The sequence below is a fragment of the Ruegeria sp. AF1 genome (genome assembly GCF_056542125.1).
Genome location: NZ_JBQFZG010000003.1, coordinates 56,029 through 167,677, shown reverse-complemented (window position 1 = coordinate 167,677; position 111,649 = coordinate 56,029). Strand labels below are relative to the sequence as shown.

Annotated in this window: 114 protein-coding genes (2 of these 114 running past the window's edge); 53 read left to right on the top strand and 61 right to left on the bottom strand. The window is 57.9% G+C overall.

The window, feature by feature from the left end:
• Together ACR0BK_RS07670 and ACR0BK_RS07665 are read left to right on the top strand one after the other, a co-directional pair.
• A protein-coding gene (locus ACR0BK_RS07670) for a tetratricopeptide repeat protein (protein WP_480554229.1) crosses the window boundary here: on the top strand, positions 1-598 show its end. 1,115 nt of this gene lie to the left of the window's left edge; only the last 598 of its 1,713 coding nucleotides appear in the window; its start codon lies off the left edge, out of view; the stop codon is at positions 596-598.
• A complete protein-coding gene (locus tag ACR0BK_RS07665) occupies positions 588-1,409 on the top strand; it encodes a 4-(cytidine 5'-diphospho)-2-C-methyl-D-erythritol kinase (RefSeq protein WP_480554228.1) in 822 nt (273 codons plus the stop codon). The genes ACR0BK_RS07670 and ACR0BK_RS07665 overlap by 11 nt, the downstream gene beginning before the upstream one ends.
• On the opposite strand, the gene ACR0BK_RS07660 is transcribed toward ACR0BK_RS07665, so the two are convergent.
• Positions 1,402-2,400, bottom strand: coding sequence for a polyprenyl synthetase family protein (locus ACR0BK_RS07660; protein ID WP_480554227.1), 999 nt, complete (start codon positions 2,398-2,400; stop codon positions 1,402-1,404). The genes ACR0BK_RS07665 and ACR0BK_RS07660 overlap by 8 nt on opposite strands.
• 56 nt (positions 2,401-2,456) lie before the next feature.
• Here ACR0BK_RS07660 and ACR0BK_RS07655 point away from each other — a divergent pair, with 56 nt between their 5' ends.
• From ACR0BK_RS07655 to ACR0BK_RS07645, 3 genes are all read left to right on the top strand, one after another.
• Complete coding sequence (locus tag ACR0BK_RS07655; protein WP_050604033.1) at positions 2,457-2,672, top strand: putative signal transducing protein; 216 nt, start codon at positions 2,457-2,459, stop codon at positions 2,670-2,672.
• On the top strand, positions 2,669-3,433 hold the full coding sequence (locus ACR0BK_RS07650; RefSeq protein WP_480554226.1) for a tRNA1(Val) (adenine(37)-N6)-methyltransferase: 765 nt from the start codon (positions 2,669-2,671) through the stop codon (positions 3,431-3,433). The genes ACR0BK_RS07655 and ACR0BK_RS07650 overlap by 4 nt, the downstream gene beginning before the upstream one ends.
• A gap of 131 nt (positions 3,434-3,564) precedes the next feature.
• Positions 3,565-3,729, top strand: coding sequence for a YdcH family protein (locus ACR0BK_RS07645; RefSeq protein WP_083445267.1), 165 nt, complete (start codon positions 3,565-3,567; stop codon positions 3,727-3,729).
• Here ACR0BK_RS07645 and yddG read toward each other — a convergent pair.
• The 10 genes from yddG to ACR0BK_RS07595 all read right to left on the bottom strand — a co-directional run bounded on the left by yddG (position 3,726) and on the right by ACR0BK_RS07595 (position 11,552).
• Entirely contained in the window at positions 3,726-4,592 is an 867-nt protein-coding gene (yddG, locus tag ACR0BK_RS07640) for an aromatic amino acid exporter YddG (protein WP_480554225.1), read from the bottom strand. The two genes, ACR0BK_RS07645 and yddG, sit on opposite strands and share 4 nt — an antisense overlap.
• Positions 4,589-5,536 carry a transcriptional regulator GcvA gene (locus tag ACR0BK_RS07635; protein ID WP_480554224.1) on the bottom strand — a complete coding sequence of 316 codons (948 nt, stop codon included), beginning with the start codon at positions 5,534-5,536 and terminating at the stop codon, positions 4,589-4,591. The genes yddG and ACR0BK_RS07635 overlap by 4 nt, the downstream gene beginning before the upstream one ends.
• A gap of 298 nt (positions 5,537-5,834) precedes the next feature.
• Positions 5,835-6,557 carry an acetoacetyl-CoA reductase gene (phbB, locus tag ACR0BK_RS07630; RefSeq protein WP_209506587.1) on the bottom strand — a complete coding sequence of 241 codons (723 nt, stop codon included), beginning with the start codon at positions 6,555-6,557 and terminating at the stop codon, positions 5,835-5,837.
• A 187-nt stretch (positions 6,558-6,744) separates the two neighbouring features.
• Positions 6,745-7,920: an acetyl-CoA C-acetyltransferase gene (locus tag ACR0BK_RS07625; protein ID WP_480554223.1), complete on the bottom strand. Its 1,176-nt coding sequence runs from the start codon at positions 7,918-7,920 to the stop codon at positions 6,745-6,747.
• Positions 7,921-8,110: 190 nt separating this feature from the next.
• On the bottom strand, positions 8,111-8,944 hold the full coding sequence (locus ACR0BK_RS07620; protein ID WP_480554222.1) for an EAL domain-containing protein: 834 nt from the start codon (positions 8,942-8,944) through the stop codon (positions 8,111-8,113).
• A 103-nt stretch (positions 8,945-9,047) separates the two neighbouring features.
• Positions 9,048-9,236, bottom strand: a complete 189-nt coding sequence (locus ACR0BK_RS07615) for a hypothetical protein (protein ID WP_480475045.1) — start codon at positions 9,234-9,236, stop codon at positions 9,048-9,050.
• Positions 9,237-9,327: 91 nt separating this feature from the next.
• A complete protein-coding gene (locus ACR0BK_RS07610) occupies positions 9,328-10,299 on the bottom strand; it encodes a sterol desaturase family protein (RefSeq protein ID WP_209506579.1) in 972 nt (323 codons plus the stop codon).
• Complete coding sequence (locus tag ACR0BK_RS07605) at positions 10,296-10,682, bottom strand: hypothetical protein (RefSeq protein WP_480554221.1); 387 nt, start codon at positions 10,680-10,682, stop codon at positions 10,296-10,298. Before ACR0BK_RS07605 ends, ACR0BK_RS07610 begins: the two co-directional genes overlap by 4 nt.
• 114 nt (positions 10,683-10,796) lie before the next feature.
• Positions 10,797-10,922 carry a hypothetical protein gene (locus ACR0BK_RS07600; protein WP_480554220.1) on the bottom strand — a complete coding sequence of 42 codons (126 nt, stop codon included), beginning with the start codon at positions 10,920-10,922 and terminating at the stop codon, positions 10,797-10,799.
• 63 nt (positions 10,923-10,985) lie between these two features.
• Entirely contained in the window at positions 10,986-11,552 is a 567-nt protein-coding gene (locus ACR0BK_RS07595; protein ID WP_480554219.1) for a TlpA family protein disulfide reductase, read from the bottom strand.
• A gap of 21 nt (positions 11,553-11,573) precedes the next feature.
• Between ACR0BK_RS07595 and argH the strand changes: the two genes are divergently transcribed.
• The 4 genes from argH to ACR0BK_RS07575 all read left to right on the top strand — a co-directional run bounded on the left by argH (position 11,574) and on the right by ACR0BK_RS07575 (position 17,309).
• Positions 11,574-12,962 (top strand): argininosuccinate lyase, encoded by a 1,389-nt coding sequence (gene argH, locus ACR0BK_RS07590; protein WP_480554218.1) that lies wholly within the window; start codon positions 11,574-11,576, stop codon positions 12,960-12,962.
• Positions 12,959-13,159 carry an argininosuccinate lyase gene (locus ACR0BK_RS07585; protein ID WP_480475057.1) on the top strand — a complete coding sequence of 67 codons (201 nt, stop codon included), beginning with the start codon at positions 12,959-12,961 and terminating at the stop codon, positions 13,157-13,159. The genes argH and ACR0BK_RS07585 overlap by 4 nt, the downstream gene beginning before the upstream one ends.
• A gap of 304 nt (positions 13,160-13,463) precedes the next feature.
• On the top strand, positions 13,464-14,729 hold the full coding sequence (gene lysA, locus ACR0BK_RS07580) for a diaminopimelate decarboxylase (protein WP_480554217.1): 1,266 nt from the start codon (positions 13,464-13,466) through the stop codon (positions 14,727-14,729).
• 96 nt (positions 14,730-14,825) lie between these two features.
• Positions 14,826-17,309 (top strand): TIGR02302 family protein, encoded by a 2,484-nt coding sequence (locus ACR0BK_RS07575; protein ID WP_480518636.1) that lies wholly within the window; start codon positions 14,826-14,828, stop codon positions 17,307-17,309.
• 3 nt (positions 17,310-17,312) lie between these two features.
• Here the strand turns inward: ACR0BK_RS07575 and ACR0BK_RS07570 are convergent, their stop codons facing one another.
• The gene (locus ACR0BK_RS07570) at positions 17,313-18,035 is read right to left on the bottom strand and encodes a zinc-ribbon domain-containing protein (protein WP_480475061.1); all 723 of its coding nucleotides are present in this window, start codon (positions 18,033-18,035) and stop codon (positions 17,313-17,315) included.
• 182 nt (positions 18,036-18,217) lie between these two features.
• Here ACR0BK_RS07570 and ACR0BK_RS07565 point away from each other — a divergent pair, with 182 nt between their 5' ends.
• The 4 genes from ACR0BK_RS07565 to ACR0BK_RS07550 are packed head-to-tail and all read left to right on the top strand — an operon-like array spanning position 18,218 to position 21,123.
• The gene (locus tag ACR0BK_RS07565) at positions 18,218-18,895 is read left to right on the top strand and encodes a cell division ATP-binding protein FtsE (protein ID WP_480554293.1); all 678 of its coding nucleotides are present in this window, start codon (positions 18,218-18,220) and stop codon (positions 18,893-18,895) included.
• Positions 18,892-19,791 carry a cell division protein FtsX gene (locus ACR0BK_RS07560; RefSeq protein WP_480475063.1) on the top strand — a complete coding sequence of 300 codons (900 nt, stop codon included), beginning with the start codon at positions 18,892-18,894 and terminating at the stop codon, positions 19,789-19,791. Before ACR0BK_RS07565 ends, ACR0BK_RS07560 begins: the two co-directional genes overlap by 4 nt.
• Positions 19,791-20,531 carry a lysophospholipid acyltransferase family protein gene (locus ACR0BK_RS07555; protein ID WP_480475065.1) on the top strand — a complete coding sequence of 247 codons (741 nt, stop codon included), beginning with the start codon at positions 19,791-19,793 and terminating at the stop codon, positions 20,529-20,531. Before ACR0BK_RS07560 ends, ACR0BK_RS07555 begins: the two co-directional genes overlap by 1 nt.
• Positions 20,518-21,123: a pyridoxamine 5'-phosphate oxidase family protein gene (locus tag ACR0BK_RS07550; RefSeq protein WP_480475066.1), complete on the top strand. Its 606-nt coding sequence runs from the start codon at positions 20,518-20,520 to the stop codon at positions 21,121-21,123. Before ACR0BK_RS07555 ends, ACR0BK_RS07550 begins: the two co-directional genes overlap by 14 nt.
• 19 nt (positions 21,124-21,142) lie before the next feature.
• On the opposite strand, the gene ACR0BK_RS07545 is transcribed toward ACR0BK_RS07550, so the two are convergent.
• A complete protein-coding gene (locus tag ACR0BK_RS07545; RefSeq protein WP_480518435.1) occupies positions 21,143-21,736 on the bottom strand; it encodes an NAD(P)H-dependent oxidoreductase in 594 nt (197 codons plus the stop codon).
• Between the two features lie 102 nt (positions 21,737-21,838).
• Here ACR0BK_RS07545 and ACR0BK_RS07540 point away from each other — a divergent pair, with 102 nt between their 5' ends.
• A complete protein-coding gene (locus ACR0BK_RS07540; protein WP_480475070.1) occupies positions 21,839-22,417 on the top strand; it encodes a TetR/AcrR family transcriptional regulator in 579 nt (192 codons plus the stop codon).
• A gap of 21 nt (positions 22,418-22,438) precedes the next feature.
• Here ACR0BK_RS07540 and lpdA read toward each other — a convergent pair whose 3' ends face one another.
• From lpdA to mdh, 10 genes are all read right to left on the bottom strand, one after another.
• Positions 22,439-23,827 carry a dihydrolipoyl dehydrogenase gene (gene lpdA / locus ACR0BK_RS07535; protein WP_480554216.1) on the bottom strand — a complete coding sequence of 463 codons (1,389 nt, stop codon included), beginning with the start codon at positions 23,825-23,827 and terminating at the stop codon, positions 22,439-22,441.
• Between the two features lie 72 nt (positions 23,828-23,899).
• Positions 23,900-24,169, bottom strand: coding sequence for a hypothetical protein (locus tag ACR0BK_RS07530; protein ID WP_480483134.1), 270 nt, complete (start codon positions 24,167-24,169; stop codon positions 23,900-23,902).
• 2 nt (positions 24,170-24,171) lie between these two features.
• Positions 24,172-25,683, bottom strand: coding sequence for a 2-oxoglutarate dehydrogenase complex dihydrolipoyllysine-residue succinyltransferase (odhB, locus tag ACR0BK_RS07525; RefSeq protein WP_480554215.1), 1,512 nt, complete (start codon positions 25,681-25,683; stop codon positions 24,172-24,174).
• 3 nt (positions 25,684-25,686) lie between these two features.
• Positions 25,687-28,644, bottom strand: a complete 2,958-nt coding sequence (locus ACR0BK_RS07520; protein ID WP_480554214.1) for a 2-oxoglutarate dehydrogenase E1 component — start codon at positions 28,642-28,644, stop codon at positions 25,687-25,689.
• Positions 28,641-29,183, bottom strand: a complete 543-nt coding sequence (locus tag ACR0BK_RS07515) for a DUF805 domain-containing protein (protein WP_480554213.1) — start codon at positions 29,181-29,183, stop codon at positions 28,641-28,643. The genes ACR0BK_RS07520 and ACR0BK_RS07515 overlap by 4 nt, the downstream gene beginning before the upstream one ends.
• Positions 29,180-29,920, bottom strand: coding sequence for a hypothetical protein (locus tag ACR0BK_RS07510; RefSeq protein ID WP_480554212.1), 741 nt, complete (start codon positions 29,918-29,920; stop codon positions 29,180-29,182). The genes ACR0BK_RS07515 and ACR0BK_RS07510 overlap by 4 nt, the downstream gene beginning before the upstream one ends.
• Positions 29,920-30,801: a succinate--CoA ligase subunit alpha gene (sucD, locus tag ACR0BK_RS07505; RefSeq protein WP_209506539.1), complete on the bottom strand. Its 882-nt coding sequence runs from the start codon at positions 30,799-30,801 to the stop codon at positions 29,920-29,922. The genes ACR0BK_RS07510 and sucD overlap by 1 nt, the downstream gene beginning before the upstream one ends.
• Positions 30,802-30,814: 13 nt before the next feature.
• Positions 30,815-31,642, bottom strand: coding sequence for a glycosyltransferase family 25 protein (locus ACR0BK_RS07500; RefSeq protein WP_480554211.1), 828 nt, complete (start codon positions 31,640-31,642; stop codon positions 30,815-30,817).
• A gap of 97 nt (positions 31,643-31,739) precedes the next feature.
• On the bottom strand, positions 31,740-32,933 hold the full coding sequence (gene sucC / locus ACR0BK_RS07495; RefSeq protein WP_267363198.1) for an ADP-forming succinate--CoA ligase subunit beta: 1,194 nt from the start codon (positions 32,931-32,933) through the stop codon (positions 31,740-31,742).
• 308 nt (positions 32,934-33,241) lie between these two features.
• Positions 33,242-34,204, bottom strand: a complete 963-nt coding sequence (mdh, locus tag ACR0BK_RS07490; RefSeq protein WP_480518443.1) for a malate dehydrogenase — start codon at positions 34,202-34,204, stop codon at positions 33,242-33,244.
• A 161-nt stretch (positions 34,205-34,365) separates the two neighbouring features.
• On the opposite strand from mdh, the gene ACR0BK_RS07485 reads away from it, so the two are divergent.
• Complete coding sequence (locus ACR0BK_RS07485; RefSeq protein ID WP_480475086.1) at positions 34,366-35,121, top strand: sulfite exporter TauE/SafE family protein; 756 nt, start codon at positions 34,366-34,368, stop codon at positions 35,119-35,121.
• On the opposite strand, the gene ACR0BK_RS07480 is transcribed toward ACR0BK_RS07485, so the two are convergent.
• Complete coding sequence (locus ACR0BK_RS07480) at positions 35,122-35,427, bottom strand: hypothetical protein (protein ID WP_480554210.1); 306 nt, start codon at positions 35,425-35,427, stop codon at positions 35,122-35,124.
• A gap of 169 nt (positions 35,428-35,596) precedes the next feature.
• Here ACR0BK_RS07480 and ACR0BK_RS07475 point away from each other — a divergent pair, with 169 nt between their 5' ends.
• The 12 genes from ACR0BK_RS07475 (at position 35,597) to ACR0BK_RS07420 (ending at position 44,741) form a co-directional block, all read left to right on the top strand.
• On the top strand, positions 35,597-36,454 hold the full coding sequence (locus tag ACR0BK_RS07475; RefSeq protein ID WP_480494304.1) for an HpcH/HpaI aldolase/citrate lyase family protein: 858 nt from the start codon (positions 35,597-35,599) through the stop codon (positions 36,452-36,454).
• A 6-nt stretch (positions 36,455-36,460) separates the two neighbouring features.
• Entirely contained in the window at positions 36,461-37,015 is a 555-nt protein-coding gene (locus ACR0BK_RS07470; protein WP_480494302.1) for an NnrU family protein, read from the top strand.
• Between the two features lie 12 nt (positions 37,016-37,027).
• Positions 37,028-37,234: a DUF1737 domain-containing protein gene (locus ACR0BK_RS07465; protein WP_209506521.1), complete on the top strand. Its 207-nt coding sequence runs from the start codon at positions 37,028-37,030 to the stop codon at positions 37,232-37,234.
• On the top strand, positions 37,234-38,262 hold the full coding sequence (locus tag ACR0BK_RS07460) for a MaoC family dehydratase (RefSeq protein ID WP_480518447.1): 1,029 nt from the start codon (positions 37,234-37,236) through the stop codon (positions 38,260-38,262). Before ACR0BK_RS07465 ends, ACR0BK_RS07460 begins: the two co-directional genes overlap by 1 nt.
• A 54-nt stretch (positions 38,263-38,316) precedes the next feature.
• Positions 38,317-38,979, top strand: a complete 663-nt coding sequence (locus tag ACR0BK_RS07455; protein WP_480475096.1) for a DUF1194 domain-containing protein — start codon at positions 38,317-38,319, stop codon at positions 38,977-38,979.
• A gap of 215 nt (positions 38,980-39,194) precedes the next feature.
• Positions 39,195-39,581 (top strand): succinate dehydrogenase, cytochrome b556 subunit, encoded by a 387-nt coding sequence (sdhC, locus tag ACR0BK_RS07450; RefSeq protein WP_480475098.1) that lies wholly within the window; start codon positions 39,195-39,197, stop codon positions 39,579-39,581.
• A gap of 13 nt (positions 39,582-39,594) precedes the next feature.
• Positions 39,595-39,966 (top strand): succinate dehydrogenase, hydrophobic membrane anchor protein, encoded by a 372-nt coding sequence (gene sdhD, locus ACR0BK_RS07445; RefSeq protein WP_480475100.1) that lies wholly within the window; start codon positions 39,595-39,597, stop codon positions 39,964-39,966.
• A gap of 18 nt (positions 39,967-39,984) precedes the next feature.
• The gene (gene sdhA / locus ACR0BK_RS07440; protein WP_480554209.1) at positions 39,985-41,790 is read left to right on the top strand and encodes a succinate dehydrogenase flavoprotein subunit; all 1,806 of its coding nucleotides are present in this window, start codon (positions 39,985-39,987) and stop codon (positions 41,788-41,790) included.
• A gap of 96 nt (positions 41,791-41,886) precedes the next feature.
• Positions 41,887-42,513, top strand: coding sequence for a sulfotransferase (locus ACR0BK_RS07435; protein WP_480554208.1), 627 nt, complete (start codon positions 41,887-41,889; stop codon positions 42,511-42,513).
• Positions 42,514-42,544: 31 nt separating this feature from the next.
• Positions 42,545-43,324, top strand: a complete 780-nt coding sequence (locus ACR0BK_RS07430; protein WP_117870326.1) for a succinate dehydrogenase iron-sulfur subunit — start codon at positions 42,545-42,547, stop codon at positions 43,322-43,324.
• A gap of 122 nt (positions 43,325-43,446) precedes the next feature.
• The gene (locus ACR0BK_RS07425) at positions 43,447-43,587 is read left to right on the top strand and encodes a hypothetical protein (protein WP_267363816.1); all 141 of its coding nucleotides are present in this window, start codon (positions 43,447-43,449) and stop codon (positions 43,585-43,587) included.
• A gap of 290 nt (positions 43,588-43,877) precedes the next feature.
• The gene (locus tag ACR0BK_RS07420) at positions 43,878-44,741 is read left to right on the top strand and encodes an urea carboxylase-associated family protein (protein WP_480518457.1); all 864 of its coding nucleotides are present in this window, start codon (positions 43,878-43,880) and stop codon (positions 44,739-44,741) included.
• A 24-nt stretch (positions 44,742-44,765) separates the two neighbouring features.
• Here the strand turns inward: ACR0BK_RS07420 and deoD are convergent, their stop codons facing one another.
• From deoD to ACR0BK_RS07405, 3 genes are all read right to left on the bottom strand, one after another.
• Positions 44,766-45,476 carry a purine-nucleoside phosphorylase gene (deoD, locus tag ACR0BK_RS07415; RefSeq protein ID WP_480554207.1) on the bottom strand — a complete coding sequence of 237 codons (711 nt, stop codon included), beginning with the start codon at positions 45,474-45,476 and terminating at the stop codon, positions 44,766-44,768.
• Between the two features lie 17 nt (positions 45,477-45,493).
• Positions 45,494-45,811 (bottom strand): H-NS histone family protein, encoded by a 318-nt coding sequence (locus tag ACR0BK_RS07410; RefSeq protein WP_480494290.1) that lies wholly within the window; start codon positions 45,809-45,811, stop codon positions 45,494-45,496.
• Positions 45,812-45,935: 124 nt separating this feature from the next.
• Positions 45,936-47,996 (bottom strand): methylmalonyl-CoA mutase family protein, encoded by a 2,061-nt coding sequence (locus tag ACR0BK_RS07405; protein ID WP_480518463.1) that lies wholly within the window; start codon positions 47,994-47,996, stop codon positions 45,936-45,938.
• 51 nt (positions 47,997-48,047) lie between these two features.
• On the opposite strand from ACR0BK_RS07405, the gene ACR0BK_RS07400 reads away from it, so the two are divergent.
• From ACR0BK_RS07400 to ACR0BK_RS07375, 6 genes are all read left to right on the top strand, one after another.
• A complete protein-coding gene (locus ACR0BK_RS07400) occupies positions 48,048-49,412 on the top strand; it encodes a 1-acyl-sn-glycerol-3-phosphate acyltransferase (protein WP_480554206.1) in 1,365 nt (454 codons plus the stop codon).
• Between the two features lie 134 nt (positions 49,413-49,546).
• Positions 49,547-50,830, top strand: a complete 1,284-nt coding sequence (gene ccrA, locus ACR0BK_RS07395; protein WP_480475116.1) for a crotonyl-CoA carboxylase/reductase — start codon at positions 49,547-49,549, stop codon at positions 50,828-50,830.
• Positions 50,831-51,197: 367 nt separating this feature from the next.
• On the top strand, positions 51,198-51,917 hold the full coding sequence (locus ACR0BK_RS07390; protein WP_480518469.1) for a helix-turn-helix transcriptional regulator: 720 nt from the start codon (positions 51,198-51,200) through the stop codon (positions 51,915-51,917).
• A gap of 82 nt (positions 51,918-51,999) precedes the next feature.
• Positions 52,000-52,638, top strand: coding sequence for an acyl-homoserine-lactone synthase (locus ACR0BK_RS07385; RefSeq protein WP_480518471.1), 639 nt, complete (start codon positions 52,000-52,002; stop codon positions 52,636-52,638).
• Positions 52,639-52,698: 60 nt separating this feature from the next.
• Positions 52,699-54,240, top strand: coding sequence for an ATP-dependent DNA helicase (locus ACR0BK_RS07380; RefSeq protein ID WP_480554205.1), 1,542 nt, complete (start codon positions 52,699-52,701; stop codon positions 54,238-54,240).
• A complete protein-coding gene (locus ACR0BK_RS07375) occupies positions 54,228-54,956 on the top strand; it encodes an SDR family oxidoreductase (RefSeq protein WP_480554204.1) in 729 nt (242 codons plus the stop codon). The genes ACR0BK_RS07380 and ACR0BK_RS07375 overlap by 13 nt, the downstream gene beginning before the upstream one ends.
• Before the next feature lie 3 nt (positions 54,957-54,959).
• On the opposite strand, the gene ACR0BK_RS07370 is transcribed toward ACR0BK_RS07375, so the two are convergent.
• The 14 genes from ACR0BK_RS07370 to trpS form a co-directional block, all read right to left on the bottom strand.
• Positions 54,960-55,727 carry a TIGR02186 family protein gene (locus ACR0BK_RS07370; RefSeq protein WP_480483180.1) on the bottom strand — a complete coding sequence of 256 codons (768 nt, stop codon included), beginning with the start codon at positions 55,725-55,727 and terminating at the stop codon, positions 54,960-54,962.
• Between the two features lie 2 nt (positions 55,728-55,729).
• Complete coding sequence (locus tag ACR0BK_RS07365; RefSeq protein WP_480475128.1) at positions 55,730-56,650, bottom strand: sulfite exporter TauE/SafE family protein; 921 nt, start codon at positions 56,648-56,650, stop codon at positions 55,730-55,732.
• 91 nt (positions 56,651-56,741) lie between these two features.
• On the bottom strand, positions 56,742-57,665 hold the full coding sequence (locus ACR0BK_RS07360; protein ID WP_480554203.1) for a sulfite exporter TauE/SafE family protein: 924 nt from the start codon (positions 57,663-57,665) through the stop codon (positions 56,742-56,744).
• 90 nt (positions 57,666-57,755) lie between these two features.
• Entirely contained in the window at positions 57,756-58,724 is a 969-nt protein-coding gene (locus ACR0BK_RS07355; protein WP_480475132.1) for an ABC transporter permease, read from the bottom strand.
• The gene (locus ACR0BK_RS07350) at positions 58,724-59,818 is read right to left on the bottom strand and encodes an ABC transporter permease (protein ID WP_480475134.1); all 1,095 of its coding nucleotides are present in this window, start codon (positions 59,816-59,818) and stop codon (positions 58,724-58,726) included. The genes ACR0BK_RS07355 and ACR0BK_RS07350 overlap by 1 nt, the downstream gene beginning before the upstream one ends.
• A 1-nt stretch (position 59,819) precedes the next feature.
• Positions 59,820-61,349 carry an ABC transporter ATP-binding protein gene (locus ACR0BK_RS07345; RefSeq protein ID WP_480475136.1) on the bottom strand — a complete coding sequence of 510 codons (1,530 nt, stop codon included), beginning with the start codon at positions 61,347-61,349 and terminating at the stop codon, positions 59,820-59,822.
• Positions 61,350-61,444: 95 nt separating this feature from the next.
• Positions 61,445-62,443 carry a BMP family lipoprotein gene (locus ACR0BK_RS07340; RefSeq protein ID WP_480475138.1) on the bottom strand — a complete coding sequence of 333 codons (999 nt, stop codon included), beginning with the start codon at positions 62,441-62,443 and terminating at the stop codon, positions 61,445-61,447.
• Between the two features lie 157 nt (positions 62,444-62,600).
• Positions 62,601-63,014: a GNAT family N-acetyltransferase gene (locus ACR0BK_RS07335; RefSeq protein ID WP_480554202.1), complete on the bottom strand. Its 414-nt coding sequence runs from the start codon at positions 63,012-63,014 to the stop codon at positions 62,601-62,603.
• Complete coding sequence (gene tsaB / locus ACR0BK_RS07330; RefSeq protein WP_480518481.1) at positions 63,011-63,601, bottom strand: tRNA (adenosine(37)-N6)-threonylcarbamoyltransferase complex dimerization subunit type 1 TsaB; 591 nt, start codon at positions 63,599-63,601, stop codon at positions 63,011-63,013. The genes ACR0BK_RS07335 and tsaB overlap by 4 nt, the downstream gene beginning before the upstream one ends.
• Positions 63,591-64,154 carry a NifU family protein gene (locus ACR0BK_RS07325; protein ID WP_480475144.1) on the bottom strand — a complete coding sequence of 188 codons (564 nt, stop codon included), beginning with the start codon at positions 64,152-64,154 and terminating at the stop codon, positions 63,591-63,593. Before ACR0BK_RS07325 ends, tsaB begins: the two co-directional genes overlap by 11 nt.
• Before the next feature lie 69 nt (positions 64,155-64,223).
• Positions 64,224-64,817, bottom strand: a complete 594-nt coding sequence (locus tag ACR0BK_RS07320) for a DsbA family protein (protein WP_480554201.1) — start codon at positions 64,815-64,817, stop codon at positions 64,224-64,226.
• Positions 64,818-64,826: 9 nt separating this feature from the next.
• Positions 64,827-65,282, bottom strand: a complete 456-nt coding sequence (locus tag ACR0BK_RS07315; RefSeq protein WP_267366250.1) for a universal stress protein — start codon at positions 65,280-65,282, stop codon at positions 64,827-64,829.
• A gap of 76 nt (positions 65,283-65,358) precedes the next feature.
• The gene (locus ACR0BK_RS07310; protein WP_480554200.1) at positions 65,359-66,222 is read right to left on the bottom strand and encodes a branched-chain amino acid aminotransferase; all 864 of its coding nucleotides are present in this window, start codon (positions 66,220-66,222) and stop codon (positions 65,359-65,361) included.
• Positions 66,223-66,281: 59 nt separating this feature from the next.
• Positions 66,282-67,310, bottom strand: a complete 1,029-nt coding sequence (gene trpS, locus ACR0BK_RS07305) for a tryptophan--tRNA ligase (protein ID WP_480554199.1) — start codon at positions 67,308-67,310, stop codon at positions 66,282-66,284.
• 86 nt (positions 67,311-67,396) lie between these two features.
• On the opposite strand from trpS, the gene ACR0BK_RS07300 reads away from it, so the two are divergent.
• Complete coding sequence (locus tag ACR0BK_RS07300) at positions 67,397-68,083, top strand: rhomboid family intramembrane serine protease (RefSeq protein WP_480554198.1); 687 nt, start codon at positions 67,397-67,399, stop codon at positions 68,081-68,083.
• On the opposite strand, the gene murJ is transcribed toward ACR0BK_RS07300, so the two are convergent.
• The 3 genes from murJ to ACR0BK_RS07285 are packed head-to-tail and all read right to left on the bottom strand — an operon-like array spanning position 68,084 to position 73,573.
• On the bottom strand, positions 68,084-69,625 hold the full coding sequence (gene murJ, locus ACR0BK_RS07295; RefSeq protein ID WP_480554197.1) for a murein biosynthesis integral membrane protein MurJ: 1,542 nt from the start codon (positions 69,623-69,625) through the stop codon (positions 68,084-68,086).
• Positions 69,622-72,441, bottom strand: a complete 2,820-nt coding sequence (locus ACR0BK_RS07290; protein WP_480475156.1) for a [protein-PII] uridylyltransferase — start codon at positions 72,439-72,441, stop codon at positions 69,622-69,624. The genes murJ and ACR0BK_RS07290 overlap by 4 nt, the downstream gene beginning before the upstream one ends.
• Complete coding sequence (locus tag ACR0BK_RS07285; protein ID WP_480554196.1) at positions 72,401-73,573, bottom strand: penicillin-binding protein activator; 1,173 nt, start codon at positions 73,571-73,573, stop codon at positions 72,401-72,403. Before ACR0BK_RS07285 ends, ACR0BK_RS07290 begins: the two co-directional genes overlap by 41 nt.
• Positions 73,574-73,661: 88 nt before the next feature.
• Between ACR0BK_RS07285 and rsmI the strand changes: the two genes are divergently transcribed.
• The 3 genes from rsmI to gshB all read left to right on the top strand — a co-directional run bounded on the left by rsmI (position 73,662) and on the right by gshB (position 75,886).
• Positions 73,662-74,519, top strand: coding sequence for a 16S rRNA (cytidine(1402)-2'-O)-methyltransferase (gene rsmI, locus ACR0BK_RS07280; RefSeq protein ID WP_480494280.1), 858 nt, complete (start codon positions 73,662-73,664; stop codon positions 74,517-74,519).
• A gap of 1 nt (position 74,520) precedes the next feature.
• Positions 74,521-74,892 (top strand): YraN family protein, encoded by a 372-nt coding sequence (locus ACR0BK_RS07275; RefSeq protein WP_480494278.1) that lies wholly within the window; start codon positions 74,521-74,523, stop codon positions 74,890-74,892.
• Positions 74,893-74,953: 61 nt separating this feature from the next.
• Entirely contained in the window at positions 74,954-75,886 is a 933-nt protein-coding gene (gshB, locus tag ACR0BK_RS07270; RefSeq protein ID WP_480518495.1) for a glutathione synthase, read from the top strand.
• On the opposite strand, the gene ACR0BK_RS07265 is transcribed toward gshB, so the two are convergent.
• The 4 genes from ACR0BK_RS07265 to cobU are packed head-to-tail and all read right to left on the bottom strand — an operon-like array spanning position 75,883 to position 79,483.
• Positions 75,883-77,397, bottom strand: coding sequence for a YifB family Mg chelatase-like AAA ATPase (locus ACR0BK_RS07265; protein WP_480554195.1), 1,515 nt, complete (start codon positions 77,395-77,397; stop codon positions 75,883-75,885). The two genes, gshB and ACR0BK_RS07265, sit on opposite strands and share 4 nt — an antisense overlap.
• Before the next feature lie 46 nt (positions 77,398-77,443).
• Positions 77,444-78,328, bottom strand: coding sequence for a glutathione S-transferase (locus ACR0BK_RS07260; RefSeq protein ID WP_480554194.1), 885 nt, complete (start codon positions 78,326-78,328; stop codon positions 77,444-77,446).
• Positions 78,329-78,386: 58 nt separating this feature from the next.
• Complete coding sequence (locus ACR0BK_RS07255) at positions 78,387-78,965, bottom strand: histidine phosphatase family protein (RefSeq protein ID WP_480475170.1); 579 nt, start codon at positions 78,963-78,965, stop codon at positions 78,387-78,389.
• Positions 78,962-79,483, bottom strand: a complete 522-nt coding sequence (gene cobU, locus ACR0BK_RS07250) for a bifunctional adenosylcobinamide kinase/adenosylcobinamide-phosphate guanylyltransferase (protein WP_480554193.1) — start codon at positions 79,481-79,483, stop codon at positions 78,962-78,964. The genes ACR0BK_RS07255 and cobU overlap by 4 nt, the downstream gene beginning before the upstream one ends.
• Before the next feature lie 100 nt (positions 79,484-79,583).
• Between cobU and ACR0BK_RS07245 the strand changes: the two genes are divergently transcribed.
• The 6 genes from ACR0BK_RS07245 (at position 79,584) to ACR0BK_RS07220 (ending at position 86,154) form a co-directional block, all read left to right on the top strand.
• A complete protein-coding gene (locus ACR0BK_RS07245; protein WP_480475174.1) occupies positions 79,584-80,462 on the top strand; it encodes an RNA polymerase factor sigma-32 in 879 nt (292 codons plus the stop codon).
• On the top strand, positions 80,459-81,283 hold the full coding sequence (locus ACR0BK_RS07240) for a ChaN family lipoprotein (protein ID WP_480554192.1): 825 nt from the start codon (positions 80,459-80,461) through the stop codon (positions 81,281-81,283). Before ACR0BK_RS07245 ends, ACR0BK_RS07240 begins: the two co-directional genes overlap by 4 nt.
• A gap of 63 nt (positions 81,284-81,346) precedes the next feature.
• Complete coding sequence (gene coaBC, locus ACR0BK_RS07235) at positions 81,347-82,543, top strand: bifunctional phosphopantothenoylcysteine decarboxylase/phosphopantothenate--cysteine ligase CoaBC (protein ID WP_480518505.1); 1,197 nt, start codon at positions 81,347-81,349, stop codon at positions 82,541-82,543.
• Between the two features lie 15 nt (positions 82,544-82,558).
• Positions 82,559-83,014: a dUTP diphosphatase gene (gene dut, locus ACR0BK_RS07230; protein ID WP_480554191.1), complete on the top strand. Its 456-nt coding sequence runs from the start codon at positions 82,559-82,561 to the stop codon at positions 83,012-83,014.
• A complete protein-coding gene (locus ACR0BK_RS07225) occupies positions 83,014-84,063 on the top strand; it encodes a HesA/MoeB/ThiF family protein (protein ID WP_480554190.1) in 1,050 nt (349 codons plus the stop codon). The genes dut and ACR0BK_RS07225 overlap by 1 nt, the downstream gene beginning before the upstream one ends.
• Before the next feature lie 75 nt (positions 84,064-84,138).
• Positions 84,139-86,154, top strand: a complete 2,016-nt coding sequence (locus ACR0BK_RS07220) for a M3 family metallopeptidase (RefSeq protein ID WP_480554189.1) — start codon at positions 84,139-84,141, stop codon at positions 86,152-86,154.
• Between the two features lie 2 nt (positions 86,155-86,156).
• Here the strand turns inward: ACR0BK_RS07220 and ACR0BK_RS07215 are convergent, their stop codons facing one another.
• Genes ACR0BK_RS07215 through ACR0BK_RS07190 form a run of 6 tightly spaced genes read right to left on the bottom strand, consistent with a single transcriptional unit; the run spans position 86,157 to position 92,723 of the window.
• The gene (locus tag ACR0BK_RS07215; RefSeq protein WP_480554188.1) at positions 86,157-87,089 is read right to left on the bottom strand and encodes a 2-hydroxyacid dehydrogenase; all 933 of its coding nucleotides are present in this window, start codon (positions 87,087-87,089) and stop codon (positions 86,157-86,159) included.
• Between the two features lie 15 nt (positions 87,090-87,104).
• Positions 87,105-88,244, bottom strand: a complete 1,140-nt coding sequence (gene rodA / locus ACR0BK_RS07210; protein ID WP_480475188.1) for a rod shape-determining protein RodA — start codon at positions 88,242-88,244, stop codon at positions 87,105-87,107.
• The gene (mrdA, locus tag ACR0BK_RS07205) at positions 88,241-90,190 is read right to left on the bottom strand and encodes a penicillin-binding protein 2 (protein WP_480475190.1); all 1,950 of its coding nucleotides are present in this window, start codon (positions 90,188-90,190) and stop codon (positions 88,241-88,243) included. Before mrdA ends, rodA begins: the two co-directional genes overlap by 4 nt.
• Positions 90,187-90,723, bottom strand: a complete 537-nt coding sequence (locus ACR0BK_RS07200) for a rod shape-determining protein MreD (RefSeq protein ID WP_480554187.1) — start codon at positions 90,721-90,723, stop codon at positions 90,187-90,189. The genes mrdA and ACR0BK_RS07200 overlap by 4 nt, the downstream gene beginning before the upstream one ends.
• Positions 90,716-91,618 carry a rod shape-determining protein MreC gene (mreC, locus tag ACR0BK_RS07195; protein ID WP_480554186.1) on the bottom strand — a complete coding sequence of 301 codons (903 nt, stop codon included), beginning with the start codon at positions 91,616-91,618 and terminating at the stop codon, positions 90,716-90,718. The genes ACR0BK_RS07200 and mreC overlap by 8 nt, the downstream gene beginning before the upstream one ends.
• Positions 91,619-91,676: 58 nt before the next feature.
• Complete coding sequence (locus ACR0BK_RS07190) at positions 91,677-92,723, bottom strand: rod shape-determining protein (RefSeq protein WP_480475196.1); 1,047 nt, start codon at positions 92,721-92,723, stop codon at positions 91,677-91,679.
• A 155-nt stretch (positions 92,724-92,878) separates the two neighbouring features.
• On the opposite strand from ACR0BK_RS07190, the gene ACR0BK_RS07185 reads away from it, so the two are divergent.
• Both ACR0BK_RS07185 and ACR0BK_RS07180 read left to right on the top strand, forming a co-directional pair.
• Positions 92,879-93,667: a 23S rRNA (adenine(2030)-N(6))-methyltransferase RlmJ gene (locus ACR0BK_RS07185; protein ID WP_480554185.1), complete on the top strand. Its 789-nt coding sequence runs from the start codon at positions 92,879-92,881 to the stop codon at positions 93,665-93,667.
• Positions 93,668-93,785: 118 nt separating this feature from the next.
• Complete coding sequence (locus tag ACR0BK_RS07180) at positions 93,786-95,525, top strand: adenylate/guanylate cyclase domain-containing protein (protein WP_480475200.1); 1,740 nt, start codon at positions 93,786-93,788, stop codon at positions 95,523-95,525.
• A 48-nt stretch (positions 95,526-95,573) separates the two neighbouring features.
• On the opposite strand, the gene ACR0BK_RS07175 is transcribed toward ACR0BK_RS07180, so the two are convergent.
• Positions 95,574-97,142 (bottom strand): 2-isopropylmalate synthase, encoded by a 1,569-nt coding sequence (locus ACR0BK_RS07175; RefSeq protein ID WP_480554184.1) that lies wholly within the window; start codon positions 97,140-97,142, stop codon positions 95,574-95,576.
• A gap of 289 nt (positions 97,143-97,431) precedes the next feature.
• Here ACR0BK_RS07175 and ACR0BK_RS07170 point away from each other — a divergent pair, with 289 nt between their 5' ends.
• Positions 97,432-98,097 carry an SDR family NAD(P)-dependent oxidoreductase gene (locus ACR0BK_RS07170; protein WP_480554183.1) on the top strand — a complete coding sequence of 222 codons (666 nt, stop codon included), beginning with the start codon at positions 97,432-97,434 and terminating at the stop codon, positions 98,095-98,097.
• Between the two features lie 4 nt (positions 98,098-98,101).
• Here the strand turns inward: ACR0BK_RS07170 and ACR0BK_RS07165 are convergent, their stop codons facing one another.
• The gene (locus ACR0BK_RS07165) at positions 98,102-99,583 is read right to left on the bottom strand and encodes an MORN repeat-containing protein (protein ID WP_480554182.1); all 1,482 of its coding nucleotides are present in this window, start codon (positions 99,581-99,583) and stop codon (positions 98,102-98,104) included.
• A gap of 153 nt (positions 99,584-99,736) precedes the next feature.
• Between ACR0BK_RS07165 and ACR0BK_RS07160 the strand changes: the two genes are divergently transcribed.
• The 3 genes from ACR0BK_RS07160 (at position 99,737) to ACR0BK_RS07150 (ending at position 103,397) form a co-directional block, all read left to right on the top strand.
• On the top strand, positions 99,737-101,395 hold the full coding sequence (locus ACR0BK_RS07160; RefSeq protein WP_480554181.1) for an NAD+ synthase: 1,659 nt from the start codon (positions 99,737-99,739) through the stop codon (positions 101,393-101,395).
• A 308-nt stretch (positions 101,396-101,703) separates the two neighbouring features.
• A complete protein-coding gene (locus tag ACR0BK_RS07155; RefSeq protein ID WP_245220582.1) occupies positions 101,704-101,928 on the top strand; it encodes a hypothetical protein in 225 nt (74 codons plus the stop codon).
• 137 nt (positions 101,929-102,065) lie between these two features.
• On the top strand, positions 102,066-103,397 hold the full coding sequence (locus tag ACR0BK_RS07150) for an NAD(P)/FAD-dependent oxidoreductase (protein ID WP_480554180.1): 1,332 nt from the start codon (positions 102,066-102,068) through the stop codon (positions 103,395-103,397).
• A 4-nt stretch (positions 103,398-103,401) separates the two neighbouring features.
• Here ACR0BK_RS07150 and ACR0BK_RS07145 read toward each other — a convergent pair whose 3' ends face one another.
• Positions 103,402-104,334, bottom strand: coding sequence for an MBL fold metallo-hydrolase (locus tag ACR0BK_RS07145; RefSeq protein WP_480554179.1), 933 nt, complete (start codon positions 104,332-104,334; stop codon positions 103,402-103,404).
• Positions 104,335-104,450: 116 nt separating this feature from the next.
• On the opposite strand from ACR0BK_RS07145, the gene ACR0BK_RS07140 reads away from it, so the two are divergent.
• Complete coding sequence (locus ACR0BK_RS07140) at positions 104,451-104,885, top strand: DUF1801 domain-containing protein (RefSeq protein ID WP_480554178.1); 435 nt, start codon at positions 104,451-104,453, stop codon at positions 104,883-104,885.
• Between the two features lie 75 nt (positions 104,886-104,960).
• Complete coding sequence (gltX, locus tag ACR0BK_RS07135; protein WP_480554177.1) at positions 104,961-106,286, top strand: glutamate--tRNA ligase; 1,326 nt, start codon at positions 104,961-104,963, stop codon at positions 106,284-106,286.
• Between the two features lie 47 nt (positions 106,287-106,333).
• On the opposite strand, the gene ACR0BK_RS07130 is transcribed toward gltX, so the two are convergent.
• Entirely contained in the window at positions 106,334-106,903 is a 570-nt protein-coding gene (locus tag ACR0BK_RS07130) for a gamma-glutamylcyclotransferase family protein (RefSeq protein WP_480554176.1), read from the bottom strand.
• Positions 106,904-106,996: 93 nt separating this feature from the next.
• Between ACR0BK_RS07130 and ACR0BK_RS07125 the strand changes: the two genes are divergently transcribed.
• Positions 106,997-107,443: an RrF2 family transcriptional regulator gene (locus ACR0BK_RS07125; protein ID WP_267366061.1), complete on the top strand. Its 447-nt coding sequence runs from the start codon at positions 106,997-106,999 to the stop codon at positions 107,441-107,443.
• 2 nt (positions 107,444-107,445) lie between these two features.
• Here the strand turns inward: ACR0BK_RS07125 and ACR0BK_RS07120 are convergent, their stop codons facing one another.
• Together ACR0BK_RS07120 and ACR0BK_RS07115 are read right to left on the bottom strand one after the other, a co-directional pair.
• Entirely contained in the window at positions 107,446-109,974 is a 2,529-nt protein-coding gene (locus ACR0BK_RS07120; protein WP_480554175.1) for an ABC transporter permease, read from the bottom strand.
• Positions 109,971-110,666 (bottom strand): ABC transporter ATP-binding protein, encoded by a 696-nt coding sequence (locus tag ACR0BK_RS07115; protein ID WP_480554174.1) that lies wholly within the window; start codon positions 110,664-110,666, stop codon positions 109,971-109,973. The genes ACR0BK_RS07120 and ACR0BK_RS07115 overlap by 4 nt, the downstream gene beginning before the upstream one ends.
• Before the next feature lie 65 nt (positions 110,667-110,731).
• Between ACR0BK_RS07115 and ACR0BK_RS07110 the strand changes: the two genes are divergently transcribed.
• Complete coding sequence (locus ACR0BK_RS07110; protein WP_480554292.1) at positions 110,732-111,358, top strand: arylesterase; 627 nt, start codon at positions 110,732-110,734, stop codon at positions 111,356-111,358.
• An 18-nt stretch (positions 111,359-111,376) separates the two neighbouring features.
• Here ACR0BK_RS07110 and ACR0BK_RS07105 read toward each other — a convergent pair whose 3' ends face one another.
• Positions 111,377-111,649, bottom strand: the 3' end of a protein-coding gene (locus ACR0BK_RS07105) for a L,D-transpeptidase (protein WP_209506382.1). The gene runs 282 nt beyond the window's last position; the window shows 273 of its 555 coding nt (coding positions 283-555); its start codon lies beyond the right edge, outside the window; the stop codon is at positions 111,377-111,379.

The following is a 111,649-nucleotide window of genomic DNA, read 5'->3' as shown; positions in this document are numbered from 1 at the left end:
GGAAAACTATGCGGCTGCGGTTGCCTCTTATGACACTGCGATTGGTTTGACGGACAGTCAGGCAGGCGGGAATTGGTTCCTGCACTACGCGCGCGGCATAAGCCACGAGAGGCTGAAGCAGTGGGATCAGGCTGAAACCGATTTCCGCCGGGCGCTGGAGTTGAATCCGGATCAGCCGCAGGTGCTGAACTATCTGGGCTATTCTTTGGTAGAACGGAAAGAAAAGCTGGATGAAGCGCTGGACATGATCCAGCGCGCGGTCGAGGCCCGCCCGGATAGTGGCTACATCGTGGATAGTCTGGGTTGGGTTTTGTTCCGTCTGGGTCGTTACGAAGAAGCGGTCGAGCATATGGAGCGCGCGGTCGAGCTGATGCCCGTTGATCCGGTCGTCAATGATCATCTGGGGGACGTCTATTGGGCTGTTGGACGAGCGCGTGAGGCCGAGTTCCAGTGGAAACGGGCTCTGTCCTTCGTTGACCTCGAAGACACGGATGGCGAGGCTGACCCGGATCGCATTCGACGCAAGATCGAAATCGGACTAAGCGCCGTTCTGGCCGAAGAGGGTGCGGAACCTTTGAAAGTCGCAAATGGAAATTAAGGCGTTTGCGCCCGCCAAGATCAACCTGACCCTCCATGTGACCGGACGTCGTAAGGACGGTTATCACCTGTTGGATTCGTTAGTGGTTTTTGCTGATCTGGGAGATCAGTTGACATTCACACCCGGCCCCGAGCTGTCTATGGACGTGATTGGGGAGTTTGCTGAAGGCGTGCCCACGGACAACCGTAATCTGGTCTGGAAAGCGGCCGAAGGCGTCGGCTGGACCGGGCATGTAGACCTGATCAAGTCGTTGCCCCACGGGGCAGGTATAGGGGGTGGGTCATCGGATGCGGCCGCCACGCTTTGGACATTGGCAGGGCAGGGATGTGACGTCCCGCCTGACTTGCCGTTGTCACTGGGGGCAGATGTGCCCGTTTGCCTGGAAAGCCGGGCGATCAGAATGCAAGGCATTGGCGATCGTTTGGCGGCGGTGAACCTTCCGCACTTACCCGCCCTTTTGGTCAACCCGAATGTGCCGGTGCCGACAAATGCCGTTTTCAACGCATTGTCGTCCAGAGACAATCCGCCGATGCCTGAGTTAGTCCCAGATTTTGTAGACGCTGAAGTCTGTGCCCTGTGGTTGCGTGATCAACGCAATGACCTGCAGGTACCTGCCATGGGCGTTGCACCTGAGATCGAGCAGGTTCTGGACGAGTTGAACATGACCAATCGTGCCCTTGTAACGCGCATGTCGGGCTCCGGCTCGACCTGTTATGCGCTGTACCCCACAATGAAAGACGCGCATTTCGCGGCCTATGAGATCGGTGCGGCGCATCCTGATTGGTGGTGCCGCGCGACGCAGCTTAACTAAGGCGCGAGACCACGTAATCGGCCAGTTCGCGCAGCAGGCTGCGAATTTCATGATCAGGTAGAACATCCAAAGATGCCTTTGCCTTGTTCGCCCAGCCCAATGCGTCCTGCCGGGTTTCTTCCAGCGTTGCGTATTTGTCCATCAGGCCCAGCGCATGATCCAGATCGCCTTCCTGTTGGCGGCCCTTTTCGATCGTACGCTCCCAGAACGCGCGTTCTTCGGGCGTGGCCTGTGCAACTGCCTTGATGACAGGCAGGGTCAGCTTTCGTTCGCGGAAATCATCGCCCACATTTTTGCCGGTTGTCTTGCTGTCACCCTGATAATCCAGCAGGTCGTCCGCAATCTGGAATGCGATCCCCAATGCGTCACCATAATCGAACAGAGCTTTGATCTGTTCTTCCGATGCACCGGCGATCACGCCACCCACCTCGGTCGCAGCTGAAAACAAAGCTGCTGTCTTGCCGCGCACGACCTGTAGGTAAACGCTTTCATCTGTACGCAGGTCGGTTGCCGCGGTCATTTGCAGCACCTCGCCTTCGGCGATGGTTGCTGAGGCATTAGCCAAGATATCCAGAACCCGCAGCGAACCCGTTTCGACCATCAATTGGAAGCTGCGGGAAAACAGGTAATCACCGACCAGCACGCTGGATTTGTTATCCCAAAGTAGATTTGCGGTCGGGCGTCCGCGCCGTTGGGCGCTCTCATCCACAACGTCGTCGTGCAGAAGGGTGGCGGTGTGGATGAACTCGACCGTGGCAGCAAGGCGCACGTGGTGCTCACCTGAATAGCGAAACAGCCGCGCCGCTGCCAATGTCAGCATTGGGCGCAGGCGCTTTCCGCCTGCCTCGACCAGGTGCTGGGTCACTTCGGGGATACGTGGGGCATGGTCCGACGCCATCCGGGCGCGGATCAACGTGTTCACAGCCTCCATTTCACCCGCCAGAATTTCAGCGAGGCGCTCATGCGGTTTTGAGATCATGCCGACGGTCATCACACTCCTGATACAAGGCTCGACTTCCGCCCCGCCTTGCCCTTACATCCATCCCCATGAAAGAACTATTGCGCAGTACCGATCCGACGATCCTGGCCTTTGCATCCGCTCTCCTTGAAGGCGAGGATATAGACTGCTTTCAGATGGACGTAAATATGAGCATCCTCGAAGGTGGGATCGGGATCTTTCCCCGCCGACTGATGGTTCGCGCCGAAGACCTGACCCGTGCCGAACGTGTGATGCGCGACAATGAAATTCCGCTGGGCCGATGAACCGGTTTTCCGATGGTGAACTCAGCTGCAATGATTTCCTGGGGGGCAGGATCCGGTTGCTGCAACCTCAGTCGGGTTATCGTGCCGGGGTCGATCCGGTATTGCTTGCCGCATCCGTTCCGGTCAGGGCAGGTCAGTCTGTGTTGGAGCTGGGGTGCGGTGCCGGTGCCGCCATTCTTTGCTTGTCCTCACGAGTGCCCGGTTTGCACGTGACAGGTATCGAGCTCCAGCCCGCCTATGCGGAATTGGCCCGTAGAAACGCGGAAATCAACGGGATAGAACTGGAAGTTGTCGAAGCTGACCTGACCGCTTTGCCCGAGGCGCTTCGGCAGCGCCAGTTCGATCACGTCATTGCGAATCCGCCCTATTATCGGGCGGGGGCGCATAGCCCTGCAAAGGATGCTGGAAGAAGTGTGGCCCTGAGCGAAGACACCCAGTTGGCCGACTGGATTGCAGTGGCTGCCAGACGCCTTGCGCAAAAAGGGTACCTGCACATGATCCAGAAAGCCGATCGACTGCCCGACATGCTGGCAGCGTGCCAAGGGAGATTGGGATCGGTAGAGTTGTTGCCGCTAAGCCCACGGACAGGGCGAGAGGCTGAACTGATCATTCTGCGCGCCCGCAAAGGAGGGCGTGCGGCATTTCGCCTCCACCCACCTTTGATTCTGCACGCGGGTGAACGTCACAAAAAAGACGGCGAAAGCTATACGGATGCGGTTTCGGCTGTGCTTCGGAAGGCCGCTGCCCTGCCCGGGTTCTGACGACGACCGGCAATGTCCAGCCGATTTTGTCGGATTTGTTTCAGATTCTGTGCGTCTGCAGCGTGACAGGGTGGAAACGATGTGATCAACTTCTTACGTGACATACAGACACGTATAAAAGGAGGATCGCAATGAGCGTGAGCGCACATCTGACAGAACTGAAGAAAAAGCATGAATCTCTCGGTCTAGAAGTAGAACAAGCCCAACGCTCGCCAGGCATCGATGATCTCCACATAGCCCAGCTGAAGAAACAGAAGCTCAAGCTGAAGGAAGAGATCGAGCGACTGTCTGCTTAAGATTTCAAACTGGAACGGGCCGCGATCAAGGCCCCGCCGGTAATCAGAAAAGCCGCGATCGCCAGCCCCCAGGATGGGGCAGCGATCCCGGCCATCACCAAAGCAAGTGTCGACAATAGCGGGGCCGCGTAAGATGAGGTCCCGAGCATTTGAATATGACCCTGCTTCACCCCGATATCCCAAACATAAAAGGCCAGCCCAACGGGCCCAAGGCCAAGTGCCAGTACAGAAACCCACCCTAGTGTCGAGTCGGGCAGCACGGTGTCTTCAACGGCCAGATGCAGCAGACCCGAAGCCAACGCAGCCATCAGACAAAAGACCGCAACCGAACTGGTGGGTGTATCACCCAATCTGCGTGACAGAACTGAATAGCCTGACCATGTCATCGCGCAAAGCAGGGCCAATGTGTATCCTGGCAGATGTTGCGCCTGAAAACCTGCGCTCCCGCCTCCGGTGATGATCAAAGCAGCCCCAGCAAAGCCAAGGCACGCCCCAATCAAGTGACCAGCGCGAAGCTGCTCGCCCGGTAGCAGGCCGGAAAACAGAACGATAAGAAGGGGCCAGAGATAGGCAATCAGTCCGGCCTCGGCCGCGGGGGCCATGCGTAGGGCTGAAAAATACAATGCGTGGTACCCGAACAGGCCCAATGAACCGAACAGGTAGGTCGTCCAGGGGATCTGTTTCAACCCGCTGAACCCACCGGTTGCGGCTGTCCAGATCAACCCAAGTGTACCACCAATCGAAAAGCAGATCGTGTTCAGCAGCAAAGGCGGTGTAGGTGCAGAGCCGACGGTCAAAAGCGCCAGCAAAGCCCATAATAGTACGGCCCCAAAACCGATGGCTGTTGCGCGCGTTTTGGTCATGATCCGGGAACCTCTTCGATCGGAATAATGTCGAACTCATCCGAAATATGTGCGGTCTTTTCAATCTCGGTCAGGAACCAATCCCGAAATGCTGCGATCTGAGGACGTTTCTCGGCCCCCGGAAGGCACAGGAATCGGAACCGGCCCTGCGTTTCCAGCGCGACCTTGAAGGGGGCAACCAGCCGACCTTCGGTCAAGTCCTTGAGGATCATGGCACGCCGTCCAAGGGCGACACCAACACCGGCGACAGCGGCGTCAATCGCGTGATCTGCGTTGGAAAAATACGCCCCATGAGTGGGTATGAAATCGATACCCACAGCGCGGAACCAGGCAGGCCAGTCGCAGGGTGGGGTCAGAAAGTTGATCGAATCGTCGTGGATCAACGGTGCGTCGCGCAGGCTGTCTGGCGTGGTGAATTGTTCCGCCAGCTCCGGGGTCATGACTGGGGTCAGCCACTCCTTTCTTACAGGTACGGAATACAGCCCCTCATCGGCGGAATTGCCAAACCGGATGGCAACATCTACATCATCCCGCTCCAGATCCATGTTGCGCAACGTGGCGGAGAATTTCAGATCGATTTCCGGATGCGCACGGGCAAACTCGTAAAGGCGAGGCGCCAGCCACTTTGCGGTCAGCGCCGGACCTGCGGTGACGGTCAGTCCGGTGCCATCCTCCTGCCTGCGTACGGCACGCCACGCGGCTTGCAAGGTGGCAAAGCCTTCTGCCGCGCCGGGGGCCAGGGCGCGGCCCGCATCGGTCAGTTCCACAGCGCGGTTCAGACGGCGGAACAGAGGGCGGCCCAGATGCTCCTCAAGCGATTTGATCTGAAAGGACAGGGCCGCTGGCGTCACGTGCAGCTCTTCCGCCGCTTTCGCGAAGGACATGTGCCGGGCCGCGGCATCAAAAGCCCGAAGCGCGGTAAGTGGGGGCAGATAATCACTCATAGCCAAGAAATTCTTAACTGAAGGTTCAGGAAACTTCGTTTGTCACGGCTTTAAGTGACCTTCATATTCACATCAGGTCAAGCAAAACTGAATTGAAAGGCGGCTGCCATGATCGAGATGACAACAAATCCCGCCGCCCAAGTGGCGATCCTGCGCGCTCATGAAGAGCGTGGCAAGGTGGTCCGGCAGATGTGGAATTGGGTATTGGGTTCCCGCTGATCGCAGCGCGCGCGTTCTTACGGGATCAGAAAGGGCCGGTCCAAAGGGGCCGGCCCGTTTTTTTGTTCACAAGCCTGGATCAGACGAAGAACTGAGCACCGTTGGCCGAGATGGTCGAGCCGTTGATGAACTGAGATTCGTCCGAGGCCAAGAAGGTCACACAGCGTGCAATCTCTTCAGGCTCGCCCAGACGACCGGCAGGGATCTGGCCAATAATCGATTCGCGTACCTTTTCAGGCACCGCCATCACCATCTCGGTTGCGATATAACCGGGGCAGATTGCGTTGGCCGTGATGCCCGCCCGCGCGCCTTCCTGCGCCAGAGATTTCACGATGCCCAAATCGCCAGCTTTGGTCGCAGCATAGTTCACCTGAGCGAACTGGCCCTTCTGACCGTTGATGGAGCTGATGACGATGACACGGCCAAACTTGCGCTCGCGCATGCCAGGCCAGACAGGGTGCACAGTGTTGAACACGCCAGTCAGGTTGGTGTCGATCACGTCTTTCCACTGATCGGGTGTCATTTTATGGAAAGGTGCATCACGGGTGATGCCAGCGTTGGCGACAACGATATCGATGGGGCCAACCTCGGCCTCAACCTTTTCGATACCTGCTTTGGATTCGTCATAATCGGCGACGTTCCACTTGTAGGTCTTAATGCCGGTCTCTTCGGTGAATTTCGCGGCGGCTTCGTCATTCCCTGCATAGGTGGCCGCAACGTTATATCCTTCGGCTTTGAGCGCCTTGGAAATTGCTGCGCCAATGCCGCGAGAACCGCCGGTAACGAGTGCTGTACGTGCCATTTAGGACTCCTCCAATTTTAGTCGCCTTGGTAATGCTGTTACTTTGAGAGATGCTTGTGCGCAATATTGTTTCGTCGTTAAGGTGTTTATTTCGGATGGCAATATCGTCGCATCTAAGGGGTACGACCCCAGTGTAACAAAAAAGGGCGTCGCATGGACGCCCTTTTCTATTTGGTTATTGGCGCACTTAGTCGCGCTCCACACACAGGGCGACACCCATGCCGCCGCCGATGCACAGAGTGGCCAGACCTTTCTTTGCGTCGCGGCGCTTCATTTCGAACAGCAGCGTGTTCAGAACGCGGCAACCTGATGCACCGATCGGGTGGCCGATGGCAATTGCGCCGCCGTTCACGTTCACAATCGACGGGTCCCAGCCCATGTCCTTGTTCACTGCGCAGGCTTGCGCCGCAAAGGCTTCGTTGGCTTCAACCAGGTCCAGATCGTCGACGGACCAACCTGCTTTTTCCAATGCCTTGCGCGAAGCGTAGATCGGGCCAACGCCCATGATCGACGGGTCCAGCCCGGCAGTTGCGTAGGACGCGATGCGAGCCAAAGGTTCGATTCCGCGCTTTTCTGCGTTTTGAGCCGACATCAACAGGGTCGCGGCGGCGCCGTCGTTCAGGCCCGAAGCGTTTGCAGCTGTGACCGATCCGTCCTTGGTAAAGGCGGGGCGCAGCTTTGCCATGGCTTCCATTGTAGCGCCGTGGCGGATGTATTCGTCCTTGTCCATCACGATGTCGCCCTTGCGGGTCTTGATGGTGAAGGGCACGATTTCGTCGACAAACTTGCCAGCTTTTTGCGCCGCCTCGGCCTTGTTCTGCGAAGCGACAGCGAATTCATCCTGCATGTCGCGGCTGATCTGCCATTTCTCGGCAACATTTTCCGCCGTCTGACCCATGTGATAGCCGTTGAAGGCATCCCACAGACCATCGCGGATCATGGTGTCGATATACTTCATATCGCCCATCTTGTGACCCGCGCGCAGGGCGGCGGCGTGGGGTGACAGGGTCATGTTCTCTTGGCCACCAGCGGCGACGATATCGGCATCGCCCAGCTGGATGTGCTGAGCGCCCAATGCGACGGCACGCAGGCCCGAGCCACAAACCTGGTTGATTCCCCAGGCGGCGCTTTCCTGCGGCAAACCGGCGTTGATATGCGCCTGCCGAGCCGGGTTCTGGCCCTGAGCCGCAGTCAGAACCTGACCCATGATGGTTTCACTGACTTCGCCTTTTTCAATCCCGGCGCGCTCGACAACTGCTTGCAGGACGGCCGCGCCCAGATCATGTGCGGGGGTGTTCGCAAACGAACCACTAAAGCTGCCAACACCTGTTCGTGCGGCGGATGCGATTACTACGTTGGTCATATGATCAGTCCTTTACCGTCATTATCTGGCGGAATGTCTGACGGCGCAGGCCGAGAGTTTCCCTCTCGAAACAAGAGCGCCCCGTTATCCCCCGCTCAAGTACTTCTGCAATAGCGTAATGCTGCACTTGCAGCAACGGGCAGCTTGTCTCAGCTTGGGAAATGGCGGAAAAATGTCGATCACCCACGGATCAACTTGCTGTTTTTGAACTTCTTTCCTGCTTCCACGGGGGTGAAACACTGGGCGCACCGAACAAAAAGCCCTGCATGCAATCCACGCCACTTGCAAGCAAAAATGCCGCATCCTTCTGTGTTTCGACCGATTCGGCAGTGACCAGAATTTCAAACTCACGCGCCACGGCAATCAAGGCCCGCACCAAAGCCTGGTTGTCGGGGCTGTCGCTGATACCCCTGATAAACTGACCATCGATCTTTGCGGCGTCGAACAGAAATTCGCGAAAGTGGCGGAAACTGAAGTTGCTGGCACCAAAGTCGTCCAGCGCAAAGGCGATGCCGCGATCCTGAAGGCGGTCCATGAAGTCGACCACCAATTCAGGCACCTGCATGGAAGAGCTTTCGGAGATTTCTAGGATCAGCCGTTCGCCCAGCTGCGGGTCCCGTTTCAGAAACCGGTCCAGTATACCGGACCAGTTGGAATAACCGATCGAGCGGGCGGACATGTTGATCGACAGGCGGATCTGGGGGTTCTTCACCAACGTGCGCAGACCAAGTTCCAACGCGACGCAGTCGAGATCACGTCCGATCGGGGTGTTTTCAACCTGCGGCATGAATTCGCGGGCGGGTATAACACGCCCTGTTTCATCCATCACGCGAATGAACCCTTCATAAAACGCGATGCCATGCGGCGGGTGCGCCTGAACAACTGGCTGAAAGGCCAACCGACATTGCTTGTGCTTCACAGCATCGGTTGCCATCTGAACCACCGAACGATCCCGTGTTGACACTGCTGCATTCAAAGGGGTGTCCAACCCTTCGGGAAGATTGGCGAGCTTTTTGTTTCCCATAGGCGCAGATTCTCTTGTGTCCGAAACAGGTGTTTTGACACAGTTTCGGGGCAAACAGATGAATCTGCGGTTAAAGCGTCAGAAGAAGTTGCTTAATGCGGTTTCAGCGCGCGGAATGTCCGGCACGGGCCAGTGATACCGCGGCCCCAAGAAGGGCTCCTGTCGCACCCAGAATCATCAGGACAAAACCCAGTGCGATCAGCGTGCCAACAAAGCTGCCGAGCGCGGCAAGCATGGCCAGCAACAGGCCAAATAACCCGACGAAGGTCGAAATGGTTGCCAAACGTTTCATGCCGCCCCTCGCTCAACTATGCGCCACATTCAATGACCGATATGGCGTGCAAAAGCCGGAGTTCAAGTCGTAGTGGGGCCTGACAGCTGTGTCAGGCCTGCTCTGCCTGTCCTTTGGGCAAGATCTTGTCGACCTGCTCAAATCCGGGCGTTCCCCGGTCCTCGGGGTGGCGAGCCAGGTGCTTGGCTTTTATCTGTTCCGAGTTGTCGCGGCTGCCGTCGTGGCTGTAACCCGGCGGTGCGAAACAATAGGCCAGACGTTGCCGCAGTGTCAGGCCGGGCTGCGTGGCGTCGTGCCAGATGCCGACCCATTCGTGAAACGCAACGCGCAAAGGGTTGAAGGTGCCGATATTGTGAACCAGCCCGTAATCGACCCGGTCGTTTTCCTGTTCAGGCACAAATGTCCCGAACATCTTGTCCCAGATGATGAAAACTCCGGCGTAATTGCAATCCAGATACCGTGCGTTTCGGCCGTGATGCGCGCGATGATGGCTGGGGGTATTCATGACCGCCTCAAACCATCGGGGCATCTTGCCGATGGCCTCGGTGTGAATCCAGAACTGATAGATCAGGTTCAATCCGCCAACGAACAGAACCATGGCCGGATGGAAACCCAGCAGGATCAGCGGCGCGCGAACGACCATCATGAACGTAAAGGTATAGGTCCAAGTTTGCCGCAGCGCTGTGGTCAGATTGTAGTGCTGCGAGCTGTGGTGGTTGACATGGCTGGCCCAGACCCAGCGAATGCGATGCCCAAAACGATGTACCCAGTAATAGCGAAGATCATCCAGAACAAAGCACAGAATGATAACGGGAATTGACGTGCCAAGATCCAGAGGAGTGATCTGCCAAAGCCACATGAAAAACGCATAGGCGATAAAGCCCAGCAAAAAGCCCGACGCGATGTTCCCGGCCCCCATGATCAGCGAGGTCACCGCATCGCGCGTTTCATACCGACCGCCTTTGCCTTTGACTGCGATCCACAGGAATTCTGCCAGAATAGCAGCGATGAAAAACGGGACGGCCCATTGCACCGCATCGGGGAAGCTTACCTGGTCTGTCATGCGGGCCTCATCAAGTGTTGCCAGTGTTGGCGTTCGGTCTGGTCAAGGTGAAGGGTCGCGCGTGGGGTGCTGAAGTCGTGAAACCGAACTTCGATGCCATTGGCAGTCTCAAGCCAGTCGAAATCCTGGAGTTGCCGCGCAACGGTGTCGGCCCCGAAGGACCAGATCAACCCGGCCCCATTCTGTGTCCGCACCAGCGCCGCGTGACCGTCATGGGCGATTGTCACGCCGATCACCGTGTCATCGGGAAAATGCCGGAGCCACTGGCGTGGCGCCGTGTCCGGCGTCAGCACATGCAACCGCGACTTGCCTGTCAGATGCAGCAACAGCGTAATCCCGGCTATGCCCCCAACGACCAACACCAATAGAATTTCCAGCGGCATTCCGTCCTCCTTAGCGCAGAGTGCAAAGGAGTCGAAACACTGTCAAAGGTGGCGTCGCGTCAGCTGTGTTCCAAAACCAAGGCTTTGATCGCAGCCATCCGACAAGCAGGAATACTAGTCGGAGATCATGTAGGTTACTTGATCTCCCTTGCCTCTCTTGCGTACATCTTTGGTGGTAGCAGCATCGGTGGCCATCCAAAAAACACCCGCCATCGCGGCAACTCCTGCAATAGAATTCATCAAAAATCCTCCGAGTTGAATGCCCGGAGGAAATCAAGATTTGCTGATATTAAGGCTATTTCCTCAGTTTTCTGCGCCAACAAGCGTCGAGATAATCGCCTTCGCGCTATCCGAGTTCCATTCAGCATCACCGATCAGCCGCGCGATTTCCTGACCTTCGGGATTCAGAATGACCGTGATGGGCAACGCGATGATGCCAAACTCGCGCGCGGCAGCCGAGCTGAGGTCCTGATGACGCGGCAGGTTGGAGATGCCATTCTCTTCAAAGAACTTCTTGATCCCTGCTGGTGAGTTGCGGCCTGTGGCAAGGGTCAGGACCTGAAACTTGTCACCCCCAAACTCGTCCTGCAATTCGGCGATCTGCGGCATTTCTTTGCGGCAGGGGGCACACCAGGTGGCCCAGAAGTTCAGCAGAACATACTTACCCTCATAATCGGCCAGCGTGCCGACACCCCCGTCATCTTCCCGCTGAAACTCGATCACTTTTGCCGGTTTTGGCTCCTCGTGCAGGATCAGACGTTTCAGGCTGTCTTCCCGCAGAGGAGCCAGCGTTTCTGCATCGGTCGCAAAAGCGGCGTTTGCACCCAGCGCAAGGGCCATATAAAGGGGGATCAAACGAATTAGGCGCATATCAACTCCGGGTTTTCTTACATGACCGATCAATCCTCGAACCAGATGTGGGGCGGCCGCTTTGCCGCCGGTCCAGACGCGATCATGGAGGCGATCAATGCCTCGATCGGGTTCGATCAGCGGATGGCAGCCCAGGACATCGCAGGCTCGCGCGCCCATGCGGCCATGTTGGCTGCCACAGGCGTCATAAGTGATAGTGATGCGCAGGCCATTCGGGAAGGGCTGCTCACCGTTTTGTCAGAAATCCAGAGCGGCACGTTTCAGTTTTCGACCGCGCTGGAAGACATCCACATGAATGTCGAGGCGCGGCTGAAAGAGATCATTGGCGAGCCGGCAGGCCGTTTGCACACAGGGCGTTCGCGTAACGATCAGGTGGCGACGGATTTCAAACTGTGGGTCCGGGATCAGTTTGATGCGGCGGAGTCCGGTATTCTGGCCCTGATCCGCGCGCTTTTGGCGCAGGCCGAAGCAGGCGCCGATTGGGTCATGCCGGGCTTTACCCATCTGCAAACTGCGCAACCCGTAACTTGGGGGCATCACATGATGGCCTATGTCGAGATGTTTGGCCGCGACCTGAGCCGAGTCCGCGACGCCCGTGCCCGAATGAACGAATCCCCGTTGGGGGCTGCCGCGCTGGCAGGCACATCCTTCCCCATCGACCGCCATATGACAGCGCGGGCGTTGGGCTTTGATCGCCCCGCCGCCAACTCGCTGGATGCCGTCAGCGACCGCGATTTTGCATTGGAATTCCTGTCGACCGCCTCGATCTGCGCCTTGCACCTGTCGCGTTTTGCCGAGGAATTGGTGATCTGGTCTTCGGCCCAGTTCCGTTTCGTGTCCCTGTCCGACCGGTTTTCGACCGGCTCGTCGATCATGCCGCAGAAAAAGAACCCGGATGCAGCTGAACTGATCCGCGCCAAGGTTGGGCGCATCTATGGGGCCAACACCGCGCTGATGATGGTGATGAAGGGCCTGCCGCTGGCCTATTCAAAGGACATGCAGGAAGATAAGGAACAGGTCTTTGACGCCGCCGACAACTGGATGCTGGCGCTGGCGGCGATGGAAGGGATGGTCAAGGACATGACCGCCAACCGCGACAGCCTTGCCGCCGCCGCCGGCTCGGGTTTCTCGACCGCGACGGATCTGGCCGACTGGCTGGTACGCGTGCTGGGCCTGCCGTTCCGGGATGCGCATCACGTCACCGGATCACTGGTGGCCATGGCCGAGGGTATGGGTTGTGACCTGCCCGACCTGACACTGGACGATATGCAATCGGTCCATGGTGAAATTTCGGATGACGTCTACTCTGTCCTTGGCGTCGACAATTCGGTAAACTCGCGCCAGTCCTACGGCGGTACCGCCCCCGATCAGGTGCGGGTCCAGATCGAACGATGGAAGGCAATGGTATGACGACCGCGCTACGTGCGATCCTGATTACGGTTTCCGGCCTGGTACTGGCCGGGTGCGGGGCTGATGGCGAGCCTGACCAACCAACTGCCCCTCAGCCCACGGTCAGTGCCACAATCGGGGTTGGATCAAGCGGTGCGTATGTCGGCGGAGGTGTCGGGCTAAGTCGCGGGCCGCTGGGCATTTATCTTGGATTCTGACCCCTTTGCGTGTTGCGCCTCCGGTCCTGACACCTCATGTTGCGCGCGCGTATCGATAACCTGTCACACAAAGGAATGGTATTGAGATGAGAATTCTGGGACTGGTTTGTGCACTTGCGGTTTTGGCGGCCTGTGAGCCTTCGTCAGCGCGACGCCCGGAACCTGCGGCCGAACCAAAACAATCGGGCACCGGCATTTCTATCTCGGGCTATGGCCGAGTTGGTGTTTCAACTCAAAACTAAACCGCGACCAAGGATACGGAATCCATTGATCCGAAGTCCTTTTATGGTCTAAGCGCGCAAGCATGGATCACTTTTTGTACCGCGACGGCGCGCTTTACGCCGAGGATGTCCCCGTCTCCGAAATTGCAGCCGCGGTTGGAACACCGTTCTACGTCTATTCCACGGCTACATTGTTGCGGCATTTCAAACTGTTCGATGACGCGTTGGACGGCACCGATCACCTGATCTGCTACGCGATGAAAGCGGCCAGCAATCAGGCGATCCTTAAGACATTGGCCCAAGCAGGCGCTGGGATGGACGTGGTCTCGGGCGGAGAATATCTGCGGGCGAAGGCGGCTGGTGTTCCCGGTGACAAAATCGTGTTCTCAGGTGTGGGGAAAACAGCGGACGAGATACGCATAGCGCTGGGCGGTGGCATTCGCCAGTTCAACGTCGAGTCCGAGCCCGAGATGGAAGTGATCAACGCCATTGCGCTTGAGCTTGGCGTAATCGCGCCGATCACCGTCAGGGTGAACCCGGATGTCGATGCCAGGACGCACGCTAAGATTGCCACCGGCAAGTCTGAGAACAAGTTTGGCATTCCGATTGCCCGTGCCTCGGAAGTTTACGCCCACGCCGCCAGCCTGCCGGGGCTGGAGGTGATCGGCATCGACGTTCATATTGGCTCGCAACTGACCGAACTTGAACCGTATGAGCTGGCCTACACAAAGGTGGCCGAGCTAACCGAACGACTCCGCTCTGAAGGTCACAACATTCGGCGTCTTGATCTGGGTGGCGGTCTGGGCATTCCTTACACCCGGTCGAACAACGCACCCCCATTGCCGATTGAATATGGTGCGCTGGTCAAGAAAACACTGAGCCGTCTGGGCTGTGAGATCGAGATTGAGCCCGGACGCCTGATCGCGGGCAACGCCGGGATCATGGTCAGCAAGGTGATCTATGTGAAATCAGGCGAAGGTCGCGACTTTTTGATCCTTGATGGGGCGATGAACGACCTAATCCGCCCCGCAATGTACGAAGCTTACCACGATATCGTTTCGGTGCAGGAACCTGTCGCCGGTGTGGAACAGCGCCCTTACGACATTGTCGGTCCGGTCTGCGAATCCGGGGATACCTTTGCCAAGCAGCGCAATATGCCGCCGCTGAAATCGGGTGATCTGGTCGCATTTCGCAGCGCGGGTGCATACGGTGCGGTGATGTCCAGCGAATACAACACCCGCCCGTTGATCCCCGAAGTTCTGGTGAATGGCGATCAATTTGCAGTCATTCGTGAACGGCCAAGCTTTGACGAAATCATAAACCGCGATACCATACCATCGTGGCTTTGACGCGATAACCGCGCGGGCCCGTCCCGGAGGCCCGTCTTGACCAACAGAACGAACCTGCCCATTCCGCGCCTGTCCCTGTGGCTAACCCATCTCGGTATGGTGGCTGAACAGGTGCTGCGCGCGTTCTGGCCTGCGTTCTCGATTGTTCTGGCTTTGCTCGCCGCTCTGATGCTGGGGTTGCAGGATCATCTGCCCGTTGAAATTGTCTGGGGTGCTGGTGCGCTGTCGTTGATATCTTTTGGTGCAGCATCTGTCCGGGGTGTCACGAAATTCAAACTGCCGTCCCGCGCTGATGCGCTGGCGCGGCTGGATGAGGCTCTGCCCGGTCGACCGATTCAGGCTTTGCTCGATGATCAGGCAATCGGTGCCAACGATGGGGACTCGGTTGCCTTGTGGCAGGCGCACAAAGCCCGCATGGCACAGCGTGCGGCCACTGCTGAGGCTGTGAAACCAGATCTTCGGCTTGCGTCGCGCGACCCGTATGCGTTGCGCTATGCCGCTCTGCTGGCATTTGTTGTGGCGCTGATCTTTGGATCGTTGTGGCGTGTGGGTTCAGTGGCGGACATGACCCCGGGCACGGCCGTGGCTGGACAGGGTCCAACTTGGGAAGGATGGGTGGAACCCCCCAGATACACAGGTTTGCCGACCTTATATCTTGCCGACCAAACGGGGGCGGCGCTTTCTGTGCCCAAGGGCAGTCGCATCACCTTGAGACTGTACGGTGAGGTCGGCGCACATAGTCTGACCGAGAGCAGTTCTGCAAGCGGAACCGAGGCGGCAACAGACCCGGAACTGGAGTTTGTCGCCGAACGCTCGGGTCAGTTGCGCATAGATGGACCGGCGGGGCAGGACTGGTCGGTGCTGGTCATTGATGACGCGGCTCCGAAGATCGCGGTTTCCGGAACCGCCGAGTCTGAAGCGGGCGGGCAGATGAAGCTGCCATTTTCCGCCAGCGATGATTACGGCGTGGTTTCGGGCTTGGCCCGGATCGAGTTGGATCAGGCGGCGATTGACCGTCGGTACGGACTGGCGGTCGAGCCAGAGCCGCGCGAGGTGATCGAAATCGAATTACCCATGCCGATCACCGGTGACCGCGCAGATTTCACCGAAGACCTGATCGAGGATTTCTCGCAACATCCGTGGGCGCATCTGCCGGTCAGGATTACCTTGAGGGCAACAGATGCAGCGGATCAGCAAACGTCTTCGGATCCCTATGCGACGGCATTGCCAGCACGGCGCTTCTTTGATCCGCTGGCGGCAGCCGTGATTGAGCAAAGGCGCGACTTGCTTTGGTCGCGTTCCAATGCGCCTCGTGTCTCGCAAGTCCTGAGGGCTGTGTCGCACCGCCCTGAGGAACTGTTTCGTTCTGACACAGCCTATCTGCGTCTGCGGGTTGTTCTGCGGCGATTGGAAACTTTTCATCGATACGGGTTGAAACCCAAACAACAAGAGGAGATTGCACAGGCCCTGTGGGACCTTGCCGTACTGATCGAGGACGGGACGCTGGCGGATGCATTGGAACGAATGCGCCGCGCGCAGGAACGTCTGACCGAAGCGATGAAGAACGGGGCCAGCGATGAAGAAATAGCGGAGTTGATGCAGGAATTGCGCGAGGCGACGCAGGATTACCTGCAGCAATTACAACGGCTGGCACAGCAAAATGGTGAAGACGGCGAGCGTCAGCCCGGCCAGAATGGTGAATCTTTGCAAATGACGCAGGATGACCTGCAACGCATGATGGACCGTATTCAGGAACTGATGGAACAAGGTCGCATGGCCGAAGCTCAGCAGGCGCTGGAAGAATTCCAGCAGATGATGGAGAACATGCGTGTAACTCAGGGTCAGGGCCAAGGGCAGCAATCTGAAGGCCAGCAGGCCATGGAAGGTCTCGCCGAAACCCTGCGCGAACAGCAGGGTCTTAGCGATCAGGCCTTTCGTGATTTGCAGGAACAGTTCAACCCCGGCGCGCAATCAGGTGAAAGCCAAGGGAACGAAGGTCGCAACGGTGGTCAAGGTCGGGGGCAAAGCCACGAAGGGCAGGGCGGACAGGGTGAAGGTTCGGATCAGGCCGGAGACGGTGAGCAGGGGCAAGGTTCGCTCGCCGACCGACAGCAAGCGTTGAGAGACGAGCTGGGTCGCCAGCAACAAGGACTGCCCGGTGTCGGCACACCCGAAGGTGACGCCGCCCGCGAAGCGCTGGATCGGGCCGGGCGTGCCATGGACGAGGCCGAGCAGGCCCTGCGTGGCGATGATCTCGCCGAAGCTATCGACCGTCAGTCCGAAGCGATGGAAGCGTTGCGCGAAGGGATGCGGTCGCTGGGTGAAGCTATGGCGCAGGAACAGCAGAACCAACCGGGGCAGGGAACACAAGACGGCGACATGCAGGCCAACAACCGCGATCCGCTGGGCCGAAACCCGGGTGCTGCGGGTTCGATTTCAACCGACGAGAACCTGTTGCAAGGCGAAGATGTCTATCGCCGGGCCCGCGAGTTGCTGGATGAAATCCGTCGCCGGACCGGTGAAACAGACCGTCCCCAGATCGAGTTGGAATACCTCAAGCGGTTGCTGGAGCGGTTCTAGCTCTCAGTTCTGCGCTCCAGATCCTGCCTGAGTTTCGAGCCAGATTCGCGCCTGATCCACCAGCGACACATATGAGCTGAGCAGCGGATCGGCCTGCGGTACAGCCTCGCTGATTTGGCGGGCATTCCCGTAGATCAGGTACAGAACCACGCCGATGATCAGCATCAGCGCAAAACCACGCAAGAACCCACCGGACTTGCGGGGCGCCTGCGCCACATCTTCTGCGGGGTCGGACCGCATGCTCGAGTTGATGGCATCGACATCCGGCAGTGCATCCTTTTGCCCGGCATCAACGGCGGTTTCCGAAGTTGCAGGGCGTTTGGGCCTGACCTTTGGCTCTGGTGGGGCTTCTAGGCCCAGATCGGGCTGGCTTTCCAGGCCGCCGCCTTCCTGCGCGCGCAACTCTGCTTCTCGTGCGGCTTCTTCTTTCAGGATACTGGCGACTGATGGGGCAACATTTCCTGTGGATGCAGCAGGTTTTTCAACCTCTGGCGCTGTTTTTTCTGCGGGCTCGGCGTCCTTCTGGGCCTCGACCTCGGTGTCAGGTGTATCTGCCACAACAGGCTTGTCCTCGGGCGCGTTCGGTTCAACCGTCGGCTCGGATGGATGCTTGGCCTGAAACCAGGTTTGATCGCAGTTCGAACACTGCACGTCGCGGCCTTCCTCGGGGATGACCTCGTCAGGAACTTCGTACTGCGCAGTGCAATTCGGACATGTAAGACGCATACTGCCTCCTCGACCGGGTGAAGGGCCGATAATAGTTTTTTCAGGGATGATATTCCGTTAAGACCCAACAGCAAAGGGCGTTTTCGGTTTCATAGGTCAAGTGTCACCAATTGGACTCGGTAGAGCCATTGAAACCGTCGCCCTGCTCGGGCAAGAAGAGCGGCAAAATATTGGGGGCACGTGTGATCGAGCTGGAAAATGTCAGCTATACCTACGGTGGCGGCGAGTTGCTGAGCGATGTCTCGGTTCAATTACAGCCAGGGTCGTTCCATTTTCTGACCGGGCCGTCGGGGGCGGGCAAGACGACATTGCTCAAGTTGTGTTACGGGGCGCTGTTGCCGACCTCAGGGCGTCTTAGCGTGTTTGATCAGGACGTCTCGACCCTTGATCGGGATCAGCTGGCCGTGCTGCGCCGCCGTGTCGGCGTTGTGCATCAGGATTGCCAGTTTCTTGACCATATGACGCTTGCTGAAAATGTCGCCTTGCCACTGATGGTGTCCGGGCGCGGGGAATCGTCCGGGCAAGACAATCTGACCGAACTGCTTAGCTGGGTGGGGCTTGGTGCACGTCTCGAAGCACGGCCACCGGAATTATCCGGCGGTGAACGTCAACGAGCAGCTCTGGCGCGTGCCGTCATCCTGTCGCCCGATGTCATATTGGCGGATGAACCCACGGGCAATATCGATTGGGAGATGTCGCAACTTTTGCTGCACCTGCTGGTTGAGCTGAACCGCATGGGAAAGACCGTTCTGATTGCCACCCATGACCTGAGCCTGATCCGAGCTGCAAAAAGCCATGTTCAGGCGCGTGTTTTGCGGATTTCGCAGCGAAAGCTGCATCTGGCGGGGGCAGACCTGTGACTGGGGCTGATATCCGAAACCTGCTGCGCGGCGATACCCGTGCTGACCGCGTTGTTCCGCCAACCGGCTACACCGCCCACCTGACCCTGTTTGTCGCTGGTGCCATGGCATTTCTTGCTGTTTTCGCTTTGGCTTTGTCCCTCGCCTCTGGCCGCATCGCGGATCGGTGGGCTTCGGAACTGGCGGGCGCCGTAACCTTACGCATCAATGCACCGGCCGAGCAGCTTGCTGCCCAAACAGAAGCGGCATTGACCGTCCTCAGCCAGACACCCGGTGTCGCGTCTGCCCGTGCGCTTAGCGCAGATGAACAAGCCGCGTTGCTGTCACCTTGGTTCGGGCCGGACCTGCCGTTGGATACTTTGCCAATCCCGCAGCTGATAGAGATCATCGAGGGTGAACCGGGGCTGGATGCAATCGGACTGCGATTGCGATTGGGGGCCGAGGTGCCCGGCGCGGTTCTTGATGATCACACGCGATGGCGCGAACCGCTGGTCGATGCTGCGATGTCCCTGCGTCGTCTGGGGTGGATATCAATCCTGCTGATCGGTGGCGCGACCGCTGCGATGATCACTCTTGCGGCCAACGCATCACTCGCGGCCAATGCGCAGATTATCGAAGTTCTGCGATTGGTTGGCGCGCAGGATGGTTTCATCGCAGGTGCTTTTGTGCGGCGGTTTACCTATCGCGCGTTTTTCGGCGCCTCGGTTGGGACCCTGCTGGGAATGACTGGTGTCTTGCTTTTGCCCGAAGCTTCGGACGCGGGCGGATTTCTGACCGGAGTTGGATTTCAGGGTAAAGACTGGGTGTTGCCGGTTCTTATCCCCGTCCTTGGGGCAGCCGTTGCCTTTGTTGCCACATGGGCCGCAGCCCGACGCAAGTTGAAGGAGCTTTCCTGATGTTGATGGCAATTCAGTGGGTTCGTTCCCTCATCTTCATGATTGTAATCTATGCCTGGATGCTGATCCTTGGCATCGCGTTTCTGCCTTATGCTCTGTTTTCTAAAAACGGTGCGCTGAAAGCGTGTAAAACCTACGCCAAAAGCACCATGTGGCTGGCCCGGTGGATGGTTGGTATTCGCTGCGAGGTGCGGGGCAATGCCCCGACGAATGAAGTGGTCATCGGGGCCAAACATCAGTCGTTTCTTGATATCATCATGATTTTCGACGCCATTCCGCACGGCAAGTTTATCATGAAGCGCGAGCTGTTGTTCACACCCGTTATTGGCATGTATGCGCGACGCCTTGGCTGTATCCCGGTCAATCGAGGCAAGCGCGGTGCGGCTGTGGCAAAAATGGTCAAGGACGTCTCAAAAGAGTTTTCTGAACCTGGACAGCTGGTAATCTATCCGCAGGGCACGCGTGTGGCGCCGGGCGCAAAGAAACCCTACAAGGTTGGTACGGCGATTCTGTATGAAGGCCTTGGTTTTCCGTGCGTTCCGGTTGCGACGAATGCTGGCGTGTTCTGGCCCCGCACAGGCGTTTTACGTAAACCCGGCCTTGCCATTGTAGATTTTCTGGAGCCGATCAAACCGGGTGTTGCCCGCGATGAGTTCCTCGCGCGGTTGGAGAAAGTGATTGAAACACGCTCGAACGAGTTGATGCGCGAAGTGGGGTTTGATCCTGATGGAATTCATTGAAAAAGTAGAAGCTCTCGAGGCGTTGTACGGAACGCCAGGTGCTGCTTCGTTACGAAAGGTCGTTCGACACTTAACTCCGCTCTATCGCAAGTGGATTGAAGCCTCGCGTCTTTGCATTCTCAGTACAGTTGGTCCCGAGGGGGTGGACGGAAGCCCACGCGGGGACGATGGTGCTGTTGTGCGCGAATTGAACCAAAAAACACTGGCGCTGCCTGACTGGCGGGGAAACAACCGCCTGGACAGCTTGCGTAACATCGTTCGGGACCCGCGCGTTTCGCTGATGTTCTTTGTGCCGGGCTCTGACAATGTCGTTCGGGTGAACGGAACGGCCCGATTGACCGCAGACGCGGCATTGCGCAACCAGTTCGAAAAGGCTGGCAAGGTTCCGGCGACGGTTATCGTTGTGCAGATTGATGAAATTTACAGCCAGTGCGCGCGTGCACTGATACGCGCCCGAACTTGGACTTGTGGCGACGAAAGCAAGGACCTTCCGACGATTGGGCAGCTTCTGTCCGAGGCGTCAGAAGGTGAAGAGGGCGGCGCGCAATATGACAAAGACTGGGCTGCACGCGCCGCCAAAACAATGTGGTAGGTAACGGACGGCTGTTCAGTCAAGCAGCGGCGGCTCCGATTCTGGACACCTTTTTGATCCAGCGATCAACGCTGCCCGGTTTGGGATAGCTTGCGCCTGAAAAGTACGTAAACCGCGTTGGTTTGAAGCCAACAAACCCGAGGATCTGGCCGCGAACCTGCCGAATAAGCGCTTGCCTGTACATCAGACGCATGAACCAGCCGGGCGTATCTGAGGTCAGGATAACGCGCGCGGTGCGTCCGGTCAGCATCGGGGCTGGCAGGCCGGCCATCGTCGTGTTGCGGGTGTCGAATGTCCGTCCAGGTATGAACATCCGGTCAATCAATCCTTTGAGTTTTGCAGGCAGCCCGCCCCACCACATAGGTGTGGTCAGGACCAAATGATCGCTCCATTCGAAGTCCTGCAACACGTGTTCCAGAACCGGTTCAAGCGGCTTGAAGTCGTGATAGTTGCCCTGACCGAAATCAAAATCGAACTGTAGGTCGCTCAGATGGACTATCCGGACGTCATGTCCGTTTTTGCGGGCTGCCTCGCCATAGGTTTCTGCGAATGTGCGTGACAAGCTGCTTTCTGCAGGATGTCCATCGAGGATGAGGATTTTCTTGGGGTGCATTGTAGTTCTCCTGAAAATGACCGTGGTCAGTTTATAGAATCAAAAAATGACCACGGTCAATATAAAATTTGACCACGGTCAAAAAATGTGCGATTGGGCGTTATGCAAAAAACGATCCAGAAACGTACCATCAAGACCCGCGCCAAGCTTCTCTCAGCTGCGGAAGAGGTTATCCGACACGGCGGATATGAAGCTTTGCGGGTGGATGAAGTTGTAAAGGCCGCGGGTGTTGCCAAGGGGACCTTCTTTGCGCATTTCCGCGACAAGGACGCGCTGATGGAAATCTTGATAGCGGACAAGCTGAATGCGTGTCTGGATCTGGCCCAATCCGGAACTCCACCCAAAACGGTACCAGAGATCATCGCTTCGCTGGAACCGGTCCACGAATTCATGACGTCCGAACGGTACGTGTTCGATCTGTTGATCAGATACTCGGGGGCAACGGCTATCGCAGATATTGGGCCGATTGCCTATTGTTTTGAACGATATTTTCGGGTCGTGATGATGTGGCTTGAAACCGCAGAGGTGCGCAAGGATGTACCATCTGAGCTGTTGGCAGAAGGCGTGCAGGCCTTTGCCATTCAGGCCATGTCCTTACAATATTGCGCGCTGCATTCAGCGACAACGTTCACAGACAGACTGGAAACATATCTGGATGCATGGCTGACCCCGGCAAGCTGATCGCCGCCGGGGTCAGGGGTGTTAGCTGTGGATCGGGCCGTCTCCGCAGGCCAGGGCAGCCTCGCGCACCGCTTCTGAATACGTCGGATGCGCGTGGCAGGTGAGCGCCAGATCCTCGGCAGAAGCACCGAATTCCATTGCCACACAAACTTCGTGGATCAGATCGCCCGCGCCGGGGCCGATGATATGGGCACCCAGGATGCGATCGGTTTCCTTGTCGGCCAGAATCTTGACGAACCCGTCTGCCGCAAAATTCGCCTTGGCACGCCCATTGCCCATAAACATGAACTTGCCGACCTTATAGGCACGACCCTGTTCTTTGAGCGTCGCTTCGGTTTCACCGACATTGGCGACTTCGGGCCAGGTGTAGATCACGCCCGGAATCACGCCATAGTTGACATGACCGTGCTTGCCTGCAACCTGCTCGGCTGCGGCCATGCCTTCGTCTTCGGCCTTGTGCGCCAGCATCGGGCCTTCGGTCACGTCGCCAATTGCATAGATGCCCGGCACGTTGGTCTGCCAGTCGGCACCAACCTTGATCTGACCACGCGGTGTCATCTCGATGCCCAGAGCGTCCAGTCCCAGACCATCCGAATAGGGTTTGCGGCCTGTGGCAACCAGCACAGTGTCGGCGTCGATCACATGTTCACTGTCGTCTTTGAGCAGCTTGTAAGTAACTTTGGCCTTGGTCTTGGTCGCTTCGGTTTTCTGCACCGCCGCGCCCATGACAAATGTCAGGCCCTGTTTCTTGAGAATGCGCTGGAAGGTTTTTTGCACCTCTGGGTCCATGCCCGGCGTGATCTCCTTGAGGAACTCGATCACGGTAACTTCAGCGCCCAGGCGGCTGTAAACCGATCCCAGCTCCAGACCGATCACACCCGCGCCGATCACAACCATTTTCTTCGGGATCTTGTTCAGTGACAAAGCACCGGTCGAGGTCACGACAACTTTCTCATCAACTTCAACACCGGGCAGGGAAGATGGTTCCGACCCGGATGCGATGATAATGTTCTTGGTCACGTGGACTTCATCACCCACTTTTACCTGACCTTCGGCAGGGATTGATCCCCAACCTTTCAGCCAGTCGATCTTGTTCTTTTTGAACAGGAATTCGATGCCCTTGGTGTTGCCGTCGATGACTTCGTCCTTGTAGGCCTGCATCTGCTTCCAATCGACCGAAGGCGCTTTGCCCTTCAGGCCCATCTTGGCAAAGTTATGCTCGGCCTCGTGCAGCTGATGGCTGGCATGTAGCAGCGCCTTAGAGGGAATGCAGCCCACGTTCAGGCAAGTGCCACCCAGTGTTTCGCGCCCTTCGACCACGGCGGTTTTCAAACCCAGTTGAGCGCAGCGGATCGCGCAGACATAGCCGCCGGGTCCGGCGCCGATTACGATGACGTCATAATTTGCCATTACATTCTCCTAAATCGACCGGACGATCCGGCGCTTCCCCGACCCGATTTGGCGGGTCGGAAATAGTCTTTGTCAAACAGGTTCCAGCAGCTTGATCGAGATATGGGCAATTCCGCCCCGCTCGTGATGCATCGCCAATTCTTCGGAACCAAAGAAGGCTTTGGCCTTGTCCAGGTTTGTAACCTCGAACATCGCGATGGCGTGGTCCTTTTGGTCGGGGTCGCGCCAGACATGAAGGTCGCGGATACCCGCGGCCTTGCGCATCGGTTTGTCCTCGCGGAACACTTTCAGCCAAGCATTGAAATCGGCCACATCGGCCTGCCAGAGGACATGCGTTGCCATGCTTACAGGTCCATCAGCAGGCGGCGCGGGTCTTCCAGCGCCTCTTTCACACGGACGAGGAAGGTCACGGCACCTTTGCCATCGACGATCCGGTGGTCATAGGACAGGGCCAGATACATCATCGGGCGGATCTTGATCTCACCATTGATGACCATCGGACGGTCCTGGATCTTGTGCATGCCCAGAATACCCGACTGCGGGGGGTTCAGGATCGGCGAGGACATCAGCGAGCCATAGACACCACCATTCGAGATGGTGAAGGTGCCACCCTGCATCTCAGCCATGCTCAGCTTGCCGTCACGGGCGCGCTTGCCCTTTTCGGCGATGGCTTTTTCGATCGCGGCAAAGGACATGCTGTCCGCATCGCGGATGACAGGCACGACCAGACCCTGCGGCGTACCGGCGGCGACGCCCATATGCACGAAGTTCTTGTAGACGATGTCGGTCCCATCAATCTCGGCATTGACCTCGGGCACTTCTTTCAGGGCATGGCAGCAGGCCTTGGTGAAGAAGGACATAAAGCCCAGCCTTACGCCGTGCTTCTTCTCGAACTGGTCCTTGTACTGATTGCGCAGGGCCATGACCTCGGTCATGTCCACCTCGTTGTAGGTGGTCAGGATCGCGGCTGTGTTCTGTGCATCTTTCAGACGCTTGGCGATTGTCTGACGCAGGCGGGTCATCCGCACGCGTTCTTCGCGTGCCTCGTCCTCGGCAGCCACAGGGGCGCGCGGGGCTTGGGCCACAGGGGTGGGGGCAGCCGCCACAGGTGCCGGGGCCGAAACTGCTGCAACGGCTTTGGCCACGTCCTCCTTCATGATGCGACCGTCGCGGCCTGTTCCGGTGACCTGATCAGCTGACAGTCCGGCTTCGGCCATTGCCTTCTGGGCTGACGGCGCGTTTGCGACGTCTTTTCCGGTGCTGGTTACTGCGGGCGCCGCCGCCGCTGCCTGGGCCGGCGCGGCTGCTGCACCAGCGGCTGCTCCGGAGATGACAGCCAGCTTAGCAGCCGCATCCACGGTCGAACCTTCTGGAGCAACGATTTCTGCAAGAACACCCGAAGTCGGTGCGGGAACTTCAACCGAGACTTTATCGGTTTCCAATTCGCACAGCATCTCGTCCTGCGCGACGTTGTCGCCAACCTTTTTGAACCAGGTCGAAACGGTTGCTTCTGTCACAGATTCACCAAGTGTCGGCACCATCACGTCAACCGACCCGGCCGATGCGGCGGGTGCAGCTGCCGGTGCTGCGGATGCCGCCGGGGCAAGGGCTGCGCCTTCGCCAGCCGCAATCGTTGCCAGCAAGGCGTCAACACCGACGGTTTCGCCTTCGGCTGCCACGATTTCACCCATTACACCCGCTGCGGGTGAAGGAACCTCAACGGTGACCTTGTCTGTCTCCAGCTCACACAGCATCTCATCCATGGCGACCGCATCACCGGGCTTTTTGAACCAGGTTGCAACTGTGGCTTCGGTGACCGATTCGCCAAGCGTGGGAACACGAACTTCAATCGTCATCGCTTACTTTCCTTCAATGCTCAGCGCTTCGTTTACCAGCGCTTCTTGTTGGGCTTTGTGTTGGCTGGCCAGCCCCGTTGCGGGCGAGGCCGATGTGGCGCGACCGGCATAGGTCGGGCGCGTGTGTTTTGCATCGATACGGGACAGGACCCATTCAATGTTGGGTTCAATAAAGGTCCACGCACCTTGGTTCTTGGGCTCTTCCTGACACCAGACCATCTCGGCATTCTTGAACCGTTCGAGTTCGTTGATCAGTGAATGTGCCGGGAACGGATAGAATTGTTCGATCCGCATCAGGTAGATGTCGTCGATGCCACGCGCATCGCGTTCCTCCAACAGGTCGAAATAGACCTTGCCGGAACACATGACGACGCGCTTGATCTTGTCATCGGCCACCAGCTTGGTGTCAGAGTTGCCTTTTTGCGCGTCATCCCACAGCACCCGGTGGAAGCTGGAGCCTGAGGTGAAGTCATCCGCCGTGCTGACGGCCAGCTTGTGACGCAACAGCGACTTCGGCGTCACTAGGATCAGTGGTTTCCGGAAGGTCCGGTGCAACTGACGGCGCAGGATGTGGAAATAGTTCGCGGGTGTCGTACAATTCGCCACGATCCAGTTGTCCTGACCGCACATTTGCAGGAACCGTTCCAAACGCGCTGACGAGTGTTCTGGGCCTTGCCCTTCAAAGCCATGCGGCAGCAGTGTGACCAGACCGGACATCCGCAGCCACTTGCTTTCACCCGAGCTGATGAACTGATCGAACATGATCTGCGCACCGTTGGCAAAGTCGCCGAACTGCGCCTCCCACAGAACCAGAGCGTTCGGTTCTGCAAGCGAATAGCCGTATTCGAAACCCAACACCGCGTATTCGGACAGCATCGAATCAATGACATCGTATTGGGATTGCCCGGCACGGATGTTGTTGAGCGGGTAATACCGTTCTTCGGTTTCCTGATGAACAAACCCAGAGTGACGCTGGCTGAACGTGCCCCGTGTTGCATCCTGTCCGGCCAGACGCACGGGATATCCTTCGGTCAGTAACGAGCCAAACGCCAGAGCCTCGCCCGTGGCCCAGTCGAAGCCTGCACCGGTCTCGAACATCTGTTTCTTATGTTCCAGCAACCGCTCAACGGTTTTGTGCATTGCGAAATCGTCAGGAGCCTTGGTCAGCGCGGCTCCGATTTCCGCCAGTGTCTCTGCCGAGATCGCTGTTTCACCCCGGACATAATCATCCTTGTTCCTGTCCAGATGCGACCAGCGCCCATCCAGCCAGTCGGCCTTGTTGGGTTTATAGTCCTTCCCGGCCTCGAATTCGTCGTTCAGATGGGCCTGAAAGGCGGCCTTCATATCTTCGATCTCACCCTCGGGGATCAGCCCGTCCTTGACCAGCCGCTCGGTATACAAGGAAAGCGTTGTCTTATGGGTTTTGATCTTCTTGTACATGATCGGGTTGGTGAACATGGGCTCATCGCCCTCGTTATGGCCAAACCGGCGATAGCAGAAGATGTCCAGAACCACGTCTTTATGGAACTTCTGGCGGAACTCGGTTGCCACCTTCGCGGCGTGAACTACCGCCTCGGGGTCGTCGCCGTTCACATGGAAGATCGGGGCCTCGACCATCAGCGCGATATCGGTGGGATAGGGGCTCGAGCGGCTGAAATGCGGCGCGGTAGTGAACCCGATCTGGTTGTTGACCACGATGTGCATGGTGCCGCCGGTTCTGTGCCCTTTCAGGCCGGACAGGCCAAAGCCCTCGGCCACAACACCCTGACCGGCAAAGGCCGCGTCACCGTGCAGCAATATCGCCATGACCCTGGTACGGTCCGTGTCGCCCAGTTGGTCTTGCTTGGCGCGAACCTTACCCAGAACTACCGGGTTTACCGCCTCAAGGTGAGAGGGGTTGGCGGTCAATGACAGATGCACACTGTTGCCATCGAATTCGCGATCGCTGGAGGCGCCGAGGTGATATTTCACATCGCCAGAGCCGTCCACGTCCTCTGGCTTGAAGCTACCGCCCTGGAATTCGTTGAAAATCGCGCGATAAGGCTTGCCCATCACGTTGGCCAGAATGTTCAGGCGACCCCGGTGCGGCATCCCGATGACGATGTCACTGAGGCCAAGCGCGCCACCGCGCTTGATGATCTGTTCCATCGCCGGGATTAGCGCCTCGCCACCGTCCAGACCGAAGCGCTTGGTGCCCATGTACTTGACGTGCAGGAACTTCTCAAAGCCCTCGGCCTCGACCATCTTGTTCAGGATCGCCTTGCGGCCTTCCTTGGTGAACGCGATTTCCTTGCCATAGCCCTCGATCCGCTCCTTCAGCCACGCGGCCTCTTCCGGGTTCGAGATATGCATGTATTGCAGCGCAAAGGTGCCGCAATATGTGCGTTTCACGATCTCAACGATCTGCCGCATCGAAGCGACCTGCAATCCCAGCACGTTGTCGATAAAGATCGGGCGATCCATGTCGGCATCGGTGAAACCGTAAGTCTTCGGGTCCAGCTCAGGATGCGTGCTGGCAGCGCGCATGCCCAGCGGGTCCAGATCCGCAGCCAGATGGCCCCGGATGCGATAGGCCCGGATCAGCATCAGTGCCCGCAAACTGTCCAGCACGGCGCGTTTGATCTGATCGTCGCTGACCTCAGCCCCTTTTTCAGCCGCCTTGTCCTTGATCTTCTTGCCCGCCGCTTTAGCGTCAATCTCGGCCCATTCACCAGTCAGCGCACCAGTCAGGTCGTCTGCTGGCATCGGCGGCCAGTCGGTGCGCGCCCAGGACGGGCCTTCGGCTTCGCGTTGAACATCGGGGGCATCATCGCCCATGGCATCAAAGAACGCGCCCCATGCGGCATCCACCGCACCGGGGTTCTTTGTGTATTGCGCATAAAGCTGCTCCAGATATTCGGCATTATGCCCCTGCATGAAGCTTGAGGCATGAAAGGCGGAATTGGGCGAATGTTCGGTCATAGGGCTACCTCTGTTGGGTTGGGACCGTATTGATTGGTGCCTGGCTGGCTGGGGCGTGTCAGCCACCATAGAACCAGGAGGGGCGACACCACCAGTACCAGTAGTGTCGGAAGAACGATGAGCAACGTGGCGCGGGTGAACAGAATATCCAGCCTGCCACCATGCTGGAAATGAGAGGCCAAGCCGATACCAAAAACGAGCACAGCTCCGGCGCCAAGGATCAACAGGATCGGCAGCAGAGCATACAGCCCGCTGCGCCCGGTATCGTGCATCCGCCGGAAAGCGACGGCCAGATGGGGAAAGAAGACGATCAGGCTGACGATGCCCTGCACCGGTTGCGAGGACGTGGCCGATACGGATTTCGAGGTTTCTGTTTCCGTCACCGCAACCTGCGTGAAGAACTGCCAGTCGATGATCCCGGCAATGATGTTCCAGATCACGATGAACAGGAAAAAGAACCAGTATTCGGGCCGCGAGGCACGGCCCGAGAAGGTGAAGAACTTGGAGAAGCAGGTGCGGATGGAGTCAGAGAAGGTCATGGGCTCACCGACCAACGGATCGCAAAATCCGAACCGCCAAAATTTGAGCCTGCGCTAAGGCTCGGACCAAGCACAACTAAAGTTCCTAAATCTGACGCTTTGTCTTTTGGGCCGTGCAAGATTTTGACTGATAAGTCCTGACCCGAAGCGAACCGTTCTTCAAACGATATAGAGTTATCGCTTGTGAACCCAAGTCGCTCTGGCCAGCCCGTAAAGTCACCTACATAGGTGAAACCACAGGACCGTGTTCCTTTTTCTTGAGCGTTTAGGAAGTAATTTGGATGGTCAGGGTGAATGAGAACGCTGATAAATGAAATCTTGTTTAAGTTATCCAGCGTTGCCCTTGCTTTTTCCAACTCCGCCGGGAAACTCTCAGGATCGGGGACATAGGTGGAGCCAGCAGCACGTTCCAGCCTTCTTCTATAGCTCATGTGGCGGGCGATGGCGTCTAATGCGTCGCCTTCAGCCAGAACAAATCCATTGTCCGCCAGACCTTCGGCGATTGGTTCGGACGCTTGAACAAGTTCCCGGCAGAGTTTGGCAATCTGGACGCCAAGCGCGTCTTCCATAGCTGCTTGAGCTTTTGTTTGAGCGGTGATCGCAAGCAAAGCAATGATCACTGCACTAACTCGACGCACCAACTTCAACTGCCTCCAAGCCGCATCAAAAGGCAGGCGATAATCGCCCGCCTTCAAACCGAGCACTGCCCGAAGAACAAACACTCGGTCGCTGACCATTACCCAATCGCTTCCAGCACAGCTTCACCCAGCTGCGCCGGGCTTTCAGCCACGACGATACCGGCCGAGCGCATGGCTTCGATCTTGTCCTCGGCACCGCCCTTGCCGCCGGCGACGATCGCGCCCGCGTGGCCCATGCGGCGGCCCGGAGGGGCCGTGCGGCCTGCGATGAAGCCTGCAACCGGCTTTTTGCGGCCTTTCTTGGCCTCATCTGCCAGGAACTGCGCGGCTTCTTCCTCGGCCGAGCCGCCGATCTCGCCAATCATGATGATCGAAGTGGTTTCGTCATCTGCCAGGAACCATTCCAGCACGTCGATATGCTCAGTCCCTTTGATCGGGTCGCCGCCAATGCCCACACAGGTGGACTGGCCCAGTCCTACGTCCGTTGTCTGTTTCACGGCTTCATAAGTAAGCGTACCCGAGCGGGAAACGACACCCACGCTCCCGCGTTTGTGAATATGGCCGGGCATGATGCCGATCTTGCAGGCGTCAGGCGTGATGACACCGGGGCAGTTCGGGCCAATCAGGCGCGACTTGCTGCCTTCCAGCGCGCGTTTCACTTTCATCATGTCCAGAACCGGGATACCTTCGGTGATGCAGACAATCACTTCCATCTCGGCATCAATCGCCTCGAGGATCGAATCCGCCGCGAATGGGGGCGGTACGTAGATCACCGATGCGTTGGCTTCGGTCACGTGCTTGGCCTCGTGGACCGAGTTGAACACGGGAAGGCCCAGATGCTCCATCCCGCCTTTGCCGGGGGTCACGCCGCCGACCATCTTGGTGCCATAGGCAATAGCCTGTTCGCTGTGGAATGTACCTTGCGAGCCGGTAAAGCCCTGACAGATCACTTTGGTGTTTTCATCGATGAGGACTGCCATTTTGTCCCTTTCTCTAGGCGGTGTGGGATTGATAGGGTTCAGCCGCTGGAAGAACCTGCGGCGCATAGGTGACTTTCTGAAGCGTGGCGCGACCAAGGGCCAGATCGGCCATCGTGCGCAGGCCGCTGCTGATTTCGGCGATACCGCGCCTGATTTTTTGTCGGACCAGCGGCCAGCCCGTAGGGCGTGCGCGGGGGGCACCCATCTGGATTTCGTCCGGCGAATCGTTGCCTTGCTCGACCATGGCAGGGATCACCTGATAGACATTGACCCGACGCGCCGCGGGCGAGGCTGACGGGTTGAACAACAGGCCATCCAGCGCGATGTCATAAGGCTTTTGCGCCAGAAAATGTTCTGCTGCTTTTCGGGTCAACGCATATGCGGCACCGCCAGGGTGGCGCGAGCGCATCAGGCACAGCTCCCGACCCAGATGAGACACACGCTTGCGCCCAAGAGCGAGGTAAAGCTTTGTACTGCGCCAGCGTTCGAACCGCACGATATCGGCATCCTCTGGCCACCAGGACGCATCGTTCAACCAATCCGCCAGTTCTGGCGACAGGAAAACATCATCCTCAAGTATCAAGGCCTGTTCCGCACCGGAGGCGACAACGGCCTCCCACGCCCTGGCATGGCTTAGGGTGCAGGCCATGTCCTTGGTATGGAAATAACCCCAAGGTCCCTCGGACCGGCATTCACGCAGAAAATCCTCACGGGTGGCGGCGTCGCAATCAACAGCGTTGACGCGCGTCGCCGACAGGCCTGCCTTTTGCAGCTCCTGCGCCATCAAACGTGCCCGCCCTGTGGCGCGTTCAAGACCTATGAGGAAGATGGGGATGGACATCAGATCGATTGTTTCTTTCGATTTCCCGCGTGAAATGGATAAAGTTGGATTGTAGTTGCCGTGGGGTCGGCCTGTAGCCCACTCCACAGCAACTTGCTTACCCCTTAACCGCCTTGACGATCTTCTCGGCACCGTCTTTCAGGTTGTCCGCCGCGATCACGTCCAGACCCGAGTTGTTGATGATTTCTTTGCCTTTCTCGACATTGGTGCCTTCCAGTCGCACGACAAGCGGAACCTGCAGACCGACCTCTTTCACCGCAGCCACCACGCCCTCGGCGATGACGTCACAGCGCATGATGCCGCCGAAGATATTGACCAGAATGCCTTTGACCTGCGGGTCCGAGGTGATGATCTTGAATGCCTCGGTCACCTTCTCTTTGGTTGCACCGCCACCCACGTCGAGGAAGTTGGCAGGTTCGGCACCATACAGTTTGATGATGTCCATCGTAGCCATCGCCAGACCGGCACCGTTCACCATGCAGCCGATCTCACCATCCAGTGCGATGTAGTTCAGGTCGTATTTGCTGGCTTCCAGTTCCTTGGGATCTTCCTCGGTCGTGTCGCGCAGTTCGGCGATATCCGGGTGGCGGTAGACCGCATTGCCGTCAAAGCCAACCTTGGCATCCAGCACTTTCAGGTCGCCACTGTCGGATACGATCAGTGGGTTAATCTCCAGCATCTCCATATCCTTCTCGACGAAGGCCTTGTAGAGGATGCCCATAAGCCTGACACATTGCTTGACCTGCGCGCCCTCCAAACCCAGCGAAAACGCAATGCGGCGGCCGTGGTAGGGTTGGTAACCGGTGGCCGGGTCAACCGAGAAGGACAGGATTTTCTCGGGCGTCGCGGCAGCAACCTCTTCGATGTCCATACCGCCTTCCGTCGAGCAGACAAACGAGATACGGCTGGTCTGACGATCTACCAGCAGGGCCAGGTACAGTTCACGCTCGATGCCGGAACCGGCTTCGATATAGATGCGATTGACCTGCTTGCCTGCCGGACCCGTCTGATGGGTGACCAGAGTGCGACCCAGCATCTTCTTGGCTTCTTCGGCCGCTTCTTCGACCGACTTCGTCAGACGGACACCGCCCTTTTCACCTGCATCGGCCTCTTTGAAGGATCCTTTGCCGCGGCCGCCCGCGTGTATCTGCGCCTTGACGACCCAAAGCGGCCCATCCAGTTCACCGGCTGCGGTTTTGGCTTCCTCGGCGCGCAGCACGGCGCGACCATCGGAGACCGGAGCGCCGTAGCTGCGAAGAAGAGCCTTGGCCTGATATTCGTGAATGTTCATCGAAATTGTCCCGTCTGACTGCGTTTAACCGTTATAGGCGTGTCTAGCGGGCAAATTTAAAGGGTTTTTTGACCTGAGACGGGAAATTGTCGAAGATTTTCAACATTTGTGATCACGGGTTTTTAGGGTGTGATCACAAAAATTCAAGTGCCATCGATTGATTCGATATTCCTGCACAGTTTTTTGAAATCACATTCGAAAAAAGGGATTTGCGACGTTTGCGCCAACATATGCGGCCGGGGTCCGCGGTGGAAAATGAAAACCGGCCCATAATTGGGCCGGCCTCAAATTCGGATTGTCTGGCAGTTTTACGCCAACGAGCTGTCGATGCCTTTGCACGCCTCGATCAGGCCTTTCACGGCGTTGACCGAATTGTCGAAACCGGCTTGCTCGTCTTCGTTCAGCTTGATGTTAACGATGCGCTCGACGCCGCCTGCGCCAATGACTGTCGGCACCCCGACATAAAGGCCGTTAACGCCCAACTCACCGCTGCAGTACGCCGCACAAGGCAGAACACGCTTTTGGTCTTTCAGATAGGCTTCGGTCATTTCAATCGCCGAGGTGGCGGGCGCGTAATAAGCCGATCCGGTTTTCAGCAGGCCTACGATTTCGGCGCCACCATCACGGGTGCGCTGTACGATGGCGTCCAGCTTTTCTTGCGAGGTCCAGCCCATTTCAACCAGATCAGGCAGAGGGATACCAGCAACGGTCGAGTAACGAACTGATGGTACCATGGTGTCGCCGTGGCCGCCCAATACGAACGCGGTCACATCGCGCATCGAGACGTTGAACTCTTCCGACAGGAAATGCGCGAAACGTGCTGAATCCAGCACGCCAGCCATGCCGCAGACTTTGTTATGCGGCAGGCCCGAGAATTCGCGCAGCGCCCAGACCATGGCGTCCAGTGGGTTGGTGATGCAGATCACGAACGCATCGGGCGCATGTGCTGCGATACCTTCGCCGACCGACTTCATGACTTTCAGGTTGATGCCCAGCAGGTCATCGCGGCTCATGCCCGGTTTGCGGGCTACGCCTGCGGTCACGATGCAGACATCCGCGCCGGCGATATCGGCATAGTCGCTGGTGCCTTTCATCGAGGCGTCAAAGCCTTCGGACGGGCCGGATTCGGCGATGTCGAGCGCCTTGCCCTGTGGCAACCCGTCAGCGATGTCAAACAGGACAACGTCACCCAGTTCTTTGACAGCTGCAAGATGCGCAAGCGTGCCGCCGATGTTCCCCGCGCCGATCAGCGCAATCTTGGGTCTGGCCATTTGGAATATCTCCGGTCGGTTTTGAAATCGCGGCTGTGCTAGTCGTTAAAACGGCATTAGGCAAGAGTTCTGCGACGTGGCATACAACCGCATACCGTTTGCGAGGCCCTATGTGGTTGCGCTAAAGGGCCTTTGAGACAAGCCAAAACCGGGACCGGTGCATGTTTGAATTGAACCTGATGTTTTTTGCAGTGGCGATCCCGGCGGTGATTTTTGCGGGTATCTCGAAGGGTGGTTTCGGCTCGGGCGTGGCCTTTGCGTCATCATCGATTCTGGCCTTGATCCTAACGCCCGGGCAGGCCCTGGCCCTGATGCTGCCGATTCTGATGGTGATCGATGTGGCCACTTTGGGCCCTTATTGGAAGCGGTGGAACTGGGGGGATGCGCGCCTGCTGATCCTGGGTGCTGTACCCGGTGTGGCAATGGGGGCATGGCTCTACCGTTCAACGGATGATGACCTGCTGCGCCTGTTGATAGGCGGCATCTCGGTCGGGTTCGTGATCTGGCACATCGCACAGTCAAAAGGCTGGGTGCGCGGGTTTGCCAGACGGTTGCCGCCCTCCGCTGGCCTGTTTGCAGGGCTGGTCGCGGGATTCACCAGCTTTGTCAGCCATGCCGGAGGCCCTCCGGCTGCCGTTTACCTGTTGTCCCAACGGCTGACCAAGACCGAGTTTCAAGCCAGTACAGTATTGGTCTTCTGGGTGATTAACATCGCGAAGTTTGTACCCTACGCTTATCTTGGCATGTTCACGTGGCAGACGGCATGGGCCGATATGCTGTTAACACCGTTTGCTGTTCTCGGTGCCTGGCTGGGCGTCCGTGCACATTTCATGTTGTCCGAACGCCTGTTCTTTGGAATTGCCTATGTGCTGCTGACCCTCACCGGCGGTAAGCTGATCTGGGACGCACTTACCTGATCAGGCGTTCGGGGGCAGCGCTTCGGCTACAGCGTCAAAAGCTTGCCCCGAAGCGACGAGGCAGGTGACCCCGTTGGGCAAGGTCACCGTGATGGTCCAGCTGCCGCTTTGAGTTGAGGCGAAAAGTTCCATGACCGCGCCTTGCTGGGCCAGACCAAAGCCCCTGCGCGTTTCGCCATAAGTGTCGGTCAACCTTTCCAGCACATCCTCTCGCGGTGCGCAGTTTTGCCCCTGGGCCTGTACCTGTTGTGCCGCAAGTACCATGATCCCTAGTCCCATCGTCATCTTGAACATTGTCTTTCGCATCCCGAATCCTTTCGGTTCCCTCTGCCGGTCAGGGTGCCGCGCAGGGGCCGAAATTCAGTTAAGGCAAAGCACGTTGCGTCGTGTTTGCTGCGGTGCGGCAATTTTGGGCTTGAACTTTCCGGTAAAAAATGCCCCATTCCGCGCAACTTTATTTCAATGGGAGTGGTCCATGGATCCTCGTCAGCGCCCCTATCGTTCGGTTCTCTATATCCCCGGGTCCCGGGACCGGGCTTTGGAAAAGGCCCGCACTCTGCCGGTAGATGCAATCATATTTGATCTGGAAGATGCGGTCGCAGCCGACGAAAAGGACAATGCGCGCGAAACGCTCAAGGCGGCTTTGGCTGCCGGAGGGTACGGATCACGCGTCAAGATTGTTCGGATCAACGGGTTAGACACCGAATGGGGCCGTGCGGATGCCGAGGCTGTGCGCGAAATGGATGCCGACGTTGTCCTGTTGCCTAAAGTGAATTCGGCGGCTGACGTAGACGCGCTGGCTGCGATCACCGGAGATTTGCCGATCTGGGCTATGATGGAAACCCCGCGTGGAATGCTGAACGCAGCAGAAATCGCCGCGCATCCGCTGATGGCCGGATTCGTGATGGGAACAAATGATCTGGCGAAAGAGCTGCAAACCCGCTTCCGCCCAGATCGCCTGCCGATGATGACCTCGTTAGGGCTGTGCTTGTTGGCTGCCAAGGCCGAAGGGCTGATCATCATCGACGGTGTTTACAACGCCTTCAAGGATGTCGAAGGTCTGGCGTTCGAATGTGCGCAAGGCCGCGATATGGGCTTTGATGGCAAAACGCTGATCCACCCGGCCCAGGTCGAAGTGGCAAATACCGCCTTCGCGCCATCGGATGATGAGATCGACCTGGCTCGCCGCCAGATCTCGGCCTTTGAAGAGACCGAGGCCCTTGGCCAAGGGGTCGCCGTTGTCGATGGCAAGATTGTCGAAAATCTGCACGTTGTAACTGCCCGCGAAATTCTGGCAAAAGCAGAGGCGATATTAGCTTTGCAAGCGGGGTAGGCCAGCATGGGCTTTGTTCTTCTGATCTTGGGTGTGGCGCTGTGGTGGGGGGCGCATCTGTTCAAACGTGTGGCACCTGAACGCCGTGCCGCAATGGGTGACGCGGGTAAAGGCGCTGTTGCCCTGGCTTTGGTCGCGTCGATCCTTCTGATGATCTTCGGGTATCGCATGACCGACTTCATCCACGTTTGGGCGCCGCCGACCTTTCTGATTCACGTCAACAACCTGTTGGTTTTGATCGCGATTTATTTGATGAGTCCTGCGGGCACAAAAGGCCGGCTTCTGAACAAGCTGCGCCACCCGATGCTCGGCGGGTTCAAACTGTGGGCTTTTGCGCACCTGTTGGTGAACGGCGATCTGGCCTCGATCATCCTGTTTGGTGGCCTTCTGGCATGGGCGGTGGTCGAAGTCATTGTAATCAACAAGTCTGAACCTGAGTGGACCCCGGCAGAGCCTGGCACTTACGGCAAGGATGCGATGTTCGTTGTGGCTTCGATCGTTCTGATGGGAATTATCGGGTACATCCATGGGCTGGTTGGCCCATCTCCGTTCGGCTCATAAGGATTTGATTTGATGTCGAAGCTTTATCGCTTGCTGACCGAAGAAGACACTTCGGCCTTCTGTCACAAGGTGTCCGACGCCCTGTCAAAGGGATGGGAGCTGTATGGCGACCCGGCTTACGCCTTTGATGCCAACGGCAACGTAATGCGTTGCGCGCAGGCCGTGACCAAAGAGGTCGAGGCCGACTATTCCCCCGACATGAAACTGGGACAGCAGTAATGGCAAAAACAAATCCGGGCCGATTTTTCGAGGACTATTCTGTCGGGCAGGTGTTGCAGCATGCAGTACCTCGCACCGTGACCGAGGGAGAGCGCGGCTTGTATCACGCGCTCTATCCCGCACGTCACGCGCTTTACTCCTCGGATGAATTTGCCCGGGACTGTGGGTTGCCGGAAAGCCCGATAGATGATCTGGCCGCGTTCCACATCGTGTTCGGCAAGACCGTGCCTGATGTTTCTCTGAACGCGGTTGCCAATCTGGGCTATGCCGAAGGTCGTTGGCTGAAACCTGTTTTTGCCGGCGATACGCTGCGATCCGTATCAGAGGTTATCGGCCTGAAGCAGAATTCCAACGGAAAAACTGGTGTTGTCTGGGTTCGTACCCGCGGGTTGAACCAGTTGGACGAGGTGGTTCTTGAATATGTGCGCTGGGTCATGGTGCGCAAGGCAAACATGGATGCACCCGCGCCCGAGACGGTTGTTCCCGATTTGAAGGCTGTGCTTGATCCGCAGGACCTGATCGTGCCGGAAGGGCTCGATTTTGCAAACTACGATTTTGCCCTCGCGGGCGAGGCGCACCGCTGGGGCGATTATGAGGTCGGTGAAACCATCGATCATGTGGACGGTGTCACCGTGGAAGAGGCCGAGCATATGCTGGCCACACGTTTGTGGCAGAACACCGCCAAGGTGCATTACGACCTGACGTTCCGTCCGGAAGGGCGGCTCATTTACGGTGGGCATGTAATCTCGATGGCGCGGGCATTTTCCTTCAATGGCCTTGCAAATGCGCAGATGATTGTCGGCTTGAATGGTGGCGCCCATGCTAACCCTTGTTTTGCGGGTGATACGATCAAGGCATGGTCCGAAGTTTTGGACAAAGCGGAAACCGGGGTTCCCGGCATAGGCGCTGTGCGATTGCGTCTGGTCGCGACCAAGGGCGGTGATCCGTTCAAGCTGAAGAACGAAGAAGGGCGGTACCTGCCAGATGTTCTTCTGGATCTCGACTATTGGGCATTGATGCCCAAATAGGTGATCTGACGGATATGTGACGCCACGGCTTGCAAGGCGTGATAGGTTCGCACAATGAACCTGCTACGCGCGATATTGGCCAGCGTCACTCTGGCACCTGCGGCTCAGGCCTGCGATCTGGCCTTGGCTTTGGCTGTGGACGTTTCTGGTTCGGTCGATAGCAGCGAATATCGCATCCAGATGGATGGGTTGGCCGCAGGTTTGCGTGACCCGATCGTGTCCGAGGCACTGGTGCGGGGGCAGGCGCGGCTGATGCTGGTGCAGTGGACCGGCTCATCGCGCCAGCGGATCACTATCCCCTGGACCCGTATCGATAGCTTTGCCACGCTGGATCAGTTTGCAGACCGGGTCGCCGCCGATCCGCGCATCTGGCGGAATTTTTCGACGGCAATCGGCGAGGCGCTTCAAATGACCCTGAGTTCATTTGATTCGGTTTCCGACTGCCGACGGCATCTGATTGACCTGTCAGGGGACGGTGTGTCCAATGAAGGGATTGAACCTACACGGGTACATGCGGCCCTGCGCGCCGAGGGAATCGTTGTCAACGCGCTGGCTATTGAGGAAAGCGAACCGGACCTGACGGCATATTTCTTTGAGAATGTCATCGTGGGCGAAGGTGCCTTTGTCGTTTCTGCCACCGGGTTCGCGGATTACCCGGAACGAATTCGTCGAAAACTACTGCGCGAAGTGACGCAGCAAACGGCAGACCTGAAATGACGGCTTGAGAGATTCGTGATCACATCTCTTCGGCCTTGAAAACGCTAACATTGACAGTGCGGAATGTGATATGTGATCACGAGATTATTTTGTGTGATCACATAATTGAATTATCCGTATAATTGAGCGCAATTTGATGGTTTTTGCACTCGCAGCACGTGACAGTGTCGCAAAAACCAGTAAAACGTTCGGTAGCCAACCGAAAAGGAGCCGCCATGGCCGATGTAAATCGGGGCAATCGCCCACTTTCGCCGCATCTGTCGATTTATCGCCCGCAGCTGACGTCGATCACGTCCATCCTGACGCGCATCACCGGTAACGCCCTTCTGCTCGCAGCTCTGTTGATCGTCTGGTGGTTTCTGGCCGCTGCAACCTCGCCCGAGGCCTTTGCCGTAGCGAATGGGGTAATAACCTCGATGCTTGGAGACCTTGTGATGGCGCTGTCCGTTTGGGGGCTTTGGTATCACACGCTGGCCGGTGTGCGGCATCTGATCTGGGACAATGCAGTTGGTCTGGATATTCCGACAGCGACCAAAATGGGTTGGGCTGTTGTTATCGGATCGGTCGTCTTGACCCTTCTGACCCTTGTCCTCGTCGCGTGATTGGAGGCCTGACATGCGTTATCTGACCGACCGCAAACGCGCCGCTGGACTTGGCTCGGCGAAATCCGGTACTGCCCATTTCTGGGCGATGAAAGTCAGCTCGGTTGCTTTGCTGATCCTTGTGCCGTTGTTTGTATTCACCTTTGGCCCGATCCTGGGCCAGCCATTCGAGGTCGTTCTCGACTACTACTCGCGACCTTTCCCTGCCATCGTGGCAGCACTGACGCTGGCGGTTGGCTTCAAACACTTCGCGGACGGTGCGCAGGTGATGCTTGAAGATTATGTTCACGGCACGCTTGAAAAGGTCCTGATCATTCTGTTGACCTGCTTGTCTTATGGCGCGGCTGCGGCTGGCATCTTTGCCGTCGCTCGCATTGCCCTTTAATTCCCGGAGCTGAAAGAAATGGCTGCATACGAATACGAAACGCATGAATATGACGTGGTCGTTGTCGGTGCCGGTGGGGCCGGTCTGCGGGCAACACTGGGTATGGCGGAACAGGGTCTTCGCACGGCTTGCGTAACCAAGGTTTTCCCAACCCGTTCGCATACTGTGGCCGCTCAGGGCGGTATCGCCGCGTCGTTGTCAAACATGGGGCCCGACCACTGGCAGTGGCACATGTACGACACTGTGAAAGGCTCGGATTGGCTGGGCGATACCGATGCGATGGAATACCTAGCTCGGGAAGCGCCCAAGGCTGTTTACGAACTGGAGCACTATGGCGTTCCGTTCAGCCGAACCGAAGAGGGTAAGATCTATCAACGCCCGTTTGGTGGTCACACCACTGAATTCGGCGAAGGCCCGGCAGTCCAGCGCACCTGTGCCGCTGCGGACAGGACCGGCCACGCGATCCTTCATACGCTGTATGGCCAGTCGCTGAAGAACAATGCCGAGTTTTATATCGAATACTTCGCCATCGACCTGATCATGTCCGATGACGGCCAGTGTCAGGGTGTTGTCTGCTGGAAGCTGGACGATGGCACGATGCATGTCTTCAATGCCAAGATGGTTGTGCTGGCGACCGGCGGGTATGGCCGCGCCTATTTCAGCGCGACCTCGGCCCATACCTGCACCGGTGACGGTGGCGGTATGGTGGCCCGCGCGGGCTTGGCGCTGCAGGATATGGAGTTCGTTCAGTTCCACCCGACCGGCATCTACGGATCGGGCTGCCTGATCACCGAAGGCGCGCGTGGCGAGGGCGGTTACCTGACCAACTCGGAAGGTGAACGGTTCATGGAGCGTTACGCCCCCCAGTACAAGGACCTCGCACCGCGCGATTACGTCTCGCGCTCGATGACCTTGGAAATCCGCGAAGGCCGTGGTGTCGGTGCGGAAGGGGATCATATTCACCTGAACCTCAGTCACCTCCCAGCCGAAGCTTTGGCAGAACGTCTGCCCGGCATCTCGGAAAGCGCCAAGATCTTTGCCGGCGTGGATGTCACCAAGGAACCGATCCCGGTTCTGCCAACCGTGCACTATAACATGGGCGGTATCCCCACAAACTATTGGGGTGAAGTTCTGAACCCAACGGCCGAGAACCCGACAGCTGTGGTTCCGGGCCTCATGGCAGTGGGCGAAGCCGGTTGCGCCTCGGTCCACGGCGCGAACCGCTTGGGCTCGAACTCGCTGATTGACCTTGTGGTCTTTGGCCGCGCGGCGGCGATCCGGGCAGGCAAAGTCGTGAATCCTGAAGCTGCGAACCCGGTTCTGAACCAGGCATCGGTCGATAAGGCCTTTGACCGGTTCGACGCGGTGCGCAACGCTAGCGGTTCCATCCCGACCGCCGAGTTGCGGCTTGAGATGCAGAAAACCATGCAGGCGGATGCTGCCGTGTTCCGTACCGCCAAGACCATGGCCGAAGGCGTCGAGAAGATGACGGCAATTGCTGCGAAGATGGACGATCTGAAAGTCACCGACCGGTCGCTGGTCTGGAACAGTGACCTGATGGAAACGCTGGAACTGACCAACCTGATGCCTAACGCGCTGGCCACGATCGTCGGCGCAGAGGCGCGCAAGGAATCCCGTGGTGCCCACGCGCACGAGGATTTCTCTGCACGTGATGACGAAAACTGGCGTGTTCACACGGTTAGTCGGGTCGAAGGCAACAAGGTTGAGCTCAGCTATCGTCCCGTGATCGTCGATCCGCTGACGACCGAAGACGAAGGTGGCATCAGCCTGAAGAAAATCGCACCCAAGGCACGTACGTTCTAAAAGGCTCGGACAGCAGGCAATGGTGAGCAAGCGCCAAATACCCACGAAAACCGCAATGGCCATTGGCCAGTGGTCGGTCCGCGTCCGGTGCTTGTCATGACGGTCGAGGTCCTGCAATCCGGTTCAGGCTATCCCAAGATCATCCTGATCGGGCTGAACCGCTGTGCAACGACCTCGTTTCACAGGCTGTTCCAGAACAGCGGGATACCGTCAGTTCATTGGGAAGATGACCAGGGCCGAAACCTTGCGCACCGCATGTTGACCAACATAGCCATGGGGCGACGACCACTGGACGGGTTCGGAGCGGCGCGGGCCTTCACCGACATCGCTTTCGTCAGCTCACGCTTCATGCTGGACGGGGCGCGTTTCTTCCGTGAATTGCACGCGGCTTACCCGGACGCCTTTTTCTTGCTGAACACGCGCAATCGCGATGACTGGATCGCATCCCGTGCCAACCATTCCGGCGGTAGGTACCTTGAGCGATGCTGCAAGGCCAATGGACAAACGGCCGATGAAGTGAAACACGGCTGGGCACATATGTATGATGTGCACCATGCCGAAGTAGAAGCCTATTTCGACGGCAACCCGCGCTTCCTGCGCTTTGATATCGACTGTGACGATCCGCAACGCGTTGCGGACTGGCTCGCGTCGGATTTTGACGTGAACATCGCCCATTGGGGGCATTATAACCGAGGGGCGTCTCAGCGCGCCCGGACAGGCTGAAAGGCGGCCTTGTGCTGAATGGAGAATTGACATGGTTCAACTGACCCTGCCCAAAAATTCCCGGATTATCACCGGCAAGACTTGGCCAAAGCCGGATGGCGCGACCAATGTGCGAAAGTTCCAGATCTATCGCTGGAACCCGGATGACGGACAGAACCCCCGTGTCGATACCTACTTTGTCGATATGGACACGTGCGGGCCGATGGTTTTGGACGCGCTGATCAAGATCAAGAACGAAATCGACCCGACCCTGACATTTCGCCGGTCATGCCGTGAAGGCATCTGCGGCTCGTGCGCGATGAATATTGACGGGATCAACACGCTGGCCTGTATCTATGGCATGGATGAGATCAAGGGCGACGTGAAAATCTATCCGCTGCCGCATATGCCTGTGGTCAAGGACCTTATCCCTGATCTAACCCATTTCTATGCCCAGCATGCGTCGATCATGCCGTGGCTGGAAACCAAGACCAACCGTCCTGCAAAGGAATGGAAGCAGTCGATCGAAGATCGGAAAAAGCTGGATGGTCTCTATGAGTGTGTGATGTGCGCCAGCTGCTCGACCTCGTGCCCGAGCTACTGGTGGAACGGCGACCGGTATCTCGGCCCTGCTGCTCTGTTGCACGCATATCGCTGGATCATCGACAGCCGGGATGAGGCCACGGGTGAGCGTCTGGACGAGTTGGAAGATCCGTTCAAGCTCTATCGCTGCCACACCATCATGAACTGCGCCAAGACTTGCCCCAAAGGTCTGAACCCGGCCAAGGCGATTGCCGAGATTAAAAAGATGATGGTCGAACGCGCGGTATAATAACCTGCACCGAATTGCGGTAAACGCATGTCGATCTTGCAAAATAAGGCGATGTAGCCCCGGCTGCATTGCCTTATTTTTTGGTCAGGGAGGAGCGATGAGTTCGAGTCAGGATCACTCCAATGAATGCAAACACATCCAAACAAAAAATCGACGCTAAAGAGGCGCTGAAACTGCTGGAGCAGGCATGGGCCTACTACACGCCGGAACCGGTTAAAGCCGACAAAGAGCCCGAGCTGTTCGAATACGCAAACGCGGCCTGATCCAATACGACAGCCCTTGAAAAACTTCGGTCAATCGGCAAAGCAGAGGAATGCCTGTTCTTCTGCTTTTGTTGGTCGCCGGAGTGTTCGCCTATTTTTTCTGGCGCTCGCGCCATTCAACGCTGACACGTGATTGTCGCTGGCGACAGGACAGACGTCATGGCATCTGGCGGTGCAACTATTGTGGAGCGGAAATCGCTGCGACGGACCAACCTATGCGATGCCTGAAGGCAAGTGATGGTTGAGAATAGGGCTTTTCGCGAGCCAGAGAATCCGCCACTCTGCACGCCATGACTGGTTCTGAGAATACTGCCCGCCCCCCCGAAGATGCCGAAGCCCGTCGTTCGGTCGCCCCTGTTATTTGTTATCCGAACGATGCCTTGCCGCGACCAGATTTGCCCTGGATGAGATCTGTACGCCAACGGGCAGTCAAAACCGGCGAAGTCCTGGTTCCTCCGCGTGAGGCGTGCTGTTTTGATGTACCTGCCGGGCATTTCTTTCGCATCACATCGGTTGAAGGCCCGCAGGTTGGCGATTTGAACCTGTGGAACCGCAATGATTTATCCGAGCGCTTTTATTCCGGAAAAACGCGGGCTTTGCATGGCACGCACCTGACCACCGGAGAGCGGATGTGGTCCAGTTTCCCACATCTGCGCCCGATGGCCACGATCATAGCGGATACACTGGAATGGTACGGGATCGATGCATACGGGGGATCGGTTCATGACGTAATCGGCACGCGTTGTGATCCATATACGGGCAATTTGCTGTCCGGCACGCAGTATCACCACTGTTGTCATTCCAACCTGACCCGCGCGCTGGCGGATCATCTGAGTATTCCGATGGATGAGGCCGAACCTGTGGTGCACGACGTTCTGAACGTCTTCATGTGTACCGGTTTCACTCGGGATACAGGTCAGTATTTCATGAAAGCATCGCCCGTTCGCCCCGGCGACTATCTGGAGTTCTTTGCTGAGATCGATCTGCTGGGCAATCTCAGCGCTTGTCCGGGTGGGGATTGTTCCTCCGAACATTCCTCGGACACAGCCGCGTGTTTTCCCTTGTTGGTCGAAACATTTGCCGCGACGGTCACAGACCTGGATGGCTGGGAAAGCCCGGCGCGCAATGGCTATGATCGCACGCACGGGCGCTAGGTTCAGCGGGCAACTACATCATTGTCAGCTGCTCGGAAATGCGGCCTGTAGCGCGATTTCCACCATGTCTCCAAAGCTGCTTTCACGTTCCGAGGATGGCAGAGCCTCTCCCGTTAGAAGGTGATCGGAAACGGTGAGAACTGCCAGAGCACGGCATTTGTGGCGCGCTGCAAGGATATAGAGCTCGGCCGCCTCCATTTCGACGCCGAGAATCCCGTGGCGCACCATCTGTTCATTCAGGTCCGGGCGCTCATCATAGAAAACGTCCGAAGAATAAATCCCGCCGACATGGGTAGGGGTTGCTTTGGCAGCCGCCGCCTTTGCGGCCGCCTGCAACAAACTCCAATCGGCGCAGGGTGCAAAGTTCAGTTCTTTCATGATACCGCGTGACGGCGTACTCAGCGTTGTTGACGTCATTGCCAGAATGACGTCTCGAATTTTTACGCTTTCCTGCATTCCGCCACACGACCCAATTCGGATCAGGGTTTTTGCGCCGTAATCGCAAATTAACTCGTTTACGTAAATGGAGAGCGAGGGCATTCCCATGCCGCTACCCTGTATCGTTACAGGATTTCCCTTCCAATTTCCGGTAAACCCAAGCATCCCCCGAACGTTATTGACTTGCTTCACATCGTCCAAAAACGTCTCGGCCGCCCATTTCGCCCGATAAGGATCTCCGGGTAATAGAACGGTTTCTGCAATTTCACCTTTTTCAGCGCCGATATGAATTGTCATTGTTTGTTCCGCCCCGATCAGATTTCAAGATCGGAAATATCGGCACCCGCCTGCAACGCGTCATGCACCCATTTCGGCTTGCGGCCACGACCTGTCCAGGTTTGTTCCGGATTGGCAGGGTTGCGGTATTTTTCTTTTGTTTTCGTGTTCTTGGATGCGCGAGGTGCGTCGCCTGAAAGCTCGGACAGCGAGTATCCGAATTCCGCGGCAGCCTTTTCTGCGGCTTTCAAAGCCTCACGGCGCTCGCGTTTTTCGGCTCCTACCAAGGCTTTTTCGACATCGTCACGCAATGCCAAAAGGTCTTTACGCGACATCTGTTCAAGATTGATCCCCATCATTCATCTCCGAAGGATATTATTTACGGTGCACTTGAGTGCGCACCGTAATTCTAACGAATGGTTTATTCCATCCCAAATATCAAAAGGGAAGAAACGGGGAATTAAGGGTCTAAAACCTCAGTTACTCGGCTGCGAGGTTTTTGGGGTCAACCAGTGTTACGATATCGCTCATGATCGCATTAAGTTCAAAGTTTTTGGGGGTGTAAACCTTGGCTACACCCATGGCTTTCAATTTTGCGGCATCGTCATCCGGAATAATTCCGCCAACAACCACGGGAATGTGAGACAAGCCAGCCTTCTGCAGCCGATCCATTACATCTTCGACCAAAGGCAGATGGCTACCGGACAGGATCGACAACCCGATGACATGTGCGTCATCGTCGCGGGCTGAGGTGACAATTTCTTCCGGGGTCAGCCGGATACCCTCATAGCTGATATCCATGCCGCAGTCGCGGGCACGGAACGCGATTTGTTCGGCGCCGTTGGAATGGCCGTCCAATCCCGGTTTTCCAACCAGAAATTTCAGGCGTCGCCCCAGTTTGTCGCTGACGGCATCAACCGCCGCGCGCAGGTCATCCAACCCTTCGGTTTTGTTCGAGACCGATCCGGAAACGCCGGTCGGACCACGATAAGTGCCGAAGACCTTGCGCATCTCTTCGGCCCATTCGCCGGTGGTCACACCCGCCTTGGCAGCGGCAATGGACGGCTCCATGACGTTTGCTCCTGTCTGAGCCGCTTGGCGCAACGCGGCCAAGGTCGCTGCAACAGCCGCTTCGTCCCGCTCAGCCCGCCACGCATTCAAGCGGTCGATCTGTTCCTGTTCCACGGCAGGATCAACGACCATGATGCCGCCATCTTCAGTCTGAAGGGGGGAAGCCTCGCCTTCCATCCATTTGTTCACGCCGACAACGACGGTTTCGTTGCGTTCGATCCGGTTCAGACGTTCGGCGTTGGAATCCACAAGGCGGGATTTCATATACTCAATAGACGCAACCGCACCGCCCATCGAATCTAGGTTTGCCAGCTCTGCCCGCGCGCCTGCTTTCAATTCTTCGACCTTGGCATCAACAGCCGGGTTGCCATCGAACAGGTCATCGAATTCCAACAGATCAGTTTCATAGGCCAGAATTTGCTGCATCCGCATGGACCATTGCTGGTCCCAGGGGCGTGGCAGGCCAAGTGCCTCGTTCCATGCAGGCAACTGCACCGCGCGGGCGCGCGCGCTTTTCGACAGCGTCACGGCCAGCATTTCAATAAGGATGCGGTATACGTTGTTCTCTGGCTGCTGTTCGGTCAGGCCCAGTGAGTTTACCTGCACACCATAGCGGAAGCGGCGGAACTTTGGGTTCTCAACACTATACCGCTGTTGCAGAATTTCATCCCAAAGATCAACAAACGCGCGCATTTTGCACATTTCGGTAACAAAACGGATTCCTGCATTCACGAAAAACGAAATCCGACCACACAGTGCCGGAAAATCTTCGACCGGAACACGGGGGCGCAGCTCGTCCAGCACGGCAATGGCTGTTGCCAGCGCATAAGCAAGTTCTTGTTCCGGTGTCGCGCCTGCCTCTTGCAGGTGATAGGAACACACATTCATCGGGTTCCACTTGGGGACGTTGGAATAGCAATACTCAGCCACGTCTGCGATCATCTTCAGCGACGGTTTTGGCGGGCAAACATAAGTGCCCCGGCTCAGATATTCCTTGATCAGGTCGTTCTGGACCGTGCCCTGCAATTTGGAAACGTCAGCGCCTTGTTCCTCGGCCGCGGCGATGTAAAGGGCTAGCAACCAAGGGGCGGTCGCGTTGATCGTCATTGACGTGTTCATCTGTTCCAGCGGAATCTGATCGAACAAAACCCGCATATCGCCCAGATGGCAGACGGGCACCCCGACCTTGCCAACTTCGCCACGTGCCAACGTGTGGTCACTGTCATATCCGGTCTGGGTGGGCAGATCGAAGGCAACTGAAAGACCGGTTTGCCCTTTGGCGAGGTTGCCACGATAAAGCGCGTTCGAGGCCTTGGCGGTAGAATGACCGGCATAGGTCCGGATGAGCCAGGGGCGATCTTTCTGCATCTGCGTCATGAAGGGGCCTCGCGTTTCGGTGGGCAATAAAATTACGTCCTGAGGTTCTAAAGCGCAATTTTCGGGACATGTCAATTCGCTGCGTTGCGGCATCCCGCAATTGTTCAGATTGTGAGCAGCTGCGATTGGTGGCAAGGTGCGGCCATGACGCAAACCGTGGAACTTCCGCTTTGGCTTTTTGTGCTGATCGTGGTCTTTGCCATGGTTACTTTCGCTTCACATTTTCTGTTCCCGTCAGTCCGATGGTTTTTCCGCCGCCGGTTGGAACGTGCCGTGGCGCGTTTGAACCAGCGCCTGCAACGTCCGATCCAACCGTTCAAGCTGGCCCGTCGGCACGACATGATTCAACGGCTGATTTATGATCCGCAGGTTGGTAAAGCGGTTCAGCATCACGCCCTCGAAACTGGAATACCCGAAGCCGTTGCGTCCGAACAGGCACGCCGCTATGCCCGCGAGATCGTGCCGTCCTTTTCCGCCTTCGCCTATTTCAGTTTTGCGATCCGGCTAGCCCGGCTGTTAAGCAACACGTTCTACGAGGTGCGGCTTAGCTACGAGGACGAAGACGCGGTCAGGACAATCGACCGTGATGCAACCGTTGTTTTTGTGATGAACCACAGAAGCAATATGGACTACGTGTTGGTTACATATCTGGCGGCCCCGCACTCTGCTTTATCCTACGCAGTAGGAGAATGGGCGCGGGTTTGGCCGCTGAGCCGGTTGATCCGGGCAATGGGGGCCTACTTTATCCGGCGCAAGTCAGGCAGCGAGCTCTACCGGCAGGTTTTGTCCACCTATGTGCGCCATGCGACCGAAGCCGGTGTTACGCAAGCCATGTTTCCAGAAGGTGGTTTAAGCCTGACAGGAGCGCTCGCCCGCCCAAAGCTTGGATTGCTCAAGTATATAATGGATGGGACGACGTCGCAGGGGCGTGATGTCGTATTCGTTCCTGTCGCTTTGAATTATGACCGCGTGCTTGAAGACACCATTCTGACCCGCGCAGCGTTAGGAACAGAACGTCGTTTTCGGGCCCGGATCGGGGTCATCACGCGTTGGATTCTCAAACAGTTCTGGCGGCGAGTGATCGGGCGCTACAAGCGGTTCGGGCTGGCATCGGTCCGGTACGGAATCCCGATTTCTCTGAAAGAGTTCCGGGCCGAGGGCAGTGACGACATGATGACCGATCTGGCGCGCACATTGATGCAGCGTATCCAGAACGCGATCCCGTTGGTCCCGGCCCCTGCGGCTTGTTTGCTGATACGTGACAATGGGCCGATGGCGGAACAGGATCTGCGGTCCTGTATTCAGGCGATGATGGAACGTGACGGTAAGCAGACCCAAGACAATGCGTCGGCCATATCAAGCGCTTTGGATCAGTTGATTGAACGACGGATACTCAAGCGGCAGGGGCATGTTCTTTCCGAATCTGGCCAACGCGGTGATTTGCTGGAGTATTATGCAGCGTCTGTACCGGTTTCCGCGCGCCCTTCTGTTTCTGCGTATGCAAAATAATTTCTGCGACCGCTGGGTCATAAAATTACAATTTAGCATCAAAAACGGTTGCAATATTTCGCGATGGCCAATATTTCATCTGATAAAGCACGCGATTCTGCGTCGCGGCAAAAGTATTGAAAAAGGAGGCCAGCATGGCTTTGGACACCGAAACCGGTATCGCGTCGTATGAGGCACCTGAAAAAGACCTCTATGAAATGGGTGAGATCCCTCCGATGGGATATGTCCCGAAACAAATGTACGCATGGGCCATCCGAAAGGAACGCCATGGCGAGCCAAACACTGCGATGCAGCAGGAAGTGGTCGATGTACCCACGCTGGACAGCAATGAGGTACTTGTTCTGGTGATGGCAGCAGGCGTTAACTACAACGGTGTCTGGGCTGCACTGGGCCAGCCGATCAGCCCCTTCGATGGCCACAAGGCACCGTACCATGTCGCAGGCTCTGATGCATCGGGTATCGTCTGGGCTGTTGGTGACAAGGTCAAGCGCTGGAAGGTTGGCGATGAAGTTGTCATCCACTGCAACCAGGACGATGGCGACGACGAAGAATGCAACGGCGGCGACCCAATGTACTCGACCAGTCAGCGGATCTGGGGCTATGAAACACCTGACGGCTCGTTCAGCCAGTTCACACGCGTGCAAGCTCAGCAGTTGATGCCGCGCCCCAAGCACCTGACCTGGGAAGAAGCGGCGTGCTACACGCTGACACTCGCGACAGCTTACCGTATGCTGTTTGGTCACGAACCGCACGACCTGAAACCGGGTCAGAACGTTCTGGTCTGGGGTGCCTCGGGCGGTCTGGGGTCTTATGCTATCCAGTTGATCAACACAGCCGGGGCAAACGCGATCGGGGTGATTTCGGACGAAAGCAAGCGCGATTTCGTCATGGGTCTGGGCGCAAAAGGGGTTTTGAACCGCCGCGACTTTAATTGCTGGGGCCAACTGCCCACGGTCAATACGCCTGAATACGCCGAGTGGTTCAAAGAGGCCCGCAAGTTCGGCAAGGCGATCTGGGATATCACCGGCAAGGGCAACAATGTCGACATGGTGTTCGAGCATCCGGGCGAAAGCACCTTCCCGGTCTCGACCTTCGTGGTGAAAAAAGGCGGCATGGTTGTGATTTGTGCGGGGACGTCCGGGTTCAACTGCACATTCGACGTACGTTACATGTGGATGCACCAGAAACGCCTGCAGGGTTCGCATTTTGCCCATCTGAAACAAGCGGCAGCGGCGAACAAGCTGATGGTCGAGCGCCGTCTGGACCCCTGTATGTCCGAGGTGTTTGCCTGGAACGACCTTCCGGAAGCACATATGAAAATGCTGCGGAATGAACACAAGCCGGGCAACATGTCTGTGCTTGTTCAGGCGCCGCGTACCGGGCTGCGCACACTCGAAGAAGTTTTGGACGCAGGCTGAAACAGTTCAGGACCTTAGACAAAAACCACCCGCGAATCGCACTGCCGGTTCGCGGGTGGTTTGCTGTTTGCAGACCTTTTTCATGGTTTCAAATGCTTGCGATTATTACTCCCGCTATTTTTGGGGAGTAGAAACCGGTGAATAGGTCGAAAAAGATCATACATGTTATGGTTGTGTTAACGCTTCGTTAACTGTTTCAGAGAGACCCTGATGGCGCAAAATGAGTGGATATTGGACGTACTATCGGACCTCAACGCTTTTGCCGTTGCGAATGGGTTGAGCGCGCTTGCAGAACAGCTTGATGATACAAGGCTGATTGCGGCGGCCGAGATCGCGTCCCTAAAGAACGAGGCACGGGCGCCCGCGGATGGGAACGAAAACCGATTTGGGTCAAATCCTTCAGGATTTGGAAAACACCAGCACGCTTGAAGAGCTCAGCACCGTTGCCGAATGTCTGCGAGACACTTTGAAGGTCGCACATCTGACATATCACTGGGTTGACGGCGCGGGGGACCAATACGGCTATACGACCTACTCAGACGCCTGGGACGAACGATACAGGGAAAAAAACTATCATCGTATTGATCCTGTAATTCTGGGGTGTTTCCAGCGATTTCACCCGGTTGACTGGAAGTCTCTGGACTGGTCCAGCAAGGTGGCCAAATCATTCCTTCAGGATGCCCACGACCATGGGGTCGGCAATCAGGGATACTCGATCCCGATCCGAGGGCCAAACGGCCAGTTCGCTCTTTTTACCGTTAACCATAGTTGCGACGATCAAACTTGGCAGACCTTCATCTCGACCTTTGGGCGCGAGTTGATTCTTGTTGCGCACTATATCAATCGCAAAGCGCTGGAGTTTGAAAAAGACAGGCAACCGGATGCAACGCGCAGCCTGTCGCCCCGTGAAATCGACGCCATTACCCTTTTGGCACTGGGTTACAGCCGCGCTCAGGTGGCGCATTCCCTGTCGATTTCCGAACACACGTTACGCGTTTACATTGAAAGCGCCCGATCGAAACTCGGAGCCCTTAACACGACCCACGCAATAGCAACGGCACTCAGCCGGGGATTAATAGTCGTTTAAGGGCAAAGCGTCCTCAAAACGCAATATTAACCACGACTCTGTACCCCCTTCGTTCCTGCACAGGACGACAAGGGGAAAAGTCATGTTGCGTTATCTATATGCCGATGAGTTACACAGATTTCCGACTCTGGCTGAGGGGATGTTCAAGGATCGCGCAGATCAGTTCAAAACCCGGTTGGGGTGGGACGTCCATGTCAACAAAAAAGGAGAAGAGCGGGATGAGTACGACGACCTCAACCCGCTTTATGTCATCTGGGAAGAACCGGATGGCAGCCATGGTGGGTCAATGCGGGTATTGCCGACAACCGGCCGGGTAATGATCAATGAGGTGTTTGGGCATCTCAACGGTGGAAAGCCGATTTGCAGCCCTCTGATCTGGGAGGTGACCCGGTTCTGCCTGTCCCGCACAGCCAGCCCGCACACTGCCGGGGCCATCATGCTCAGCGGCGGTGAGATGATGGAGGGCTTTGGCCTGACGCATATTGCCGGTGTATTTGATGCCCGCATGATCCGGATCTATCGTCTGATCGGGTCGTCCCCCGAGGTTCTTGGAACCCAAGGCACAGGGCGTGACCAGATCTCGGTCGGGCTATGGCCCTATTCAGCGGATGATTGCAACCGCGTGGCCGAACGGGCGGGCATCCCGCGTGAGCTTTCGCGCATGTGGTTCAATGCAGCTTTCGGGCGATCCAAACTGCACCGATTTGCCCTGTCTGCCTAAGGACCGGAAAACGCAAATCCGCATCTGGTGATGGTTGGCGCGGCCCTGTAGGGTCGCGCCATGTCTTTGCCGAATGTGACCTTCTCAGATGATCAGGCCGCCGCGTATGACAGCATCGCCGAGATGCTGCGCTCAGCCGGTGTCGACCTAGAGGACGATGCCCTTCTGAAACTGCCGGGGGCAGGGAAGTCTGGCGTGATGGCTGTGATCGGCAAGGCCGGGTCCGGCAAGACGTTGCTGTTGGCCAAACTTTACAAAGCGCTGGCTGAGACCGGTGTTCAGGTCGTGTCCGGCGACTACGAAAGTCGTAAATCCAGAGACAAGCGCAGCCTTGCTATTCTGGCCCCTACGAACAAAGCCGCAAGTGTTCTGCGCCTTCGAGGTGTTCCGGCAACCACAATTCACCGCATCCTTTATACGCCGGTCTATGACCCGGAATACGAGCGTATCGCCGAATGGCTGGCCGGAAATGACGAGCGCCCCGAGATCGAAGGTCTGACAGACGAAGCTTTGGACCGTGCTGCTGCGTTTTATCGTAACAACAAATCGATTCCCGGAGCGCTGGCCGCTGCCGGATTGCGCGGATCTGACTTCATTACAGGTTGGAAACGCCGCGAGGAACCGCTGGACATCGGGTTTGTCGACGAGGCGTCGATGCTGGATGATCGTCAGTTCGAAGACCTGAAAGAGATATTCCCGACCCTTCTGCTGTTCGGTGATCCCGCACAGCTGGCTCCGGTCAATCAGTCCGGCAGCATGGTGTTTGAAGCCTTGCCCGAACCACGAAAGCTGACGCTTCAGCGGGTACATCGGCAAGACGCGGATAACCCGATCCTGGATCTGGCGCACGCTCTTGCCAATCCGTCGATGGGATTTGAAGAATTTGAGCGTTTGGTCGAAGACACCGCCCGCCGGGATGACAGGGTCGTTTGGGGGCAGCGGGTCGAAGTTGATCTGATGGCGCGCAGCCCGGTTCTGGTCTGGCGCAACGCCACGCGCATTCGTTTGATACAGGCGTTCAGGCAAGTTCATGGCGCACCGGATACGGAGCTTTTGGAAGGTGAGCCGCTGATCTGCGACGGGATCGAGTTGCCGTTGAAGCACCGCAAAAAGCGGTTGGATCTTGAGGCGCGCGGCCTGATCAAGGGGGCCCAGGTTGTCTATCTTGGTCCCGGTCGCAAGCCGGGGTTTTCTCGCTTGCATGTGATCGGGGCCGAAGACCCACAGGTCAGCGCCGCGTCGATTGTCCAGATCGAAAAACCGGATGAGGAAGAGCCCTTCATTCCTTTTGCCGCCCGTATGGGGGCGACGTTTTTGCACGGGGCTGCAGTGACGATACACAAGGCACAAGGATCACAGTGGGACACGGTTCAGGTGTTTGCCCCTGACATTTACGCCGCCGCCCGGATGGGCCGTACTGAGGCCGGGCAGCCTTTGTGGAAGCGTTTGGCTTATGTCGCGATCACCCGCGCACAGGAGCGTTTGATCTGGGTGGTTCGCAATCGATTGTCAAAACCCACCCACCCGTTGCAGATAGATGATTTGCGCGCGGTCCCCGCAGTTTCACTCGCACTGAAGGCAGAAGAGACATGGGTTCCATAATCGTAACTGGTGCAAGCTCTGGCATCGGTCGGGCCACCGCCGAGCTTTTTCTGGCGCAGGGCTGGACGGTCGGGCTGCTGGCGCGCAGCGCGGACAAGCTGAATGCCCTCGCGCAAGAATACCCGGCGGCCATAGCAATGCCCGCCGATGTGACCGACCCGGACGCAGTCAAACAGGCGTTCCACGTATTCATGGATCGGACAGGGCGACTTGATGTTCTGTTTAACAACGCTGGTATTTTTGCCCGCGGGGGCACAATCGACGAAATCGCGTTGGACGATTGGTATCAAACCGTCAACGTCAACCTGAACGGTATGTTTCTATGCGCGCGTGAGGCCTTTGGGATCATGCGTCATCAAAGCCCGCAGGGCGGGCGGATCATCAATAACGGATCGATTGCAGCGCATGTTCCGCGTCCGAATTCTGTACATTATTCGGCGACCAAACATGCCATTACGGGGCTGACGCGCAGCCTTTCACTGGATGGACGATCCTTTGGAATTGCATGTGGTCAGATCGATATCGGCAACGCACGCACGCAGATGGTTCAGGATCTGGTGGATGCGGCGCAGGCGGCAGGCCAGACGCCGGACCCAACCATGGCGGTTGAAGATGCCGCGCGGTCCGTTCTGCATATGGCCACCCTGCCGCCCGAAGCGAATGTGCAGTTCATGACGGTCATGGCCACGACCATGCCCTATATCGGCAGGGGGTGAGTGTCAGTTTTCCCGCAACAGACGGAACGCTGTCGACGCGCCCCAACCCGCGGCAATTGCGATAACCAATGACATCAGCCCGTACCAAACGGGTTGCTGACGGGACATATTGTACAGAAACCGCTCCAACCCGACTTTGCGGACGTCGATTTTGGTTTCGTATTGCGATACAACCTCTCCTCCGCGGGTCAGGAAGATCCGAGCTGAGTAATCCCCTTCGGTCAGGTCCGCAGGCATGTCAATTGACGTCCGGAACAAGGTTTGTTCGTCCACGGCCACAGTGTTCTCGCGGATGGAATACAGCTGTTCAGATTCACGGATACGGATCACGGCATCTGCAAAATCCTGAGCACCACGGATGTGCATCGCCGCTCCGACCGACCGGATCGCGCGTTCGATCGAAATGCGGTGACGCAGGTCTTCGGTATCGGTCAGAATTTGATCCAACGGTTCGCTGGTGGCAACTGCGTAGAAACTTGGTGCCAGGTCGACCAGAACGCTATCGGTGTTTACCCAAATCCCAAGCTTTCGCTCTTTGCGGCGAACCGTTACGGGCTCGGACGGGCCTGCAACCGCTACAATAACCGCGACTGGTGGGCCTGGCGGAATGGGTGATTCCCGTTTGATGGCCCCGAAAATGAGGATCTCAGACCCGTCAAAGTCGGCAGTGATCGCAACACGATCCTGGCTGAGGCCCAGGACGACCTGCTCTTCATCGGCTGCGGCGGGCAGGCAGAACAGGCACAAAGCGGCAAAGACATAGCGCAGCATTCTTAATGCCCCCCGCTGTTGCCAAGCGAATAAAGCTCGGATGGTTCAAGAAGCAAATCAAGGGCCAGCTTGCCGCAGACGACCAGAACCAGCGCCGCCAACAGAACGCGTAGTTGTTCTGCCGGCATGCGCGAACCGATTACGGTTCCGATCTGGGCGCCAATGACGCCCCCGACCAGCAGCAATACCGCCAGGACAATGTCCACTGTATAGTTGGTGGTCGCGTGCAGCATCGTGGTAAATGCGGTTACGAAGATGATCTGAAACAACGATGTGCCGACAACGACTTTCGTGGGCATTCCCAGCAGGTAAATCATCGCCGGGACCATGATGAAGCCGCCACCGACCCCCATAATCGCGGACAAGACCCCGACGCTTAGACCAACTACAACCGGTGGAATGACCGAGATATAAAGACCTGATGTGCGAAAGCGCATCTTGAAGGGCATCGAATGAACCCAGCCACGTTGGCGGCGCTTGGCTGGCGCTGCCCCGCCTTTCTTGGCTTTGCGCAGCGCCCTCAAGCTTTCGATGAACATCAGGCTGCCAATGATACCAAGGAAGACCACGTAACAAAGGGTTACCAGAAGGTCGACCTGGCCTAGGCTTTTTAGATAGTTAAAGACAACAACGCCCAATGCAGCCCCGACTAGACCGCCTGTCAACAAAACCGTACCCATCTTGAGGTCAACGGTCTTTCGTCGAAAATGGGCCAGCACCCCGGAAAAGGACGATGCAACAATCTGATTGGCCTCTGTCGCAACCGCAACAGCCGGTGGTATGCCAATGAAAAACAGCAGCGGCGTCATGAGAAACCCGCCGCCGACCCCGAACATCCCCGACAGAATTCCAACCATTCCACCCAGACCAAGGAGTAGAAATGCATTTACCGAGACTTCGGCTATGGGCAGGTAAATATGCATGATACCGTCACTTTGCGCTGGGTCTTGGCTTGCCTTCTATCAAACTCGAATTCAAGAGCGGTTATTGTCGCGTGGTACGGAGAAAACAACATCATACCCCTCCAGGCTCTGCCAGAGAAAAGATCTCCAACGGCGGCAATAGAAGGTCAAATCCGATCTTTCCGGCAACGCCCATGACCAGCAACGCCAACAGAATGCGCAGCTGTTCGGCTTTCAGACGTGCACCGATCTGCGTCCCCAATTGCGCGCCCAGAACGCCGCCAAGCAACAAGAACAGGGCAAGCACTATGTCGACGCTGAAATTTGTCGACGCATGTATCATGGTTGTGAAACCGGCGACGAAAATGATCTGGAACAGGGATGTCCCGATAACCACTTTGGTCGGAATGCCAAGAACATAGATCATCGCGGGTACCATGATGAACCCGCCGCCGACACCCATGATCGCCGACAGGATGCCAACACCAAACCCGACCAGTGCAGGTGGTATGACCGAGATGTAAAGGCTTGATGCCCGAAACCGCATCTTGAAGGGCAGTGTGTGAACCCATGTACGCTGGCGTCGCTTGGGGGCAGGTTGATACCCGGACTTTCTGGCTTTTCGGATGGCGGCAAGGCTTTCAATGAACATCAGGGTTCCGATGGCCCCCAGAAACACGACATAGCAAATCTGTACAGCCAGATCGACCTGTCCGAGATGCTTGAGAAAATTGAAAACCACCATACCCAGGGCCGCGCCAAACAACCCTCCGGTCAGCAGAACGCTTCCCATTTTCAGGTCCACGGTCTTGCGCCTGAGATGCGCCAACAATCCCGAAATGGAAGAAGCGACAACCTGATTGGCTGATGTCGCAACGGCAACCGCCGGGGGAATGCCGATAAAAAACAGCAGCGGAGTGATCAAAAATCCTCCGCCGACCCCGAACATACCAGATAAAACACCGACGACCCCACCGATCCCCAACAGCAGGAATGGGCTGACAGAAACTTCGGCTATGGGAAGGTATACGTGCATACCCTCTTAGAACGGTTGCAGCATGCAAAATCAACTCTGCATGCCGCCTTGCAGCGAACAGGACCGAAACTCCATTCGGAACTGGCCTTATCAGCGCTCTTTGATGTAGGGCTCTCCGCCTGCCCGTGGTGGCACGGCCTTGCCGACAAAACCGGCCAGAATAACAACTGTCAGGATATAGGGCAGGGCGTCCATCACCTGGACTGGAATCACTACGCCGCCAAGATCGATGTTTTGGAACCGAAGTGCTACCGCCTGAAGCAGGCCAAACAGCAAACAGGCCCACATGGCGTGCCACGGGCGCCATTTGGCAAAGATCAAGGCGGCCAGCGCAATAAAGCCACGACCAGCGGTCATTTCCTTGACGAACCCCGCCTGCAAAGCCGTCGCCAGATAAGCGCCCGCGATACCACAAAGTACGCCACAGATCGCGACGGCTGCGAAGCGCAGGCCAACCACGGATACACCTGCCGTGTCGACGGCTGCCGGGTTTTCACCCACAGCCCGCAGGCGCAGGCCGAACCGTGTGCGGAAAAGCACCCACCACGTTGCTGGAACCATCAGGAATGCCACATAAACAAGGATCGAATGGCCCGAGAGCAGTTCGGAATAGATAGGGCCGACAATCGGAACCCCTCCAAGCGCATCGGCAAATGGAAAGTTGATAGGCTCGAACCGGCCGCCACCAAAGAGCGAGGGCGTACGACCGCCCTGTTGGAACCAGCTTTGGGCGACAAGCACTGTCAGGCCCGAGGCGAGAAAGTTTATTGCAACACCCGAAATCAGCTGGTTGCCCCGGAAGGTTATCGATGCCAACCCGTGCAGCCCTGACAGCGCCAATGAGGATCCGATGCCAGCCAGCAAGCCCAGCCAGACTGAACCCGTAACCGCCGCGACAGCCGCAGAAAAGAACGCGGCCACCAGCATTTTGCCTTCCAGCCCGATGTCGAAAATGCCAGCCCGTTCCGAATACAGACCGGCCAAACAGGCCAGCAAAAGAGGCGTGGATAGGCGGATGGTCGAATCCAGAACCTGGATGAGGGTTACAAAGAAGTCCATTACTCTGCCCTCTTCCGCATACCAAGGAACAGTTTCTCAAGCGGCATCCGTACCATGTTGTCCAGCGCACCGGTGAACAGGATCACCAGCGCCTGAATGACCACGATCAGCTCGCGCGGGATCGATGCCCACAGTGCCAGCTCGGCCCCGCCCTGATACAGGAACCCGAACAAAAGCGCGGCCAGCAATACGCCGAAAGGATGTGAGCGCCCCATAAGGGCCACGGCAATCCCGATGAACCCAGCGCCTTCGGTCGAGTTCAGGACAAGGCGCTCCGCCTCGCCCATGACGTTATTGATGGCCATCAAACCTGCCAGCGCACCCGAGATCAGCATCGCAACAATAGTAATGCGAACCGGTGAGATACCGGCATAGACCGCGCCGGTTTCAGAGTGGCCATAAGCTCGGATTTCATAGCCCAGCCGGGTCCGCCAGATCAGCGCCCAGACGACGACACAGGCCAGCAACGCGATGAAGAATGTAATGTTTACCGGAGCCCCCCGGAACACCACGTTTTCTGCGGTCGAGAACATTGACTGAAAAGTTGGCAGATGGACGGTTTCGGGGAATCGCGCGGTTGCCGGGTCCTGCGACCCTTGCGGGCGCATGATGTTGACCAACATGTAGTTCAGAAAGGCAGCGGCAATGAAATTGAACATGATCGTGGTAATCACGATATGGCTGCCGCGCTTGGCCTGAAGGTAGGCTGGGATAGCGGCCCAAAACGCACCGAACAGCATTGATGCCGCGCAGGCCGCAAGCAATGCAATGCTCCAATGCGGCCAGTCGACGTACAGGCAAACCATGGCCACCCCAAGACCGCCCAACATCGCCTGACCTTCGCCACCAATGTTGAACAAGCGGGCGTGGAATGCGACGGCGACCGCAAGGCCGGTAAACATGAAGTTTGTCGCGTAATAGAGCGTATAGCCCCAGCCATAGGTTGACCCCAACGCGCCTGTAACCATCAGCTTAACAGCTTCGACGGGGTTTTCTCCGATGGCGAGGATGACTAGCGCAGACAGGAAAGCGGCCAGCAACAGACTGATCAGCGGGATCAGAACGACATCGGCCCATTTAGGCATTTTTTCCATCCTACGCGGCCTCTCCTGCAACACCGGCCATCAGCAGGCCAAGTTCTTTTTCATCTGTTTCGCTGGGCAGGCGTTCGCCCATGATATGCCCGTCGAACATCACTGCGATCCGGTCGGACAGCGAGAAGATCTCTTCCAACTCAACCGAAACCAGCAGGATCGCCTTGCCTTGGTCGCGCAGGGCAACGATCTGCTTGTGAATGAACTCGATCGCACCAATATCAACGCCACGTGTCGGCTGGCCGACCAGCAGCAGGTCAGGGTTTCGCTCGATTTCGCGGGCAACGACGATTTTCTGCTGGTTCCCGCCCGAAAAGCTCTTGGCGGCAAGCCAAGGATCCGGTGGCCGAACATCGAATTTCTCGATCTTGGCTTCGGTATCAGCGCGCAGCGCGGAATTGTCCATGAACAGGCCACGCTGATAAGCGGGGTCCCGGTGATAGCCAAAGGCCACGTTCTCCCACGCGTGGAAATCCATAATCAGGCCTTCGCGCTGACGGTCTTCGGGCACATGCGCGATGCGCTGTGCACGACGCGCCTGACCGTCTGATCCGGCACCGCTTAGTGCCAGCGGTTCGCCATTCAGCTTGATCGAGCCTTGTCCCGGACGCATCCCGCCCAGAACCTCTAGCAACTCCGACTGTCCATTGCCCGCCACACCGGCAATGCCAACGATCTCACCGGCACGAACGGTCAGGTCGATACCTTTAACCCGTTCAACACCAGCGGAATCAAAAACGCTCAGCTTTTCGATCTCAAGGATGGGTTTGCCCGGCGTCGCAGGCACCTTGTCGACTTGCAGCAAAACCTTACGGCCTACCATCAGTTCGGCCAGTTCTTCAGGGCTGGTGTCTGAAGTTTTCACCGTAGCCGTCATCTGCCCACGGCGCATGACCGAAACGGTATCGGTGTTTTCCATGATTTCGCGCAGCTTGTGGGTGATCACGATGATCGTTTTCCCTTCGGCTCGCAGACGATCCAGGATACGGAACAGCTGGTCAGCCTCTGCCGGGGTCAGAACGCCAGTCGGTTCATCCAGAATCAGAATCTCGGCCTTGCGATACAATGCCTTCAAAATTTCGACACGCTGCTGCATCCCCACACCGATCTCATCAATGCGTTTGTCGGGGTCAACGAACAGTTCGTATTCTTCTTCCAGTTCTTTCAGTTCTTTGCGGGCCTTGGCCAGAGACGGAGCCAGAAGGCCGCCATCTTCGGCACCCAGAACGATGTTTTCCAGAACAGTGAAATTCTCCACCAGCTTGAAGTGCTGAAACACCATCCCGATGCCCGAGGCGATAGCCGCCTGGCTGTCAGGGATTTCGGTCTTTGTCCCGTTGATCCAAATTTCACCTTTGTCGGCTTTGTAAAAGCCGTAGAGGATGCTCATCAGCGTGGATTTGCCCGCACCGTTTTCACCGATGATCCCATGGATCGTACCGGGGGCGACGCTGATTGAGATGTCTTTGTTGGCCTGAACCGGCCCAAAGGATTTGGAAATCCCTTTGAGCTCAATGGCGGGGACGGTCATGTCTTACCCTCAACTGCCGAAAAGCCCATCCGGCAGGTGGCACGGATGGCAGAGTGGATGGCGGGGCGGAAGGGTTCCTTCCGCCCCGCGCGATATCAGAACTGCAGCGCGGGGCAGCTGTCGTTCTCGTAATAGCTGACAACGGTGATATCGCCGTTGATGATGGCTTTGCGGGCTTCTTCCACCGCATCGTTCATTTGGACCGAAACAAGCTCTTTGTTGTTATCGTCCATGGCGACGCCTACACCTTCTTCGGCCAGTCCCATGGTGAACACGCCGGTTTCTACGGCGTCACCTGCTTTCATCGCGTCATACACCGCGACGTCCACACGTTTCAGCATCGACGTCAGGACCTTGCCCGGATGCAGGTGGTTCTGGTTGCTGTCCACGCCGATCGACAGGATGCCTTCGTCGGCTGCCGTTTGCAGAACGCCAACACCTGTACCGCCAGCCGCGGCATAGATCACGTCAGCACCCTGGCTGATCTGTGCTTTTGTAAGTTCCGAACCTTTTACCGGGTCGTTCCATGCCGCAGGGGTGGTGCCGGTCATGTTGGCGACAACATTGATGTCCGGGTTCACGGCTTTGGCGCCTTGTGCGTATCCGCAACCAAAGTGGCGGATCAGCGGAATGTCCATACCGCCGATAAAGCCAACGGTTCCCGATTTCGATGCCATCGCTGCCATCATGCCAACCAGGTACGACCCTTCATGCTCGGCAAAGCCGATCTGGCGAATGTTGGGGATGTCCAGCCAGTTTACGTCAACAGCCACGAATTTGGTTTCGGGATAATCGCCTGCAACGGCCGACAACGGATCGGCCATACCAAAGCCCATGGTGATGATCGGATTGGCACCTGATTCTGCGAAACGCCGCAGAGCCTGTTCGCGCTGTGCTTCCGACTGGATCTCGATCTCGCGGTACTCGCCGCCGGTCTCATTGGCCCAACGCTGCGCGCCATTATAGGCAGCTTCGTTGAAAGATTTGTCGAACTTGCCGCCCAGGTCAAAGATCAGCGCCGGTTCGGCGAAAGTTGCACCTGCGGTCAGAGCGACAGCAGCGGCAGCACCCATCAAGGATTTCATCAGGGTCATTTAAGTCTCCCATTTTTTTGTTGGCACGAGGTAAGATTAGCCCCGTTTACCCACTTTTAGCGAGCATAAGTGTTGTGATGGCGGGAATTAAGGACGTTTGCAACCGTCATGGTCAATTGATTTCTGACCAAATGGTCTAAAAAATCTTTGGTTGCCGTTAGGGCAGTCGGCGTTCCATTACGAGAGCATCGATATTTGGGCCTGTTTTTCTGGAATAATAACCCTTGCGCTGACCGCACTGGCGATACCCGCATCGCCAGTACAAAGCGATTGCTGCAACATTGTCGGCAGCGACGTCCAGAAAAGCGCGGTTTGCCTGCAAAGTGACTGCCCGGTCGTGCCAGTCGTGCATCGCCTGTGACCCGAGCCCTTGTCTTTGAAACGCGGGGTGAGTCGCAATCGTCAGCAACTCTGCCTCACCCGCGATCACCTGAAACAGGGCAAAGCAACGGGCATCCCCAACGTAATCAGTGAACCGGTTTTCCAAAAGGATGGCGAATTCATCGGCAGTCCATGGGCGTGACTGGGTGAACGCCGCTGCATGTGTCGCTGCCATCTCGTAAGGCGTCATTGGTCCAGCAACACAGGCGGCACATCTCGGGACGGGGCCGCGTCCGCAGGTCTGACATATAGCGGGGCTGGAGGCGCACTGACGCTGTGCCATCGTCTTGCGGCAAGTCTGGCAACGGCTTGTACCTGCAATGCGGGGTCGGGGCAGACATACAAAGGCCCATGCTGTTCGGCCTCGCCCAAAGGCAACAGGCAAGGGCCGGTTCCGGGAAGTTGTACATACACCTGTTCGCGCGGCGCAGGGATGGCTGGACGTTGGCTCTCTTCTGCCAGTTCAATCAGAGCATCGAATCCAGAAACACCCACCGCGGGGACGCCAAGGCCCAAGGCAAGGCCCCGGGCGGCAGAGACCGAAATGCGTATACCCGTGAAATTGCCGGGCCCAATCCCAACACCGATTGCGTCCAGATCGGCCCATACGCAACCGGCTTCGGTCAGTACTTCTTGCAACAAGGGTATCAACCGTTCGGCCTGGCCGCGTGCCATGTCTTCGACACGGGATATTGCGATCACACCGCCACGCAACAAAGCGGCCGCGCAATGCGCGGCCGATGTATCAAATGCCAGGATCGTCGGGTCAGACGGCAACTGGTCGAACCTCGGTCACTTCAGGGATGTAGTGGCGCAGCAGATTTTCGATACCCATCTTCAGTGTCAGGGTCGATGACGGGCACCCCGCGCAGGCACCTTGCATGTGCAGATAGACCACGCCGCGATCAAAGCCATGAAAGGTAATGTCGCCACCATCCTGTGCCACGGCCGGGCGCACGCGGCTGTCCAGCAGATCTTTGATCTGATTGACGATTTCCGCATCTTCTCCGGTATGTTCGGCATGACCCGAGGCCGCTGCCGCGTCGGCACCCATGACGGGTTGGCCGGATTGATAATGCTCCATCACTGCGCCAAGAATTGCAGGTTTGATGTGATCCCACTGAACTTCGTCGGATTTGGTCACAGTGACAAAGTCGTTTCCAAAAAACACACCGGTCACACCGTTTACCGCAAAGATTCGTTTGGCCAGTGGGGACTTATCACCAGCCTCGGCTGTCGGGAAATCCGCGGTTCCAGCCTCAAGCACCGTTTGGCCGGGCAGAAATTTCAATGTGGCCGGGTTTGGGGTGGATTCGGTCTGGATGAACATGAGGCAGCTCCGTCTGAGGTGTTTCTGATATGCGCTCAGGGGTCGGAGAAGTCAATATTTGGAACGATTCTAAATCGTGAGCGAGTAACGAATCGCCTCATCCAGCCGGTCATCTCCCCAAAACAGCTCTGCCCCCGCCACAAAACTCGGTGCGCCGAACAGGCCAAGTGCTTTTGCGCGCGCGGATTGCTCGAACAGCGCAGCTTTGATGCTCGCATCTTTTCGGCGATTCATCACTGCCGCAGGCAGATCTGCCATCTTCAGGCAATCCTCAAGCACGTCTTCGTCGGAGATGTCCCGTCCGTCCCCGAATTCAGCGCTGAAGACAGCCTTTGCGAAGGCAGCCTGTTCCTCACCATGCGCAAGGGCCAGAGTCAGGCGCGCTGCGGTGAGGGAGTTTTGCGGGAACGGGTCAGGCCGAACTAACGGCAGCCCGCGTGCGCTGCAAAGACGTTCCATGTCACGCCACATATAGCGCCCTTTGGCCGGATACAGGTTGAACGGCGATGTGCGCCATCCCTGATCCGCGAAAATCGGCCCCAACAGAAAAGGTTGCCAGTCGACCGAGACACCTGTGCCCCGTGCGGCCTGTTCGATTCGCATCGCGCTGAGATAGGAATAGGTCGAGGCGAAGTCGAACCAGAACTGCAACGTCTTCGCCACGTTCTATCCTCAGGTGATTTCTTCCAGCTTTTCCTTGCTCAGATCACCGGGAACAATCGTTATCGGGATCGGCAGGCTGCCAGAGTTCTTTGTGAGCTGGGTCACCAGCGGGCCGGGGCCTTTCTTGTCAGTTCCCGCCCCAAGAACGAGAACGCCGATCTCAGGGTCAGACTGAACATGTTCGATGATCTGCGGCACCGGATCACCTTCGCGAATGGCCAGTTCAGGTTCTACATTCTGTTTGTCGCGCATCCATTTGGCGAAGACTTCGAAATGGGCATGGATACGTTCCCGGGCTTCTTCGCGCATGGTTTCGGCAACACCGATCCAGTGATTGAACTCGTCCGGCGGAATAACCGACAAGATCGTCACGCCGCCACCTGTATGCGCGGCACGCATCGCGGCGAACCGCATTGCGTTCAGGCATTCACGGCTGTCATCCAGAACAACTAAGAACTTACGCATGGGTGTCCTCTTCAATTTTAAGAGATCATGCCCGAGCGTTTGCGTGCTGGCAACTCGGACACGTTCATGTCGATTACTAGCGTTCGCTTGCAGCCCAGTCCCAGTAAAGTGCGCGGGCACGGCGGGCAATTGGACCAACCTGAAACTGTGTGTCTTCTAGCGCAGTCACCGGTGTGATCTTGCTCATATTGCCGGACATGAAAACCTCGTCCGCCTGGTGAAAATCCTCGAAACCCAAGACCGTTTCATGAACTGTAACACCATCCTCGCGCAGATTCTTGATATGTCGCGCCCGCGTGATCCCTGCCAAAAATGTGCCGTTGGGGATCGGGGTAAAGACCTCGCCATCCTTGACCATGAAGATGTTGGCTGTTGCCGTTTCGGCCACATTGCCCATCGCGTCAGCGACCAGTGCGTTCGAGAATCCCTTGGAGCGCGCCTCTTGCAACATGCGCGCATTGTTGGGGTAAAGGCACCCGGCCTTGGCGTTGACCACTGCTGATTCCAGTACCGGGCGACGGAACCGCGTGGTCGACAGCGTGGCTGAAGCCGTTTCCGGTGCCATCGGGATTTCTTCCAGACAGATGGCAAACCCTGTGCTGTTTTCCTGCGGAACGATTGCCGTGCTGTCGCCATCAATGCCCCAATACATCGGGCGGATATAAACAGCTGTGTCAGGGCTGTAGGCTTGCAACCCTTCATGCACCAATTCGACCATCTGTTCGGTTGTCATGGTGGGTGTCAGCATCAGGGCTTCGGCGGACCGGTTCACCCGGGCGCAATGGGCGTGCATATCAGGGGCCAGCCCGTCGAAATAGCGGGCACCATCGAATACGGATGATCCAAGCCAGGCCCCATGATCCGCTGCGCGCATGATGGGTGTATCCCCGTCATGCCATTGGCCCTGAAAGTAGGTCCGGATGTTTTTGCCGGTTGCCATGACGCCCTCCTGTGGTTCAGGCAGACCCTAGGTGGGCGTCAGGCGAAGGTCCAGTGCATTCAGCGTGATGCCGATCCGACCATACCGACGATTTCATAGGTCTTTTGCAGGATCGGAGAAGCGATCTGGCGGGCGCGTTCGGCCCCGTGAGCCAGAATCCGGTCAATCTCGGCCTGTTCTCCCATTAGGCGCGACATCTCAGTCGAGATTGGGGCCAGCTTGGCGACCGCCAGATCAGCCAGCATCGGTTTGAAATCACCGAACTGCTTGCCGCCAACTTCGGCCAGAACCTGCTCGATGCTTTGTTCGCTGAGTGCTGCGTAGATATTGACCAGATTACGCGCTTCGGGGCGGCCCTCCAGACCTTCGACATCCGACGGCAAAGCGTCAGGGTCGGTCTTGGCCTTGCGGATTTTCTTTGCGATCGCATCTGCATCGTCGGTCAGGTTGATCCGACTCATGTCCGAGGGATCGGACTTTGACATCTTCTTGGACCCATCCCGCAAGCTCATGACCCTTGTCGCTGACCCTTCGATCACCGGTTCGGTGATGGGAAAGAAATCGACGCCAAAATCGTTGTTGAATTTTATGGCGATGTCGCGGGTCAACTCCAGATGCTGTTTCTGGTCTTCGCCAACTGGCACATGGGTTGCGTGATAGATCAGAATATCGGCTGCCATCAGAGCAGGGTAGGCAAACAGGCCAAGCGAAGCGTTCTGCTGGTTTTTGCCAGCCTTGTCCTTCCACTGGGTCATGCGCTGCATCCATCCCATGCGCGCGACACAGTTGAATATCCAGGCCAGTTGCGCGTGTTCCGGCACCTGACTTTGGTTGAACAAGATTGATTTTTCCGGGTTTAGACCGGAAGCGATGTAACCGGCACAAAGCTCCCGCGTTGCATGCTGCAACTCGGTTGGGTCTTGCCAGACGGTGATCGCGTGCAGATCGACCATGCAATAGATAGTCTCAAACTCCTCGCTCTGCATTCTCACCCAGTTCCGAAGCGCCCCGAGATAGTTGCCGAGGTGTAGATTGCCCGAAGGCTGCGCACCAGAAAACACGCGCGGCGTGAATTGGGACTCAGTCATCAAAGGGAACTCCTGTCTGGAAAAATCAGCCCCCGTCGCTTACCCATGAGGCAAAGGGACGTCAACAGCCGCGAAAGGCCAGCCCAATGAGCAGTGAACATTACACACCGCCTGTGAACCCCCTGCCACCTGCCGTGGTGGCGCTGGTTCTGTTCATCATCGGGATAGAAATTGCCTTCACGCTGGGATCACGCGGGCTGGTTGGAGGACCAGCAGCGGTGGGCTGGCGGCTGGATGCGATCCAGCATTATGCGTTCTCGGCGGATATTTTCGACTGGATGGTACTGAACGGGCGCTGGCCATTCGAACATGTCATCCGCTTCGTGACCTACCCCTTCGTGTCCGCAAATTTCACGCAGGCGATTTTCGTCTGTGTTTTCGTGCTGGCGATGGGCAAAATGGTTGGCGAAGTGTTCGGCGGTTTCTCGATGCTGCTGATTTTTATCGTATCAGGCATTGGCGGCGCGCTTGCCTACGCTGTGTTACTGGACCCACGCTATCCGCTGATTGGAGGGTTCCCGCCGGTGTATGGCCTGATCGGCGCATTCACGTGGCTGTTGTGGCGCAAACTGTCACTTGTAGGTGCAAACCAAGCACGGGCATTTCAATTGATTGCAGTCCTTATGGGCATACAGTTTCTTTTCGGCCTGATCTTTGGTGGCAACTGGGAATGGGTTGCCGATCTGGGTGGGTTTGCCACCGGTTTTGTCTTGTCTTTTCTTGTTGCACCGGGCGCGTGGTCCCGGATCGTCGGACGCATTCGCCGGGATTGATCAGGACCGGCGCAGAGTGTGTTTGAACTCCGACAGTTTGAAGGCGCCGAAGATATGACCCAGAAGGAAATATGAGACGGCAGCGACCATAATCAGGATCAGCAGTGCCAGATAACGCCAGCCGGGAACTTCCAACGCCCACCCGAACAGGTAGAGCGCGGCGTATAAGATCGCGCCCATCCCAAGCGAAGCGGCCACAATCCTGCTCGCGCACTTTTTGAACCGGTCATCGAAGCGTGCCTCTTCACCCATACGTCGTGAGCCCAAGGCCAGTAGCACAACCATCGCCCACCCGGCAGTCGATGCAGCAATTGCCGGTGCGATCCAGCCCACCAGTGGAAACAGACCAAACGCCAGAGCTGCGTTCACGATCATCGCAACAACCGCGTAGTGAAACGGGGAACGTGTATCCTCGCGCGCAAAAAACAGCGGTTGCAGCAATTTTTGCAACATGAAAGCCGGAAGCCCTACCCCGTAGATGGCAACCGCAAGGGCCGTGGCGGCCGTATCCTCGGGGCCGAACTGGCCGCGTTCGAACAGCACGGATACGAGGGGGGTTGGCATAACCACGAGGGCGACAGTCGAAGGCAGCGTCAGCAGCAGTGTGAACTCACCGGCCCGGGAAAAGGCATTGCGTGCGCCCTCTTTGTCATCCGCGCGCAAGCGGCGGGACAGGTCCGGCAACAAGACTATGCCGACAGCAATGCCTACCACACCCAAAGGCAACTGGTAGAGCCTGTCTGCGGCAAACAACCAGCTGACGGCCTTTTCGGTTTTCGACGCAACCAATTGCCCGACAACCAGATTGACCTGCGTGACCCCCATCGCCAGCGCGGCCGGGACTGCGATACGTACCATCCGTCGCATTTCGGGCGTCAGACGCGGCATGCTGGGGCGGATGTGGATGCCGGCGCGTTCGGTAGCAACCCAGACCAGCGCCAGTTGCGCGACACCGGCCACCGGAATGACCGGGATCAACCACCGGATCACTTCGCCGCCGGACATGGCACCGGCGATCAGGGCGGTGCAGGCGAAAATGTTCAGCAGAACAGGTGCAGCTGCCGCTGCCGCAAACCGCCCGGTTGCATTCAGAACACCAGAAAACAAGGCAGCCAGAGACATGAACAGGATGTATGGAAACACAACATATCCATAATCCACCGCCAGATCGAACCGTTCATCGCCGTAAAACCCTTCGGCGGTCAGCCACACCAGACCGGGCATGAAAACCATGGCCAGCCCGACCAGCGCCAGAACAGCCACGGCCAGAAGATTGAACGCGTCCTGCGCAAAACCCTGAGGGTCTTCGTCGGCTTCCAGTCGTTTGGAGAACATCGGCACAAAGGCCGCGTTAAATGCCCCCTCGGCGAAAAAGCGGCGGAACATGTTGGGCAGGCGAAAGGCAGCAACAAAGGCATCCATCACTGGGCCCGGTCCGATATAGGCCGTCAGCAGTATTTCCCGTAGAAACCCCAGAATTCGGCTGGCGAGCGTCCAGAAGCCGACCGTGAACAGGCCAGAGAACAACCGTATTTGCTTCATGAGGCCGCACGCTCGGCGCCTTCGGTGATTGCCGTGCGCAGCTTGGCCTCAAGCCCGCGCTGCTTGCTTTCCGAGTAATACTTCAAGCCAAACATATCCTTGACGTAGAACGTATCGACCACCTGTTCGCCATAGGTCGCGATCACGGCATTGGCGATATACACGTTCGCCGCGGCCAGGGTCCGGGTCAGATCAAACAGCAGGCCTGGGCGGTCGCGTGTGTCCACCTCGATGATTGTGTAGATTTCAGAGCCCTCATTGTCGAACGTGATATGAGTTGGCACGTTGAAAGCGCGTTCGCGTTTCTTGATCTTGTCACGCGACTTCAGTGCTTCCTTGGCGACGACTTCGCCGCGCAGGGTCTTGTGAATCATCTGCGTCAGGCGTGGAAGGCGCGATGCCTCGAACGGGTGCCCTTCGGCGTCCTGAATCCAGAACGCGTCCGTCACGTAGCCGTCTTTGGTGGTATAGCTACGTGCATCCACGACATTCGCGCCGACCAGAGCCAGTGCCCCGGCGATGCGGGCAAAAATACCGGGGTGATCTCCCATGGCGAAACAGGCCCGCGTCGCATCACGGTCTTCATCAGGTTGCAGGCGAATTTCCATCGCGCCGGGATCGCCGCTTTGTTCCAGCGCGTACAGCATCTCGGCAAACTCGATATGCGTCGCAAGGTTCAGGCCCTGCCAATACGGGGCGTAGTGGCGCCCGGTCTCGACCTTGAGGTCAGCCTTGGACCAGTTGTCCAAGGCGCGGCGTAGCGCTGTTTTGGCCTCGGCCCCCCGGTTCGCCCGGTTCAGATCTTCCATACCGGTTTCCAGTGCACGCTTTGTTTCAGCATGCAGGGCGCGCAGCAAGGTGGCCTTCCAGTTGTTCCAGGTGGTCGGGCCAACACCGCGAATGTCACAAACCGTCAGAACCGTCAGCAAATCCAGCCGTTTGGTTGTCTGAACGGCTTTGGCAAAATCGCGCACCGTCCGAGGGTCGGAGATATCGCGTTTTTGCGCCATGTCGGACATCAGCAAGTGATAACGCACCAGCCATTCAACGGTTTCGGAATCCGATTTGTTCAGGCCGAGCCGAGGCGCCACCTTGCGCGCGATCTGTGCCCCAAGGATCGAGTGATCTTCGGGGCGACCTTTCGCAATGTCATGCAGAAGAAGCGCGACGTACAGCACCTTTCGGTTCACCCCGCCTTTCAGAATCGATGACGCCAGAGGCAGGGATTCGACCAGCTCTCCGCGTTCGATCTGGGCAAGATTGACGATGCATTGGATCGTATGCTCGTCCACCGTATAGCTGTGATACATATTGAACTGCATCATCGCCACGATGTGCTCGAACTCGGGTAGGAAAGCGGACAGCACGCCCAGTTCGTTCATACGTCGCAATGCACGTTCCGGGTTGCCGTGTTTCAACATCAGATCCAGGAAAATGCGCTGGGCTTCCTTGTCGCCGCGCATCTCGTCATCGATCAGATGCAGGTTCGCGCTCACCAGCCGCATGGCATCGGGATGGATCAGCATACCTGTCCGCAAACCTTCTTCGAACAGGCGCAGCAGGTTCACTTTGTCGGATAGAAATTTTTCAGGTTCCACCAGATCCAGACGGCCGTGAACCACCTTGTACCCTGCCTTGACCCGTCGACGCCTGCGGAAAATGCGTTCCAGCAACGGCGCACCTTTCATGTGCAGCGATTCGAGTTTGGTCAGGAAGATGCGCGTCAACTCACCCACGCGGGTGGCTTCGCGGAAATACCGCTGCATGAACACTTCGACCGCACGACGCCCGGCGCGGTCCTCGTACCCCATGCGCGCGGCAACCTCGACCTGCATGTCAAAGGTAAGCTGCTCGGTCGCACGGCCGGTGACAAGATGCAGGTGCGAACGCACAGCCCAAAGGAATTCTTCGGCCTGAACAAAGGTCTTGAACTCTTCGGGTGTGAACAAGCCCAAAGGCACCAGTTCGGCCACGTCCTGAACGCCATAGACATATTTCGCGATCCAGTAGAGGGATTGCAAATCGCGTAGGCCGCCTTTGCCTTCCTTCACGTTGGGTTCGACCATGTAACGCTCGCCTTGTTTGTGGTGGCGTTCATCACGTTCGTGCAACTTTGCTTCGATGAACTCGCGTTCAGTTCCCTTGAACAGTTCGTCTTTCAGCCTTCGGTCCAACCCGTCCGCCAGCGCCTTGTCACCGGCCAGATAGCGTTGCTCCAACATCGCTGTGCGGATCGTGAAATCCTCGGCGCCCAGCCGCAGACAATCCTTGATTGTGCGTGAGGAATGCCCGACCTTCAGCCGCAAATCCCAAAGGATATAAAGCATCGACTCGATAACGCTCTCGGCCCATGCGGTGATCTTGTAGGGGGTGAGAAACAGCAGATCGACGTCGGAAAACGGCGCCATTTCCCCGCGCCCATAACCGCCAACAGCCAGAACGGCGATCTTTTCACCTTGGGTGGGCGTTGCAAGCGGATGCAGGCGTGTGCTTGAGACCAGCATCGCCGTCCCAACCAGTTGATCCGTCAGGTAAGTGTATGAGCGCGTGAGTGCCCGCGCGTCGAAAGGACGTTCGCCAAATGCCTCTGCAATGACCGCGCGGCCAGACTTTTGAGCCTCGCGCAGAATGCGCACCGTCTCGGACCGCATTTTGGTGTTGTCCGGGCAGGCCTCAAAGGCCTGAGCCAGTGCATCATTGACGGCAGTGCTGTCGAAGATGTCCCCGGCAGGGCAGATCAACGCGCTTTCGGGCACGTTGATCGCGCCAGTCAGATCAGAAACCGGCGCCAGAGAAGCTTTGTGGGGCAGGGTCAATCACAACCACCTGTTTGTTCTGGATCGTGGCAACTGCCAGACCGCGTTCGTTGGTGCCGTCCGGGCGCAGGCGGAAGATGCCGCCAACGCCCTGGAAACCGGCGTTCTGTGTCAGGGCCGAAGCGGTCAGGGCGTCTGATTTGCCCTGGCTGACCAAGGCACCAATTGCGGCGATACCGTCATAGGCCAGACCGCTGATTGGGTGCGGTGCTTCGCCGTAAGTTGCGTTGTAACGCTGACGGTAGGCTTGTGCCTTGGACGGGTCAGGTAATGCAAACCACCCCCCTTGAACCCCCGGAAGCTCCAGAGTTTGAGGAGGGATATCCCAACGTGTCAGGCCAATGTATTGCGTGGTTGCCGGAGAAACACCGGCCTCTGGCAGCAATTGCGAGAACAGCGGCAATGCCCCCGCCGTGGTCGCCGTCAGGAAGATCGAATCCGCGCCTGTCGAATCAACAGTGGCCTTGATCGTGGGAACCGCATTGATGACGCCCTGTTGCGACCGGTCGTATGCGACGGTCCCTGCATTGTTGACCCGGCTGTTCGCTATGGCATTGGCGATTGCGGACTGGCCCAGTTGTCCTGCGGCGTCGTTGCTGTGCACGACCACCGTGTTGACCTTGCCCTGACTGCCCGCATAATTCACCAGCCGGTTGGCCGTATTGGCAAAGGTCGGGCCCAATACAAAGACGTTGCCGCCTGCAATGCTGGCGTTGTTTGAAAACGAAAGAACGTTGACGTTCTTGCTCAGCACCGCCAACCCGGCAGCATTTGCTGCCTGGGCATATACCGGACCAATGATGATTTTTGCCCCGTCCGCAACAGCCTGCTGTGCAACGGCTGTCGCCGTGTTCGGGTTTCCGGCTGTGTCATAAACGCGTAAGTCGATCTGGACATTCGGCAAATCCGACATCGCAAGCCGCGCGGCATTCTCAAGGCTTTGCGCCAGCGCCGCATCACCAGATTGCGCAGATCCTCTGGGAACCAGCAAGGCGACAGGAACCGGCTTTGAGGTATTGATCGAGGGGCCTCCGCCAAGACCACCCGGTTCACAGGCAGCAAGAAACGCTGCGGTCGTCAGGGCAGCGGCGACTTTCGCCAGCTTGCTTACGGGCTTGCAAACGGTAAACATCTAAATGAAAACTCCCTGATCCGACGGCTGCGAATGCTTCTGTTCTGTTGAGCCGCGATAATAAACGTCACGCTGTGAGGGTCCAGCTTTGAATTTCCAAAAGATCAAGTTGGCTGCGGGCCTGTATTTTGTTGCCACTCCGATTGGAACAGCACGCGACATTACGCTCAGAGCCTTGGATGTTTTGGCCTCAGCCGATGTAATTGCGGCAGAAGACACCCGCAGTTTACGTCGCTTGATGGAAATACATGGCATCCCGCTGGAAGGCCGGCGTATCCAGGCCTATCACGACCACAGCGGCGCAGGCGCGCGCGGCAAGATTATGGAGGCGCTGGCGCAGGGGCAATCGGTGGCCTACGCGTCCGAAGCGGGAATGCCGCTGATTGCCGATCCGGGCTATGATCTGGGCAAGCAGGCCGCAGAAGCCGGGTATACCGTGACCTGTGCCCCCGGCGCGTCTGCCGTTGTAACGGCCCTGACGTTGGCGGGGCTTCCCACCGACGCCTTCTTTTTTGCAGGCTTCCTTCCTAACGCAACCAAAGCGCGCCGCACCCGCATCGAGGCGTTGAAGGACATCCCCGGCACATTGGTGTTCTACGAATCTCCGAAACGCGTTGCCGCCTGTCTGTCGGACCTGGCTGAATGCCTGGGACCTGAACGGCAGGCTGCGCTTTGTCGAGAGCTAACGAAAAAGTTTGAAGAGGTCCGCCGCGGCAGCCTGTCCGAACTGGCAGCGGAGTATCGGGACAAGACCGTCAAAGGCGAAATCGTCCTGTTGGTGGACCGCAGTCATTCGCAAAGTGTTAACGAATCCGACCTAGAAGAAGCTTTGAAACGAGCTTTGGAAAATCACTCGGTTCGGGATGCAGCGGATCTTGTATCGGAAATGTACGACCTGCCGCGCCGACCGATTTACCAGAAAGCTCTGAAATTGGGCAAGGGATGACATGGGGCGGCGTGAACGACAGGGTTCGATCTCATACCACGCTGGACAGGCCGCAGAGTCACAGGTCGCCGCAGATTACGAACGTCGGGGTTTTGCCATAGCGCATCGCCGCTGGCGGGGCGCTGGCGGAGAGATCGACCTGATTGCACGCGACGGCGACGGGCTTGTGTTCATCGAAGTTAAGAAAAGCACCAGCTTTGAAAAGGCCGCTGCCCGGATCAGCCGCAGGCAGATCGAACGAATCTATGCCTCTGCCGCTCAGTTCTTGGAAAACGAGCCGACCGGGCAGCTGACAAACGTACGCTTTGACGCGGCACTTGTGGATGGCTCTGGCGCTGTTCACATCATCGAAAACGCCTTTGGTTTTGGCTAAGCCCCATTGAACCCACAGGCGTGCTGGTCCATGTATCTGGCGGGAAACTGAGGGACATGCCATGAAAATCGCCTTTCAAATGGACCCGATCGGGGCCGTGGATATCAACGCCGACAGCTCATTCCGTCTGGCGGAAGAGGCACAGGCGCGCGGGCATTCATTGTTTTTCTACGGTCCGGATCACTTGGCCTATCAGCAAGGTCGCATCACCGCGCGAGGTCACGACATGACCGTGCAAAGGGTTGCCGGAGATCCTGCGGTTCTGGGCCCCGAACGTGAGGTGGATCTGGCCGATTTCGATGTCGTCTGGCTGCGTCAGGACCCGCCTTTTGACATGCATTACATCACGTCCACGCATTTGCTGGATCGTCTCAAGGGGCAGACGCTTGTCGTCAACGATCCGTTCTGGGTGCGCAATTACCCGGAAAAGCTGCTGGTGCTGGATTTCCCCGAACTGACCCCGCCAACAACGATTGCGCGCGACTTGCAGACGATCAAGGCGTTCAAGGAAAAGCACGGCGATATCATCCTCAAACCGCTTTACGGGAACGGCGGCGCGGGTGTGTTCCGGCTTGATGCCAATGACCGCAACCTGACTTCCTTGCATGAGCTGTTCACCGGATTCTCGCGCGAACCTTTGATCGTGCAGAAATTCCTGCCGGATGTCAGCAATGGCGACAAACGGGTGATCCTGGTGGATGGCGAAGCGGTCGGCGCGATTAACCGTGTACCAGCCGAAGGCGAAACGCGGTCGAACATGCATGTTGGCGGACGTCCGGAAAAGATCGGCTTGTCCGAACGCGATCTTGAGATCTGCGCGGCGATTGGGCCTCTGCTGAAGGAAAAGGGTCAGGTCTTTGTCGGAATTGACGTTATTGGCGACTATCTGACCGAGATTAACGTGACTTCACCGACTGGCATTCAAGAGCTGGAACGGTTTGATGGCGTAAATATTGCGGAAAAGATCTGGCAGGCCATCGAGGCCAGGCTTTAGGCCATAACCCGGGCAGAGATGCGAAAACTCAGTGCCTCGGCCACGTGTGGGCGGCGGATATCGGTCGCGCCGTCCAGATCGGCGATGGTGCGCGCCACCCTCAGGATTCTATGGAAGGCCCGGGCTGACAGGCCGAACCGATCCGCAGCTTTCAACAGCAGTTCTTTTCCTTCGGCATCGGGCGTGGCGATCTCTTCCAGTATTTTGCCTTCTGCGTCAGCGTTTTGTCGCATCTCCGGTGTGTCACGAAACCGGTCTGCCTGTATGGCACGCGCCCTTTCGACACGTGCTGCAACCGTCGACGAACTGTCGCCCGAAGGGGGCAGATCAAGGTCGGTAAAACCCACGGGCGGGACTTCGATCCGCAGATCGAACCTGTCCATCAAAGGGCCCGAGATTCGGTTCAGGTAATCTTCACCACACCCCGGTGCCCGCGAACAGGCACGGGACGGGTCGGTCAGATAGCCGCATTTGCAAGGGTTGGCGGCGGCCACCAGCATGAAACGACAAGGGTACTTCACATGGGCGTTCGCGCGCGCCACCATGACTTCGCCGGTTTCAATGGGTTGGCGCAGGGTTTCCAGAACCGTTCGTGGAAACTCAGGGAATTCATCCATGAACAACACACCATTGTGGGCCAATGAGATTTCGCCCGGTTTGGCCCCTTTCCCACCACCAACTATGGCCGCCATCGAGGCCGTGTGGTGCGGTTCGCGGAACGGGCGTGTGCGGTTTATTCCGCCTTCATCCAGCAACCCGCATAGCGATTGGATCATCGACGTTTCCAGGGCTTCCACGGCTGTAAGCGGCGGTAGAATTCCGGGAAGCCGCGCCGCCAGCATGGATTTGCCCGATCCCGGCGTGCCGATCATGATCAGATGGTGACGTCCGGCGGCGGCGATTTCCAGGGCGCGTTTGGCGCGCTCCTGCCCTTTCACATCGCGCAGGTCGCGGTTGGACGGTTTCAGGTTCACTTCGCCGGGTTGTGCCGCTGGCAAAGGGGATTGGCCTGAGAAATGGCGCACGACCTCTCCAAGCGATCCGGCACCGATCACCTGAGTGGCATCGACCCAGGCCGCCTCGGCGCTGGAGGCGCGCGGACAAAGCAATGCGCGGTCTTCTGACGCGGCCGTCATCGCGGCGGGCAAAGCACCAACAACGGGCACCAGAGAACCGTCGAGTGACAACTCCCCCAATGCAACGGTGCTTTCCGCGGCATCGGCAGGGATGATGTCGAGCGCGGACAAAAGCGCGACCGCGATGGGCAGGTCGAAATGGCTGCCTTCTTTAGGAAGGTCGGCGGGGGACAGATTGATGGTGATCCGCTTGGACGGCAGCGCAATGGCCATCGCGTTCAGCGCGCTGCGGACGCGGTCACGCGCCTCGGACACGGCTTTGTCGGGCAGGCCCACGATGGAAAAGGCTGGCAGTCCGGGTGAGACCGCGCATTGCACCTCGACCGGGCGGGCATCAACGCCTTGAAAAGCAACGGTGTGGGCGCGGGCGACCATGGCAGTCCTGTTTTGGTTAACAGGACGTTGCTGCCACGGTTCTGGTTTAAGAGTCGTTAACGGCTGCGCGCATGGCCGCGAATTTGGGCCATGCTTCGGGATCGGCCACGGTTTTGTTCCGGCAGAATGGGTTGCAGAACCCCCAACATTGTCCATCTAGCTCCATGTACTCGGTCACAGGCTTGCCGGAATACGGGCAGGCGGCGTTGATTGACGGACCACCTGAAACCGGCTTCGCAGCAGATACACCCCCGACCGGCCAGGGGCTGGACGGTAAATCCTGCGCGTATGGGAAGGTGTCGTACACAACGGTCAATCCCATGGCGCGCCACTGTCTGACTATGGGATCAGAGAGCAATTCCATGCAATAAGCCCGGTTCGCCTCTGACACCGGCAGCCCATATCCTATTATCCGCGCAGCAACGGGTGTGTAGAAGACGTCTGCCAGTGAATAGGCACCAAATAACGGGCCTTGGTCTGCCCCTGACACGCTCCGCGCATGTGCCCAGAGTGTTTCAATCCTCTCCAGGTCTGACAAAGTCGCCTCAGACGGCGTAAAGCCTTGCCACACGTTGCGCAGCTGCATGGCGCATTCTCCACGCAGGGCGCTGAAACCGGCTACCATTTCGGCGCATAGCCAGCGGGCTGTTGCCCGGGCTGCGGCATCCGAAGGCCACAACCCGGCATCGGGGTGGCGTTCGGCCAGGGTTTCGGCCATCGCCAGGCTTTCCCCCACAACCGTTCCATCCGGCATGCGCAGGGCAGGGACAAGGCGGGCAGGGGCCAGCGGTTCCATGTCTTGCGCCATGGTGCCGGAATAGAGGCCGATCATGTGGCTGCGATAGGGCAGGTTGAATTTCTCAAGCATCAACCAGCCGCGCATTGACCAGCTGGAGAAGAGGCGATCGCCGATATAAAGGTCATAAGTCATGCGCGGACGATGCCTCAGCTTTGCGGACCGGTAAATCAGTGATTTGTGTTGGACCTGTTCACGGAAGGTGATTGATCGATCCGACAGTCCACACCCCGCCGTTGACAGCAATATCCGTAACGGAAAGGTTGTCGATCCGATGCGCAAAGGTCCGCTGCCCGTCCAGACCAAGGGCACGTTGTACTTGCGTTAGGATTACGCCGAAATGCGCGACGATCACCAGATCGCGGCCCGTATGCGCGGACATAAGCGCGTCGATCGCGGAATCGACCCGGTCGCGGACCTCATTCCAGCTTTCACCTTGCGGTGGGCGGACATCACCGGGGTTGTCCCAATAGGCAAAAGCCAGCTCGGGGTCTTCGGCTTCAATATCGGCAAACCCGCGAAGCTCCCACTGACCGAAATGGATTTCCCGCAGGTTCGGGTGATGTGGCAGACGGTGACGCTGGCCCTGAATGGCCGAAGCAGTGTCAATTGCACGCGACAGGTCGGACGAAATCACAAATGCATCGGGTGGCAAATGATCGTGCAGGCGCTTCAGCGCTGCTGTATCGCTTAGATCAGCAGGCAGATCGGACCAGCCAACCATCGTCTTTGCATGCGTAGGCCCATGGCGAACAAGATGCAGTCGCGTCACGGCAGCTGCCCTTTCAGGACCAACGGCAACCCGGCGGTCACTTGCACCACCAGATCAGCCTGTGCCGCAAGTGCGATGTTCAGCCGACCCTGCGCTTCGCGAAAGCGACGGGCAAGCGGGTTATCGGGAACAATACCGTGCCCGACCTCGTTCGACACGATCACTACCTGCGCTGTACATGCGCGCAGGGCCTTTAGCAGGTCAGTTTGGACTGCCCCCAGATCGGTTTCGGCCAGCAAATGATTGCTGAGCCATATGGTGGCGCAATCTACCAGACACACCTGATCCGAGGATAGGCTGGACAGCACCGGTCCCAGGTCAAGAGGCTCTTCAATCGTGGTCCACCCGCCGCCCCGCTGTTCCAGATGGCGATCAACCTTCTGCCGCATCTCGTCATCAAACACTTGTGATGTCGCTAGGTAAACTCGATTTTTCCCAGTGGAAACAACGAGGTTCTCGGCAAATGCCGACTTGCCCGAAGCAGCTCCACCCAGAATTAAGGTTAAATCTGACGTCACAGTACTTACCTAAAGATGATCCAATTGGTGCTGTTTTGCGTATCGGTCATAGGTCGGCATGGCAAGCCCGGCCAACGCCTGCAAAACAGGGGAGAGGTTTATGGCACTGGACAACGCGACAGATTTTTCGATGTCCCGGCAAGCGATGAAGGCCGAGTTGCTGGATGCGGAAACGGAACTGAAGCTGGCCTATGCCTGGCGTGACCAGCGTGACGAACAGGCACTGCACCGCCTGATCACAGCGTATATGCGGCTGGCAATATCGATGGCGGCCAAGTTCAAACGCTATGGCGCGCCGATGAATGACCTTATCCAGGAGGCCGGTCTGGGATTGATGAAGGCCGCAGACAAGTTCGACCCTGATCGCGGCGTGCGGTTTTCGACTTATGCGGTGTGGTGGATCAAGGCGAGCATTCAGGACTATGTGATGCGGAACTGGTCCATGGTGCGAACGGGGTCCACCTCGGCGCAGAAATCGCTGTTTTTCAACATGCGTCGGGTTCAGGCCCGCCTTGAACGCGAGGCCGCGACCGAAGGTCTTGAACTGGATCGCCACCAGCTGCATCAGATGATTGCCACGGAAATCGGGGTTCCTCTGCGCGACGTTGAACTGATGGAAGGTCGGCTGTCAGGGTCAGATTTTTCTCTGAACGCGGTGCAATCCGCCGACGAAGACGGGCGTGAATGGATCGATGCGCTGGAAGATGAACGTGAACAGGCCGCCGAAGCAGTTGAACACACCCACGATACCAAACAATTGCGCCAATGGTTGCTGATCGCGATGAACGCACTGAATGACCGCGAGCGGTTCATTGTGCGCGAACGCAAACTGCGCGAGCCTGCGCGGACACTGGAAAGTCTCGGCGTCGAGTTGGGTCTGTCCAAGGAACGCGTGCGACAGCTCGAGGCTGCGGCGTTCGCAAAAATGCGCAAGAACCTTGAAGCCCAGTCGAGCGAGGTGCAACACTTCATCGCATGAAACAGCTTGCGATTCTTGCCTGTGTTCTGGGCCTTACGGTTACAGCAGCGCGACCCGGACTGGCGGAAAATCTTATTTCTGATGATGTGGCTCTCGCGATGCGGGATGCTGATGTGGTCATTCTGGGAGAGGTTCACGACAATCCCCGCCACCACTTTATTCAAGCTGAAGCGATTATGAAAATCTCACCTTCGGCTGTTGTCTGGGAGATGGTTACCGAAGAAGGCGCGCAACGGCTGGCGCAAAAAGCGGTGTCCAACCCTGAAGAGTTGAGCCGCATTCTGCAATGGGCAGAAAGCGGTTGGCCACCTCTTAGGCTTTATTATCCGGTGTTCAAGGCCTCCGGTGCGCCGGTTTACGGGGCCATGGTGCCGCGTGGTGCCGCGCGGGCCGCGATGGAACGCGGAGCAGCCACCGCGTTGGGTGCAGATGCGGCGCGCTATGGTTTGACTGTACCGCTGACGCCTGAGGAGCAGGAGGCGCGCGAGGCGGATCAACTGGCCGCGCATTGCGATGCTCTCCCGCCCGAGATGTTACCCCAGATGGTTGCGATCCAGCGACTGCGCGATGCTGTGCTGGCTCGCGCCGTGATGCGCGCGATGGAAGAAACGGGCGGCCCGGTTGCCGTGATCACTGGGAACGGACATGCGCGCAAAGACCGAGGTATCCCGACATATCTTGAACGGCTTCAACCCGGATGGAAGGTGGTCTCGGTCGGACAGTCTGAGGACGATATCATCGAAGGCGACTTTGATCTCGTAATCGATAGCCCCACAGTTGCGCGTGAAGACCCCTGTGTGGCGTTTCAGGTTCAGAATTAATCGCTGGAACAACCTGCTGGCCTTGCCTAATGTCGGGGCCGACCGGGACAGGAAGGGCTGAACATGCTGTCATCCAAACGCATTCTGCTGATCATCGGCGGCGGCATTGCGGCCTACAAATCGCTGGACCTGATCCGCAGGCTGCGTGAGCGTGGCGCAGCCGTGACGCCTGTGCTGACGCGTGCGGCAGAGGAATTTGTAACACCTCTGTCCGTGTCTGCTCTTGCCTCAGAAAAGGTCTATGGCGATCTGTTCGATCTGACCGCCGAGGCCGAGATGGGCCATATCCAGCTGTCACGCTCTGCCGATCTGATTGTTGTGGCCCCCGCAACCGCGGACCTGATGGGCAAGATGGCCGGGGGGTTGGCAAATGATCTGGCATCGACCCTTCTGATGGCGACGGACACGCCTGTTCTGTGTGCGCCCGCGATGAATGTACGCATGTGGGAACACCCGGCGACGCGACGCAACCTGAAGCAGCTTCAAGCGGATGGCGTGCGCTTTGTTGGCCCAAACGAAGGTGATATGGCCTGCGGTGAATATGGCCCCGGACGCATGTCGGAACCGCTGGAAATCGTCGCGGCGGTTGAGGCGCAGCTTGCGGCAGGACCCTTGGTGGGAAAGCGCGTGCTGGTGACGTCGGGCCCGACGCATGAGCCGATTGATCCGGTCCGGTATATCGCGAACCGCTCTTCCGGGGCGCAGGGCTCGGCCGTGGCACAGGCGCTTGCGGATTTGGGGGCCGAGGTGATCTTTGTCACGGGCCCTGCTGACGTACCGCCACCGGCGGGTGTGCAGGTCGTGCCGGTCGAGACAGCGCAACAGATGTCGGACGCGGTTGATGCGGCGCTGCCCGTCGACGCGGGCGTGTTTGCGGCGGCGGTGGCAGATTGGCGCGTGGCCAGTGCGTCGGACAAGAAACTGAAGAAAAGCCGCGACGGTCTGCCGGTTCTGGAATTTGCCGAGAACCCCGACATTCTCAGACGCGTCTCGCGGATGGAAAATGGGCGCCCACCTTTGGTTGTCGGCTTTGCAGCCGAGACCGATGACGTGATCGAACATGCCACCGCCAAGCGACTGCGCAAAGGCTGTGACTGGATTGTTGCCAACGATGTCAGCCCTGCCACCGGGATCATGGGCGGGTCCGAGAATGCAGTTATCCTGATCTCGGACAGCGGAGCCGAAGAATGGCCGCGTATGGGCAAGGCCGAGGTTGCGCGGCGGTTGGCAAGCAGGATCGCAGACGCGTTGGCGGGCTGAAGGAAAGGCAAAACCATGGTTGCAATTCGAGTGATCCGCGAAGACGGGGCAGACCCCGCCGTGGCGCTTCCGTCCTACGAAACTGCGGGTGCTGCTGGCGCGGACGTGCGTGCCAATTTGCCCGAGGGGGCTTCGATTATGCTGGAGCCCGGACAGCGGGCGCTAGTGCCGACCGGTCTGCGCATTGAAATCCCGCAGGGATACGAGGTTCAAGTTCGACCCCGCTCGGGCCTTGCACTGAAACACGGGATCACGCTGCTCAATACGCCGGGCACCATAGACAGTGATTATCGCGGACCTCTGGGGGTAATCGTGATGAATGCCGGTCAGGAACCGTTCGAGATCACCCATGGCGATCGTATCGCGCAGCTGGTAGTTGCCCCTGTCGTGCAGGCGGCATTCGAACTGGCTGAGGCATTGGGTGAAACAGATCGCGGGGCTGGTGGTTTCGGCTCGACCGGGCGCGGCTGATGCTGCTGGTTCTTGTTCTGGCAGCGGGGCTATGGGGCGTTGGCTATATCGCTGGCACTTCAAAAACCGCGCGCGTGGTGTTGGTGAGTGTGTTGTTGCTCGGGGTGATCCTGTCTCATCTGATCTTTCCGGATGGGCATCCCCTGCGCGAAGCAACCGGTGGGTCCGCGGCACTGTGGCTGATCCTTGCAGGTTTCGCGGCCATCGTTTTGCTATATGGCCGTGTGCTGAAGGCCCTTCGCAACCGTGCAGTAAAGGCCTCCAAACCGGAATCTACCTTGCCCTCTGACCGTTTCACTGAAACCGAGCTGAACCGGTATGCCCGCCACATCGTGCTGCGCGAATTGGGCGGGCCGGGTCAGAAAAAGTTGAAACAAGCCCGTGTTCTGGTGATCGGTGCGGGAGGTTTGGGCGCCCCGGCGCTGCAATACCTGGCGGCCGCAGGTGTGGGTACAATCGGGGTCATTGACGACGACATAGTCGAGAATGCGAACCTTCAGCGGCAGGTGATCCACCGCGATGCAGATATCGATATGCCCAAGGTCTTTTCCGCCCAGCAAGCGATGGAGGCGCAGAACCCGAATGTGGTGGTTCTGCCCTTTCATCGCAGATTGAGCGATGATATCGCGGCAGATCTTTTTGCCGACTTCGATCTGATCCTTGACGGTACGGATAATTTTGAGACCCGCTATCTGGCCAACCGGACTGCCGCCGCGCTGGGCAAGCCTCTGATTTCGGGGGCCTTGTCGCAGTGGGAAGGGCAGCTCAGCGTGTTTGACCCAGCCAATGGCAGCCCGTGCTATCAGTGTATCTTTCCCGAAGCCCCGGCCCCCGGTCTGGCCCCGTCCTGCTCCGAGGCCGGTGTGATTGGCCCGTTGCCGGGCGTCGTCGGATCGATGATGGCGGTTGAGGCGATAAAGGTGATCACGGGCGCTGGCATGGCGCTGCGGGGTGAGATGCTGATCTACGACGCCCTATATGGTGAAAGCCGCAAGATCACACTGACCCGCCGTGCTGATTGCCCCATCTGCGGTACCGCAAGCGATTAACCTTTCTTAACGTGGGCTGGGGGTTCTGGAACACCCGGCCATGGCGAACTAGCTATAGGGTCAAAGGAGATCCGCATGACCAACCCGATCCTGTCCAACTGGACCACCCCATTCGAAATAGCCCCTTTCGCCGATATTTCGGATGATGATTTTGCCCCGGCTCTGGATCAGGCGATGACCGCGCATAACGCCCAGATCGATGCGATTGCAGCAAATGCAGAGGCCCCTACTTTCGCCAACACAGTCGAAGCCCTCGAGGCTGCGGGCGAGCAGCTGGACAAGGTTCTGTCGGTCTTCTTCACCGTTGCAGGCGCAGACAGCAACCCAAAGCGGGAAGAGTTGCAGCGCGCGTTTTCACCCAAGCTTTCGGCGCATTTCTCGGGAATTTCCTCGAACAAGGCGCTGTTTGAACGCGTTGCCGACCTTTGGGCACGGCGCGATGACCTGAACCTGACCGAGGAACAGGCACGCGTTCTGATGCTGACCCATCGAGGTTTTGTTCGTGCAGGTGCGGCGTTGGACGGGGAGGAAGACGCTCGTATGCAAGAAATCAAGTCACGCCTCGCCTCGTTGGGGACATCCTTTACCCAGAACCTGCTGGCGGATGAGCGGGATTGGTTCATGGACCTGACCGAACAAGATCTGCAGGGCCTGCCGGATTTCGTTGTGAATGCGGCGCGCGCTGCTGGTGTGGAAAAGGGCGCGGGGGGGCCGGTTGTTACTCTGTCCCGGTCGCTGATCGTGCCGTTTCTTCAGTTTTCACCTCGTCGGGACCTGCGCGAAAAAGCATATCGCGCCTGGGCTGCCCGCGGGGCGAATGGCGGCGAGACCGACAATCGCGAGATCGCGGCTGAGATTCTGGGTTTGCGTGAGGAACGCGCCAAGCTGTTGGGTTATGACAGTTTCGCCGATTACAAGCTGGAAACCGAGATGGCGCGCACGCCGGACCGGGTGCGTAAGCTGTTGATGCAGGTGTGGGAACCTGCCAGGGCCCGCGCCGATGCGGACGCAGAAATCCTGACCCGGATGATGCAGGACGACGGCGTCAACGGCCCGCTGGAAGCATGGGACTGGCGCTATTATGCTGAAAAGCGGCGTAAGGCGGAACATGATCTGGATGAGGCGGAACTGAAACCCTACCTACAACTTGACCGAATGATCGAGGCATCGTTTGCTTGCGCAAATCGCCTGTTCGGGCTGGAATTCAAGCCTTTGAACGTGCCGCTTTATCACCCTGATTGCCGCGCGTGGGAGGTTACACGCAACGGTCGGCACGTCGCCGTGTTCATCGGTGACTACTTTGCACGGGGGTCAAAGCGATCAGGTGCCTGGTGCAGCGCGATGCGGGCACAGGCCAGATTCCCGAATGAACAGGCACCGATTGTCATCAATGTCTGCAACTTCGCCAAGGGTGATCCGGCACTGCTGTCTTATGACGATGCACGCACCCTGTTCCACGAATTTGGCCACGCCTTGCACCAGATGCTGTCCAATGTGACCTACGAAAGCATCTCGGGTACCTCGGTTGCGCGCGATTTTGTCGAACTGCCCAGCCAGCTTTATGAACACTGGCTGGAAGTGCCCGAAGTTCTGGCCGAGTTTGCCACCCATGCCGAAACGGGCGAGCCGATGCCGCAAGAGATGCTTGAAAAAGTGCTGAATGCTGCCAATTTCGACCAGGGGTTCCAGACGGTGGAATATGTCGCCTCGGCCCTTGTTGATCTGGCCTTCCACGATGGCGACGCCCCAGCAGACCCGATGGCAAAACAGGCCGAGGTTCTAGCCGGGTTGGGGATGCCGCAAGCCATTGGAATGCGCCATGCCACGCCCCACTTTGCGCATGTATTCGCAGGCGATGGCTATAGCTCGGGCTATTACAGTTATATGTGGTCCGAGGTGATGGATGCTGACGCCTTTGCCGCCTTCGAAGAAGCAGGTGGCGCCTTCGATCCCGAACGGGCCAAAGCGCTGGAAGATAGTATCTTGTCCACCGGCGGTTCGCGCGAGGCAGAGGACCTGTATCTTGCGTTCCGGGGGCGATTGCCGGGCGTGGATGCCCTGCTAAAAGGCCGCGGTTTGATTGCGGCGTGACGTCAGTAGCCCAGCGTGCGGTCGACCAGGTGCACAAAGGGCTCACCGGCTTCGCCACGCCGGATGTTTTCGCAAATGACCTGTGCGGCAGTGACAGGGCGTGTCTCGGACGCTATGTGAGGGGTCACGGTGACATTCGGATGCGCCCAATAGGGGTGGTCGGCGGGCAAGGGCTCGACACGAAACACATCCAGCGTTGCGTGGCCCACCTGACCCGAGTTCAGGGCATTCAACAGCGCATCATCATCAATCAGCGGCCCGCGTCCCGGGTTGATGATCCGCGCACCTTTGGGCAGCAGGGCCAGCGTTTCCGCATTCAGCGCATTTTCAGTGGCAGTAGTATCGGGCAGCAACAGTACTACAATTTCTGCGTGAGAAAGCGCCTGGCGCAACCCTTCGGCACCATGCAGGCATGTTACACCGGGAATGTCCCTGGCTGTACGGCTCCAGCCTGAGACCCGAAACTCAAGCGCTGTCAGCGCGCGGGCCACGGCTTCGCCCAATGCACCAAGCCCCAGAATACAAACGTTGCGCTCTTGCGCCAGCGGTGGGACGTCTGGGGTCCAGACACCGTCCTGTACCATGATGTGCCGGTCCATCCCCAAATGGTAGCGCAGCACGTGGCCAACCACCCACTCGATCATACCCTGCGTCAGACCGTGATCCACCATCCGCGCCAGCGGAACGGTCAGTGTTTCGTTACCCACGATTTTTTCGACCCCGGCCCAAAGGCTCAGCACCGCTTTCAGGCGCGTGAAAGGTCTGAAATCCTGTACCCCTCCGTTTGGGGCGTAAACAACGTAGTCGACCTGATCCGGTTCGAACTCGGTTCCAAGCTGAACGTCCAGACCCGCCTCATCAAGATATTGTGTCAGCAGCGGCTCATACACCGGCCATAGGGCAGGGCGCGCGGAAAACAGGACGTTCACAGACATCAGAGACCTTTCAGATCAACGGGGGCGGTGAATATGGGCGCTTTGGACGATGCCAAAGGCTGCCATTAGAACCAGCATGGCCGAGCCACCATAGCTGACCATCGGCAATGGTACACCCACGACAGGAGCCATGCCCATCACCATCGACATGTTGACGGCAAAAAACAGGAAGAAGTTCAGCGCGATACCCAGCGTGACCAGAGATGAAAACCGGTCCTTGGTTGCCAGTGCCGTGACCATGCAGAAAACCAGAATCAAGGCATAAAGGGTCAACAGGGTCGTTCCCCCGACAAATCCGAACTCTTCGGCCAACGTCGTGAAAATGAAATCGGTGTGCTTTTCGGGCAGGAAGTTCAGGCGGGACTGCGTGCCCTGCATGAACCCACGCCCGTTCCAGCCCCCGGAACCCAAGGCAATCTTGGATTGGGTTATGTGGTAACCGGCCCCCAGGGGATCGGTGGACGGGTCCAGAAAGGTGTCGATGCGCCGAAACTGATAGTCCTTCAGCAATTGCCAGTCGGTCCCACGGCTGTTGAAAACAGTGGCGATCAGACCCACGACAGCAGCAATAACGGCGGCAAAATAGGCCCAGTGAACCCCTGCCAGAAACATCAACCCACCTCCTGCGGCCAGAAGCAGGATAGATGTGCCGAGATCGGGCTGTTTCAGAACCAGCAATGTAGGCAGGATGATCAGGACAACCGGGATAAGAACCCAAAGCGGGCGGGATGTTTTATGCGAGGGAAGCCAGTCGTAATAGGCCGCAAGCAACATGACCAGCGTGACTTTCATGACCTCCGAGGGTTGCAGGCGCATGAACCCAAGGTCGATCCAGCGCTGCGCACCCATTCCGATGGTGCCGAACAGTTCAACAAATACCAGCAAAGCCACCGAGCCGAGATAGGCCAGCACCGACATGTTGCGCCAGAACCAGATCGGAACCAGTGCGATGATGAACATCACTGCCAGACCAAGCCCGAAACGTTCCATCTGCGGCTCGGCCCAGGGCGTCCACGAACCGCCCGCAACGGAATACAACATCAGAAAGCCCGCGCTGGCGGTGCTGATCAACAGCAACGTCAGCGGCCAGTTCATATACAGGAATTTGCGAAACCCCGACGGCGTGGATTTGACGGCATATTCAAGATAGCTCATGCACGGTCCTTTCCATCCGGTCGCGCCTTGGGGCGTTTTTCACCCTCCAGCCGTTTTTGCTGTTCTTTGATGTGTTCGCGGTCGGCGACGGGGTAGGCTTCAAGCGGCGGAGTGCCGTCATAAAGAGCTTGCAGCATGATGTCGCGTGCAATCGGGGCTGCGGCCGTGGACCCGCCGCCGCCATGCTCAACAACCACGGCTACGGCGTATTTCGGGTTATCAAACGGTGCAAAGCAAACGAACAGTGCGTGGTCGCGGCGTTCCCACGGCAGGTCCTCGTTGCGGATCACGCCTGCCGCCCGTTCGGCCTTGGTTATGTTTCGAACCTGGCTGGTTCCGGTTTTCCCTGCCATCCGGAACTCATCCGCGATGATGCGGCTTCGATATGCCGTGCCCCGCCTGTCATTCGAGACCGAGAACATGGCCTTGCGGACCTGTTCCAGATTGTAGGAATTGAGGCCCAGTGGTTCTCCGGCGCCCGAGGGTTGTTCAACACCGTCGATCGAGCGCACCAGGCGCGGCGTGACTGCACGACCGGTGGCGATGCGGGCGGTCATCACAGCCAGTTGCAGCGGCGAAGCCAGCATGAAGCCCTGACCGATGGACGCGTTTGCCGTATCGCCCACAAGCCACTCCTGACCATACGCGCGCTGCTTCCATTCCTGATTGGGGGCCAGCCCATCTGCCACTGCAGACATCGGGATATCATGCTTGACCCCCAGTCCCAAAGTGCGGGCCATGTCAGAGATCTTGTCGATGCCAACCCGCAGAGCCACGTCATAGTAATAGACATCGCAGCTGCGTTTCAGCGAGAGGTTGAGGTCGACCGTCCCGTGCCCACCACGTTTCCAGCAATGGAAGCGACGACTGCCGACCTTCAGGTGCCCGGGGCAGTACACGGTGTTGCCGGGGGAGACTACGCCAGCTTCCAACGCGGCCAGCGCGGTGACCATCTTGAAGGTCGATCCCGGAGGATATGTGCCTTGCACGGACTTATTCGCCAGCGGACGATACTTGTCTTCTGTCAGTGCCCGGTAATCGGCGACCGAAATGCCGCGAACAAACAGGTTCGGATCAAAACTGGGTGCCGAGGCGACCGCGCGCAGGTCGCCGGTTTCGCAGTCTATGACAACTGCGGCCGCACTTTCGCCCGCCAGTCGCGCCTGTGCATATTGTTGCAGTTCAGCGTCGATGGACAGTTGCAGATCTGCCCCGGGTTGTCCTTCCTGCCGGTCAAGCTCGCGCATGACACGCCCCGTCGCGTTGACCTCGACCCGCTTTGCACCGGCTTTGCCGCGCAGTTCGATTTCCTGCTTTGCCTCAAGGCCGACCTTTCCAATCTGGAATCTTGGGATGCGCAATACCGGCTCAGGGTCTTCGATTTTGCTGAGGTCATAGTCGCTGACCGGGCCGACATAGCCGACGATATGGGCGAAATCCTCGTATCGTGGGTATTGCCGCGTCAGGCCGACCTCGGGCGTTACGCCCGGCAGCGCCGGAGCATTGACCGCAACCTTCGAGATATCCTCCCACGTAACCTGATCCGCCAGCGTCACCGGCAGAAACGGGGCCGAGCGGCGCATTTCAGTCCTGGCGCGCTCGATCTCATCTTCGTTCAGAGGGATCAGTTCCGACAGTTTGGCGATGACTTTTTCCACGTCATCGGCATCCTCACGCACAATGACGATGCGATAGGAAGGTGAGTTCTGGCCGATGATCTGACCGTTCCGGTCATAGATACGCCCACGGGTCGGTGGGATAAGCCGGATGTTGATGCGGTTTTCTTCGGCCAACAAGCGATATTCGTCGGCCTGTTCTACCTGCATGAACCGCATTCGTGCCGCCAGACTGCCTATGAACACCGCCTGTAGACCGCCCAGCAACAGCGCTCTGCGTGGCAGACGCTTATAGGCAAGGCCCTGGGATTTGGGTTTGCGCTGTTTCATGCCCGGCTTCTCACAGCGCTGACATCAGCAGCGGATATGCGGCGGACCCCCAACGCGCTTTGGCTAAGCAACACGACCAACGGGTAGACAGCGACCGTCAGCACAAGCTGAACCACGACCGGCCCCAGTGCAGCCTGCTGCACGGACATCACCGATAGTACTAACCTGTTCATCAAGATGACCGCCGTGATCACAATGCCGACAGACATCCACTCCCCGGCAAATCCCGCATCCCTCATACCCAAAGCCGCTGACCGCAGATAGGTCGACCCGACTACGGTCAGCGCTGCCAATAGACCCGGTGGACGTTGCAGCAGAAAGTCGGCCATCAGCATGACAAGCGCGACCAAAACAGTCGGGACGTAATCGGGCCGCCGCAACACCCAGGCAAAAGTCAGGGCAATCAGGACGTCGGGAAAAGGCCAACGATCGGGTTGAGCGTCCAATGGCAACAGGTGCAGAAACAGCACAGCAAAAGCCAGCAAGGCATAAAGGCTGCGCATGGCCCAGATTTGCGAAGTCGGTCTATCCATCGCTGACCTCATCCGGGGTCAATGCCACCTCTGGGCGGGTGGGGCCTACGATACTGCCCGGATCCTGAATGGGCGGAGCCGAGTGAAACCGCAGAACCCTGAGAAACTCGAGCCTTTCGAAATCAGCCGACAGTCGGACCCGCAGGCGCCCCCCTGGGTCTGCCGCGATTTGACCGATCAGCAGGCCCGCAGGAAACACGCCGCCATCACCCGAAGTGATCACCCGGTCACCTGGGCGAACCAACTCGCGGTTCTCAAGAAACTCCACCGCGGGCGCGGGGTTGTTGTCGCCTTTGATCAGAGCGGTCTGCCCAGAAGGTTGAATGGTTGCGGGAATGGCGCTGGTCGCGTCCGTCATAAGGATCACGCGTGCCGTGTCAGGGCCAACACCTGATATCCGGCCCACCAGGCCAATGCCGTCCATCGTGGCCCATCCATCTACGATCCCGTCACGCTCTCCGACATTCAGCAGAACGGATTGCCGGAATGGCGACCCGCTGTCGGCCATGACAACGCCGGTGATGTAGGTCAGACGAGGGTCAAGGCGGACATTGTTCAAATCCAGCAGTCGCGCGTTTTCCTGTTCAAGCTGCAAAGCAGCCTCTTTCCAGGCGCGCATTAGGCGCAGTTCGCTACGCAGTTCCCTGTTTTGCTCGCTCAGGCGCTGATAGCTTTGGAAGTCACGCACCAGATTGACGGCGGCAGTCACCGGGACCATGGCCCATTCCATTGATGGTACAACCGTATCCACGATTCGCGCGCGGAACCGTTCTACGCGCGGGCTGTCGATGCGCCACAAAAGGAAGATACCAAGCAGGCACAGCACAACTATCCCCAGCAACAAGCGTCGCAGGGGGGTCGTGTACTCATCGCGCTGTGATCGGTCTTTTGCCACAGGTTACCTTCCCGTGCTGCTCGCGCCGATATAACCCTATCTTCCGAGGGTGCGCGCCTTAGCTTTCGTAGTCAATCGCGTGGCGCAGCTGTTTTTCATATTCCAGTGCCTTGCCGGTGCCCAAAGCCACACAATTCAGGCTTTCGTCCGCAATGGATACCGCCAGGCCTGTCTGTTCGCGCAGGGCCAGGTCCAGATCGCCCAGCAGCGCGCCGCCACCGGTTAGCATCACACCACGGTCGACAATGTCAGCTGCCAGATCGGGGGGCGTTGTCTCAAGTGCGGTCATAACCGCCTCGCAGATCTGTTGCACGGGCTCTGACAACGCTTCGGCTATCTGGGCCTGGCTGATCTCGATTTCCTTGGGCACGCCGTTCAACAGGTCACGCCCCCGGATATGCATCGACTGACCGCGCCCGTCGTCGGGCATGCGGGCGGTGCCGATGGTTGTCTTGATGCGCTCAGCCGTGGATTCACCCACCAGAAGGTTCTGTTGGCGACGCAGGTAGGAAATGATGGCCTCGTCCATCCGGTCACCACCAACACGGACCGAACGGGCATAGACAATGTCGCCCAACGACAGAACCGCAACCTCGGTGGTGCCCCCGCCAATATCGACAACCATGTTGCCGGTCGGGTCGGTGATCGGCATGCCGGCCCCGATCGCGGCCGCAATCGGTTCGGCAATCAGGCCCGCGCGACGGGCACCTGCTGACAGGACCGACTGACGAATTGCGCGCTTTTCGACCGGGGTTGCGCCATGGGGAACGCAGACAATGATCTTGGGTTTCGAGAAAGTCGAGCGCTTGTGCACCTTGCGGATGAAGTGCTTGATCATTTCTTCGGCAGTATCAAAATCGGCGATCACACCTTCTCGCATCGGACGGATGGCCTCGATCGAACCGGGTGTCCGACCCAGCATCAGCTTTGCATCTTCGCCAACGGCCAGAACTTTCTTCACACCGTCCTTGACGTGATAGGCCACAACCGAAGGTTCAGACAGGATGACACCGCGCCCCTTGACGTAAACCAGCGTGTTTGCTGTTCCAAGGTCGATAGCCATGTCCGCTGTGAACAGGCCGCCCAGATTGCCAAAGATCCCCATGTTTTCCCTGATCCTGTAATGTCGGTTTTCTACTGCCCGCGACTCGACGGTTCCGGGACGGATGACTTATAGGGTGCCATCACGCCCGGTAAAAGGGCTGATTCCGCGACAATCAGCACCTTTCCACCTTATTGAATGGGACTTTAGAAGGCAAAATGCTCTCTTATCAACACATTTACCACGCCGGGAGTCTGGCGGATGTCCAAAAGCACGCATTACTGGCGTGGGTGCTGGATTATCTGACACGCAAAGACAAGCCGCTCAGCTATATCGAGACGCATTCCGGGCGCGGGTTGTACCGGTTGGATGCAGACGAATCCATTCGGACAGGAGAGGCAGCGGCAGGGATCGGTCGCGCACAGCGGGAAGGGTGGTTCGGGTCCGACCACCCGATGGAGCGGGTCCTGAAGCAGGTACAGGCCCGGTACGGCGACACGGCCTATCCGGGATCGCCGATGATTGCCGCGACTATGTTGCGGGAACAGGACAGTTTGAACCTCGCGGAACTGCACCCGCAGGAATTTGCGGCCCTGTCGTTGGCGATGTCGCCGTTTGGGGCGAAGGTCTATCAGCAGGATGGGTTCGATCTGGCACAGTCTTTGCTGCCTCCGACTCCGCGCCGGGGCATGATGCTGATTGACCCCAGTTACGAGGTGAAAACCGATTACGACCGCATGCCCGGCATTATCGCCAAGCTGCACCGCAAGTGGAATGTGGGCGTGATTGCCCTTTGGTACCCGATCCTGACAGATGAGAGGCACGTCGGGATGGTCGCTGCTTTGAAGGCTCAGAATATGCCGAAATCTGTGCGTCATGAGGTCCGCTTTCCCGCCGCGCGCGCGGGGCATCGGATGGTGGGGTCCGGGATGTTCTTTGTGAATGCGCCATTCGGGTTTGCCGAAGAAACGCAAAAACTGGATGCGCTGTTTTCCGGTCTCGGCTGACACCAGACGACATGTTGAAGGCGCACGCCACCTCGCCGATACACGCCTTGCATGTACCGATTAAAATTCTTGTTCGGTCAGGGCATGCGGCACTAGACTTGGCGCTGGGGGGATCGCAATGAATCGCAGACTCGCAGCAGTTCTGGCAGCAGACATGGTGGGTTACAGCCGCCTGATGGAAGCGGATGAACAAGGCACCTTGGCCCGTTTGCGCACTCATAGGATCGAATTAATCGACCCGTCGATCGAAAAAAACCGAGGCACTGTTATCAAGACAACCGGCGATGGGATGTTGGTCGAGTTCACCAGCGCCTGCGATGCCGTGGCTTGTGCCGTCGAAGTCCAGAACCGGATGTTTCGCAGAAATGCAGATGTGCCTAAGGATCAGCGCATCCAATTTCGGATCGGCATCAATCTGGATGAAATCATCTTTGAAGACGGGGATATTTTCGGCAGTGGGGTCAATGTGGCCGCGCGTCTGGAACAGTCTGCCTCTCCTGGTGACGTGTTGATTTCCGGCGCGGTGCACAACCAGGTGACCAGTCGGCTGGATCTTCGCTTTCAGGATCTGGGGGAGATTTCGCTCAAGAATATTTCCCAGCCGGTTCATGCCTTCCGCGTTGAACTGGACGCGCCCGCTGCGGCGGCTGGTGAAAATTCCAAAGAGGACGGCTCAACCAGAGTCGTCAAACCGACAATTGCGGTTCTGCCGTTCGAGAACATGAGCGGCGATCCCGAACAGGAGTTCTTCGTCGACGGTTTGACTGAAGACCTGTTAACCGAACTCAGCCGTCGGCACGAGTTGTTCGTGATTTCGCGCAATTCCAGTTTCGTCTACAAGGGGCAGGCCGTGAACCTTCGCCAAGTCGGCGAGACTCTGGGCGCGCAATACATCGTCGAAGGCAGTGTGCGCAAAGCCGGAAATCGCCTGCGCGTCACGGTACAGTTGATCGACAGTCAGAACGACGCCCATATCTGGGCCGAGAAATACGACCGTGACCTGGATGATATCTTTACCATCCAGGACGAGGTCACTTCGGCAGTTGTGGCGACACTGCCGGGCCGCATCGAAGCATCGCAACAGGAAGAGTTAAAGCGAAAGACCCCTTCAAATTTCGCGGCGTATGAATGCGTTCTGGCCGCAAAGGTTCTGCACCACCGCAGCACACGTGAGGACAATGCCGAAGCGATGAAACTGATCGAGCGGGCCATCGAACTGGACCCGGAATATGCTCATGCCCATGCCTGGCGCGGTTGCATTCGCGGTCAGGCCTGGGGGTACGGCTGGGCCGAGGACGGCGAGGCGATGAAGATGCTGGCGTTGGATTCGGCCAAGAAGGCGGCGTCACTGGACGATAACGATGCCGACGTACACAGACTGATGGCGGCGGTGGAAATTTTGCAAAATGACCTTGGGCGCGCCCGCTACCATCAGGAACGCGCGCTGTCTTTGAATCCAAACTACGATTTGGTCGTGGTACAGATGGGAGAGTTGCTGACCTGGTCTGGTCGGCCCGAGGAAGGCGCCGAGTGGATCGAAAAAGCGATGCGTCTGAACCCCCATCATCCGGCCCGGTTCTGGAGCCATTTGGGCAAAGCCCATTTCGGCGCAAAGCAATATGAAGCTGCGATCGAGGACTTTTCGCGCTTGCCGGCATTGGATGTGGTTCAGCACGCCTATGTTGCGGCGTGTCACAGTTGGCTGGGCAACGAGGCCAAAGCCCGCCAACATGTCAAGGAAATCCATGTGTCACAGCCGGATTTGACTGTTCAGGACCTTGTCGCGAACCTTCATTACGGACGCGAAGAGGATTTGCAGCATCTTATCCAGGGGCTGGCTAAGGCCGGATTGTCCTGAGGTAAAAAACGGCCCGGAAGTTCGGGCCGTTTTCTGGAGCTTCGTCGATCAGGTCAGGTCTTTATAGCTGATCTCGCGCGCATCTGCGCCCGGTCCAGCCTTTTCACGGCGCACGATCAGGCGGTTGAGAGCGTGGATATAAGCCTTAGCTGACGCCACGACGGTATCGGTGTTTGCCGACTGGCCTGTTGCGATCATGCCATCCTCTTCCAGGCGCACGGAAACCGTTGCCTGCGCGTCCGTGCCCTCGGTTACGGCATGTACCTGATAAAGCTGAAGACGCGCCGTGTTGGGATAAATCGCACGAATCGCCTTAAAGGTTGCATCCACCGGGCCGTCGCCATGTTCGGTGGCGATTTTGTCCACGCCTTCAACTTCCAGCTCGACCGTCGATTCCGCCTGACCACCCGTGCCGCAAGTCACCTTCATCGAAACCAGTTGCAGGTGGTCGTCAGCCTCGTCCAGCGTCATCAGCGCAATGAGATCGTCGTCGAACACCTCTTTCTTGCGATCCGCCAGATCCTTGAACCGGACGAAGATATCCTTGAGTTGGTTGTCACCAACCTCAAACCCCAGCGTTTCGAGCTTGTCGCGCAAGGCTGCGCGGCCCGAATGTTTGCCAAGCGGCAAGGATGTTCCCGACAGACCAATGTCCTCAGGACGCATGATTTCAAAGTTTTCGCGGTTTTTCAGCATCCCGTCCTGATGGATGCCACTTTCATGGGCAAAAGCGTTCTTGCCGACAATTGCCTTGTTGAACTGCACCGGAAAGCCCGAGACCGTCGCGACCCGACGCGAGATGTGCATGATCTTGGTGGTGTCGATGCCAGTGTGCCACGGCATGATATCGTTGCGCGTGCGCAGTGCCATGACCACTTCTTCCAGCGCCGTGTTGCCTGCGCGTTCGCCCAGACCGTTGATGGTGCATTCAATCTGGCGCGCACCGCCTGCGACAGCGGCCAGCGAGTTCGCGGTCGCCATGCCAAGGTCGTTGTGGCAATGGGTGGCAAAGATCACGCCATCCGCCCCCGGCACCGTTTCGATCAGCCGCTTGATCAGGTCCGCGCTTTCCACCGGAGCGGTATAGCCCACCGTATCCGGGATGTTGATCGTGGTTGCCCCGGCCTTGATCGCGATCTCGATCACACGACACAGGTAATCCCATTCGGTTCGGGTCGCGTCCATCGGAGACCACTGCACGTTTTCGCACAGGTTGCGCGCATGGCTGACCGTTTCGTGGATCTTGTCGGCCATCTCGTCCATCGTCAGATTCGGGATGGCACGGTGCAGCGGTGAAGTGCCGATGAACGTGTGAATGCGGTTCTTCTCGGCGTGTTTTACCGCCTCCCAGCAGCGGTCGATATCGGCAAAATTCGCGCGGGCCAGACCGCAGATGCGGCTGTTTTTCGACCGTTGTGCAATTTCGGTCACAGCCTTGAAATCGCCTTCCGACGCGATGGGGAAGCCGGCCTCGATAATATCGACGCCCATGTCGTCCAGCAACTCGGCGATCTCGAGCTTTTCGTCATGGGTCATGGTGGCGCCGGGGCTCTGCTCGCCGTCGCGCAAAGTGGTATCGAAGATCAAGACGCGGTCTTGGTCGGTCACGTTGGTCATGGGGTTCTCTTTCTTCTTCTGTCCTAAAGCCTATGGCGCGCTGGCGTCCTCCTCTGAGCGGGCGCGCCGGATGGCACGCTCAGAGGCGGATTAGGATCAGTAGGCCACGCAGCGACGCACCGCGAAGGGCGGTGTCGACACAAGGGATATCTGCGCGGTTGATCATGGGATAGAGGTTATACAGAGCCCGCCGGGAATGGAAAGAACCAATTTGCAATACGCGAACTTCTGGCAACTGCCCTTTTTTGACAGCCTTGATTGTTCGCACAGCGCCGCTAGCTGGTCACGGATGGAAACTGCATTGATAATTGGTGCTTCTGGCGGAATTGGCGCAGCTGTTACCGGACGGCTGGTTGAGCAGGGCGTTTCGGTCACGCGTTTGTCCCGGTCGGAGGACGGCTTTGACCTGACTGATCGGGACAGGACGATGCTGATGCTTGAAAGCCTGCCAGACCAGTTTGATCTGATTCTGGTGGCTTCGGGCGCGTTAGAGATAGACGGCGCTTTGCCGGAAAAGACCATTCGGGCGATTTCAGCCAAAGCCATGATGGATCAGTTTGCGTTGAATGCCGTTGGTCCGGCATTGGTGCTAAGCCGCGCGTATCAGCTGTTGCCGCGACATAGACGATCTGTATTCGCGGTGCTTTCGGCGCGGGTGGGATCAATCGGGGATAATCGGACAGGTGGTTGGATCAGCTACCGTGCGGCTAAGGCAGCGGTCAATCAGGTCGTCCATACCGCCGCAATTGAATTGGCCCGAACACATAAACAAGCAATTTGCGTCGCCCTTCACCCCGGCACGGTAAAAACAGAGTTCACGAACAAATACCTGGGTCGTCATCCTGCCGTCGAACCTGAAGCAGCCGCCGACAACCTGTTGAACGTGATACGCGGGTTAACGCTGGCTGATACCGGTAGGTTCTATGATTGGGCCGGTAAGCCGGTCCCGTGGTGAGCCCTCACCCGTCCGAGCTTCCGGTTGCCTCAGTATTTGCATCCGGGCCGGGTTGCGGGGCAGGGGTGTCAGCGTCACTCTGCTGGTCCGAGGTCTGGTCCGGCAACACGCCGTTTTCCCAGACACCGCTTTCCTCCTGGCCGTTGGCATAGCGCATCGTCCCACTGCCCTGCCGTTTGTTATCGACAAAGCTGCCCTCATACACGTCGCCGTTCGAGTAGGTGGCGGTACCCACGCCGTTGATTTTTCCGTCCGACCAGTCGCCCGAATATTTGAACCCGGCGGGGGTTACGATTTCGCCTTTGCCATGCCGTTTTCCGTTCAGGAAATCACCGATGTAGACCGTGCCATCGGAATAGGTCGCCTTGCCTTTGCCCTGACGCACACCTTCAACCCAGTCGCCGTCATATACCGAGCCATCTGCGCGCGTAACCACACCTTTGCCGTGGCTTTGCGCGTTTTTGAATTGGCCTTTGTAGATCATACCATTGGTATACGTGGCCGTGCCTTGACCCTCGATAACACCCGCGATCCATTCGCCTTCATAGGTCGATCCGTCCGGATAGGTGATGCTGCCGTTTCCTTCGGCCAGATCGGCAACGAAATCGCCGACATAGACAGAGCCATCCGGATAGGTCACTTCGCCTAGGCCTTCAATCTGCCCGGCGTTCCAGTCGCCGGTATACACAAAGCCGTCTGTTCCGGTGAACGTTCCTTTGCCGTGGCGACGGTCGTCGACAAAATCGCCTTCGTAAACATCCCCCTGCGCGTGGGTCACTTTGCCCTTACCGTAGCGGCGCCCTTCTTGAAGTTCGCCTTCGTATATATCGCCATTGGAATAAGTCAGGCTGCCCGTCCCGGTGATCTGGTCGCCGGACCAATCCCCTGAATACACCATTCCGTCGGGCATCGTCTGCGTGCCGGTTCCATCGCGCAAACCTGCGTTGACGTCGCCGTCGTAAACGCTGCCATCCGTATAGGTGATCCTGGCCTTGCCCTGCCGCTCACCGTCGACCCAGTCGCCATCATAGATATATCCGTCGGGAAAACTCAGCACGCCTTTGCCATGTCGCTGAGCGTTCCTGAACTCACCCTCATAGCGCGTGCCGTTCGCGAATTCAGCGATGCCGGTGCCGTTGATTGACCCTTTGGACCAATCGCCCTCGTAGCTGCTGCCATTGGCATAGATGATCTTGCCGCGCCCTTCGGGCTGACCCTTGGCGAACATGCCTTCGTAGACTGACCCGTCGGGGTAGCGTGTCGTACCCTGACCCTGAATTTCGCCTTCTACCCACTGCCCCGTGTATTCAAACCCATTCGGCAGCCGATACGTTCCTGTCCCGTGCCGCAACCCGTTCTCGTAAGTGCCTTCATAGACACCGCCAACTTCATCATCCTTGACGATGACAGTCCCGTCCTGCGCGAAAGCAGTGGCAGCTGCCAGGCTCATCCCCGCTGCCAAAATTGAGTTTCGGATCACGTTCATTTCTGGTCCTGTCTGCCCGGTCGTCGCTGGTGATATCTCTTGCGCAAAACTAAGGTACCGTTGCAGGCAGAGCAACGGCTTTTGCCGCATTGGTCTTTTACTCGCGCGGTGATCTGCTAAATGGCAATAGGACTTACGAGGCAAGAGGGCAGCATGGCCGACCGTTTCCGCATCACTCTGGCGCAACTGAACCCGACCGTTGGCGATATCGAAGGCAACGCAGCAAAGGCCTTTGCGACATGGGAACAAGGCAAGGCAGCGGGCGCGGATCTGGTGGCTTTCCCCGAGATGTTCATCACCGGCTACAACACGCAGGATCTGGTTCTCAAACCGGTATTCCACCGCGCAGCCATGTCTGCGGTTGAAGCGCTGGCTGCAAAATGCGCCGAAGGTCCTGCAATTTCCGTAGGTGGTCCCTGGGTCGATGATGGAAAGCTGTACAACGCCTACCTGATCCTGAAGGGTGGCCGGATCACCAGCAAGGTTCTGAAGCACCACCTGCCGAACGAGACGGTGTTCGACGAAGTGCGCCTTTACGATGCGGGACCTCTGGGTGGGCCGTATTCGGTAGGGAATTTCCGGATTGGCAGCCCGATCTGCGAAGACAGCTGGCACCCGGACGTGGCAGAAACGCTGGAGGAAACCGGGGCCGAGTTTTTGTTGATCCCCAACGGGTCGCCCTATTTCCGGGATAAATACGATGTGCGACTGAACCATATGGTCGCGCGCGTGGTCGAAACGGGACTGCCGCTGATTTACCTGAATATGGTTGGCGGGCAGGATGATCAGGTCTTTGACGGTGCCAGCTTTGGCCTGAACCCGGGCGGGGAATTGGCGTTCCGGATGCCTGTTTTCGACGAGCTACTCTCTCAAGTCGACCTTGAGCGCGGCGAAGACGGCTGGCGGATCGCATCAGGTGAAATCGTGTCCCAACCGGATGAGTGGGAGCAGGATTACCGCGCGATGGTGCAGTCTCTTCGCGACTACATGGGGAAAACCGGTTTCAAAAAGGCGCTGCTGGGCTTGTCCGGCGGGGTTGATTCCGCGCTGGTCGCGACCATTGCAGTCGATGCCATCGGGGCCGAAAATGTCCGCTGCGTGATGCTCCCGTCGGAATACACCAGTCAGGCCTCGCTTGACGATGCCGAGGCGGTCGCCAAAGCGCTGAGCGTGCATTATGACTACGTGCCGATCTCGGACAGCCGCGCAGCCGTCACCAGTACTTTGGCCCCGTTGTTTGCAGGGCTGGATGAAGGGTTGACCGAAGAAAACATTCAATCCCGCCTGCGCGGGTTGCTGTTGATGGCGATCTCGAACAAGTTTGGCGAAATGCTGTTGACCACCGGCAACAAATCCGAGGTCGCCGTGGGCTATGCTACGATCTATGGCGACATGAACGGCGGCTATAATCCGATCAAGGATCTGTACAAGACCCGTGTGTTCGAAACCTGTCGCTGGCGCAATGCCAATCACCGCAACTGGATGATGGGCCCTGCAGGCGAAGTGATCCGTCCCTCTGTCATCGACAAACCGCCCAGTGCGGAACTGCGCGAAGATCAGAAAGACAGCGACAGCCTGCCGGATTACCCGGTGCTGGACGGAATACTTGAGATCCTGGTTGATCAGGACGGATCGATCGCGGATTGCGTCGCCGCCGGGTACAACGAAGCAGATGCTCAGAGGGTCGAACATCTGGTCTATATCAGCGAGTATAAACGGTTCCAGTCCGCCCCCGGTACGCGCCTGAGCAACCGCGCGTTCTGGCTGGACCGGCGGTATCCGATTGTGAATCGCTGGCGCGATCGCCGCTGATTGCCGCAATTCGCGCGCTGAATTGGAAACTGTGAGAGGCTCAGCGCGCCTATTGTTTTCATATTTTTCTTCTTTGATCCGCCAGGGGCGCTAAAACCGGCCTCTGACTTGCTGTTGCGCCAAGTTTCTGCCACATTTTGGCTTGAAAATTGCCCCATGTGGGGCGGATGCGGCGCAATTCTCAAAGTCGCAAGCTGATTTTGATAATGAGTGACGCATCCGGGGTTGGATGTCTGAGTAAATGGTTTGGTTTTGACATGTATAGCGAATATCAGAGATCGCATCATGCTCTTTTGAAACGGCGGACGATGGAATCTCCGCCGCAGGAGTTGGATGAGGAAAAGCTGGAAGCGGCGATTGCCGGTGTCCTGAATGAACAGCGGCTGTCCGACGAACAGGCAGCGGCGTCGCTTCGGGCTGAGTTTCCAAGCTTGTTGCCGCAGAAGGACGTAACCGCGCAGACCGTGCAAAAAGACACCGGGTTGACCGCGAAGCTGCGTCAGAAATGGGCGGAACTGTCCGGCGCAGCGTGATGTGCTGAGGATCTTCGATGCCGTTGGCGTCTGGGCCACAGGCGTCATAAATAGTGCCAACATTGCGACAATTCGTGTTGCCAAACTTCTAGACCTTGGTCCCCATACGGGTTCAGGCGACAGAGTAATGCGTATTTATGACGGCACCAAAACCGAACCCCGTAGAATCCGATCTTGCCCTTCCCAAATCTGTTGATGTTGTCGTTGTTGGCGGCGGCATAATCGGCGTTTCAACAGCGCTGGAACTGGCAGAGCGCGGCGCTTCCGTCCTTTTGTGCGAAAAGGGACAGATTGCGGCTGAACAAAGCTCGCGCAATTGGGGGTGGGTGCGTTTGGGTATGCGAGACCCCCGCGAAATTCCCCTGATGCAAGAGGCGTTGCGGATATGGCCGACCCTTGATGCCCGCCTGGATGGCAATACCGGATATACGCAATCCGGCATTCTTTTTGGCGCGTCCGGCAAGCGGGGCGAAGTCAATCTGAAGCGTTGGATGCGCCATGTAGAAGGATTACAGACCGGGGCAAAAATGGTGTCGGGACGCGAGTTGGCAGAGTTGTTGCACGGGCACGAAACCGGCCTGGCATCTGCTCTGTACATGCCGCAGGACGGGCGGGCTGAACCGCAATGGGCCGCCCCGGCCATCGCCGAAGCCGCACGTCGTCTAGGTGCTGTGATCATGACAGGCTGCGCTGTGCGAAGTGTGGACATTCAGGATGGGCGTATTGCTGGTGTATTCACCGAACGCGGCAAGGTCGCCTGCGGGCGCGTGGTTTTGGCGGGGGGTGCGTGGTCGCGTCTGTTTGCGGGCAATGCAGGTATCAACCTGCCGCAGCTTAAGGTTCTGAACACAGTTCTGCGGACCTCTCCGGTGAAAGATGGGCCCGAAACTGCGCTATGGTCGGATGATTTTGCGATCCGAAAGCGCGCAGATGGCGGGCACACCATCGCGTCGGGACATCAAAACACGGTTGATATCGTGCCAGACAGTTTCCGGCTGGGGTTGCAGTTTCGTTTTGCCTTTGCGCAGGAATGGAAATCCCTTCGTTTTCGCTGGTCAAAACAGTGGGCTATCGAGGCCCGTCAGAACAGAAAATGGTTGCCGACCGACGTAACCCCGTTCGAGCTGTGCCGGGTTTTGGATCCTGAACCTTCGCAGAAGTTTTTGCGACAAGCCTGGGCCAGTGCACGAAAAGGATTTCCTGCCTTGCAGGACAGTGAAATCGTCCAAAGTTGGGCGGGTATGATTGATGTTACCCCCGACGCCATTCCCGTAATCTCGGGCGTGGATGACATGCCGGGTATGTATATCGCCACCGGCTTTTCCGGCCACGGCTTTGGCATCGGGCCCGGCGCCGGCCGCCTGACGGCTGACCTTGTCACTGATTCAACCCCTTGTGTGGATCCGACCGCGTTCCGTCTGTCTCGGTTCACTGACGGCTCAAAAGTGCGACCGGATCCGGGTTACTAGGGGCTTAGCCCATCATCTGATAGCTGACCGGAACAAAGCGGAAGCCCTCGCCCCGTGTCTCGACAAAGCCCGCGGCAGGGAAGGGCATGTGATAGCCGACCATCGGCACCTTGTCGGCTGCCAGCATGCCAAGAACGTTTCGGCGCGCGGCGGTTGCGGCGGCCTTGTCCATGTCAAACCGAACCTCCCATTCCGGATGGGCAAAGGACCACACGTAATGGTTGGCCAAGTCCGCTGTCAGCAGAAGGCGCTGTCCGTTGCTCTCCAGATGATAAACCGTATGACCCGGGGTATGGCCGTGGGCCGCAACCGCAGTTATGCCTGACGCCACTTGCTCTCCATCACCGACAAAGCTCATCTTCTCGGCCATCGGTGTGACTTTTGCGGCCACAAGATCACCGACATTGTTTCCGGCCTCCTGCGCGGACCAGAAATCGTATTCCGTTGCCGAAGTCACATAGCGTGCGTTGGCAAAGGTCGGTGCGCCATCCGTTGTCATGCCGCCAATATGGTCGGGATGCATGTGGGTCAGTACGACAACGTCGATCTGATCCGGGCTGACACCTGCATCGGCCAAAGCGGCCTGAATGCCGCCCTGCCCAAGACCGGTGTCGAACAATACCAGTTCCGATCCGGTGTTGACCAGTGAGGGGGTAAAGAAGAATTGGGCGGTGTCGGCGGGAATAAAGTTCTCGGCCGAAACCTTTGCGAAGTCTTCATCTGACGCTCCGCCGCCAAAGATATCCTGGGCGCCATCGCGGGGCAGGCTGCCATCCAGCAAGGTCGTGACGGTAAAGTCGCCGACATGGAATGACTTGGCGATGGTCGAGTTGGCCTTGGCGTCAGAGCCTGCGGCCAAAACCGGCGCTGCTGCCGTGGCAAACGGCAAGGCGGCAGCGGTTCCCAAGGCGGCACGGCGAGTAAGTTTGATCGTCATTATCGTTCTCCCTGTCAGAACACCTTTAGAAAAACTAGAACGGTGTGAGATTCTGACCAGATGTTACGACATCCACGCAGGGTGCATGGATGAACAATACGTGTTAATTTTTGTTCATGTCGCGATCGCAGAACAAAACCGTTCCAACGGATCAAAGTGTAGAAGACTTCCTTAATTCGGTCCAATCAGAACGTCGGGCCGAAGAGACGCGCGCTCTGGACGACCTGTTTCGGGCTACCACCGGATTTGATCCGGTCATGTGGGGGCCGTCGATGATAGGGTATGGCCGTTATCACTATCGCTACGCCTCGGGCCGAGAGGGCGATTTTCTGGCAACCGGATTTTCCCCGCGCAAGTCGGCGCTGGTGATTTATATCATGCCGGGTTACGCGGATTTTGGCGGCATTCTGGCCCGGTTGGGTAAGCACAAGTTGGGCAAGTCCTGCCTGTATGTGAACAAGCTGGCGGATATCGACATGCAGGTTCTGTCGGAACTCATCCGCGCCGGGTTGGACGACCTTGGCAGGATATGGCCCGTGGAACCGCGTTGAATCACCTGAGGGATCAAGCGGCGGCTGGACAAAAACGCGCCCATGTGACAAGAGCCGCGCCAACAGGAGACACCCATGACAACCACCCGTTTCGCCCCGTCGCCCACCGGTTACATCCATGTGGGCAACCTGCGCACCGCCCTGATGAACTATCTGATCGCCCGCAAGGCGGGTGGTACGTTCATCCTGCGCATCGATGACACCGACCCCGAACGCTCGAAAGAGGAATATGTCGATGCCATCAAACAGGATCTTGATTGGCTGGGTTTGCACTGGGATCGTGTCGAGCGTCAATCCGACCGTTTGGACCGCTACGCCGAAGCGGCTGACAAGTTGCGCGCGATGGGGCGGTTCTATGAAGCGTTTGAGACGCCGACCGAGCTGGACCTGAAGCGCAAGAAACAGCTGAACATGGGCAAGCCGCCGGTTTATGACCGCGCCGCGCTGAACCTGTCGGATGCCGAGAAGGATGCCCTGCGCGCCGAACGTGGCAACGGTGTCTGGCGTTTCAAGCTGGATCACGAACGGATCGAGTGGACCGACGGAATTCTGGGCGACATTTCGATCGATGCGGCCTCGGTCTCTGATCCGGTGCTGATCCGTGGTGATGGACAGGTACTTTATACGATTGCGTCGGTGGTGGATGACACCGAAATGGGCGTGACAGATGTCGTGCGCGGCTCGGACCACGTGACCAACACTGCGACCCAGATTCAGATCATCAAGGCACTGGGTGGGGATTGCCCGCGCTTTGCGCATCACTCGCTGCTGACCGGCCCGCAGGGCGAAGCACTGTCGAAACGCCTGGGTACGCTGGCCCTGCGCGATCTGCGTGAACAGGGTGTGCAGCCGATGGCACTGCTGAGCCTGATGGCGCGTCTGGGTTCGTCCGATCCGGTCGAGCTGCGCTCGGATATGGCCGAGTTGATCGACGGCTTTGACGTGAGCCGGTTTGGTGCCGCGCCGACCAAGTTCGACGTGCAGGACCTGTTCCCGCTGACCGCCAAATACCTGCAATCGCTGCCGCTGGCGAATGTGGCCGATGCTGTCGCGGATGCCGGGGTACCAGCCGAACTGGCTGAACCGTTCTGGGCCATGGCGCGGGAAAACATCACCACTTTGGCCGACCTCAAAGGGTGGTGGGATCTGTGCCGTGATGGTGCCGAGCCGTTGGTTGCGGATGAAGATCGCGAATTCATCGCTGAAGCCATGTCGCTGCTGCCCGAAGGCCCGTTTGATGGCGACACCTGGGGGGCCTGGACCAATGCCGTGAAAGAGGCAACAGGCCGCAAGGGGAAAGGTCTGTTCATGCCGCTGCGCAAGGCGTTGACCGGTGCAGAGCGTGGCCCGGAAATGGCTGCGTTGCTGCCGTTGCTGCAGGTGATCCGCGCGCGCGGGTAAACCGCTACTATTCCAGCAAAAAGGGTCGTACCTAGGCGCGACCCTTTTTATGCCGGCTGCTCAATCCGAACCGACAAACCGGTCAGGCGGTCATCGACAAAATCACGCTCGACAGGTTTGAGTTGTTGATGTCGCGGGTAACGTGGCTCGGCCCGGTCATTCAGGATCGGGGCATCCCATCCGCTGGTTGTTGCAAAGAACCGGTCTGCCCCGTCTTCTCCAAACGCCCGCAAATAACCCTGAACAACAACGTCGATATAGCTGAGCAGCAAGGGATGGCGGTTGCTGGGCTCGTTGTGCCGATCCTGCGGGACGGCGTAGACAGCTATTTCAACTTCATGTTTCAGCGGATGTGAAACCGACCGGGTTGCCGGAATTCGGTCATAGGCCCATTCCCGTTCATCCAGCGCAGCCCAGTCGTTCTTGGGGACATGTGCGATCATGCCTTCGATCTCAGACTCGGGGTCCGGGACAGCTGTCAGGAACGCGACCGGGCGCAGATCAGTGTGTCGCCATGCGCGTTTCCACCCCTTCAGTTTTGCTGGGCGGGGGTCGGGAAAATCATGTGTGGCGAGGTTCACAAGGCTTCCATAACCAAAGAAATAGGGGTCGGCCATGCGAGAGGTGTCCTTTGGGTCGATTGATGTATGTCAAACCGCTTTTTTCCGCGACATGCAATAAGGCTTCATCTTTTATTCAGGGAGGCCTTCATGCGGATTACCAAACGGACGAATATCGCTGTGCGCCTGTTGATGTATTGCGCCGCACACCCGGACCGGCTGGTCACCAAAGCCGAGATCGCCGAAGTCTGCAACATCTCGGAAAACCATCTGGCTCAGGTGATCAACCAGTTAAGCCAGTTGAATTACCTGAGCACTCAGCGCGGCCGCAACGGCGGTATGTCGTTGGCGCGTCCGGCAAGCCAAATCCGGATCGGCGCGGTGTTCAGGCACGTCGAAGGGGCCTTGCCCATCGCCGAGTGTTTTGCGGATGCGGACAACACCTGTCCTTTGACCGATGCCTGTAGGCTGCGGCTGGCATTGCAGGATGCGGCGGAAGTTTTCTATGCATCTCTGGACGAAGTGTCGTTGGATGCGCTGGTTTGTGACAACGACCCGTTGCTGAAGCTGTTGCAGCCCGTGGCCTGCGTACGCTGACCTTAGTCGCTGGCCCGCAAAATTCGGGCTGGCCGGGCAGAGAGAGGGCGCAGCGCGAATGCGAAACCTGCGCAGAGCGTGACGCCGACACCGGCCAGAACGATGCCAAAGGCCGAAGACCAGATCACGGTAAAACCTGTGTCGAAGATATGGGTGGCCACAGCCCATCCGCCCAGGATGCCGACCAGCAAGGCGACGCAGCCCGCTGCGGCGCCCAGCAGGACCGAGCGTAGTCCAAAACTGCGCAGGATGCGGCCACGGTCAGCCCCCAGCGTCTTGAGGATTGCCGCCTCGTATCTGCGGGCGGGTTCGCCGGCGGCTGCCGCCCCGATCAGCACCAGGAATCCTGTCAACAAAGACACGCCCGCGCCATACGAGGTTGCGGCGGCGATCCCTGCCAAAAGGCCCGAAACACGGTCAATTGCGTCGCGCACACGAATGGCCGTGATGTTCGGGAACTGGCCTGCAAGATCTCGCAGAATGGCGGCCTCGGCCTGTTCTTCTGCATATACCGTCGCAATAAAGCTGTGTGGCGCACCCGCCAGTGCCGACGGGTTCATCGACATGACAAAACCCATACCCGCTGTTGAAAAATCCACCTCTCGGGTTGAGGTCAGCTCTGCGGTGATATCCCGTCCCAGGATGTTGACAGTTACCTGATCGCCCAGTTTCAGACCCATCTCTTCGGCTTCTTCGGCTGCAAAGCTGATCTGTGGTGCGCCAGAATAATCCTCTGCCCACCACTCCCCCGCTGTCACCCGTGCATTTGCCGGGGGGCGGGCTGAATAGGTGACGCCGCGATCTCCCTCCAGAACCCAATGATCTCCGGCCACCTCGCGCGCAGGGCGACCGTTTATCTGGGTGATGATGCCCCGCAGCATTGGTGCGCTTTCAATGCGGCTGACAGCAGGATCGGTTTGCAGCCGTTCGGTAAAACCGGGCATCTGGTCTTTTTGAATATCGACAAAGAAGTATGAGGGCGCGACATCCGGCAGATTGCCGGAGATCGCGTTGCGCAGCGTGCCGTCGATCTGCCCAACCGCCGCTAGCACTGACAAACCTAGACCAAGTGACAAAACCACTGACCCCGCACCCTCACGCGGATCAGAGATGGCGGACAAAGCCCATCGCAGGGCAGGGCGGCCCCGCGCCAAAGGTGTCCCAGCCCGTGCCAGTTTGCGAATGGCATGGGCTGCGAGCGCCAGCAGGATCAGTGCGCCCGCAAGTCCGCCGCTGGTCCACAGGGTTAGGCGCGTTGAGCCGCTGAACCAGGACGCAATCGCGATCAGGGACGCCAATCCAATCCCGCTTGCCACGACGTAAATTGCGCGTGGGATGGGACGAGCCGCACTCAGCGCATCGCGAAACAGGGTTGCGGCGCGCACATCTTCGGTTCTGGCCAGCGGCCAGAGCGTGAAAAGAAATGCTGTCAGCAGGCCATAAAGCGCAGCCTCTATCAGCGGTTGCGGATACAGAGAAAACACTGCTGGAACGGGCAACTGGTATTCCAGCAGCGGTGCCAGCAAAAGCGGTGCCATCCCGCCCAGTACCAGCCCAATTACAATGCCAGTCAGGGACAGCACCCCGATCTGAATCATGTAAGTTTGAAAAATGGTGGAGCGATCCGCCCCCAATGTCCGCAATGTCGCAATGGTTTCCGTTTTCTGACTCAGATAGGCTCGCACGGCGGCGGACACACCGATGCCACCGACGGCAAGCCCCGACAATCCGACAAGGACCAGAAAGGCACTCAGGCGGTTGACGAATTCCGATATGCCCGGCGCGCCGTTGCGCGCATCGCTCCAGCGCATCCCCGAGCCTTCAAGCGCCGCGCTGGCTCTTGCGGACACCTCCGACAGGTTCGCGTCTTGGGGCAAGGTCAGCCGGTACCTGGTCGAAAAAAGCGTTCCGGGCTCCAGCAGGCCAGATGCCTGCAACGCTTCGGTACGCACCATTGTACGTGGCCCCAAGGCAAAACCAGCCGCGGCGCTGTCGGGTTCATTCCGAAGTGCGGCCATCAGAATGAACTCTTGCGTGCCAAGCGCGAAGTGATCACCGACCGACAAACCAAGCCGGTCTATCAGAACGGGTTCCATAATGGCACCGGGTAATCCGGACCTGCCATTCAGGGCGTCGTCCAGCGTGATGCCCGGCTCCAGTTTGACCGATCCGATGAGCGGGTAAGCCTTATCGACGGATTTGACCTGGGTCAGCGCACGTTCCGGCCCGGCGTCGCGGGGCACAACCGCCATCGAGCGGAAATCGACAATTTCTGACACCTGTTCGGATGACTGCTGCATCCAGAGGCGCTCGGCCTCAGTAGCAAAACGATAGGTGAACTCAAGCTCGGCATCGCCGCCCAGCAGGGATGCGCCTTCACGGGTCAGCCCGGTCTGAATCGCCTGACTCACCGATCCGACGGCTGCGATGGCTGCGACGCCCAAGGCCAGACAGGCCAGAAAGATGCGAAAGCCGCGCAGGCCCCCGCGCAGCTCTCGACGGGCCAGCCGCGCGGCCAGCCGAAGGCTCATTCTGCGGCCTCCTGCCGGGTCATTTCGGCAATCCTGCCGTCGCGCAGCCTGATCACCCGGTCACATCGTTCAGCCAGTGAACGGCTGTGCGTCACAAGAACCAGCGTCGCATCATATTTGCGCCGAAGCCCGAACAGCAAATCAACAATCGCGGCACCGTTTGTCTCGTCCAGATTCCCGGTTGGTTCGTCCGCCAGCAAGATCTTGGGGCGTGGTGCCGATGCACGCGCCAGGGCAACTCGTTGCTGCTCGCCGCCCGACAACTGCGCCGGGTAATGATCGCGACGATGGGATAACCCCACGGCATTCAGTTCAGTCTCGGCACGGTCGAACGCATCTTTGTGCCCCGCCAGTTCCAGCGGTGTCGCCACGTTCTCCAACGCGGTCATCGTTGGGATCAGGTGGAAATTCTGAAACACGACGCCCATGTTGTCGCGCCGAAACCGCGCCAGGGCGTCCTCGTCCATGCTTGTCAAATTCTGATCCAAGGCCAAGATTTGACCACTTGTTGCCTGTTCCAACCCACCCATCAGCATCAACAGCGACGATTTTCCCGACCCCGATGGCCCGATCAGCCCCAGCGTTTCCCCCCTGTTCACGGTCAACGTGATGTCATGCAAAATATCGACCCGCCCGGCATTGCCATCCAGCGATAAAGCGGCATTCTGAAGAGCGAGAACAGCAGGCGTCATGGGTCTTCCCGATAAAGGAGCGGTTTTTGGGATATGGAGTGATCACCGTATTGCGCAAGGTTTTGATGGCAAGTCCATTTGTGTTCTGCGGTTTTGCGGCCACAGCCGATCAGGTGGTGATCGCAGCCCTTGGGGACTCGCTGACGCAAGGCTACGGGCTGGTGGAGGAGAACGGGTTTGTTCCCCAGCTTGACCGTTGGTTGCAGGCGAAGGGCGAAGATGTTCGCGTTATCAACGCAGGCGTTTCGGGCGATACAACGGCGGGTGGCGCTGCGCGGGTAGAATGGACCCTGACACCCGATGTGGACGGACTGATCGTTGCCTTAGGCGGGAATGACGTGTTGCGCGGGATCGATCCTGCAGTTTCGCAAGCCAATCTGCGCAAGATACTTCAGGTTGCACGCGATACAAAGGTTCCTGTCTTGTTGATCGGAATGCAGGCGCCGGGCAACTACGGCGCTGAATACAAGCAGGCGTTCGATGGCATTTACCCTGCACTGGCGCAGGAGTTTGAAGTTCTGTTTTTCAGCAGTTTCTTTGAAGGGCTTGCAGCGGAGGGTGACCCCGCAGCCGTATCGCAATTCATGCAATCGGACGGCATTCATCCAAATGCGGCCGGGGTGGCGAAGATCGTCGAAGCGCTGGGCCCCTCTGTGTTGCAACTTGTGACGCAGGCGGGCAGGGAAGGTTAGCCATTCCCGCGATAGCGATCAGACGACCGTGACAACCGTTCCGATAGGGACCCGGTTATACAGATCGATGACATGTTCATTCAGCATCCGAATACACCCGTTTGACACCGCCCTGCCTATGGTTTGTGGCTGGGTCGTGCCATGGATTCGGAAATAGGTATCGACACCGTTCTGGAACAAATACATCGCACGCGCGCCGAGGGGGTTATCCCCACCTCCCGGCTGGACATAGTCATTGTCCTTGAATTTTGCATAGGCCACCGGATCGCGCTGGATCATCTCTTGGGTCGG

Excerpts from the sequence above, each read along its gene's own strand:
- ACR0BK_RS07665 (WP_480554228.1), top strand. The coding sequence starts at position 588 with ATGGAAATTAAGGCGTTTGCGCCCGCCAAGATCAACCTGACCCTCCAT.
- ACR0BK_RS07660 (WP_480554227.1), bottom strand. The coding sequence starts at position 2,400 with ATGACCGTCGGCATGATCTCAAAACCGCATGAGCGCCTCGCTGAAATT.
- ACR0BK_RS07655 (WP_050604033.1), top strand. The coding sequence starts at position 2,457 with ATGAAAGAACTATTGCGCAGTACCGATCCGACGATCCTGGCCTTTGCA.
- ACR0BK_RS07650 (WP_480554226.1), top strand. The coding sequence starts at position 2,669 with ATGAACCGGTTTTCCGATGGTGAACTCAGCTGCAATGATTTCCTGGGG.
- ACR0BK_RS07645 (WP_083445267.1), top strand. The coding sequence starts at position 3,565 with ATGAGCGTGAGCGCACATCTGACAGAACTGAAGAAAAAGCATGAATCT.
- yddG (WP_480554225.1), bottom strand. The coding sequence starts at position 4,592 with ATGACCAAAACGCGCGCAACAGCCATCGGTTTTGGGGCCGTACTATTA.
- ACR0BK_RS07635 (WP_480554224.1), bottom strand. The coding sequence starts at position 5,536 with ATGAGTGATTATCTGCCCCCACTTACCGCGCTTCGGGCTTTTGATGCC.
- phbB (WP_209506587.1), bottom strand. The coding sequence starts at position 6,557 with ATGGCACGTACAGCACTCGTTACCGGCGGTTCTCGCGGCATTGGCGCA.
- ACR0BK_RS07625 (WP_480554223.1), bottom strand. The coding sequence starts at position 7,920 with ATGACCAACGTAGTAATCGCATCCGCCGCACGAACAGGTGTTGGCAGC.
- ACR0BK_RS07620 (WP_480554222.1), bottom strand. The coding sequence starts at position 8,944 with ATGGGAAACAAAAAGCTCGCCAATCTTCCCGAAGGGTTGGACACCCCT.
- ACR0BK_RS07615 (WP_480475045.1), bottom strand. The coding sequence starts at position 9,236 with ATGAAACGTTTGGCAACCATTTCGACCTTCGTCGGGTTATTTGGCCTG.
- ACR0BK_RS07610 (WP_209506579.1), bottom strand. The coding sequence starts at position 10,299 with ATGACAGACCAGGTAAGCTTCCCCGATGCGGTGCAATGGGCCGTCCCG.
- ACR0BK_RS07605 (WP_480554221.1), bottom strand. The coding sequence starts at position 10,682 with ATGCCGCTGGAAATTCTATTGGTGTTGGTCGTTGGGGGCATAGCCGGG.
- ACR0BK_RS07600 (WP_480554220.1), bottom strand. The coding sequence starts at position 10,922 with ATGAATTCTATTGCAGGAGTTGCCGCGATGGCGGGTGTTTTTTGGATG.
- ACR0BK_RS07595 (WP_480554219.1), bottom strand. The coding sequence starts at position 11,552 with ATGCGCCTAATTCGTTTGATCCCCCTTTATATGGCCCTTGCGCTGGGT.
- argH (WP_480554218.1), top strand. The coding sequence starts at position 11,574 with ATGACCGATCAATCCTCGAACCAGATGTGGGGCGGCCGCTTTGCCGCC.
- ACR0BK_RS07585 (WP_480475057.1), top strand. The coding sequence starts at position 12,959 with ATGACGACCGCGCTACGTGCGATCCTGATTACGGTTTCCGGCCTGGTA.
- lysA (WP_480554217.1), top strand. The coding sequence starts at position 13,464 with ATGGATCACTTTTTGTACCGCGACGGCGCGCTTTACGCCGAGGATGTC.
- ACR0BK_RS07575 (WP_480518636.1), top strand. The coding sequence starts at position 14,826 with ATGGTGGCTGAACAGGTGCTGCGCGCGTTCTGGCCTGCGTTCTCGATT.
- ACR0BK_RS07570 (WP_480475061.1), bottom strand. The coding sequence starts at position 18,035 with ATGCGTCTTACATGTCCGAATTGCACTGCGCAGTACGAAGTTCCTGAC.
- ACR0BK_RS07555 (WP_480475065.1), top strand. The coding sequence starts at position 19,791 with ATGTTGATGGCAATTCAGTGGGTTCGTTCCCTCATCTTCATGATTGTA.
- ACR0BK_RS07550 (WP_480475066.1), top strand. The coding sequence starts at position 20,518 with ATGGAATTCATTGAAAAAGTAGAAGCTCTCGAGGCGTTGTACGGAACG.
- ACR0BK_RS07545 (WP_480518435.1), bottom strand. The coding sequence starts at position 21,736 with ATGCACCCCAAGAAAATCCTCATCCTCGATGGACATCCTGCAGAAAGC.
- ACR0BK_RS07540 (WP_480475070.1), top strand. The coding sequence starts at position 21,839 with ATGCAAAAAACGATCCAGAAACGTACCATCAAGACCCGCGCCAAGCTT.
- lpdA (WP_480554216.1), bottom strand. The coding sequence starts at position 23,827 with ATGGCAAATTATGACGTCATCGTAATCGGCGCCGGACCCGGCGGCTAT.
- ACR0BK_RS07530 (WP_480483134.1), bottom strand. The coding sequence starts at position 24,169 with ATGGCAACGCATGTCCTCTGGCAGGCCGATGTGGCCGATTTCAATGCT.
- odhB (WP_480554215.1), bottom strand. The coding sequence starts at position 25,683 with ATGACGATTGAAGTTCGTGTTCCCACGCTTGGCGAATCGGTCACCGAA.
- ACR0BK_RS07520 (WP_480554214.1), bottom strand. The coding sequence starts at position 28,644 with ATGACCGAACATTCGCCCAATTCCGCCTTTCATGCCTCAAGCTTCATG.
- ACR0BK_RS07515 (WP_480554213.1), bottom strand. The coding sequence starts at position 29,183 with ATGACCTTCTCTGACTCCATCCGCACCTGCTTCTCCAAGTTCTTCACC.
- ACR0BK_RS07510 (WP_480554212.1), bottom strand. The coding sequence starts at position 29,920 with ATGGTCAGCGACCGAGTGTTTGTTCTTCGGGCAGTGCTCGGTTTGAAG.
- sucD (WP_209506539.1), bottom strand. The coding sequence starts at position 30,801 with ATGGCAGTCCTCATCGATGAAAACACCAAAGTGATCTGTCAGGGCTTT.
- ACR0BK_RS07500 (WP_480554211.1), bottom strand. The coding sequence starts at position 31,642 with ATGTCCATCCCCATCTTCCTCATAGGTCTTGAACGCGCCACAGGGCGG.
- sucC (WP_267363198.1), bottom strand. The coding sequence starts at position 32,933 with ATGAACATTCACGAATATCAGGCCAAGGCTCTTCTTCGCAGCTACGGC.
- mdh (WP_480518443.1), bottom strand. The coding sequence starts at position 34,204 with ATGGCCAGACCCAAGATTGCGCTGATCGGCGCGGGGAACATCGGCGGC.
- ACR0BK_RS07485 (WP_480475086.1), top strand. The coding sequence starts at position 34,366 with ATGTTTGAATTGAACCTGATGTTTTTTGCAGTGGCGATCCCGGCGGTG.
- ACR0BK_RS07480 (WP_480554210.1), bottom strand. The coding sequence starts at position 35,427 with ATGCGAAAGACAATGTTCAAGATGACGATGGGACTAGGGATCATGGTA.
- ACR0BK_RS07475 (WP_480494304.1), top strand. The coding sequence starts at position 35,597 with ATGGATCCTCGTCAGCGCCCCTATCGTTCGGTTCTCTATATCCCCGGG.
- ACR0BK_RS07470 (WP_480494302.1), top strand. The coding sequence starts at position 36,461 with ATGGGCTTTGTTCTTCTGATCTTGGGTGTGGCGCTGTGGTGGGGGGCG.
- ACR0BK_RS07465 (WP_209506521.1), top strand. The coding sequence starts at position 37,028 with ATGTCGAAGCTTTATCGCTTGCTGACCGAAGAAGACACTTCGGCCTTC.
- ACR0BK_RS07460 (WP_480518447.1), top strand. The coding sequence starts at position 37,234 with ATGGCAAAAACAAATCCGGGCCGATTTTTCGAGGACTATTCTGTCGGG.
- ACR0BK_RS07455 (WP_480475096.1), top strand. The coding sequence starts at position 38,317 with ATGAACCTGCTACGCGCGATATTGGCCAGCGTCACTCTGGCACCTGCG.
- sdhC (WP_480475098.1), top strand. The coding sequence starts at position 39,195 with ATGGCCGATGTAAATCGGGGCAATCGCCCACTTTCGCCGCATCTGTCG.
- sdhD (WP_480475100.1), top strand. The coding sequence starts at position 39,595 with ATGCGTTATCTGACCGACCGCAAACGCGCCGCTGGACTTGGCTCGGCG.
- sdhA (WP_480554209.1), top strand. The coding sequence starts at position 39,985 with ATGGCTGCATACGAATACGAAACGCATGAATATGACGTGGTCGTTGTC.
- ACR0BK_RS07435 (WP_480554208.1), top strand. The coding sequence starts at position 41,887 with ATGACGGTCGAGGTCCTGCAATCCGGTTCAGGCTATCCCAAGATCATC.
- ACR0BK_RS07430 (WP_117870326.1), top strand. The coding sequence starts at position 42,545 with ATGGTTCAACTGACCCTGCCCAAAAATTCCCGGATTATCACCGGCAAG.
- ACR0BK_RS07425 (WP_267363816.1), top strand. The coding sequence starts at position 43,447 with ATGAATGCAAACACATCCAAACAAAAAATCGACGCTAAAGAGGCGCTG.
- ACR0BK_RS07420 (WP_480518457.1), top strand. The coding sequence starts at position 43,878 with ATGACTGGTTCTGAGAATACTGCCCGCCCCCCCGAAGATGCCGAAGCC.
- deoD (WP_480554207.1), bottom strand. The coding sequence starts at position 45,476 with ATGACAATTCATATCGGCGCTGAAAAAGGTGAAATTGCAGAAACCGTT.
- ACR0BK_RS07410 (WP_480494290.1), bottom strand. The coding sequence starts at position 45,811 with ATGGGGATCAATCTTGAACAGATGTCGCGTAAAGACCTTTTGGCATTG.
- ACR0BK_RS07405 (WP_480518463.1), bottom strand. The coding sequence starts at position 47,996 with ATGCCGCAACGCAGCGAATTGACATGTCCCGAAAATTGCGCTTTAGAA.
- ACR0BK_RS07400 (WP_480554206.1), top strand. The coding sequence starts at position 48,048 with ATGACGCAAACCGTGGAACTTCCGCTTTGGCTTTTTGTGCTGATCGTG.
- ccrA (WP_480475116.1), top strand. The coding sequence starts at position 49,547 with ATGGCTTTGGACACCGAAACCGGTATCGCGTCGTATGAGGCACCTGAA.
- ACR0BK_RS07390 (WP_480518469.1), top strand. The coding sequence starts at position 51,198 with ATGGGAACGAAAACCGATTTGGGTCAAATCCTTCAGGATTTGGAAAAC.
- ACR0BK_RS07385 (WP_480518471.1), top strand. The coding sequence starts at position 52,000 with ATGTTGCGTTATCTATATGCCGATGAGTTACACAGATTTCCGACTCTG.
- ACR0BK_RS07380 (WP_480554205.1), top strand. The coding sequence starts at position 52,699 with ATGTCTTTGCCGAATGTGACCTTCTCAGATGATCAGGCCGCCGCGTAT.
- ACR0BK_RS07375 (WP_480554204.1), top strand. The coding sequence starts at position 54,228 with ATGGGTTCCATAATCGTAACTGGTGCAAGCTCTGGCATCGGTCGGGCC.
- ACR0BK_RS07370 (WP_480483180.1), bottom strand. The coding sequence starts at position 55,727 with ATGCTGCGCTATGTCTTTGCCGCTTTGTGCCTGTTCTGCCTGCCCGCC.
- ACR0BK_RS07365 (WP_480475128.1), bottom strand. The coding sequence starts at position 56,650 with ATGCATATTTACCTGCCCATAGCCGAAGTCTCGGTAAATGCATTTCTA.
- ACR0BK_RS07360 (WP_480554203.1), bottom strand. The coding sequence starts at position 57,665 with ATGCACGTATACCTTCCCATAGCCGAAGTTTCTGTCAGCCCATTCCTG.
- ACR0BK_RS07355 (WP_480475132.1), bottom strand. The coding sequence starts at position 58,724 with ATGGACTTCTTTGTAACCCTCATCCAGGTTCTGGATTCGACCATCCGC.
- ACR0BK_RS07350 (WP_480475134.1), bottom strand. The coding sequence starts at position 59,818 with ATGGAAAAAATGCCTAAATGGGCCGATGTCGTTCTGATCCCGCTGATC.
- ACR0BK_RS07345 (WP_480475136.1), bottom strand. The coding sequence starts at position 61,349 with ATGACCGTCCCCGCCATTGAGCTCAAAGGGATTTCCAAATCCTTTGGG.
- ACR0BK_RS07340 (WP_480475138.1), bottom strand. The coding sequence starts at position 62,443 with ATGACCCTGATGAAATCCTTGATGGGTGCTGCCGCTGCTGTCGCTCTG.
- ACR0BK_RS07335 (WP_480554202.1), bottom strand. The coding sequence starts at position 63,014 with ATGACGCCTTACGAGATGGCAGCGACACATGCAGCGGCGTTCACCCAG.
- ACR0BK_RS07325 (WP_480475144.1), bottom strand. The coding sequence starts at position 64,154 with ATGTTCATCCAGACCGAATCCACCCCAAACCCGGCCACATTGAAATTT.
- ACR0BK_RS07315 (WP_267366250.1), bottom strand. The coding sequence starts at position 65,282 with ATGCGTAAGTTCTTAGTTGTTCTGGATGACAGCCGTGAATGCCTGAAC.
- ACR0BK_RS07310 (WP_480554200.1), bottom strand. The coding sequence starts at position 66,222 with ATGGCAACCGGCAAAAACATCCGGACCTACTTTCAGGGCCAATGGCAT.
- trpS (WP_480554199.1), bottom strand. The coding sequence starts at position 67,310 with ATGACTGAGTCCCAATTCACGCCGCGCGTGTTTTCTGGTGCGCAGCCT.
- ACR0BK_RS07300 (WP_480554198.1), top strand. The coding sequence starts at position 67,397 with ATGAGCAGTGAACATTACACACCGCCTGTGAACCCCCTGCCACCTGCC.
- murJ (WP_480554197.1), bottom strand. The coding sequence starts at position 69,625 with ATGAAGCAAATACGGTTGTTCTCTGGCCTGTTCACGGTCGGCTTCTGG.
- ACR0BK_RS07285 (WP_480554196.1), bottom strand. The coding sequence starts at position 73,573 with ATGTTTACCGTTTGCAAGCCCGTAAGCAAGCTGGCGAAAGTCGCCGCT.
- ACR0BK_RS07275 (WP_480494278.1), top strand. The coding sequence starts at position 74,521 with ATGGGGCGGCGTGAACGACAGGGTTCGATCTCATACCACGCTGGACAG.
- gshB (WP_480518495.1), top strand. The coding sequence starts at position 74,954 with ATGAAAATCGCCTTTCAAATGGACCCGATCGGGGCCGTGGATATCAAC.
- ACR0BK_RS07265 (WP_480554195.1), bottom strand. The coding sequence starts at position 77,397 with ATGGTCGCCCGCGCCCACACCGTTGCTTTTCAAGGCGTTGATGCCCGC.
- ACR0BK_RS07260 (WP_480554194.1), bottom strand. The coding sequence starts at position 78,328 with ATGACTTATGACCTTTATATCGGCGATCGCCTCTTCTCCAGCTGGTCA.
- ACR0BK_RS07245 (WP_480475174.1), top strand. The coding sequence starts at position 79,584 with ATGGCACTGGACAACGCGACAGATTTTTCGATGTCCCGGCAAGCGATG.
- ACR0BK_RS07240 (WP_480554192.1), top strand. The coding sequence starts at position 80,459 with ATGAAACAGCTTGCGATTCTTGCCTGTGTTCTGGGCCTTACGGTTACA.
- coaBC (WP_480518505.1), top strand. The coding sequence starts at position 81,347 with ATGCTGTCATCCAAACGCATTCTGCTGATCATCGGCGGCGGCATTGCG.
- dut (WP_480554191.1), top strand. The coding sequence starts at position 82,559 with ATGGTTGCAATTCGAGTGATCCGCGAAGACGGGGCAGACCCCGCCGTG.
- ACR0BK_RS07225 (WP_480554190.1), top strand. The coding sequence starts at position 83,014 with ATGCTGCTGGTTCTTGTTCTGGCAGCGGGGCTATGGGGCGTTGGCTAT.
- ACR0BK_RS07220 (WP_480554189.1), top strand. The coding sequence starts at position 84,139 with ATGACCAACCCGATCCTGTCCAACTGGACCACCCCATTCGAAATAGCC.
- ACR0BK_RS07215 (WP_480554188.1), bottom strand. The coding sequence starts at position 87,089 with ATGTCTGTGAACGTCCTGTTTTCCGCGCGCCCTGCCCTATGGCCGGTG.
- rodA (WP_480475188.1), bottom strand. The coding sequence starts at position 88,244 with ATGAGCTATCTTGAATATGCCGTCAAATCCACGCCGTCGGGGTTTCGC.
- mrdA (WP_480475190.1), bottom strand. The coding sequence starts at position 90,190 with ATGAAACAGCGCAAACCCAAATCCCAGGGCCTTGCCTATAAGCGTCTG.
- ACR0BK_RS07200 (WP_480554187.1), bottom strand. The coding sequence starts at position 90,723 with ATGGATAGACCGACTTCGCAAATCTGGGCCATGCGCAGCCTTTATGCC.
- ACR0BK_RS07190 (WP_480475196.1), bottom strand. The coding sequence starts at position 92,723 with ATGGGGATCTTTGGCAATCTGGGCGGCCTGTTCACAGCGGACATGGCT.
- ACR0BK_RS07185 (WP_480554185.1), top strand. The coding sequence starts at position 92,879 with ATGCTCTCTTATCAACACATTTACCACGCCGGGAGTCTGGCGGATGTC.
- ACR0BK_RS07180 (WP_480475200.1), top strand. The coding sequence starts at position 93,786 with ATGAATCGCAGACTCGCAGCAGTTCTGGCAGCAGACATGGTGGGTTAC.
- ACR0BK_RS07175 (WP_480554184.1), bottom strand. The coding sequence starts at position 97,142 with ATGACCAACGTGACCGACCAAGACCGCGTCTTGATCTTCGATACCACT.
- ACR0BK_RS07170 (WP_480554183.1), top strand. The coding sequence starts at position 97,432 with ATGGAAACTGCATTGATAATTGGTGCTTCTGGCGGAATTGGCGCAGCT.
- ACR0BK_RS07165 (WP_480554182.1), bottom strand. The coding sequence starts at position 99,583 with ATGAACGTGATCCGAAACTCAATTTTGGCAGCGGGGATGAGCCTGGCA.
- ACR0BK_RS07160 (WP_480554181.1), top strand. The coding sequence starts at position 99,737 with ATGGCCGACCGTTTCCGCATCACTCTGGCGCAACTGAACCCGACCGTT.
- ACR0BK_RS07155 (WP_245220582.1), top strand. The coding sequence starts at position 101,704 with ATGGAATCTCCGCCGCAGGAGTTGGATGAGGAAAAGCTGGAAGCGGCG.
- ACR0BK_RS07150 (WP_480554180.1), top strand. The coding sequence starts at position 102,066 with ATGACGGCACCAAAACCGAACCCCGTAGAATCCGATCTTGCCCTTCCC.
- ACR0BK_RS07145 (WP_480554179.1), bottom strand. The coding sequence starts at position 104,334 with ATGACGATCAAACTTACTCGCCGTGCCGCCTTGGGAACCGCTGCCGCC.
- ACR0BK_RS07140 (WP_480554178.1), top strand. The coding sequence starts at position 104,451 with ATGTCGCGATCGCAGAACAAAACCGTTCCAACGGATCAAAGTGTAGAA.
- gltX (WP_480554177.1), top strand. The coding sequence starts at position 104,961 with ATGACAACCACCCGTTTCGCCCCGTCGCCCACCGGTTACATCCATGTG.
- ACR0BK_RS07130 (WP_480554176.1), bottom strand. The coding sequence starts at position 106,903 with ATGGCCGACCCCTATTTCTTTGGTTATGGAAGCCTTGTGAACCTCGCC.
- ACR0BK_RS07125 (WP_267366061.1), top strand. The coding sequence starts at position 106,997 with ATGCGGATTACCAAACGGACGAATATCGCTGTGCGCCTGTTGATGTAT.
- ACR0BK_RS07120 (WP_480554175.1), bottom strand. The coding sequence starts at position 109,974 with ATGAGCCTTCGGCTGGCCGCGCGGCTGGCCCGTCGAGAGCTGCGCGGG.
- ACR0BK_RS07115 (WP_480554174.1), bottom strand. The coding sequence starts at position 110,666 with ATGACGCCTGCTGTTCTCGCTCTTCAGAATGCCGCTTTATCGCTGGAT.
- ACR0BK_RS07110 (WP_480554292.1), top strand. The coding sequence starts at position 110,732 with ATGGCAAGTCCATTTGTGTTCTGCGGTTTTGCGGCCACAGCCGATCAG.